Genomic DNA, 97,552 nt, shown 5'->3' with positions numbered 1-97,552 from the left:
GTCCGCTCCCGTTCGGTCCGGACGACCTCGCGGGCCGCCGGGCGTGCCGGGCCGGGCCGGGCCACGGCGGCCGGCGCGGCGGCGGGCCACAGCGGCTCGGTGCCGTCCTGGTCGGGCGCCTCGGCCCGTACCGCCTCGATCCGCTCGAACGGGCCGGCCAGCCGGGGCCGTACGCGCACCACGCCCGGGCGCCGCCCGGCGGGTGCCGCGTGCCGGGCGAGCAGCCGGTCGAGGAAGTCGGGCCCGGGCCCGTCGTCCGCGGTGGTGTCAGACATCGGCACACAGCTCCAGGTAGTAGCGGCGCCGCAGCGGGCTGAGCGCCAGGATCTCCGGCTCGCTCCAGCCGTAGGCGGTGGCGAGCAGATGGACGTCGAGGAGGAGGTCCCGGGCCCAGGCGTCCAGTTCGGTCCACAGGTAGGAGGCGATGTCCAGCTCGGCCCGGGTGGCCTGCCCGCAGTCGGGGCAGGCCACGTTGAGCGTGACGTCGCCGCCCGGGTCGGCGTCCTGGGCGGCCTCGGCGATCCGGCGCTGCACGGCGGCGGGCAGCGCGTCCGCCGGGACGGACCGCCCGTCGCGTACGGCGGTGACGACACAGCGGGCGAGCAGGGCCCGGCGCGGGTCGGGTTCCCGGGCCGCCGCCGTCAGGTCGGCGACGGCGGGCACCCGGAACTCGACCTCCCAGCCGTCCTCGGCGACCCGCACCAGCGGCTCGCCCCGGTCGGACAGGGTGCGGGCGAACTCCCCGGCGTCCAGCTCGAACTCCATGTCCGCGCCGCACGCCCGGCATTCCAGGCGGACCTGCATCCGCTCGCCGAACAGGGCCCGGCGCAGGGCGAACAGGTCCGCCTCGCGCTCGCCCACCGGCAGGGCCAGCAGGGCCTGCCGGTCGCCGCCCAGGTCCGGGCGGGCCGCGCCGTGCAGCAGCAGGGCGCGCCCGGCGGGCGTCTCGGCCAGCCCGCTCTCCCAGGTGGCCAGGACGTCGGCCGCCCGCGTGATCCCCATGTGTCCCCCCTTTCCTGTGTCCGGGCGGCGGGCCCCGCCGGCCGCGGGGAACCGCGTGGCCTCACGCGTCGGGCCCGCGGCCGGACCACGGCCCCGCCGCAGCGCTCCCCGGCTGTGCCGCTACGCCGGGTTCAGGAACGAGGGCTCCTGGGGCTCGGGCACCTCGTAGTCCCGCTCCCAGCCCTCGCACTCGAGCTTCAGCGACTGGATGGCCACGGCGTTGGCGTTGGCGTCGAGCTCGCCGAGGACCTGGTACTCGCTGGGCCAGGTCCGGTACAGCTTGTGCGAGACGGCGACCTGGCCGGCCTCGTTGAGGACCTGGATCACGATGTCCTTGCGGAAGTCCGCGAGGGACACCTCCGAGCCGAGGCCCGCGCCGACCTGCCAGACCTTGTTGGCCCAGCGGTCGAACTCGGGGTCGTGGGTGACGCCGCGTTCCAGGGTGACGCCCTCGAACTCGGAGCGGCCCGGCGACTTGCGCGGGGACGACGGGTCGCCGCCGTGGCGGTGCTTGACGACCTCGGTGGTCCGCTTCAGCGGACTGATCTTGCTGATGCCGGCGACCGTCCGACCGTCCCACAAGACCAGGAACTTGAAGTTCTTGTACGGGTCGAAGCGATGGGCGTTGACCGTGAACTCTGCCATCGAAATGTCCTCAGGGATTCCTTGGAGCGTTCTCAGAGCGGGAACTGCCCGGACGTCTGCTGGATCTTGACGATCACGAACTCGGCCGGGCGGACCGGCGCGATGCCGACCAGGACGTTGACGACGCCGTTCTCGATGTCCTCGGTGGTCGTGGTGTCGCTGTCGCACTTGACGAAGTACGCCTCGCGGGGCGTGCCGCCCTTGAAGGCGCCCTGCCGGAAGAGCGTGTGCAGGTACGAGGAGGCGGCGAGCCGGATCTGCTGCCACAGGTTCTCGTCGTTGGGCTCGAACACCACCCACTGCAGGCCGCGCTGGAGGCTCTCCTCGACGTGCAGCGCGAGCCGCCGCACGGGGACGTACTTCCACTCGCTGTCGAGGGCGTCGGAGCCCTCCAGGGTGCGGGCGCCCCAGACGACGGGTCCGGTGACCGGGAAGGTCCGCAGGCAGTTGACGCCGAGCGGGTTGAGCAGGCCGGCCTCGCGGTCGGTCAGGTCGACCGTGAGCGAGTGCACGCCGGCGAGCCGGGCCTCGGTGCCGGCCGGGGCCTTCCACACGCCGCGCTCGGAGTCGGTCCGGGCGATGACGCCCGCGACCGCGCCGGACGGCGGGAAGGCGCGCAGCCGGCCGGTGAGCGGGTCGGTGAGCCGCAGGTGCGGGAAGTACAGGCCGGCGTGGTTGCCGCGCACGGCGTCGAAGGCGGCCAGTCCGGCACGGGCGGTGTCGACGTCGACCCAGGTGCCCGGCGCGTCGACGAGCAGGAAGACGCGCCGTTCCCGGCACAGCCGCTGCGCGGCGGAGACGACGGTGACGACGTCCTCGGTCTTCTCGTACGCCGCGAGTTCGGGCAGCACGAGCAGGTTGACGTCGGCGACGCCGCGCAGGGCCTGGATGCCGGACTTGCCGGCCTCGGAGCCGATCAGGTCGCGCGGGCCGGGCGCCTCGCCGTCCTCGCCGCCGTGCAGCGGGAAGACGGGCGGGTTGACGGAGGCCTCCAGGCCGAGGTCGTTGGCGCACTCGCCGAGGAAGCGGACGACGTCGTCGGGGTCGGTGGATCCGGCGACCACCTGGACGCGGCGGCCGAAGGCGGTGACCTCGGCCCCCGCGAAGGCGTGCTTGCCGGGCGCGTCGGGCAGGGCGCGCAGCTTGCGCTCCAGCAGCAGCGCCAGCCCGGCGACGGAGGACGGGGCCTCCCCGTCGCAGTCGGGGTCGTAGAGGGTGAACTCCCGCTCGACGTCGCCGATCTTGACGGTGAGGTCGACGGCGAGGTCGGGCAGCTCGTGCCCGAACGGCTTGGAGACGGTGCCGGACGGGTCGGGGCGGCCCTCGCCGACGACCTCGACGCGGATCAGCCGGGAACCGGCGTTGACGACGGTCTGCACGTACCGTCCGCTGGACGGGTCGGCGGACAGGCCGGTGAAGCTCTCGCGGGCCTCGCCCCGGGCGTCGTGGACGCGCAGGTTGAAGGTCTCGTCGGGGCAGGGCGTGTCGTGGTCGACGGCCACGCGCAGGCCGTTGCCCCACACGCCGGGCTCCTTGGCGTGCACCTCGAGGACGTCGCACGCGCTGTGGCCCTCGGTGGACTCCAGGGTGACGCCGGCGGCCTTGCCGCTGCCGGCCTTGGCGACGCGGACGATCACGGCGACGGTGCCGCCGTTGCCGAAGAACTGGTGGACGGCGTAGCCGACGGCGCTGCGGCTGCTCAGCCCGCCGAAGCGGCGCTCGAACTCGGTGAAGCTGGTGACGCGCACCGGCTCGTTCAGCGGGCCGCGGCGGGTGTGGCCCACGAAGGCGGTCACCGAAGTGGTCAGGGTCGAGATGGTGCGGGTGCTGCTGGGAAGCTCCTCGACGTAGACACCGGGATACGTCGGCTTGGCGGCGCTCATCGCACTCATCGGCATTCCCCCTCCTATCCCTGTCTCGGGCACCGGATGAAGGCACCAAGAGACGGTGAGGGAGAGGGTCGGGTGGTGCGCGAGGAGACTGCCGCCGTCTGCCGGCCGGCGCGCGCACCGTCATCAGTTTCCCCCGTCGTCGCCTGTGCGGTTCGGTCGCACGGGCCAAGCAGCGCGCTTGTGACTCCTGATGCTCAAGTGCTCAACCCACCTTGCTCCGTTCGGAGTTGGCGGTACAAGACGGGTTCTGGCCAGCACGCAGGAAGGTTCTGTGAAGGCGAACTTCCCGTATTCCCACAACGCGCCCGCGCGCCTGGTTGGACTGGTGCGCCCCGCACGCACCGCGACGGCGGGGACAGCGCGGAGGGCATGCCTCACCCGCCCCGCTCCCCGAGTTCTCCCGGAGTCGTCCACAACTTCCGGTGGCCGGTTTCAGCGGGGCGGCAGGAACGCGCGCGCAGGGTGATCGAGGGCTTACCGGACGGACCTTCGAGTGCCCGCTTTCGACCGGGCCATGCCCGGCGTAAACGCCAGGCCGCGCCACCCCTTCCTGAGCGTAGAAATATCTACGAGCATGGCTACGGCCGGGCGTGCACGCGAACCGAGCGGGTCGCCGGCCCGTGTGCCGCGTGCGCCGTCGCGGCGCGCCGACTGTGCCTGGGGGTGGCCATGCAGAGCGTGATGTGGAAGCAAGCCGTCGAGTGGCTCGCCGCGGCCGCCACGGACCCCCAGCAGTGCAAGCGGGAGTGGGACCACGGCACCGGTACGGCACTGGTGGAGGCGGGGCGCTACTGGGACGTGCTCAGCGTCCCCGACCGGCTGGGGCTGCTCGCCCTGGACCTGCTGTGGCGCGACCCGCTGAAGGTGCCCGGCCCCACGCTGGTGGACTGCGCGGCGCGCAGAGTGGGCTTCTTCCTGCCGCCGGATCCGGGCAGCGAGTGGGTGGGGTCCGGCGTACGGCACGTCGGCCGGGGCTCCTGGGTGGCCGTGCCCCCGCCCTACCGGCCCGCCGGGCGCCTGGAGTGGCTCGTCCCACCGGACGGCACCGGCGCCCTGCACGCCCCCGGCACCCTGGAGACGGCCCTGCGGGAAGCCACGGGCACGCTCGCCGTCCTCGCACCGGTCAGCGCGGAGCCGGTCCTGTCGGACGGCTGGTGACAGGGGCGCCGGGTTTCAGCGGAACAGGCGCCGAACAGGCGCCGCCCCGGGGACCGGCCCAGGCCCCGGCTCACCCACCGGACATGCCCTGGCCCCTGGCCCGCCTTCGCCGCCCCGGTGGCTTGCACGGGGAACCCGCGCTCACGGGCGGCCGAAGAGACGCGCGGCCACGCCCGTGCCCCGCTCGGCCGCCCGGGGAGCGGCGGCCGCGGTGACCGGGCCCGGGTGCGGACCGGACGTCCAGGAGGTCACCGCGTTCCAGGTCTCGCTCTCCCCGGGCGCGGCGAAGGAGACCCACTGGCCGTCGCGGTGCTCCGGGACGGCGTGGCCGCGCGCCTCCCACTCGGCGACCAGGGCCGCGTAGATCGGCGGATGACCCGCGTAGGCGCTGGTGAGCTCGGCGTAGGCGCGGGGCGCCACCCGGTTCCCGGGCAGGCGCCGCGCCGTGTCGGTGCTGTCCATGCCGGGGCCAACGCGGCGCCGCGCGCCGGTGGTACGCGGACCGGCCCGCGTCCGTCGGGTCGAGTGAACCCGTCACCCTTACGGCGGCACGCGGGCACCGGACGGGCATCCGCCCGGGCGGTCGCCCGTTCACGGCCGCCCGGGCGCGGTCGGGCGGCCGTACTTCCCTCGAACGCGCTTCTCGCCCCGGAGACCGGAATCCGGTAACACTGACCTCAGGCCGGCGAACGTGCCGGGCCCGGGCAGCCCCGGCGGAACCATCCGGGCTCAAGGGCCCGGCGCCGGCCGTCCCGGTACGACAGCAGGGGAGGCCATGTCACAGCGCCCCGACCTCCGGCAGCGCAGGGCCGTGCTGGAGCACGAATGGTCCCGATGGGTGCCGCGGCTCGGCGTACCGGGCACGCGGCCGGGCGGCAGCGTGGCGCTGCGCCACGAGGTGACCGAGTCCTGGGCGCGCTCGCTGAGCAGCGTCGATCCGCGCCGGGACAGCGCGCCGGTCACCGACGGGGGCCTGGTGCACCAGCGCTGGACCTCCTCACCGCTGTACCGCCCGGTGTCCGCGCTGGCCGGCGAGCTGCACAGCATCGCCGAGGACGCCGGGTTCGTCACGGCGGTCACCGACGAGTCCGGCACCATCCTGTGGACCTGCGGCGGGGCGACCATGCGCCGCCGCGCCGAGCGCGTCAACTTCGCGCCGGGCGGCCGCTGGGACGAGCAGGCCATGGGCACCAACGCGCTGTCGCTCGCCCTGCGCACCGGCCGCCCCAGCTCGGTCTTCTCGGCCGAGCACCTGGTGTCGGCCCTGCACGGCTGGGTCTGCTACTGCGCCCCCGTGCACGGCCCCGACGGCCGGGTCCTCGGCGTACTGGACCTGTCCACCACCTGGGACCGCTCGCACCCGCTGGCCATGTCCACCGTCCGGTCGCTGGTGACGACCATCGAGGCCCGCCTCGCCACGGAGCCGCAGCCGCCCCGGTCGGCCCGGCTGCACCTCACCTGCCTGGGAGCCGAGCAGGCCGAGCGGGAGGGCCGGCCCCTGTCCCTGCGTCCGCGCCAGCTGGAGATCCTCACCCTGCTCGCCCTGGAACCCGACGGCTTCTCTCCGGAGCGGCTGCGCGCCGCCCTGTACGGGGACCGGCCGGTGACCGCGTCCACGTTCAAGGCGGAGGTCTCCCACCTGCGCCGCGCGCTCGGCGGCGGCATCTCGCCGCGCCGCTACGCCCTCACCACCCCGGTGTCCTGCGACGCGGCCGACGTGCTGCGCGCCCTGGAGCAGGGCGACACCGACACCGCCCTGCTCCGCTACGGCGGCCCGCTGCTCCCCCGCTCCGAGGCACCGGGCATCGAGGAGTGGCGCACGCGCCTCGAAGTGGCGGTACGGGAGGCGGTCCTGGCGAGCGGCCGCCCGGAACACGCCCTGCGCTACGGGGAACGGGCCCCGTACGACGCGGAGGTCCACGAGCACGCGCTGCGCCTGCTCGCCCCGGACGACACGCGCCGGGCACTCGCGGCGGGCCGGCTCAGCGCGGCGCTGCAGGACTGACGGCCGGGACGCTGCACGACCGATGGCCGGAGCGCTGCACGACTGACGGCCGGAGCGCTGCACGACCGATGGCCGGAGCGCTGCACGACCGATGGCCGGAGCGCTGCACGACTGACGGCCGGAGCGCTGCACGACCGATGGCCGGGGAGCGGCCGGGCCGACGACGGCCGCGGCGCCAACCTCACGCCAACCTGCCGGGCGCACAGTGTCGGCGTCACGACGGCGCGGGGGTCACCCGCCCCCGTCCCCCCATCACTTCCCTGCACCCCCCATCGCTTCCCTTCACCTCCCGTCACCTCCCTGCACCGAGGAGAGCCGCCATGGTGTACGCGCAGCCCGGAACGGACGGCAGCATCGTCAACTTCGCCCGCCGCTACGAAAACTTCATCGGCGGCGACTGGGTCGCCCCCGTCGAGGGCCGCTACTTCGAGAACCCGACCCCCGTGACCGGCAAGACCTTCTGCGAGGTCGCCCGCTCCTCCGCGGCCGACGTGGAGCTGGCCCTGGACGCCGCGCACCGGGCGGCCGACAGGTGGGGCCGCACCTCCACCGCGGAGCGCGCGGGCGTCCTGAACCGGATCGCGGACCGCATCGAGGAGAACCTGGAGAGGATCGCGGTCGCCGAGACCTGGGAGAACGGCAAGCCGGTCCGCGAGACGCTGGCCGCCGACATCCCGCTGGCCGTGGACCACTTCCGGTACTTCGCCGGGGTCGTCCGCGCGCAGGAGGGCAGCATCGCGGAGATCGACGAGGACACGGTCGCGTACCACTTCCACGAGCCGCTGGGCGTGGTCGGCCAGATCATCCCCTGGAACTTCCCGATCCTGATGGCCGCCTGGAAGCTGGCCCCGGCGCTGGCCGCGGGCAACTGCGTGGTCATCAAGCCGGCCGAGCAGACCCCGGTCAGCCTGCTCTACGTCATCGACCTGATCGCCGACCTGCTGCCGCCCGGTGTGCTGAACGTCGTCAACGGCTTCGGGGTGGAGGCGGGCAAGCCGCTGGCGTCCAGCCCGCGGGTGGCGAAGGTGGCGTTCACCGGCGAGACGACGACCGGCCGCCTGATCATGCAGTACGCGAGCGAGAACATCATCCCCGTCACGCTGGAACTGGGCGGCAAGAGCCCGAACATCTTCCTGCCCGACGTGACGGCCGCCGACGACGACTTCCTGGACAAGGCCGTCGAGGGCTTCGTGATGTTCGCCCTCAACCAGGGCGAGGTCTGCACCTGCCCGTCCCGCGCCCTGATCCCCTCGTCGATCTACGACGACTTCATGGCCCGCTGCGTCGAACGCACCAAGGCCATCGTCAGCGGCGACCCCCTGGACCCGGCCACCATGATCGGCGCGCAGGCCAGCAACGACCAGTACGAGAAGATCCTGTCCTACCTCGACATCGGCAGGCAGGAGGGCGCCGAACTGGTCACGGGCGGCAACCCGCGCCCGGTCCCCGGCCTGGAGGGCGGCTACTACATCGAGCCGACCATCTTCCGCGGCACCAACGACATGCGGATCTTCCAGGAGGAGATCTTCGGCCCGGTCGTCTCGGTGACGACGTACGACTCGGTCGACGAGGCCCTGAAGATCGCCAACGACACGCTGTACGGCCTCGGCGCGGGCGTCTGGACCCGCGACGGCAACACGGCGTACCGCCTGGGCCGCGAGATCAAGGCGGGCCGGGTGTGGACCAACTGCTACCACGCCTACCCGGCGCACGCGGCGTTCGGCGGGTACAAGAAGTCGGGCATCGGCCGCGAGACGCACAAGATGATGCTCGACCACTACCAGCAGACGAAGAATCTTCTGGTGTCGTACTCGGCGAAGAAGCTGGGCTTCTTCTAGACGCCGGCGAAAAGGCGCCTGACCTGGGTTCTCACCCGTCAGGCGCCCTTCGCTGAGCCCGCTCTCGCCCGAGCCCGGCTCGCGCCCCGACCGATCAACCACCGGGTCCTCGCCGTGCAGGTCGACGGCGAAGGCGGAAAGACGCGGACGAGGACGGGGAGCAGTTCGTCGAGCACCTCCTCGTCGAGGCCGATCAGGCGGGCCTGCTCCAGCATCAGCTGGGCGTGCACCGAGTCCCCGGCGTGCTCCCGGGCTACGCGTCCCGCTCGGCGACGAAGACGCAGAACGGGTGGCCCTCGGGGTCCCGGTAGACGCGGAAGCGTTCCTCGTCGTCGGGATCCGGCTGGTCCCGGTCGCTGAGCAGGCTGCCGCCGAGGGTGAGCACGCGCTCGTGCTGGTTCCGCAGCTCCGCCAGCGAGGCGACGCTCAGATCGAGGTGCATCTGCTGAGGTACCGGGCCGTCCGGCCAGTCCGGTTCGCGCAGCCGCTCCACCTGCTGGAAGGCGAGCTGCGGTCCGCCGCCGGGAGTGCGCAGGACGAGCCAGTCCCTGCCGTGCTCGTCCTGCTGACCGGCGGGAGGCGGCTCGTCCCCCTCCGCGTACTCGAGCCCCAGCAGGGACCGGTAGAACTCGGCGAGTTTCCGTGCGTCGGTGCTGTCGATCACGGTCTGCACCAGTTGGATGCGGCGTGCGGCGTCGGTCATGGACTCCAGGTGCCCGGCTCGGCCCCGCCCGAACGACCCACTCGGGGGAAGGTCCGCAGGCGGGCAACGGTCCTCTCCCGATGTCGTTTCCGTCCAAGACGTCCCTCCCGGCCGCGGCCTAGCCTGCTCCCAGGAGCTCAGCCCGTGATGAGGAGACACCGATGCGCAAGTTGGTCTACACCGGATTCATGTCGCTCGACGGCGTCCTGGACTCGCCCGGTGGGCCCGAGGAGGGGCACCGCAGCGGTGGCTGGGTGGTGAAGGACCTGGAGTTCGTCCCGGAGGCCTGGTCGCTGAAGGCCGAGGAGCTTGCCGACACGACGGCGCTGATGTTCGGCCGCCGCAGCTACGAGGCCTTCGCGGCGGTCTGGCCCGCCTCGGAGGACCACGCCTCCTACAAGGAGCTGCCCAAGTACGTGGTGTCGAGCACGCTCTCGGACGACGCCCTGGTCGACGGGTGGGGCCCGTCGACCATCCTGCGCACGACACGGGACGTCGCCGAGCTCAAGGAGACCGAGGGCGGCTCCGTCTACGTCCACGGGAGCGCCGAACTGGCACGGCGACTGTCGGAGGCCGGCCTGATCGACCAGTACAACCTGCTCGTCTTCCCCGTCCTGCTCGGCGCCGGCAAGAGCCTGTTCCACCGGGCCGACCTCGACAAGCAGATGCTGTCGCTGCGGGAGTCGGAGAGCTACTCCAACGGGATCCTGAAGCTGGTCTACGACGTCAGGCGCTGACCCAGGTCGAGTGCGATCGCGCCGCCCGTGCCGTCGCGCAGTTCACCGGCGGTGCGGCCCACGTAGGTGCGCAGCGCCCGGGCGAGGTGCGGCTCGTCGAAGTAGTCGAGCTTGGCGACGACGTCGGCGGCCGTGTCACCGGACGCCAGCAGTTCGGCCGCCGTACGGGCCCGCTCGATCTGCCGTACCGCACCCCGTGTCAGACCGGTGGCGGCCCGGAATCGGCGCTCCACGGTCCGTCCCGACACCGCCGGTTCGTGGCCTCGCAGAACCTCGGCGACGAGCGGGTCGCGCATCACGGTCCCGGCTGTGACCAGCCGCTCCACCAGGGCCTCGGCGTCATCGGCATCCGGGGTCCGCCAGTGGGTGCCGTCCAGTCGGAACGTCCGGCGTGTGGTGTCGGGGAGCTCCACACCGCCGTCGACGAGCTGCGGTGTGGGCAGGGTCCGCAGCGAGGTGCCCACGGCGAACTCGATGCCGGTGAAGGCAGCGCCTTCCGGGACGGGTGCCGTGCTCGTCCGCGTCTCCGGTCCGGTGACGGCCGCGTAGGACCGGCCGTCCTGCTCCCAGAACACCAGGCCCCAGCGCACACCCGCGACGGACGTCATCGTCGTGACCCGCTCGCTGGTGCAGGTCCATACGCTGTCGACCCACGGTGAGTCCGACCGGCGTACATCGAAGCGCAGCTCCACACCTCGCAGGATAGGACGACGGGCGAGGCCGCGGGCGCCCGTGGAGAGCGGGCCCCACGCGGCCTCGCGCGTGCCGGTGCCGATCCGGTCCGGTGCCGGTCCGGTGCCAGTGCCGGTCCGCTCCGCTCCGGTCCGGTCCGGTCCGGTCCGGTCCGGTCGTGATCATGCCCGGCGGGCACCGGCGTAGGGTGCTCAGGGGCGGGCGCCGGGCTTGTCGACGACGCCCCAGGCGTCGCGGGCGCTGACCATCACCCCGTCCTGCCGGGTCTCCCCGAGGTAGGCGTAGCTCTCGGGATCGAAGAAGAACTCCTGCTTGCCCTGCCAGCCGGCGGGCGTCTTCTCGGCATAGGTCACGCTCACACTGATCGCCGCACGGCCGAGCGGGTCCCGCACGCCGGTCGTCACCCGGGCACCGGGGATCTTCGCGAGCGCCCGGAACAGGCCCGCCTGGACCTTCGGCGGGATCAGCACCGACCGGTACAGGACGCTGATCTCCCGCCAGTCGCGCTGTGCGCGTGTCTCCCCCTTGATGTCATCGATGGCGTGCTCCTCGCGGATGCGCTTCATCATGCGGTCCGGGTCGCCCGGCAGGGTGGCGAGGAAGCGGTAGAACTGCCGCTGGGAGCGGTCGTCGTAGCCCTCCCTCTTCCACCTCTCCTCCTGGTTGGGGCCGTACCAGACCTGAAGCTCGTCCGGGTCGAAGTCCGAGATGTCACCGGCCGGGGGGATGCCGGGCAGATTGGCGTGGCCGGTGCCGTCCCAGCGGGTCCACTCCTCTCTGGTCCGCGGCTTGCCCTGGCCGAAGACGGTGCTCTTCTCGTACACCCACTGCTTCGGGCCGGGTTCGGTGCCGCCGTGCTTCGCGACGGTCGCGGCGGCCAGTTCGAGGGCGTCGGCGGAGGCGCCTGCCGACAGCACCCGCGGGCCCTTCGGCGTGGCGGCGCGGGTGCCGTCCTCGGGCAGGGTCACGACGATCCCGGCCGTCACGGCCAGGACCCCCGCCGTGGCGGCGCCGGCCAGGATCATCCGGCGCCCGGGAAGAGCGGCGCGCTCAGGTCGGGTCTGCTGCCGGAACGCCGCCGTGAGCCGGGCTCGCGGCGCGGTGAGCCGCCCGGCGTCGGGCAGGGGCGCGTCGGCGCGCAGGTCGCGGAGATCGGAGAACTCGTTCATGCGGGGTCACCTTCGTGGATGCGCGCTTCGATGAGGGGGCCGTCGGCCGCGCCGGTCGCGCCAGTCGCGCCGGTCGCGCCGGTCGCGCCGCGCAGCTTGCGGCGGGCGCGGTTGAGGCGGGAGCGGACGGTGCCGACGGGAATGTCGAGGGCCTCGGCGATCTCCTGGTAGCCGAGGTCGGCCCAGGCGAAGAGCAGCAGGACGTGCCGGTCGCCCGCGGACAGGCGGGCCAGCGCCCCGGCCAGCCGGCGGGCGGCCGCCTCGGCGGCGAGACGGTCGTCGGCGGCGTCGGTCCAGCTGTCGGCGACCGGGTCGTGGCCGGTGCGGGCCAGCAGCTTCAGCGCCTGCACCTCCTCCCGGCGGTGCCGGCCGATCTGCTTGGCAGCGATCCCGTACAGCCAGGGCCGCACACCCGCGCGGGCCGGGTCGAACCGGGCCCGTATCCGAAAGGCCGTCAAGAACGTCTCGGCGGTGACGTCGTCGGCCGCGTCCCGGCCGAGCCGTCGGGTGACGTACCGGTGGATCGCCGGGGCGTGACGGTCGAAGAGCGCCGCGAATCTCTCGGGTTCCTCGAGTGAGGCCGTGATGAGCTCGGCGTCGCCGCCGGCCAGGTCGGTCATGGACAGTCCGTCCGTCGGTGGGGTCGGTGGTCGTCAGGGTGGTGTGGGGTGGTCACACCCTGTACTTGCCGAGCCGCGGCCAACGGGTTCGCGCTGCCGCCTCCGCGCGGGATGTCTCCGCGGCCTCCCGCAGCGCAGCCGGCACCCTTCCCACCGCACCCCTCCTCCTCCGCCACCCTGCAACGCCCGCCACGACGTTGGCCGGGGGGAGCGGGTCGCTGGAGGTCCCCGTGTCACCACGAAGATCATGGATCTGGTGCGGTGATGTCTCCCCGGTACCGCGGGGCTCCTGACATCCGTCAGGACCGTACGCAGCGCACGCCTGCCTACTCTGAGGCGGGCGAGAGGGCGACGGGAAGCACGGGGGATCACCTCATGAGCTGCATGCGCGCCGCGCCGGTGAGGCCGGGCGCCGCCGACCGGCCGGCGGCACCCGCCACCCGAGCCGCGTCTCGAGGGCAGGGCTGGGACCAGGTGCGGAGACGGGGACGGGGGCGGGGAGGGGGGCGGGTGCCGCCGTCCCCGCCCGCCGCCGCAGGCTGTCGGTCCGTGTGCAGGGCGGGGTCAGCAGGGGCGGGCGTACCAGATGGGGGCGTAGTCCCACGACGGGGTGGCCGTGCCCGGGGAGATGGAGAGGTTCACGCTCCAGTTCTGGTTGTAGAGGGTGCCGACGGCCCCTCCGGTCTGGTTGTTGGCGACGGAGCCGAAGCCGTTCCAGTTGTAGAGGCTGTAGGAGCCGCACTTGTAGAGCGGGTACATCGTTCCGCTGTAGTCCCTGCCGGTGTACAGGCACAGGTTGCCGCTCGGGCAGTCGCTCGGGTCGCCGGTGGCCGGGACGCCTCGTACCCCGCCGACGGAAGCGCTGTCGTTGTTCGCGGACGCGGCACCGGCGGGTGCGCCGGCCATGGCGAGTCCGACGGTGGTCAGCGCCGTCACGGTGGCGGCCGTCAGGGCCCTCTTGATGCCTCGGCTGTTCATGGGTCTTCCTCCCCGTTGGATGAGCGCGCACTCCCGCGGACTGGACGGCGCGGGTCTGCGCGTTCGGTCGACGTGATGACCCGATACTGCAGTCGCCTGCGGCCTCGCGGCAGCGGAACGACCGTGCCAAGGAGGGCAGGAACGATGAGGTGTTGTGCATGAGTGCCGGTCAGCGCGTCGCGGGCGCCGTCGGCACTCGCATCGAGGTCCCGGCGGCCTCGCGCCGCGACCCCACCACGCACCTGCTGCGGCTGTTCCTGACGGTCGCCGACGAACTGCACTTCGGCCGGGCCGCCGCGCGGCTGTACATCACACAGTCGGCACTGAGCCGGCAGATTCGCACACTTGAGCAGCACCTCGGTGTCGCCCTGCTCGAACGGGACAGCCGTACCGTGTCCTTGACCCCGGCCGGCCAGGACCTCCTGCCGCGCTGCCGGGCCGCTCTGGACGCGATGTCGCAGTTGCAGCGGGCGGCGGCGTCGCACCGCCGCAGGGTCGGCGGGCACCTGGTGCTCGGGTTCATCGGCGCCGAGGCGTCGATGCCGTACGCCCATGCCGTCCTCACGGAACTGCGCGGCCGGCACCCCGACATCACGCTCACGGTACGCAGCCTCGGCCTCGGCGAGCAGTTCCGCGCCCTCGGCCGCGGAGAGGTGGACGCGGCGTTCCTGTGGCCGCCGTTGCCGGCCGGACTCCAGAGCCTCGGGCTGTCGACAGAGCCGCGCGTGGTGTGCCTGTCCGCCGACGACCCGCTCGCCTGCCCGTCGCGCCGGTCCCCGCTCCGGCTCGCCCGGCTGGCCCGGTATCCCGTGGTGGACGTCCCGGAGGGCGTGCCGCGTGTGTGGCGGGACCACTGGGCCGTGAACCCCCGCCCGGACGGCACGGCGGTGCGCTTCGGACCGGTCGTCGACGACATCGAGGCGACGCTGCACGCCGTGGCCCGGGGCCAGGCCATCGCCTTCGTCCCGGCGGCGTTCCGCCGGCTCTACCCGCGACCCGGCGTCAGCTACGCGGACGTGGCCGACCTTCCGCCGTCCACCACGGCGCTGGTCTGGTCGCCCGCACGCCGCGACCTGCCCGTGGTCACGGCCCTGCGCCGAGTGGCGCACGATGTCGCCCGCGCACAGGTGCCTGCCTCGGCCGGCGCGCCCACGCGCTCTTCGGCCACGACCGTCTGAGCCTGCGAGGGCGCACCGCCGTGAGGTCCGGACCGCGGCAGGGCTGGTGGCCGGTATGCGGGCGGGTGGTCCGCCGCAGGCCCGACCAGGCACGGGACAGCCCTTCGGCACCTGCGAGAAGGCGCCTGGCCGGATCTCCCCGGTCAGGCGCCCACCGCCCGGCTCGTTCTCCTCGTCAGGCGCGGGTCCAGCGCTGGTTGCCGGCGCCGGAGCAGGAGGAGAGCTGGATCAGGGTGCCGTTGGCGGTGCCGCCCCCGACGGTGTCGAGGCAGAGCCCTGACTGGACGCCGACGACGGAACCGTCGGAGTTGAGGCGCCACTTCTGGTTGTCGCCGCCCCAGCAGCCGTAGATCTGGACCCTGGTGCCCTGGCCGGTGCCGCCGGCGTCCAGGCACTTGTTGCCGTAGACCCTGAGTTCACCGTCGGCGGTGTACGTCCACTGCTGGTTGGTCCCGCTGTGGCAGTCCCACAGCTGGAGCTGGGTGCCGTCGGTGGTGCTGGCGCCCGGCACGTCCAGGCAGCGGCCCGAGCCGACGCCCTTGATCGGTCCGCCGGTCGGAGCGGGCGTGGAGGAGCCGCCGTTGAGGGCGTTGAGGACGGCGGTGTAAGCGGGCTTCTTGCTGCCGTCGCCGTTGAACAGCAGCGGCGTGTGCTCCGGTCGCCAGGAGTCCGTGTCGCGCACGCCCCAGACGGTGATGCCGAGGCAGCGCTGGACGGCGAGGCAGTCGTTGACCACGCTGGCGTAGGTCGTGGCCGAAGCGCCCTGGATGTCGAGTTCGGTGATGGCCACGTCGACGCCGAGGGCGGCGAAGTTCTGCAGGGTGGTGCGGAAGTTGCTGTTGTAGGGGCTGCCGCTGTTGAAGTGCGACTGGAAACCGACGCAGTCGATCGGCACACCGCGCTGCTTGAAGTCCCGGACCATGGCGTACATGGCCTGGGTCTTGGCCCAGGTCCAGTTCTCGACGTTGTAGTCGTTGTAGCAGAGCTTGGCGGCCGGGTCGGCGGCGCGCGCGGTGCGGAAGGCGACCTCGATCCAGTCGTTGCCGGTGCGCTGCAGGTTGGAGTCGCGGCGGGCTCCCGAACTGCCGTCGGCGAAGGCCTCGTTCACGACGTCCCACTGGGCGATCTTGCCCTTGTAGTGGGCCATCACGCCCTTGATGTGGTCGATCATCGCCTGGCGCAGCGTGCTGCCGCTGAGGCTCTGCATCCAGCCGGGCTGCTGGGAGTGCCAGGCCAGGGTGTGGCCGCGCACCTGCTTGCCGTTCTGCACCGCCCAGTTGTAGACGCGGTCGGCGGCGGTGAAGTTGAACTGGCCCCGCTGCGGTTCGGTGGCGTCGATCTTCATCTCGTTCTCGGCCGTCACCGAGTTGAACTCACGGTTCGCGATCGTCGTGTACGTCGCGTCGCCCAGCCTGCCCGAGGCGATGGCGGTGCCGAAGTAGCGGCCGCTCTGCGCCGCCGCGGCGCCGAGCGTGCTCTCGGCGGCGTGTGCGGTCGGGGGCGCGACCAGTGCGGTGACCACACCGAGGGTGCTGACGACCAGCGCCAGCAGCAGGGCGCGGATCTTGCGGCGGACAGCGAATCTGGGAAGGGCGTACGAGCCCATGGCTGTGCCTCCAAGGTAGAGATCACGGAAGGACGTGGAGCGCAGGGGAAAGCGTCGTCCGCTGCTGCTCGGCAGGCGGACGGGACGGGCCGGAAACGCGGGGCGGTTCGAAATGTCGAACTATGGTCGGCTCTCGGGAGGGATGATTGAGGGATTGACGGCGGATCGTCAATACTCCCCGCAGAGAAACTTTCTACCCTGGCTTCGAAAGTTTCGACCCCGTTCGACGAACTGCAACCCTTGCCCCCTGGGCGCTCCCAGGTTGTTTGCAGACAGATCCGCGACAGACCTTGACCGCAGGGCCCCGCATTCCTAGCTTGTGGCGTCAAAGAATCCGGGAATTCCTCGAATGTTTCGAGACGGCCGCTGCTCCCGCGCGGCCGCTCCGCGGTTCACAGGCGACACCCCACTCCGCCCCCAAGGAGGCTCCCCGATGCGGCTTCGACTCCCGTCACCGGTCCGCCCCAGACGATTACTCGCCGTTCTCGCGCCCCTGCTGCTCGTGGCCACCTTCCTCGGTGCGCAGCCCGCCGGCGCGGCGACCGTCGACCCCGACGGCTGGTACGTGCTGGTCAACCGCAACAGCGGCAAAGCCCTGGACGTCTACAACCTGGCGACCAACGACGGCGCCCGCACCACCCAGTGGACCAGGAACGACCAGAACCAGCAGCAGTGGCAGTTCGTCGACTCCGGGGGCGGCTACTACCGGATCAAGTCCCGCCACTCGGGCAAGGTGCTGGACGTCCACAACTGGTCCACCGCGAACGGCGGTTCGATCGTCCAATGGTCGGACCTGAACGCCGCCAACCAGCAGTGGCGGCTGGCCGACAGCCCGGACGGCCACGTGCGGCTCATCTCGCGCCACAGCAACAAGGCCCTGGAAGTGCAGGGCGCCTCGACCGCCGACAACGCGAACATCGTCCAGTACGACGACTGGGGCGGCACCAACCAGCAGTGGCAGCTCGTCAAGGTCGGGGCGGACGGCCCCGGCGGCCCGTGCGACCTTCCGTCGGCCTACCGCTGGACGTCGACGGGCGCGCTGGCGCAGCCCAAGGCGGGGTGGGTCTCGCTCAAGGACTTCACCGTCGCCCCGTACAACGGCAGGCAACTCGTCTACGCCACGACGCACGACACGGGGACGCGCTGGGGCTCCATGAACTTCGGCCTGTTCACCAACTGGTCGGAGATGGCCTCGGCCGGCCAGAACACGATGTCGTCGTCCACCGTCGCGCCCACGCTCTTCTACTTCGCGCCGAAGAACATCTGGGTGCTCGCCTACCAGTGGGGCCGGACCGCCTTCTCCTACCGCACGTCGAGCGACCCCACCAACCCGAACGGGTGGTCGTCCGAGCAGGTGCTGTTCTCCGGAAGCATCTCCGACTCGGGCACCGGGCCCATCGACCAGACGCTCATCGGCGACGGGACGAACATGTACCTGTTCTTCGCCGGTGACAACGGCAAGATCTACCGGGCCAGCATGCCGATCGGGAACTTCCCGGGGAGCTTCGGCTCGACCTCGACCGTGGTCATGAGCGACACCACGAACAACCTGTTCGAAGCCCCGCAGGTCTACAAGCTGCAGGGCCAGAACCGCTACCTCATGATCGTCGAGGCGATCGGTTCGCAGGGCCGCTACTTCCGCTCGTTCACGGCCACCAGCCTGAACGGCACATGGACCCCCCAGGCCGCGACGGAGGGCAATCCCTTCGCCGGCAAGGCCAACAGCGGCGCCACCTGGACCAACGACATCAGCCACGGCGAACTGATCCGCACCAGCGCTGATCAGACCATGACCGTCGACCCCTGCAACCTGCAGCTGCTCTACCAGGGGCGCAGCCCCAACTCAGGCGGTGACTACGGCCTCCTGCCCTACCGTCCGGGTCTGCTGACACTGCGGCGCTGACGGCACGGCACAGGTCCGGTTCCGTACGGAGCCGGTACGGCGGGCTCGGCATGAGGCCGGGCCCGCCCGGGTCCGGCGACAACGTCCTGCGGGCGGAAACCCGACAGCGGGACACGTCGGATCGGCAGCAAAGGGAGCACGCGCGTGAGCGGGAGAATCGCCTGGCGCCTCCCCGCCCCCGCCTGCGGCAGGTGCCTCCGGCAACCACCGGAAGCACCTGCCGGACAGCACGCCGGAACACCGGAAGCCCGCTCATGCCTGCGTGGAAGGGCCCCATTTCACGACTCCGCGCGGCGCGGGTGGCGCCCGGTGCGAAGGGGGCGCACACCCCGGGCGACCGGGATTCTGCACATGATCCGACCTTCCCTCACGCTCTTGCCACGGCCTCACGTTCCGCACCTAGCTATGTGCGGCGGCCGATTCCCGGTCCGGGCTCCGGAACGCCTGGACCATGGTCATGGGAATCGGCCCGGAACCCACTTGTGAGGAGTGGTCATGAAGAAGGCATACGAAGCGCCGACGCTCGTCCGGCTCGGCACCTTCCGCAAGGTGACCGGCCTGCTCGGAAACGCGGGCAACGACCGGCTGATCCTCAGCAAGAACTGACGCACGACGGCTGTCATCCGACACGATGAGTGAACTGCACGAAAGTGCGGGGACGGGCCCCGGCGACGCGCACTTCACGGTCTTCACGGACCGTGCGGACGCGGCCGCCGTGGCCCGCTCCTTCGCCCGCCCCGGAAGCCGGACCCTTGCGCACGCGTCGGGCCGGCCCTGGCTGGTCGGCCACTGGCACGACGACGAGCTCCTCGCCGTCCACACCGACGGCGCCTGTCTCGCCGTGGTCGGCTGCTGCCCCATCGACCCCGACGAACTGCGGCGCAGGGCCGCACGACTGCGCGACCTCGCGGAGCTGGACGCACTCGCCCGCTCCCTGCCCGGCAGCTTCCACCTCGTGGGCGCCCTCGACGGACGGGTCAGGGTGCAGGGCACCGCCTCCGGACTGCGGCTCGTCTTCCACACGGAGATCGACGGCGTGCGCGTGGCCGCCACCCGGGCCGACACGCTCGCCACCGCCCTGGGCCTCGAGCCCGACGTGCGGGAGCTGGCCGTCAGGCTGCTCTGGCCGGCCCCGTACCCGCTTTTCGAGACGTCGATGTGGCGCGACGTGACCGCCGTCCCCCCGCAGGACGCCGTGGTCATCGGCGCCGACGGGCGCACCGCACGGCACACCCGGTGGTGGACACCGCCGGAGCCGGTCCGCCCGCTCGCCCGGGCCGCACCCCTCATCCGGACGGCTCTGGAGGAAGCCGTCGGCGCACGAACCCGTCAGGGCGGTGTGGTGAGCTGCGACCTGTCGGGCGGACTGGACTCGACCTCCGTCTGCTTCCTGGCCGACCGCTCCCCCGCCCGCGTCGTGGCCGGCACCTGGCCGGGGCGCGACCCTGCCGACACCGACCTGCACTGGGCGGAGCGGGCGATCGGGCACCTCCCGGACGTCGAGCACGTCGTCTGGGACGCCGACGCCTCGCCGCTGGTCTACGAGGACCTGCTCGGCATCGACGACCTCCTCGACGAACCCACCATCGGCGTGATGGACCGCTCCCGGGTCCTGCACCATCTGCCCGGCCTCGCCGCCCGCGGCAGCCGGCTGCATCTGACCGGCATCGGCGGCGACCACGTCGCGTGGTGCTCCGAGGCGTACTACCACCGGATGCTGCGCAGGCAGCCGTTGCTCGCCCTGCGCCAGTTGCGCGGGTTCCGGGCGCTGTGGCAGTGGCCGCTCGGCGGCACGGTCCGCACCCTCGCCGACTCGCGGCCCTACGGGAGGTGGCTCGCCGACTCCGCCCGGCACCTGCGCGCGCCCGCGCCCTCGTCCGTCGCGTCGGAGCTCGGCTGGGGCATGGCCCCGCGCCTGTTCGACTGGATGACCCCGGAGGCCGAACGGATGGCCCGCCGGGCCCTGCTCGACGCCGCGGCGACGGTCTCGCCGCTCCATCCGGACCGCGGACTGCACTCGGACCTGGAACAGATCCGCTCCTGCACCCGCGTCATCCGCCAGTGGGACCGGATGGCGGCCCGCGCCGGCCTGCCGATGGCCTCCCCCTTCTTCGACGACCGTGTCATCGAGGCGTGCCTCGCCGTGCGCCCCGCCGAACGCGTCTCCCCCTGGCGCTACAAACCCGTCCTGAGCGCGGCGATGCGCGGCATCGTGCCCGAGGAGTGCCTGCGCCGGAGCAACAAGGCCACGGCCGCCATGGACGCCGCCAACGGGCTGCGCGAGCACCGCGGCGAGCTGCTGGCCCTGTGGGACGGCTCCCGGCTGGCGGAGCTGGGCCTGGTGGACGGCGCCAAGCTCCGCCACCTCGCCCGGCGTCCCGCCTCCCGGGGACTGAGCGAGGCCGTCCTCTACTCCACGATCGCCGCCGAGGTGTGGCTGCGCGGGCTGGCCCGCGGCCGTACCCGTGTCCCACAGCCCTGAGTACAGAAAGGCCCACACATGCCCCTGCGGTTCGGCGCCGACGTCTCCACGGCCGAGACCGGCTACGGCACGGTCCTGCTCGACGAACAGGCCGGTGCCTACTGGGAGTTGAACCCGACGGCCACCTTGGTGGTGCGGACGCTGCTGGACGGGGGCGAGGAGGCCGACGCGGCCGCCGCCCTGGTCCGGGAGTTCGACATCGACCAGGGACAGGCCCAGCGCGACGTCGAGACGCTGGTGCGGGAGCTGCGCGGCGCGGGGCTCGTCTCATGACGACCCCGAGCGCGCTGGAGCGGCCCGGCGGCGTGCCCCTGCCGCGGCGGCTGGCCGCCCTCCTCGTCCTGCTCCCCGCCGTCGCCCTCGCGCTGCTGCCGCCCCGCCGCATCCGCGCCGTGCTCGGCGTGCTGCGGCGGGGCGCCGCGCCCGCCACCGCGGTGCAGGCCCAGCGGGCGCGCGACGCGATGTGCGCCGCGAGTCTGCGCTGCGCCGGCCCGAAGGGCTGCCTGCCGCGTTCCCTGGGCGCGGCCCTGCTGTGCCGGCTCGGCGGCACGTGGCCGACCTGGTGCACCGGGGTGCGCGTCGTCCCGCCCTTCACCGCGCACGCCTGGATCGAGGCCGAAGGCCGTCTGGTCGGGGAGGACGCGCCCGAGGGCTACTTCGCCCGGCTGGTGACCGTCGGCCCGCTGTCACGGTCCACGGACCGGTGACCGGCGCGACCGTGCCCCTGGACGGCCGGAGCGGTGGCGCCGGTGGCGGCACGTCGGTCCGGGCGGCGGTGGCCACGATGTACCGGCTCACCGCCGGGCACCGGGGCGCCATCGCCGTCGCCACCGTCCTGACCCTGCTGGCCTCCGCGCTGGGCCTGGCCCAGCCGCTCGTGGCGAAGCACGTCGTGGACGCGACCGGCCGGGGCCAGGTCGTCTGGCCGCTGCTGGTGGTCCTCGGCGCGCTGTTCCTCGTCGAGGCGGCGACGGCGGCCACCGGGCGCTTCCTGCTGGAGCGGATGGGCGAAGGGGTCGTACGGCAGCTGCGTCACGGCCTGGTGGGCCGGCTGCTGCGGCTGGAGATGAGGGAGTACGACCGGCACCGGGGCGGCGACCTCATCTCCCGGGTGACGGCCGACACCACCGTGGTCCGGGAGGTGGTGTCGCAGGCCCTGGTGGACCTGGTGACGGGAAGCCTGGTCGCCGCGGGCGCCATCGCCCTCATGGCCTGGCTCGACCCCCTGCTGCTGCTCCTGGTCGCCGGCACCGTGGCCACGGCGGCCGTGGTCGTCGCCTCACTGCTCACGGACATCAGATGCGCGTCCGAGCACATGCAGAACTCGGTCGGTGCCATCGCCGCCGACCTGGAACGCGCGCTGACGTCCCTGCCGATGGTCCGGGTGCACCGCGCCGAGGAACGCGAGGCGGCCGGCATCGGCGCCCGCGTCGACGCCGCCTACGGCGCGGGGGTGCGCACCGCCAGGCTCGCCTCGTTCATGAGTTCCGCCGTCGAACTCGCCGTCCAGGGCTCGTTCCTCATCGTCCTCGTCGTCGGCGGCCTGCGGGTCAGCGGGGACGCCGGCTCCCTCGGCGACCTCGTGGCCTTCCTGCTGTACGCCTCGTACCTCGTTCTGCCGCTGTCCTCCGTCTTCCGCGCCGTGGGGCTGATCCAGCGCGGGATGGGCGCCTACCGGCGCATCGACGAGGCGCTGCGCCTGACGGTCGAGCCCGTCACCGCGCCCCGGCCCCCGTCCGGCCGCGCCTGGCCGGGGAGACCGGCCGGACGGCCGGGCACCGGCGAGCCGCCCGCCCTCGCCCTGCGCGACGTCCACTTCTCCTACGACCCGCGGCGGCCGGTGCTGCGCGGGGTCACCTTCACCGTCCCGCACCGGCGGTTCGTGGCGCTGGTGGGCCCCTCCGGAGCCGGCAAGAGCACGGTGTTCGCCCTCGTGGCGCGGTTCTACGAGCCGGACGCGGGCGCGGTGTTGCTCGACGGGCGGCCCGCCGCCGGTCTCACCCGCGAGGAGTGCCGCCGGGGCATCGCCATCGTCGACCAGAACACGCACGTCATCCACGGCACCCTGCGCGACAACATCGCCTACGCGGTCCCCGGCGCCTCGGAGGCGGACATCCGCCGCGTCGTCGAGCGGGCCAGGCTGGAGGAGGTCGTCGACCGGCTGCCCGGCGGCCTGAACGCCGTCATCGGCGAGCACGGCGGCACCCTCTCCGGCGGCGAGCGCCAGCGCGTGGCCCTCGCCCGGGCGTTGCTGGCCCGCCCCTCGCTGCTGCTGCTGGACGAGCCGACCTCCCATCTCGACGCGATCAACGAATCGGCGCTCACCACCGTCATGAAGGACATCGCCCAGGAGTGCGCCCTGCTGGTGATCGCCCACCGGCTGTCCACCGTGCAGCACGCGGACGACATCGTGGTGCTGCAGAATGGCCGCACCACCGCCCACGGACGGCACGACGAGTTGCTCTCCCGCAGCGCGCTCTACCGCGAACTGGCCGCCGGCCAGATGCTCCGGCCCGGTGGGGAGCCGCGGAGCGACTTCGGGTGGACCAACGCCTGAGACGTGCCGCCCCGGCCGTCAGTGCCGGGTGACGGCGTGGGAGACCGGCACCATGTGGTCGGTGAACCAGTCGCGGGCCAGCTCGGTGACCTTCTCCAGGGTCCCGGGTTCCTCGAAGAGGTGGGTGGCGTGCGGGACTTCCACGAGCCGGTTCTCACAGCGCAGCCGGGCCTGTGCCTCGCGGTTGAGGTCGAGCACCAGGTGATCGTGCCCGCCGACGATCAGCAGCGTGGGCGCCGTCACCGCCGGCAGCCGCGGTCCGGCCAGGTCGGGCCTGCCGCCCCGGGAGACGACCGCGGCGATCCGCGTGTCCGGCTCGGCGGCCGCCCACAGCGCGGCGGCCGCGCCGGTGCTCGCACCGAAGTACCCGAGCGCTGTGCCCTGGCCCTCGGGCTGCCCGCGCAGCCACCGGGTGGTGTCCGCGAGCCGCCGAGCCAGCAGCGCCGTGTCGAACACGTTGGCCCGGTCGGTCTCCTCCTCCTCGGTGAGCAGGTCGAACAGCAGGGTGCCGAGGCCGGCCCGGTTCAGCCCGGCCGCGACGAACCGGTTGCGCGGGCTGTGCCGGCTGCTGCCGCTGCCGTGGGCGAACAGCACCACGCCCACCGCGCCGTCGGGCACGGTCAGCTGCCCGCGCAGCACCACCGCTCCGGCCCGCACCTCCACCTCCCGGTCCTCGGGCGCGCCGGGTCCGGACTCGCCGCGGGGGCTGGCTGCCTGGCCGGCCTGCGCCTCGTCCAGGCAGGCGACGACCTCGTCGTCACCGGTCTGGGAGAAGTCGGCGTAGAACTGCCCGATCGCGTAGAACTCCCAGGGGGTGCCGACGCAGACGAGTTCGTCGGCGTCCTGGCCCAGCCGCGCCGTCCAGTCCGCCGGCGCCACGGGGACCGCCAGCACGATCCGTGAGGCCCCGCGGGCACGGGCGATCCGGCAGGCGGCGCGTGCCGTGGACCCGGTGGCCACGCCGTCGTCGACCACCAGCACCGTGCGGCCCTCCAGTACGACCGGCGCCCGTCCGCTGCGGTAGTGCCGGCCGCGGCGCTCCAGCACCTCCCGTTCGCGGGCCTCGACCTCGGCCAGCTCCTGCGGGGTGACCCGCGCCGTGCGCACGACCTCGTCGTTGATCACGCGCACGCCGCCCTCGCCGATCGCGCCCATCCCCAGCTCCGGCTGGTAGGGCACGCCCAGTTTCCGTACCAGGCAGACGTCCAGCGGCGCGCCGAGCGCCTCGGCCACCTCCGCCGCGACCGGGACCCCGCCCCGGGGCAGTCCCAGCACCACCACGTCGGCCTGCCCGAGATGCTCCAGCCGGGCGGCCAGCTGTCGGCCGGCGTCACGACGATCCTTGAACAACACGATCCGACCTCCTCGTCCGGAGGAACACGGCGGGCCGCACCCGCGGCGCCGTACCTCCATCCTCGCCCCGGCCGCGCGGGTACGCAGCGCCGTGCGGCCCGCGCACCGCGCGGCGCCGCCCGGGCGGGGGTCAGGGACGTCCGCGCCGTCCCTCGGCGTTCATCAGCCAGGTCACCGTGCGGCTGACGTCCGACAGCGACAGGATCCCGACGAGCCTGCCCTGCTCCACGACCAGGACCCGGTGCTCGGCGCCCGGTTCCATGCGCGGCAGCAGATCCGCCAGCGGGCTGTCCGGCTCGGCCACGGTGGTCTGCGGCAGCGGCACCATGACGTCGCGCACCGTCACGGAACCGGCGTCGGCCCCCGGCACCTTGCGGGCGCTGTCGAGCGTCACCAGCCCGAGCGGGGTGCCGTCCTCGGTCACCGGGAACGCCGAGTGGCGGTAGCGGTAGCGGACGTCGGAGAGGAGGTCCGCGACCGTGGCGTCCGCGGGGACCGTGAGGGGCTGCGGTGTCATGGCGTCCCGTACGGGCACCCCGGCGAGCGCGCCGCGCAGCTGGGCCTGCCGTCCCTCGGCGGTGGCGGCCGTGATGAGGAACCAGCCGATCAGGGCCAGCCACAGACCGCCGAACGCGCCGCTGCGCATGAACAGCACCAGGCCGAGGGCCACCAGCACCCACCCGAAGACCCGGCCGGCCGCGGTGGCGCCGACGGTGGCCCGCAGCCGGTCCCCGGTGCGCCACCACAGGTACGCGCGCAGCAGCCTGCCGCCGTCGAGCGGGGCCGCGGGCAGCACGTTGAAGACGGCGAGCAGCACGTTGATGCCCGCGAGCCAGGCCACCATCTCCACCACGATCCCGGGGGCGGAGGCCAGGTCGAGCAGCCAGGCGGCGAGGGCGAACAGCCCGCCCAGCAGCAGGCTGACGAGCGGGCCGACACCGGCGATCCGCAGCTCCGCGCCGGGGCCGGCCGCCTCGGACTTGAGCCGGGCCGCCCCGCCCAGCAGCCACAGCACGATGTCGTCCACCTCGACGCCGTTGCGCCGGGCCACGACGCCGTGCGCCACCTCGTGCGCGAGGAGGGACGCGAAGAAGACCACGGCGGTGCACAGACCGGCGCTCCAGTACACCGCCCAGGCATGCCCCGGGTACGTCTCCGGCAGCCGCCCCTCGGAGAGGCCGAACGCGATGAGGCCGAAGATGAACAGCACGCTCCAGTGCACGCCGATCCGGATACCGGCGATGCGTCCCAGGACGAACGTCGCCCGCACAGCGTTCTCCGCTCCCTCGGGCCCCGCCGAGCCGATCGTGCGGTCCCTGCCGATCCCCCGTACCTCCCAGTACACCCTCGCGGCGACGGGCCCGCGCGCCGGCGGGGCGCCGGGCTGGCAGGCCGCTCCGCCCGGTTCCTAGACTTGAGAGGTGGTCCGGCCCAACGAGGAGGTCGAGGCGCTCCTGCAGGAGTACGCGGACCTCATCGCCATCACCGGAGGCGAGGCGTTCAAGGCGCGCGCCTACGAGAAGGCCGCCCGTGCGATCGGCGGCTTCCCCGCCGACGTCTCCCATCTGGACGCCGCGGGCCTGAAGGAGATCCCGGGCGTGGGCCGGTCGATCGCCGACAAGGTCGTCGAGTACCTGCGCACCGGCCGTGTCACGGCGGTCGAGGAGCGGCGGGCCCGGATCCCCGCCGGGGTCAGACAGCTCATCACGATCCCCACCCTCGGCCCCAGGAAGGCGCTGGCCCTCTACGAGGAGCTGCACATCTCCTCGGTGGACGAGCTGGCCGACGCCATCAAGGCGGAGAAGCTGCGCGATCTGAAGGGCTTCGGGGAGAAGACGGAGGAGAACATCCTGCACGGCATCGCCCTGATGCGGCGGGCCGGCGGGCGGATCCTGCTGAGCACCGCGACGGAGACCGCCGAGGACATCGTCGCCGGGCTGTCCGGGATCACCGGCTGCGAGAGGTGCGCGTACGCCGGTTCGCTGCGGCGGCTGAGGGAGACCGTCGGCGACATCGACGTGCTGGTCGCGGCCGCCCGTCCCGCGCCCTTCATGGACGCCCTGACCGAACTGCCCGCCACTGCCGAGGTCGTCGCCCACGGCCGGAAGAAGACCTCGATCCGTACGGTCACGGGCGTCCAGGTCGATCTGCGGGTGGTGCCGCCGGACGCGTGGGGCGGCGGGATGCAGTACTTCACCGGCTCCAAGGCGCACAACATCCGCACCCGCACGATCGCCGTCCACCTGGGCCTGAAGCTGTCCGAGTACGGCCTGTTCGAGACGGAGGGCGGCAAACGGGTCGCCTCCCGGTCCGAGGAGGAGGTGTACGCCCGGCTGGGCCTGCCGTGGATCCCGCCCACGCTGCGCGAGGACCGGGGGGAGATCGAAGCGGGCCTGCGCGGCGAGCTGCCCCGGGTGGTGACCGAGCGGGACGTCCGCGGTGACCTGCACACGCACACCGACCTCACCGACGGGCTGACACCGCTGGCGGAGATGGTGGCTGCGGCCGCGGAGCGGGGCTACGCGTACTACGCGGTCACCGACCACGCGCCGAACCTGTACATGCAGCGCATGACCGACGAGAAGGTCCTCGCCCAGCGCGAGCAGGTGCGCTCACTGGACGGCAGGCACCGCGGGATGCGGCTGCTGCACGGCACCGAGCTCAACATCGGCCCCGAGGGGGACGTGGACTGGCCCGGGGACTTCCTGCGGGGCTTCGACCTGTGCGTGGCGTCCGTGCACTCCCACTTCAACCTGTCCCGGGAGGCGATGACCCGGCGGCTCGTCCGCGCCTGCGAGAACCCCCACGTCAACGTCATCGGCCATCCCACCACCCGGCTGCTCGGCAAGCGGCCCGGCATCGACGCCGACCTGGACGAGGTGTTCGCCGCCTGCGCCCGTACGGGGACGGCCCTGGAGGTCAACGCCCAGCCCGACCGCCTCGACCTGGGCGACGAGGACATCCTCCGCGCCAAGGGCCACGGGGCGAAGTTCGCCGTCGACACCGACGCGCACTCGATCCCCCAGCTCGCCTACCTGCGCTACGGCATCGGCACGGCGCAGCGCGGCTGGCTCACCCCTGACGACGTGATCAACACCTGGCCGCTGGGGCGACTGCGCCGGTTCCTGCGCAAGCCCGGGGCGGACTGAGCGGTCCGGGGCGCCGGCGGCTGCGTCGCGCCTAGGCGTCCTCGCGCCACATCCTGGAGTCGCCGCCGCGCCACTCGACCAGGTCGGAGTCGTCGATTCCCTCGTGGGCCTCCGGCAGGCCGGCCCGGCGCAGGAACTCCAGGACGTCGAGCAGGTGGTAGGCGGTCCCCACCGGGCGGCCGTGGATCGTCACGTGCCGTCCGCCGTCCGGTCCGGGGGGATGTACCACCGCTGGTGCGTAGTGCGTCACGGTCCCAGCGTCACCCCGGCGAGGGCGCGCCGCAATCCCCGGCGGCCGGCGGGGGTTCCCTCGCTGGGCGCCCTTGAGCGTCCCCGGTCAGGCGCGGGGGACGACCGCCACGGGGCAGTGGGCGTGCTGCAGCACGGCGTGGGTGACCCGGCCCAGCCCGCGGCCCAGGTGGTGCGCGGTCCGGCGCGCGCCCACCACGACGAGTTCGGCGCGCAGCGAGGCGGCGACCAGTTCGCCGGCGGGTGAGGGGACCCGCACCACCTCCTCGGTCACCTCCAGGTCCGGGAACTCCTCGCGGACGGAGCCGAGCAGGCGGGTGCTCGCCGCCGCCTCCGCCTCCACGGCGACCCGCACCACGTCGGCCAGGGGCGCCATGGTCCCGACGTACTGGAGGTAGGTCCATGTGCTCAGCAGGCGCAGCGCCGCCTTGCGCCGCCTGGCGGTCTCCGCGGCGAAGCGCACCGCGCCGAGGTCCTCCTCATCCCTGACCCCCACCACGACCCCGCTCGCGGGAAGTTCCGTCCCGCGGACGACGACCACGGGGCATCCGGCCTGCCCGGCCACGGCCAGCCCGGTCGAGCCCGTCAGCAGCGTGGCGAACCCACCCAGCCCGCGCGAGCCCAGGACGACCGTGGGCTCGGCCGTGGTGACGCCCGGTGCCCGCGCGGCCGTGGCCGCGGCGGCCCGCAGCAGGGCGTCGGCCGCCGGTTCCCGGCCCACCTCCGTGGAGACCGCCAGGCCGGGTGCCCGCGCGGACGCGGCGGACGCCGCCTCGGCCAGCAGGGACCGGGCCGCCTCACGGACCCGCCGCGCGGTGTCGGCGCCCAGGCGCTCCGCCAGGTCGAGGTCGGCGGCGCACACGATGTGCAGGGGCTGGTGCCTGAGTGCTGCCTCCTGCGCCGCCCACAGCACCGCACGGGCCGCTCCGGACGAGCCGTCCGTGCCCACCACCACGGGCCCCTCGGCCATGTCCCACCAGCTCCTCCCGGCGCACGGCGGTCCTCCTCGGCTCTTCCAGTGAACCTCCCGGTCACCGACCTCGCGCGCCGGGGAACCGGGACCGGCCCCGCCCGCGTTTCCCGCCGGATCGGCGGCCGCTTCCCGCCTGGTTCCCGCGTGGTTCCCGCCGCCGTGACTCGGCCGGGTGAGCCCGCGGTAATCCGGCCGCGGCGGGGTAAAGGGACGACGTTCACCCCCGTTGAGAAGGAGCCGAGGATGACCGACGACGCGTATCTGTTCCTGGTCGACGACCCGTCCGCGCCGCTCGGCGTGGTCCCCGCCGCCGTCGGTGCGCTCGCGTGCATGGAGACTCCCGCGGTCCTCGCGTGGCTGGACGCGCAGGGCAGCGCCCCGACCTCGCCGCACCTGCGCCTGCTGCCGCCGGAGGAGACCGCGGCGGTGCCCGAGGACGCCGAACGGCTGCCCGTCCCGCTGAGCGACGAGGAACTGAGCCGGGTGCGCCACCACATGGTGCCGGAGCCGCTCGCCCGCCTGGAGGAGGAGCTGCTCGCCTACCGCGACAGCACGGACGGCCGTGACGGCCTGATCGGACGCGCCCTGGCCGCCGGGGTGCCGCCGCACCGCATCGTCGAACTGACGGGTGTGGACCCCGCCACGGTGACGGCCGCGGCGCGCTGACGCGGCATCAGCCGCCGTCCGGCCTCACGCGCCCGGTCCCGGGTCGGGCCGGACGGCCGACTCGATGCCGGCCCGGGCCGCCTCCAGCTGGGCGGCGAAGGCGATGCCGAGGAACAGCGCGACGGCGGTGAGGTTCGCCCACAGCAGCAGCGCGACGAAGGCGGTGAGCGGCCCGTAGAAGGCGCCGAAGGAGCCGCTCTCCTCGACGTACAGCGCGAGCAGCCAGGTGGCCGCCACCCACAGCAGGAGGTGCACCGCCGAACCGAAGGCCAGCCAGGTGTAGCCGGGCTGCACGCGGCGGGGCGACCAGCGGAAGATCACGGCGGAGGCCACCCAGGCCAGGGCGAGTCCCAAGGGGATCCGAAGCCCGTCCCACCACGGCTGGCCGGCGCCCTCCCAGCCGGCGGTGTCCGCCACCGCGTCCCCCACGGCCTCCCCGGCGACGAGGACGACGAAGCCCAGCACCAGGGGCAGGCCCGCGGCCAGCGCGAGCACGATCGCCCGGCCGTACTTGCGCGGGAAGGGGCGGTCGCGCTCGATGCCGTAGATGCGGTTGGCGCCGCGCTCGATCTGCCCCATGGCGGAGGCCAGGTTCAGCAGCGCGAAACCGAGTCCGAGCCACAGGGCGAGGGTGCTCCAGACGTCGCCGTGCGCGGTGCGCCGCGTCCCCTCCAGGGCCTCCTCGACGATGTCCGCGCTGGCACCCGGGACGATCCGGCCGAGCGTGAGCTCGATGACCTGGCCCACGCTCTCGGTGTGCACCGACGTCGCCAGCCCGACGAGCGCGACGGTGCACGGCACCAGCCCGAGCACCACCTGGAAGGCGAGGGCCCGCGCGTTGGTGAAGCCGTCGGCGTAGCGGAACCGGGAGAAGGAGTCGGTCAGCAGCCGCAGCCCTCCGTAGTGGCGCAGGGCGGCGAACGCCTCGTCACCGGAGAGCTCCTCCCCGATCATGTCCCGGGTCTGCGGGACGTGGACGGCAGTGCCCATGGCGGCTGCGCTCCTTGTCGTGTGGGCGGGTCAGCTCTCGGGGACGCGCAGGGCCAGCAGGGCGACGTCGTCGTCGTTGTTGTCGGCGGGGCGGACCCGGCGCAGCAGCTGGTCCGTGAACGAGGTGAGGGGGCGGTGGGCGAGGGCGGCGGCGTGCCGGCGCAGCTGCCGCAGGCCGGTGTCGAGGCTGTGGCCCGGCCCCTCGATGAGCCCGTCGGTGTACAGCACCAGCGTGGAACCGGGCGCCAGCAGCGCGGTGGCGTCGGGGCGCGGGGTGTCCACGTGGGCGCCCAGCAGGATGCCGTGCCCGTCGGTGAGGTAGCTCGCCAGGCCGTCCTTGCTGATCAGCAGGGGCGGCGGGTGGCCGGCGTTGGTCCAGGACAGCCGCCAGTGGCCTGCGTCGGCCGCCTCGATCCTGGCGAAGATCATGGTGGCCATGGTGACGTCGGTGATGTGCTGGATCGCCTCGTCGAGCCGTTCGACGATCCGGCTCGGGGGTTCGTGCTGGGACCAGGCGTAGGCGCGCAGCATGTTGCGGACCTGGGCCATGCCGGCGGCCGCCTCCAGGTCGTGGCCGACGACGTCCCCGATGGCCAGGGCGGTGGACGCGTCGGCGAGCGGGAAGGCGTCGTACCAGTCGCCGCCGACCTGAGAGGCGTCGGGCGCCGGCAGGTAGCGCACCGTCATCTCCAGGCCCGGGACGCCCGGCATCTGGGGCAGCAGGTGGTTCTGCATGGTCTCGGCCACCTTGCGCTGCCGCTGGTAGAGGCGGGCGTTGTCCAGGGCGAATCCGGCGCGGCGTGCCATGTCCTCGATCAGCGGGAGGTCGTCCGGGGCGAAGGGCGCCGGGTTCTCCCCGCGGCCCAGGGTCAGCGCGCCCAGGACCGCGCGGGTGCTGCGGATCGGCGCGATGGCCGCGGAGTGCATGCCGGTGGCGTCGAACAGCCGGCGCTGCTCCACCGCGATGCCCGAGTCGGGTGTGCCGCGGTAGGTGCGCGGGCCGGTCAGGGTGGAGGCGACGCCGCGCAGCGCCCGGGACAGGGGCATCGGGGACTCCTCGGGGACGGGCGGCATCGGCCCTTGCAGGTCCTCGTGGGGGACGAGTTCGCCGCCCTCGGCGTGGACGACCACGGCACGCCACACCTCGTCGCGTTCGGTGATCAGGTCGACGACCGCCCAGTCCGCCAGCCGGGGCACCACCAGCCCCACCAGCCGCCGCAGCGCCTCGTCCACGTCGAGGGTGGAAGTCAGTTGCGCGGTGGTCTCGGCGAGCAGGGCCAGCCGCTGCAGCTCCGACAGCGGCCGGGCCGTCTGCTCGGGCGGCGGGCCGGCGTCCCACCGGGGCTCCGGGGTGTGGAAGACGACGAGCGTGCCGGGCTGGGCGTCGCCGGTGCCGTAGGGGGTGATCATCCAGGAGATGGGCAGCAGGGAGCCGTCGGCGTGGGCGAAGTAGTCCTCGTCGGCCTGGGCCGGGCGTCCGGCGTGGAACGCCCGCCGCATGGCGCACTGCGTCCTCGGCAGTGTCTCCCCCTGCGGGGAGCGGTGCAGCAGGTCGTGGGCGTCGTGCCCGATGAGTTCCCCGGCGGGGCGGCCCAGCAGTTGTTCGGCGCGGGCGTTGACGGCGACGATGCAGCCCTTCTCGTCCACGAGGTAGGCGCCGGCGCCGATCGCCTCCAGGGCCGCGGCCGGCACGGCGGAGGCGGCGGGCACGGACGTCCCGTCGACGGTTCCGCCGTCCTCACGCCCCGCCATCCTGCCCTCCTCGCTGTCGTCCGGACCGGCGTCCGGCTCTCCGCCGGCCGCCCGTCCGCCTCTGATCCTGCGTGCTCGCCCTCCCCGTATGCCCATGCGGAGGAGAATTCCACGTCGGGCGGCGGTGCGGGTGACGGCCGCTGCTTACCGTGGGGCGCGTGGTCGCCCCGTGCCGAGGCCGCACCGGGCGCGTCGGACCGGGCGGTACTGCCCTCGGACCGGGCGGGACCCGGTCGTACCTGCGGCGATGTTCGGCCCGTGCTTTGTGGGGGACTCGGCACGTGGGTTAGCCTGCGGCGTATTTCTCATCGCGCAGATCCGTGATCGCGGAAATGCGGGCACGACAGCCGGGCCGTCCTTTCGGTCCTAGGGGAGTTCCGAGTTCCCGGTCCGGGGGCTCTTGGGGAGCGGAACGAGGGTGCGCATGACCAGTGACAGCACTGGGGTCGTCGACGCGGTTCCGGGCGATCAGGAGTTGCGACGACTCCTGGCCGGCCTGACGGCGGTACGGGACGGGGACTTCGGTACCCGGCTGCCGGACGACGCCGACGGACTCATGGGTGACATCGCCAAGGTCTTCAACGGCATGGTGGACCAGCTGTCCGTCTTCACGTCCGAGGTCACCCGGGTCGCCCGGGAGGTCGGCACCGAGGGGACGCTCGGCGGGCAGGCGGAGGTGCCGGGGGTGTCGGGCACCTGGGCCGATCTGACCGACTCGGTCAACGCCATGGCGGGCAATCTGACGACGCAGGTCCGCGACATCGCCCAGGTGGCGACGGCGGTGGCCAAGGGCGACCTTTCGCAGAAGATCGACGTGCCCGCGCGCGGCGAGATCCTGCAGCTGAAGGAGACCGTCAACACGATGGTCGACCAGCTCTCGGCCTTCGCCGACGAGGTCACCCGCGTCGCGCGCGAGGTCGGCAGCGAGGGACGCCTCGGCGGCCAGGCCCAGGTGCCGGGCGTGGCCGGGGTGTGGCGTGATCTCACCGACTCCGTGAACCACATGGCGGGCAACCTCACCAGCCAGGTCCGCTCCATCGCCCAGGTCACCACGGCGGTGGCGGAGGGCGACCTCTCCCAGAAGATCACCGTGGACGCCCGCGGCGAGATCCTGGAGCTGAAGTCCACCATCAACACGATGGTCGACCAGCTCTCCGCCTTCGCCGACGAGGTCACCCGCGTCGCCCGCGAGGTCGGCACCGAGGGCCGCCTCGGCGGCCAGGCGGACGTCAAGGGCGTCAAGGGCACCTGGCGCGACCTGACCGACTCCGTGAACTTCATGGCGGGCAACCTCACCGGCCAGGTCCGCAACATCGCGCTCGTCGCCACCGCCGTCGCCAAGGGCGACCTCTCCCAGAAGATCACCGTGGACGCCCGCGGCGAGATCCTGGAGCTGAAGTCCACCATCAACACGATGGTCGACCAGCTCTCCGCCTTCGCCGACGAAGTGACGCGCGTCGCCCGCGAGGTCGGCACCGAGGGCCGTCTCGGCGGCCAGGCCCAGGTGCGCGGGGTGTCGGGCACCTGGAAGGACCTCACCGACAACGTCAACGTGATGGCGTCGAACCTGACCGGCCAGGTCCGCTCCATCGCCCAGGTCGCCACGGCCGTCGCGCGCGGCGACCTGTCGCAGCGGATCACGGTCGAGGCGGCGGGCGAGGTCGCGGCGCTGGCCGAGGTCATCAACACGATGGTCGACACGCTGTCGGCGTTCGCCGACGAGGTCACCCGCGTCGCCCGCGAGGTCGGCACCGAAGGACGCCTCGGCGGCCAGGCGCACGTGCCGAACGTCGCCGGCACCTGGAAGGACCTCACCGACAACGTCAACTCGATGGCCAACAACCTCACCGGCCAGGTGCGCAACATCGCGCTGGTGACGACCGCCGTGGCCAAGGGCGACCTGTCGAAGAAGATCGACGTGGACGCCCGCGGGGAGATCCTCGAACTCAAGACGACGATCAACACGATGGTCGACCAGCTCTCCGCCTTCGCCGACGAGGTCACCCGCGTCGCCCGCGAGGTCGGCACCGAGGGCCGTCTCGGCGGCCAGGCCGAGGTCGAGGGCGTCTCGGGCACCTGGAAGCGCCTGACGGAGAACGTCAACGAGCTGGCGGGCAACCTGACCCGGCAGGTGCGGGCGATCGCCGAGGTGACCAGCGCGGTCGCCGAGGGTGATCTGACCCGTTCGATCAACGTGGAGGCGTCCGGCGAGGTCGCCGAGCTCAAGGACAACATCAACTCGATGGTGGAGTCCCTGCGCGAGACCACCCGCGCCAACCAGGAGCAGGACTGGCTCAAGACCAACCTCGCCCGCATCTCCAGCCTGATGCAGGGCCACCGCGATCTGCCCGTGGTCGCCGAGCTGATCATGGACGAGCTGGTTCCGCTGGTGTCCGCCCAGTACGGCGCCTTCTACCTCGCCGAGGACGGCGACGACGGGCCCGAGCTGCGGCTCGTCGGCTCCTACGGCTACCCCGAGGACAGCAGCCGCCCCACCCGCATCGCCTTCGGCCGCACCCTGGTCGGGCAGGCCGCGCGCAGCCGGCGCACCATCGTCGTGGACGAGCTGCCGGCCGGCTACGTGACGATCTCCTCGGGGCTCGGCGAGGTGGTGCCGACCGCGCTGGTGCTGCTGCCCATCGTGGTGGAGGGCCAGGTCCTCGGCGTGATCGAGCTGGCGTCGGTGACCCCCTTCACCCAGACCCACCAGGACTTCCTGGCGCAGCTGATGGAGACCATCGGCGTCAACGTCAACACCATCGTGGCGAACGCCCGCACCGACGAGCTGCTGGTGGAGTCGCAGCGTCTGACGGTCGAACTCCAGGCGCGTTCCACGGAGTTGCAGGTGCAGCAGGAGGAACTGCAGCGTTCCAACGCGGAGCTGGAGGAGAAGGCCTCCCTGCTGGCCGCCCAGAACCGGGACATCGAGGCGAAGAACCTGCAGATCGAGCAGGCGCGGCAGGAGCTGGAGACGCGCGCCCAGCAGCTGTCGCTGGCGTCGAAGTACAAGTCGGAGTTCCTGGCGAACATGAGCCACGAGCTGCGCACCCCGCTCAACAGCCTGCTCATCCTGGCCCAGTTGCTGGCGCAGAACCCGTCCCGCAACCTCACGCCCAAGCAGGTCGAGTACGCGCAGATCATCCACTCCGCCGGTTCGGACCTGCTGCAGCTGATCAACGACATCCTCGACCTGTCCAAGGTGGAGGCCGGGAAGATGGACGTCGCGCCCGAGCGGGTGGCGCTGCGCCAGCTCATCGAGTACGTCGAGGCCACCTTCCGGCCGATGACGACGCAGAAGAGCCTGGACTTCACGGTGACGACCGCTCCCGGCGCGCCCGTGGACGTGCTCACGGACGACTCCCGGCTGCGCCAGGTGCTGCGCAACCTGCTGTCGAACGCCGTGAAGTTCACCGAGCAGGGCGGTGTGGAGCTGAGCATCGAGCCCGCCGCGGACGACGAGGTGCCCCAGGGCGTGGTCCGGGGCGGCGCCGTGGTGGCCTTCCGGGTGAAGGACACCGGTATCGGCATCCCTGAGCAGCACCTGGAGACGATCTTCGGCGCGTTCCAGCAGGCGGACGGCACCACGAGCCGCAAGTACGGCGGCACGGGTCTCGGCCTGTCCATCACGCGGGAGATCGCCCAGTTGCTCGGCGGTGCCGTGACGGTGCACAGCACGCCCGGCCAGGGCAGCACCTTCACGCTGTTCCTGCCCGTGGCCCGGCCCGACTTCGAGGAGGTGCTCCGCCACGGCAGAGCCCCGGAGCGGGCGGCGGCCGAGGCCCTGCCCGGGCAGGAGCCCGAAGCGCTGCCGGCGCCGCAGGCCGGGCCGGGGCCGCGGCCGCGGCGGCTGCTGGTCGTCGAGGAGCGGTCGCGCGGTCTGCTGACCCTGGTCGCCGAGAGCGTGGTCGCCGACCTGTCGCACAGCCGCGCGGACGGCGGGCAGCGGCCCGCGGTGGAGGTCATCACCGCCGTCGGCGCGCAGGAGGCGGCCGGTGCCCTGGCCGCCGAGCCGTGCCACTGCGTCGTGCTGGAACTCGGCATGCGGGACGACGAGGCGTCGCGCTTCCTCCAGGCCCTGGAGGGCGACTCCGCGCTGACGAGCGTCCCGGTGCTGGTGCACAGCAGCCATCCCACGGACGCCGCCATGGACGAGACGCTGCGGGCCCGCTCCGCGGGCGGTGCCCTGGAGCTGCTGTCCAGCCTCGACGAACTGCGTGAGCGCATCGCCCTGCACCTGTCCGCCGAGGAACCCGGGGACGTGCTGTCCCTGGTCCGCCCGGAGGGGCCGCAGCAGGTGGCGCCGCCGTCCGTCGACGACACGTCGGCGGGCCGTACGGTCCTCGTGGTCGACGACGACGCCCGCAACCTCTTCGCGCTCAGCGGGATCCTGGAGCTGCACGGCTTCCGGGTGCTGCACGCCGAGAACGGGCGCAGGGGCATCGAGACGCTGGTCAACAACCCGGACGTCGCGATCGTGCTGATGGACGTGATGATGCCCGAGATGGACGGCTACACGGCGACGGCGGAGATCCGCAAGATGCCGCAGTACGCGCAGCTGCCCATCATCGCCGTCACGGCCAAGGCGATGCCCGGCGACCGGGACAAGAGCCTCGCCTCGGGTGCCAGCGACTACGTCACCAAGCCCGTCGACACGCGCGACCTCATCGCCTGCGTACGCCGCTGGCTGCCGGCATGAGGTCCCCGCAGCGCCCGTCGTCCCGCGCCCCAGGGCACTCCAGCCGAGGAGCATCCACACCGTGAGCATGTCCGAGCAGCCGCGCGATCCGGGCGAGGACGGCGAGCCGCAGCGCGACTCCGCCACCGGGCCGGGATCCTCGCTTCCGCAGATGCCGTCCGGCGGGTTCACCGTGACGCCCGACGGCATGTCCCTGCCCGAGTTGCCCGAGGGGGTGTCGCTGTCCGCCGACGGGCTGTCCCTGTCACTCGACGGGCCGCTGCTGTCCGCCGGGGTCATGGGAGGAGAGCAGCAGGTCCCGGACGAGCGGTCCGCCTCCGGTGAGGGGCCCGGGGAGCCGGCCGCGGATCTGCAGGGCCTCTCCCCCGACTCGCCGGTCGGCAGGCTCGCCGCCACCGTCGAACGGCTCAGCCGCGAGGTGCGGATCGCGCAGGCGGAGGCCGAGGGGCGTGCGCTGGTCGAACTCGCCAAGGGTGTGCTGGTCGAGCGGCTGAAGTGCGGGCCGGCCCAGGCCGCGAGGCAGCTCGCCGAGCTCGCCGAGCAGGCCCAGGTCAGTCCCCTGGAACTCGCCGTCGACGTCATCAACCAGGCCGCCCGGGACCGGATGTCGGAGGTGACGGAGGCGTTCGTCGCCGCCACCCGTGCCGCCGAGGCGGCGGAGGCCGAGTCCGCCGCGGTGCGGCTGCGCGCCGCCGAGAGCGGCGTGCTGGCGGCGGACGACACCCAGGCCGTCGCGGACGCCCTGCTGGCGCAGGCGCTGAGCCCGCTGGGCGCGGTGGCGGTGGCCATATGGGCCGCGGGCGCGGACGGTTCGTTCACCCTGGCGGGCAGCGCCGGTTTCTCACCGGCGGAGGCGGCGCGCTGGCGGTACGTCCCGCCGGACGTGGTGACGGTGGCGCGACGGGCCCTCATCGAGCGCGACGGGCAGTGGATCACCTCGCTCGGCCGGACGGGTCTGCCGAGCATCGGCCTGCACCAGCATCCGGAGGGCGGCCGGGTCGCCCTGCCCGCGGGCACGGGCGGCCGGATCCACGGAGTGCTGGAGATCGCCTGGCCGGCCGCTCTGGAGCCGCAGCCGCCGCAGATCGTCCGCCAGGTGGAGGCGCTGGCCGAGCTGTGCGCGCACACCCTGGAGACGTACACGCCGCCGCAGGGCGGGGCGCAGGAGCCGCGCGTGCTGCCGGACGCGGCGGAGCTGATGGACCTGGCCGACGGGCTGCACGACCCCTCGCTGGTCCTGGTGCCGCACCTGGACGGCGACGGGCAGCTGGTGGACTTCCGCATCCAGCACGTCAACAACCGCTTCCTGGACCCGGCGGGCCGGCCGCGGGCGGTCGTGAACGGCGCGCTGCTGCTGGAGGCCTATCCGATGGCCGCCGGGGACAGCGAGCTGTTCCAGCGGGTCGAGCGGGTCTACGCCACCGGTGAGCCGTTCCGGGCGCGCCGGATGAACCTCACCGCCCTCGTCGACCAGGTTCCCCTCTCGGCGGTCGCGGACATCAGCATCAGCCGGCACGGCAGCGCCGTCCTGCTCATCTGGCGCATCGAGGACGAGACGGCGCGCCTGGCGAGCCTGCTCCAGCACGCCCAGCGCCTGGGCCGCATCGGCGGGTTCGAGGAGAACGTGCTGACGGGTGAGATCACCTGGAACGGGCAACTGTTCGACCTGTACGGGCGCGCGGAGTCGAGCGGCCCGGTGCCGCTGGAGGAGCTGCCGGCCCACGCGCACCCGGACGACGGTGTCTCCATCCGCCGTTTCCTGCGCACGCTGCTGCACCACCAGCGGCCGGCGGCCGCGGCGTTCCGGCTGCAGCGGCCGGACGGGGTGACGCGGCACATCCGGATCGTCGCCGAGCCGGTGCTCGACACGGACGAGCGGCTGCTGCTGATCCGGGGCGCCTACCAGGACATCTCGTCGCAGCACTGGACGGAGGTGGCGCTCGCCGCCACGCGCGACCAACTGGCGCACACCGAGCAGCAGGCCCATGAACGCGCCCGCCTGACCCTGCAGTTGCAGCACGCGATCATGCCGCCGACGCAGGCGCCGCTGCAGGTCTCCGGTCTCCAGGTGGCCGTCCGCTACCGGCCCGCGGAGACGGAGCAGCTGGTGGGCGGCGACTGGTACGACACCGTCGTGCTGCCGTCGCGGCTGGTGCTGCTGTGCGTGGGGGACGTGGCCGGGCACGGCATCGAGGCCGCCACCAGCATGGTCGTCCTGCGCAACGCGCTGCGCGGCCTGGCGGTGACCGGCGCCGGGCCGGCCCAGCTGCTGTCGTGGCTGAACATCGTGGCGCACCACCTGACGGGAGCGGTCACCGCGACCGCCGTGTGCGGGCTCTACGACCCCGAGCGGCGGACGCTGCGCTGGGCCAGGGCCGGCCATCTGCCGCCGGTGCTCGTCCGTGACGCCGAGGCCACTCCCCTGCCGCTGGTCAAGGGGCTGCTGCTCGGGGCGGTGCCGGAGGCCACGTACGAGGAGACCGAGATCCAGCTGGCCCCGGAGGACACCCTGCTGATGTACACGGACGGCCTGGTCGAGCGCCGTGACCGTCCGGTGGAGGAGTCCCTGTCCCACCTGCTGTCCACGGTCGGCGCGGCGCCCACCACGCTCGACCAGCAGCTGGACCGTCTGCTGACGTACAGCAGGTCGGACACCGACGACGACACCTGCCTCGTCGGCATCCGGGTCGGCTGAGGAACACGACGGCTCCCGGCCGGAGGCGCCCGCCGTGGGCGCCGGTGTGCCGGCCGGTCAGCCGTCCGGCCCGCTCGTCGCCGCGTCGAGGAGCGGGCCGAGCTCCCGGGCCACGGTCGTCAGGGCACGGACGTCCCGTTCGGCCCGGGCGATGAGGATCGCCCCCTCCAGGCTGCTGATCATGAGCGTGGCGAGGGCGTCCGCCCGCTGCCCGGGCACGCCCATCCCGGCCAGGGCCCCGGCCACAGCACCGGTCCAGCCGGCGAAGGCGGCGGACGCGGCCCGCCGCGTGGAGGGGACCGACTCCGCGCAGTCGACGGTGGCGGCCGCGACCGGGCAGCCGCCCGTGAAGCCCGCGTCCTGGTACTCGTCGGTCCACTGGCGCACCATCGCGGCGAACAGCCCGCTCGGCGTCGGCTCGGGCAGCGCGGCCAGGAACCGGTCGACACGGCGCGCCGCGTACCCGCCGGCCCAGCCCACCGCCTCGTCCACCAGCTGGGTCTTGCCCCCGGGGAAGTAGTGCTGGAGGGACCCGCGGGGCGCGGCGGCCGCGGCGGCGACCTCGCGCATGCCGGTGGCGGCGACGCCGTCGCGCCGGATCAGCTGGGCCGCGCTGAACACCATCCGCTCGCGCGGCCCCCGTTCGGCCCTCGCCATGGTCGCCCTCCTGGTGCGTGTGCCTGCCCGTGCACTCTATGACGGCCGTCATAAACGCGGCTACTATGACCGCTGTCATAGCGGAGGCCGCCCGAGTGCCGGGGCCGGCTCCGCGTCCGCTCGGCTCGGCTCGGCTCGGAGAAGGCGGTGCGTCATGGTCGTCGGTTTCATCGGCCTGGGGGTCATGGGGCAGCCCATGGCCCTCAACCTGGCCCGCGCCGGGACTCCCCTCGTGGTCTGGAACCGCACGACGGACCGGTGTGCGCCGCTGCGGGCGGCGGGCGCCGAGGTCGCGGCGAGCGCCGACGAGGTCTTCGACCGGGCCCGCACGGTGTTCCTGATGCTCGCCGACGAGGCCGCGGTCGACGCGGTGCTGGGGCGCGGCGGCCCGCGGTTCGCCGCGCGGGTCGCCGGCCGCACGGTCGTCCACATGGGCACGACCTCGGCGGCGTACTCGTGCGGTCTGCGGGACGACGTCCGGGCGGCGGACGGGCGGTACGTCGAGGCCCCGGTCTCCGGGTCCCGTGTGCCCGCCGAGCGGGGCGAGCTGGTGGGGATGCTGGCGGGCGAGGAGGAGTCCGTGGCGGCGGTGCGGCCCCTGCTGGCGCCCCTGTGCCGGGAGACGTTCGGGTGCGGGGCGGTCCCGGGCGCGCTGCTGATGAAGTTCTCGGTGAACCTGTTCCTGATCACGGTGGTCACCGGCCTCGCCGAGGCGTTCCACTTCGCCGACCGGCACGGGCTCGACCAGCGGCTGCTGCGGGACGTCCTGGACGCGGGCCCGATGGCCAGCGCCGTCTCCCGGATGAAGGCGCCCAAGCTGCTGGAGCGGGACTTCACGGTCCAGGCGGCGGCCGCGGACGTCCTGAAGAACAACCGCCTGATCGCCGGGGCCGCCCGCGAGGCCGGTGTGGCCTCCCCGCTCCTCGACGCCTGCCACGCCCTCTACGACGAGACGGTCGCACGGGGCCACAGCGGCGAGGACATGGTGGCGGTCCTGCGCGCGCTGGAGGCCCGCACCGCCACCGGGACGGCGTAACACCCCTGCGAGCGGGGTCGGTTCACCTCGTCAGGGGCGCGGAGGGTTGCCGCGGGGCCTGATGACGGCGTTCGGCAGCGCCGGGGCGGGGAGCCGGTCACCGGGATACCCCTCGACCTCGCCGAACCGGCCGGAACCGACCTGCCAGTCCTCCCGGGCCCGCACGATGTCCTCGTGGCTGCGGCCGATGAAGTTCCACCACATGACGATCTCCTCGCCGAAGGGCGGGCCGCCGAGCAGGACCGTCCGGGCCGGCGCGTCCGAGTCGTTCGCGACCGTCAGGGTGCCGGTGCCGCAGGGCACGTAGCCGAGTTCGGCCGGCTTCAGCGCCGTGCCGGCGAGGCGGACGTCGCCGCTGTCCACGAGCAGGCCGTGCTCGAAGTCCGTGTCCACGGCGAGCGTGAGCGTCGCGCCCGGGGCGAGGGTGATCTCGGCGCCGAGCAGCGGCGTGAAGGTCCGCACCGGGGACGTGCTGCCGGCCAGCGACCCCAGGAAGACCCTGATCTCGGCGTCGCCGGTCCGCACCGGCTCGGGGACGTGGTGCTGGAAGTCGCGTGCGGCGTCGCGGTGTTCGGCGGGCAGGGCCACCCAGAGCTGGACGCCGTGCAGGACGGCCGTGCCGGGGGTGGAGACCTCCGAGTGGGCGATGCCGTGCCCGCCCGTCATGAGGTTCATCTCGCCGGGCCGGATCAGGGCACGGGTGCCGAGACTGTCGCGGTGCTCGATCTCCCCGCTGAACAGCCAGCTCACGGTCTGCAGGCCGGTGTGCGGGTGCGGCGGCACCGTCATGCCGGTCTCGGTCGCGTCGACCGGGCCGTAGTGGTCGGCGAAGCACCAGGCTCCGATGAGGGTCCGGGCCCGCTGCGGCAGCGTCCGGCGTACGAGCATCGCCCGCGGGCCGCCCAGGGGCACGTCCCGCGCGGACAGCACCTCGACGTGCGGCTCAGCGTCCGGCCCGCCCTCGGGGCCGGCGTCCACGGCCGCCCCGCACCTCAGCGCCGCCGGCGCGGTTTCCACGTTGCTCACCGGGACCACCCCTCGCCCACCATGGTTGTCACATCAACTACTATCGCACGCGGGCGGACGGCCCACCCTCGCCGCCGGGCCGGGACGGCTCCTCGTCCATCCGCCGCAGCACGCGCTCGGAGACGTCGGTCAGCACCCGCAGCTCAGCCGGTGTGACGTGGTCCAGGAACAGCGCGCGCAGCGCCTCGGCATGGCGGGGTGCCGCGTCCTCGACCGCCGCCCGCCCGGCGTCCGTGATCACCACGAACGCGCCGCGCCCGTCGTCCGGGCACTCCTCCCGTACGACCAGGCCCCGCCCGGCCATCCGCGCGATGTGGTGGGACGTCCGGCTCTTCTCCCACTCCAGTGCCCGGGCCAGCTCCAGGTGGCGCCGCCGGCCCTGCGGGGCGTCCGTGAGCCGCACCAGCACGGCGAGATCCGCGGCCGACAGGCCCGACTCCGCCTGCAGCATCCGGCCGAGCCGCCCCCCGAGCCGCTCGTGCAGCCGCACGAAACCCCACCAGGCCCGCTGCTCCCGGGGCGTCAGCGATCGCGCCGTCTCTCCCATGGGGGCGAGTGTAGGCATGGTTGACACGTCACCGAACGCCTCGAGCCGCCGGAGTCGCCGCTACTCGGTGTACCCCCACAGCTGGTTGAAGCGCTTCTTCTGGTCTTCCAGGTGCGTGGTGCGGGCGTTGAGCGTGGTCCAGGGGTTGCCCTGCCGGATGTCGGTGTGGACCTCGTAGCAGAGCGCCTCGTCGAAGATGACGACGTCGCGGATCTCCCCGCGGGCGTTGGGCGGCAGGTCCGAGAGGGCGACCACCCGGGCGTCGATGCCCAGCTCCCGCTGGCGTTCGCAGATCTGCGTCAGTTCGTCGACGACGTCCTCCGCCTTCTCCACGATGAACAGGCGTCTGACCTCCACCTCCCGCTCCCTGATCGCGTCGTCCTGGGCCCGCAGATAGCGGTCGGCGGGATCACTGAGCCAGAAGGCCAGGTCCACATAGCTGCTGGTGGCGTCGATCTTCCGCCGGGCGCACCGGGTGAGGTCCATGAGCCAGTCGTGGTTCTCCCCCGGGCACTCGGCGGTCATCGTGGTCAGGCTCTCCAGCAGCGACGCGAGTCGGCCGATCTCCGCCAGCGCGAAGTCGCGCAGGATGTCGGGGCCCAGAGCGCTCACGCGCGTGGCATGGCGCGCCAGCGGTGCCACGCCGTCGGAGCGCAGCCGCGAGCGCTCCACCTCCCCGAAGAGCTCGGTCGCGTCGCTGATGCGGGCGAAGCTCAGCTCCACCATGTGGCTCATGTCCTGGTGATGGCTGGTCAGGGCCTGCCGGACCTCGCGCAGTTGCTGGTCCTGGCCGGACTGCACCAGACCCAGCCGCCTCTCGAAGTCCACCAGGTACTGCACGATGAAGGCCGCACCGGCGATGACGATCGACACGGCGAGCTTCCACAGCTCGTCCTGGTCCTGGTCGATCAGGTTGGTGATCACATACGCGACGGTGGCCACCACCACGGTGACCAGTGTCTTCAACAGGAGCGGAGGGACCCGAAGGCCCCCCGCGGTACTGGGCGTCGGTGCTCCCGCTCCCGGCTCTCCGTCCATGTCCTGCCTCTCCCCGTCGGAATGGTTCCTCGGCCGGTCCGCTCAACGCGCGGTCAGAGCCTCATGCGGCAGCGGGATCGCCTGCAGCGCGAGCTGGTCCCGGATGCGCTGGACCTGCGTGCGCCACTGCCGGCTGAATCCGGGACGCCGTTCGAGCACCTCCCACACGGAGGCGAGGTCCGGATCGACCCGCGCTCCCGGCATCCACAGGTGCAGCAGATGGCTGACGGCCGGGCGCAGCGCGAGCACGGCGGCGGGTCCGTCCGGCGAACCGAGCCGGCTGCCGTCGAGCATCCGGACGAGCGTGGTCAGCAGCCAGTCGTGGAGCGCCAGGTCCTCGCAGAGACCGACGACGGCGGACGGTTCCACCGTCGCCGGGACGCGCAGCTCGACAGCGCGCAGATCCTCCTCCGCGAGCACGAAGCGCACCAGGGCGGCGCCTTCGCCCTCGGGCGCCCGCAGCGCCGCCCAGCGCAGCCGGGTGTGACGTGAGGTGAAGGGGACCTTCTGGTCGAGCAGGGGGTGCCGCAGCAGCCGGGTGATCAGGCCGTCGGCGATCAGGCCGAGGTCGAGCTCACCGTCGCCGGCGCCGGTCAGGACACCCTCGGCGACGGCCTGTGCGGGCATTCGCCCGAGCGGTTCCACGATCCCGGACCGCACGAGGTAGTGCCCCCAGGGCCGGCGCCGGTCCGGGCCGGCGGCCGGGGCCCGCATGTACGCGGTGGTCTGCAGGACGCGGCCTTCGGTGAGCGCCGCGCGGGCGGTGACGGTCCCGACCGCCCGGGTCTTCACACCGTTCGAGGTGGGCAGCCGGCAGTCCACGCCGGTGAGCGTCTCGGGCGAGAGGGCGTGGACGTTGGGGCGTTCGGAGGTGCGGACCCGTTCGTCGGGGCGCAGCCGCAGCAGGTGCGCGGCGGCGCGCAGGTCCAGGGGCTGCAGACAGGGCAGCAGGCAGGTGCGCACCTCACCGCAGGTCAGTACCGCGTCGGTCGTGCCGGCCGGGGCGCTCACGGGTTCACGGCTCCGTGTGGAAGGCGTAGGAGACACGGTCCGCGACGGCGTCGGGCACCGGGACGTGCTCGGCGGCGGACCGCCGGGCGATCTGGGTGAGGGCGCCGGTGTCCACCTCGGTCTGGTCGAGGATGACCCGTACGGCGTGTTCGACCGGCAGGAAGCGGTGCGGCAGCACCGAGCAGGTGCGGTAGGCGCTGAAGGGGGCGGCGGAGGCGTTGAGCCGGAGCAGCGGGGGCAGTTCGTCCCAGTCGTCCGGGAGGGAGGCCGTGTCGCCGGGGTGCGGTGTGAGGACGGGCTCGCCCTCGTTCCGCAGCAGGCCGAGCCGGGCCAGCTGCCATACCGCCGCGAGGAGGGGGCAGGACCAGGTGCGCCGCCCGTCCTTGCCTGTGCTCCACAGTTCGGCGTCCAGGAAGACGGAGTGCCGGCGGGCCGAGGTCTCACGGGGCGGGTGCCAGGCGTCGGCTCTCTTCATCGCCTGTGCCGCGCGGACGGCGGGGCTGCGCTGCCCGTTGGCGAGCCAGCCGGTCTCGCTCACGGGCGGACGCAGGCCCTGGCTGCCCGGTGGCGGGGATTCGACGAGGCGTGCGACGACGGACTCGGCGAGCGGGGCCTTGCCGGCGACGGCGCAGGCGGACTCCCGGGCCAGGTAGTCGATGACGAGTCCCGCCCGTCCGGCTTCCCGGATCAGGGCGGGGACGACTTCGGCTGGCGAGGAGAAGCGGGTGAAGTAGTCGTCGACGAGGAAGCACGTGCTGATCCGCGGGCGGGTCCCGCCCGCCCGGGCGGCGGTGTCGGCCCGGGCCGCGTCGGCCCAGGGTCGTACCCGTTCGAAGTGCCGGCGCAGCCGGCGGGGCCCCCCTTGGAAATCCTCCATGTACAAGTGGCCGATCTCCAGCGACAGATGGGAGAGCGGCACGGACTGGGTCCGGGGCTGCGCGGTGGTCTCCCGGAAGACGGGCTGCGTCACGGCTGCTCCCAGTGGGTGTCGTCGGTCAGCCTCCGGGCCAGCTCTTCCAGCGCTTCGAAGGTCTCCTTGTTGGCGATCTGGTTGGAGAGCACGTCCTCCTCGGTGATCAGCTGTTCCTGCCACTGGAGCACGGGTTCCAGGGGCACCGTGCCGAGCACCCTGCTCCCGCCGGCCCCGAGACGGGCGGCGAGCCTGTCCAGTTGGTTGTCGCACCAGTGCATCCAGGCGGCCTGGGAGGGCGTGACCTGTGACCAGAGTGCCGACTCCAGGTCGGGGACGGCGGTGCGGACGAAGCGGACGGACCGGCCCAGCACGTCCGGGTCGTGTCCCCTGGCCGCCCCGGTGTGCAGGATGCCGTACGGCTCGAAGACCAGGCCGTGCACGGCGGTCAGGTGCTGGCGGGTCCAGCGGTGGAAGACCAGCCAGCGGGCCCGGATGTGGCGCATGGCGTGCCGGGCGGTGGCGCCCAGCACCATGTCCGTGGCGTAGCTGCGTCCCGCGCTGAGGTCGACGATGACGAGGTCGAACTCGCCGTGCAGCCGGAGCAGGAGGTCGACGCAGCGGTCGGTGGTCTCCTCGTCCGTGGCGAACTCCCCGCCGCTCACGTCTCCCGGTAACAGCACGAGCCGGCCGGAGCCGTGGGGCCTGCTGAGCAGCACCGGGTGCTCGGTGCGCTGCCAGACGTCGAGACGCGGCGGCTCACCGGTGTCGCCCTGCAGGTAGGAGTGGAGGCCGCCGCCCGTTACGCCGTGCGCGGCCTCCGGCACGTCGAAGACGGTGGCCGAGGTCGAGGAGCCGAAGTCGAAGTCCACGTAGCACACGTCATCGCCCACCAGTGCGCGCTGGTAGGCGAGGTTCGCGCTGGTGACGGAGCGGCCGGTGCCTCCTTTGTCGGAGGCGGCGAAGACGAGCACGGTCACACCTCCCCGGGCCGGGTGGATTCAGGAGATACCCATATCGCGGTGACCGCACGCCACGATCATTCCCGTGTAGCCGGTGCGCACTTCGTTCGGGCGGCCGACACGACAGGTCTCGAGCTTTCCGGACAATCCCGCCATGCACTCGTACACCTGGGATTCACTGATGTCACATGCGGGGAACCGCTGCCCTCCCACCTCATAGCCCTGCGAATGCTCCATGAAAGCGGTCGCGAACGGCGCACCGGGGGTGAGCGCACGAAGAAAGCACTCCACGCCGTGCTGGAATCTCGCATAGGAGGTGGAAAGGGATTCGGCGACGAAGAACATCGTTCCCAAGGACCAGCGTTCCGGCCGGTGGGGCAGGTGGAAGAGATCGTATTGCTCGACGCGGACCACACGCCGGAACCTTTTCCTGCGGTCATGGCCGATGGCGGCGTATGCCGGGTCCCGGCCGAGGATCTCCCAGAACTGGTCCCAGGACGGGTCGTAGGCCGTCCGCTGCCTCGCGAGGAACCGGTAGTTGTTGCGGGACCGGTCGAGCAGGGTGATCGTGTCGCACCACGGCAGCATCGCGAGTGCGGGGTACAGATTCGCGCCGGCGCCGACATCGATGCCCTGCGCGGGGCCGTCGGGATTCCGGGAGAAATGATCGGCGAAATGATCGCGGATCATCGAAACGATCTCCGCGTCCGCGTCGGACACGCTCCGGTAGTTGTGCTCGAAATAGGCTCGGCTGTCGAAACGGTCCCAGGGCACGTCCGCGTTCAACTGCGGGGCCTCTCCTGGTGATCTCGATTCCATGCCCCAAGGTATCAACGGGGCCGGGCCCGCAGTCCTTTCTTCACACGATCGACCGCGCAGGCGGGGGCAGGCGGGGGCGCATTGCAGCAGTCGGCGGCACAGCCCGTTTCTCCTCTTGAAAGGCGAGGTCGCGCCAGGCGACGCTGATCGGATGCCGGCTCTCCCCGGAGGGTGCGGCGGTCAGGGCTGGCGGGCGTGCACGGGGCTGTGGGCGACGTCGTCGGGGCACGGGCGGTGCGGCTCCCCGGTGCGCCGGTCGCGGCGCCAGTCGTACGACGCGAGGGCGAGCGACGCCAGCATGCCGACGAGGGCGGCGCCGAGCGCGACGAAGAGGGCGCCGCGGTAGTCGTCGCTCCTGCTGAGCACCAGGTAGAAGAGCCCGGGCAGGGCGGCGGTGCCCACGGCGGCGCCGAGCCGCTGGCCGGTCTGGAGGGCGCCGCCCGCCGCCCCCGCCATGTGCACGGGCACGTCGCGCAGGGTCATGGTGATGTTGGGCGAGATCACGCAGCCGCTGCCGAGGCCGCCCAGGAACAGGGCCGGGGCCGCGACCCAGGGCGCGATGCCGAGGGGCGCGAGGCGGAGCAGCAGCGCGGTGCCGCCCAGGCCGAGGATCACCCCGGCGAGGCCGCCCACCGTGAGCATCCGCCCGAGCCGGTCCACGAGCCGTCCGGAGACGACGGACGCGCAGGCCGAGCCGAGGGCGAAGGGGGTCACGGCGAGGCCGGACTGCAGCGGTGAGAAGCCCAGACCGTGCTGGTAGAACAGCGCGAAGACCAGCCAGATGCCGCTGAAGCCGACGAAGTACAGCGTGCCGATGCCGGCCCCGGCGGCGTAGCCGCGCACGGTGGTGAACAGCCTGGGGTCGAGGAGCGGCTGCGTGCCCCGGGCGACCAGGCGGTACTGCCACCGGGCGAAGACGGCGAGCAGCGCGGCCCCCACCAGGAACAGCCACCACAGCCGGGCGAGGCCGCCTGACTCCGCCTGGACCAGCGGGTACATCAGCGCGAGGACGCCGCAGCCGAGGAGCAGCACACCGGGCACGTCCACGTGGCCCCGGCCGGAGCGCGGGGTCCGGGGCAGCAGGCGCCGGCCGAGGAGGACGGCGAGGATGCCGATGGGCACGTTGACGTAGAAGATCCACCGCCAGCCCTGGCTGCCGTCCGCGAGCGCGAGGATGACTCCGCCGGTGAGGGGCCCCACGGCGGACGAGATGCCGACGGTGGCGCCGAAGAAGCCGAACGCCCGGCCGCGCTCGCCGCCCCGGAACATCTGCTGGATGAGCGCCGAGTTCTGCGGGGCCATGAATCCGGCGGCCAGGCCCTGGCAGAGGCGCGCCACCACCAGCAGGGTGATGCTGGGGGCCGCTCCGCACGCGGCGCTGAACAGGACGAAGCCGCTCAGGGCGAGCAGGAAGATACGGCGCCGGTCCAGCGCGTCGCCGAGGCGGCCCGCCGTGACCAGGGCCAGACCGAAGCTCAGGGCGTACCCGGACACCACCCACTGGACCTGCGCGGCGGACGCGTGCAGTTCCCGCTGGATGGTGGGCAGGGCGACCGCCACGATCGACACGTCCAGCAGGCTCATGAAGCCGGCCACCAGGGTGACCCACAGGGCCTTCCACCGGCGCGGGTCCCGCTCGTGCCCGGCCTGCGCGTCCTGGTTCCGGCCGCCCGGTGCTGATGCTGTCACAGGAGTTCCTCTCACCAGGCGCGCGCTCCGGCGTATCCAGTTCCCCACCAGCGCATCAGCACACCCGTCCGCCCGCCCGGCGGGGTGCGGCGGACGGACGCGTGTCGCACCCCGGGCGCCCTGGTGACCGGCGGTGGCCGGGCGTGGGCGGCCGTGTGCCGCGCGAAGGGGCTCGTTTGAGCGCGCGAGATCTGTGCAGGCGTTCTGCTTGGAAGAACGTCCGGCGAAAGGAACGACTGATGGCGGCGCCCGGGAACGACGACGGGTCGGTGGATCCCGCAGCGGTGAGGCGGCACCGGGTGCTGTTCCGGGCGATCGAGAAACGGCGGAACCCGAAGCTGCGCCGCAGCGACATCACCGTGACCGACGAGGCGGCGGTCAAGCGGGCCACGAAGGCGGCCGCTCTCGGCAACGCGATGGAGTGGTACGACTTCGGGATCTACAGCTACCTGGCCGTGACGATCGGGAAGGTCTTCTTCCCGTCCGGGAACGACACCGCCCAGCTGCTCAGCTCCTTCGCGACGTTCGCGGTGGCCTTCCTGGTGCGTCCCCTGGGCGGCATGGTCTTCGGGCCACTCGGTGACAAGGTCGGCCGCAAGCGCATCCTCTCCCTCACGATGATCATGATGGCGGTGGGCACGTTCGCCATCGGCCTCATCCCCTCGCACGCCGTGATCGGCCTGTGGGCCCCCGCCCTGCTGATCTTCTTCAGGCTGGTGCAGGGGTTCTCGACGGGCGGGGAATACGGCGGGGCCTCGACGTTCATCGCGGAGTACGCCCCGGACAGGCGGCGCGGCTTCTTCGGCAGCTTCCTGGAGCTGGGCACGCTCGCCGGGTACGTCGGCGCCTCGGGCCTCGTCGTCGTCCTGGAGAGCCTGCTCAGCGACGGCCAGATGCTGCAGTGGGGCTGGCGCGTCCCCTTCCTGGTCGCCGCCCCGCTGGGCTTCATCGGCCTGTACCTGCGGCTGAAGCTGGACGAGACGCCCGCCTTCCAGAAGCTGGAGGGCGACCGGGTCCGGGCGCCCGAGGCCGCCGACGCCGTGGAGACCTCGGCCACCGCCGACCTCGGCAGGATCTTCACCCGGTACTGGCGGCCGCTGCTGCTGTGCCTCGCGCTCGTCGCGGCGTACAACATCACCGACTACATGCTGCTGTCGTACATGCCGACGTACCTGTCGGACGAGCTGGGCTACGAGACCAACCACGGGCTGCTGATCCTGCTCCTCGTGATGGTGCTGCAGATGTGCGTCATCAACCAGGTCGGGCGGCTCTCGGACCGCTTCGGGCGCAAGCCGCTGCTGATGGCCGGGATGCTGGGCTTCCTCTTGCTGTCCCTGCCGTCGTTCCTGCTCATCCGGCAGGGCAGCGTGGCCCTCATCGCGCTGGGGCTGCTGCTGATGGGGCTCAGCCTGGTGATGATGCTCGGCACGATGTCGGCGGCGCTCCCGGCGATCTTCCCCACGCACGTCCGCTACGGCTCCCTGTCGGTCGCCTACAACCTGGCGACCTCGGTCTTCGGCGGCACGACACCGCTGGTGATCACCGCGCTGATCAGCGCCTTCGACTCGACGCTCATGCCGGCGTACTACGCGACGGGCGCGGCCGCGGTCGGCGTCATCGCCGTGCTGTGCATGCGGGAGACCGCGAACAAGCCGCTGGCGGGCTCCCCGCCGTCCGTGGAGACGGAGGAGGAGGCCGCGGAACTGGTCCAGGCGCAGGCGCCCCGGCCGAGGTTCTGAGGTCACGGCCGGAGGCGCCCCGGACGAGGGCCACATGTCGCTGACTCCGCGCCGCTGGGCGCCGGGCGCCGGCCGCATGGCGCCGGCCGGTCCACCCGGGCCGCCGCGCCGTGTCCCCTCCCCCGTCCTCCTCGTCACTCAGGACGTACCACGGAACTCCTCGTCACTCAGGACGTACCACGGGACCGGCCGCCCCGGGCGTCCGCCCCGTGGCCGAGGCGAAGCCCAGCCAGGTGTGGCGGTTGTTCCACCAGCACCAGCCGACCTTGGGGGCGTTGCGGCGCTCCCGCCCGTCGCGTCCGGTGCCGTTGCTGATCCAGATCGCGGGGGTGCGGGCGTCCAGCGCGCCGTTTGCCTTGCGCAGCCGGGAGCCGATGGTCATGAAGCAGCGGTTGCGCTCCAGGGACTCCGGCTGCTGGAGCACCCAGTGGATGCCCTCGGTGAGCACCAGCGGGGTGCGCTGCTCCTTGCCGAGGGCGGGCAGCGCCTCCTCGGGGCTCCAGTTGGCCATGTGGTCGCCGCGGTCGACGCCGGTGACGAGGTAGAGCGGCGTGCCGGGCAGCTCGACGGTGTGCGGCGTGAACGCGTCGACGTCGGCCATGTCGACGACGACGAAGCCCGGCTTGCCGTCGCGGCGCAGCAGCGGGGCGAGGGCGGAGGCGGGAGCCCTCTCGGGGTGCACGGCCAGCAGGGCACCGTCGCCGTCCGCCCCGGCGGCGAACGCGCGGATCTCGTCGGCGGACAGCCCGGCGATCTCGTGCACGCCCAGCTCGATCAGCCGGTCGGCCTGGGCGGTCAGGGCCGGGAGTGCGGGCAGGACGGTGGACGTCTCGGGCACGATGCTCCTCTGATCGGTGAGGCGGGTGAACTCCTGGTCAACGAGCCGTTCCGCGGAAGCGTTCCTTCCGGGAGGAACCCGAAGGATTCGCGCGGCGGGGCACCCGGTCGCGTCACCGGCAACGCGGGGCGGCGCACCCCGGGGGGCGACCGGTGCGCTGCCCGCGTTGCGGCTCCTTACTGGGGGACCGGGGCAGCGGGCGGTCGTCACTGGGGCAGCGGGCGGTCGTCCACCACGTGCTTCATCACGAGGGTGGAGGTCAGGCGCTGCACGCCGGGCAGCCGGGCGAGCCGCTGGTCGTAGAGCTGCCGGAAGGCCGTCAGGTCGGAGGTGGCCACCCGCAGCAGGTAGTCCGGGTCGCCGAACAGGCGCTGGGCCTGGAGCACGTGCGGGACGGCGGCCACCGCCTCCTCGAAGGCGCCGACGGTGTCGGCGTCCTCCCAGCGCAGGGTGACGAAGACGAGGGCCTCGAAGTCGAGGCCCACGGCCGCCGGGTCGACGATCGCGCGGTAGCCGCGGATCGCGCCCTCGCGTTCGAGGTCGCGCAGCCGCCGGTGGCACGGCGAGACGCTCAGCTTCACCCGGGCCGCCAGCTCGGTGACCGTCAGACGGCCGTCCCGCTGCAGTTCGGTGAGGATCTTCCGGTCCAGGGCATCCATGCGGAAGATTCTTTCCCACGGCCGGAACGCTCCCCGCTCAGGGCACCTCCGGTCCGCCGAACTCGCCCATGGCGTCGATGAGCCGGCGCGCCAGGTGGTCGGCGAACGAGGAGCGCGCCAGCAGACGGTACGTGGGGGCGTCGTCCACCTGCCACAGGAGCACGCCGACGGGTCCGACCGTGGTGGACACCGCCCGGCCGGGGCCGAAGACCCGGGGGTGCAGGTCCAGCGGGCAGCCCTTCTCCAGCACCTGCCGGGCGGACGGGCCGCTCAGCTCCAGCGTGGTGCGGTGGGCGGAGACGTCGACGACCGAGCCGGGGGCACCACCGAGGGCCTGCGCGATGCCGGCGGTCCCCTCCCCCGAGGACGCGGGGGACACCACCAGCCACTCGTCGGGGCCGAGCCAGACGGCCGTGCGGGAGCCGTCCGTGGCCGTGTCGCCGCACGCGCGGGGCAGCGGCACGCCCAGGACCTTCTCCACCCGCCCGGCCGCCGCGGACCCGGGTGCGACGCGCAGGTTCACCATGGTGAGAAACGGGCGCTCGGCCAGGGCGACGCCCCGGGCCCCGGTGACGGCGGCGGCGCGCATCGCCTCCGTCAGATGGGCCAGCGGGCTCCGGCGCAGCGCCGCGACACCGGTCTCAGCCATCTCGCTTGGTCCCTTCCGGGTCGTAGAGGACGCAGTCGGTCACCTCGACGGGCACCAGGCGCTCGCCCACCGGCGCGAGCAGCGTCTCGCCGATCCTCGAGCGCCCGCCGGCGACGAGGGCCAGGGCGAAGGGGCGGCCGAGGGCCTGGCTGTGGTAGCTGGACGTCACATGGCCGAGCATCGGCACCGGAACCGTCTCCAGGCCGACGTCCGGGGCGAGGAGCTGGGTGCCCTCGGGCAGCCGGGTCGTGCGGTCGATCGGCAGCAGGCCGACCAGGTGCTTGCGGTCGGGGCGGCTGGTGTCGGCCCGCGTGAAGGACCGCTTGCCGATGAAGTCCTTCCGCTTCGACACCGCCCAGGACATGCCGGCGTCCTGCGGGGTGACCGTGCCGTCGGTGTCCTGCCCGACGATGATGTAGCCCTTCTCGGCGCGCAGGACGTGCATGGTCTCGGTGCCGTAGGGGGTGATGCCGTACGGCTGTCCCGCCTCGTGCACCTGCTCCCAGACGGCCAGGCCGTACCAGGACGAGACGTTGATCTCGTAGGCGAGTTCACCGGAGAAGGAGATCCGGCAGATGCGGGCCGGGACTCCGGAGGCCAGGGTGGTCTCGCGGAAGGACATGAAGGGGAACGCCTCGGCGGACAGGTCGGTCCCGGGCGCGAGCCGGGCGACGACCTGGCGCGACCGGGGACCGACCACGGCGATCGTCGTCCACTGTTCCGTCACCGACGTGCAGTGCACGTCGAGTCCGGGCCACTCCGTCTGCAGCCACTCCTCCAGCCAGTCCAGGACGCGCGCGGCGCCCGCGGTCGTGGTGGTCATGAACCAGCGGTCCTCGTCCAGGCGCAGTGTGACGCCGTCGTCGAGGACCATGCCGTCGGGCGTGCACATCACGCCGTAGCGGGCCGTGCCGGGCTTCAGCTTCCTGAAGGCGTTGGTGTAGACGCGGTCGAGGAACTCGCCCGCGTCGGCGCCCCGGATCTCGATCTTGCCGAGGGTGGAGGCGTCCATGAACGCCACGCCCTCGCGGGCCGCCCGGCACTCGCGGGCCACGGCTGTGTCCAGGTCCTCTCCGGGCCGGGGGTAGGAGCGCGGGCGCTTCCACTGCCCGACGTCCTCGAACACCGCTCCGTGCGCGACGTGCCAGGGGTGGACGGACGTGGTGCGCTCCGGGTCGAACAGGTCGCCGCGCTCCCGTCCGGCCAGCGCGGCGAAGGCGATCGGGGTGCAGGGCGCCCGGTGGGCCGTGGTGCCGATCTCCCCCGGGGAGCCGCCGAGGATCTCCGCGATCACACCGATCGCGTTGACGGCGGAGGTCTTGCCCTGGTCCGCGGCCGTGCCGAGCGAGGTGTAGCGCTTGACGTGCTCGACACCGCGCATCCCGGCGCCGGTGGAGCGGTGGATGTCGGCGACCGTGACGTCGCGCTGCAGGTCGACGAAGTGGGTGTCCCAGGTGCCGTCGGCGCCGGGGACCAGCCACAGGGCGCGTACCGGGGCGCCGGGCGGGGCGGCGCCGGGCGGCGGCACGGGGACCGGGAACCCGGCGTCCGTCGCGGCCAGCGCCCCCGCCCGCGCTCCTTCGGCGAGGCAGGCGTCGAGGTCGTAGGTCCCGTTGGCCGCGCCCACGATCCGCTGGTCCCGTACGGTCCCGTCGGGGACGAAGGCGACCAGGTCCGCGTCCCAGCGCAGCCGGCCCTGCCGCTGGCTGTGCAGGTGCACCACCGGGCTCCAGCCGCCCGAGACGGCGAGCAGGTCGCAGTCGAACGACGCGGCCGCCCCGGTGGGTTCGCCGTCCGCGTCGATCCCACAGGCCGTGACCGAGGTGATCCGCGCCTCGCCGGACGTGCCTGTGACCGCGCTCGCGGTCAGGATCCGTACGCCGGTCGCGGCGGCGACCTCGGCGGCCCGCGCGGACCGTTCGGCGCGCGCGTCCACGACCGCCTCCACCGCGACGCCCGCGGCGTGCAGGCCGGCGACCGTGTCGTAGGCGCTGTCGTTGGTGGTGCTCACCACGGCCCGTGAACCGGCCGCGACGCCGTAGCGGTCGAGGTACGTGCGCACGGCCCCGGCGAGCATCACCCCGGGCCGGTCGTTGCCGGCGAAGACCAGCGGCCGCTCGTGCGCGCCGGTCGCGAGGACGACCTGCCGGGCGCGGATGTGCCAGAGCCGCTGGCGGGAGACGCCCTCGGGCGCGGCCGGTCCCAGGTGGTCGGTGCGCCGCTGGAGGGCGAGCACGTAGTTGTCGTCGTACGAGCCGAAGGCCGTGGTCCGCCGCAGGACGACGGCCTCCGGGGCCGCGTCGAGCGCTGCCCGCAGGGCGGCGAGCCCGGCGGGACGGCCCCCGAGCAGGGAACCGCCCGGTTCGGGCTGGTCGTCGAGGAGGAGCACGCGGGCGCCGGATGCGGCGGCAGCGGCGGCGGCCGCCAGTCCGGCCGCTCCGGCGCCGACGACCAGGACGTCGGTGTGGACGTACTTCTTGTCGTAGACAGCCGGGTCGGGGCCCGGGTCGAGCCGGCCCTTTCCGGAGAGGGTGGTGGCGGACAGGCCGTCGTACAGCTCGACCGTCGTCGCCGGGAGCATGCTCTCCGCGCACGGGCCGTCCAGCCGGAGCAGGGCGTTGGGCTCCTCGACGCCCGCGGTGACGATGCCGCGCGGGCGGCCCCGGTAGAGGGACGGGGCGACCTCGACGAGGCCGTGGGCCAGCATCGCCGAGGCGACGGTGTCGCCGGGGTGGCCGGTCAGTTCGCGTCCGTCGACGGTGAAGCGCAGCAGGGTGCCGCGGTCGACGCGGCCGCCCCGCGGCAGCCGGAAGTGCGGGCCGGTCACCGGTTCCCTCCGGCCCGGGGCGGTTCGGGGCGGGGCTCGCCGATGCGGTACGAGGCGAGCACCTCGTGGGTGGCGGTGTCGCGCAGGACGTTGAACCAGCGGCGGCAGCCGGTGCCGTGCATCCAGCGTTCGGCGAAGGGGCCCTTGGGGTTGTCGCGGTAGAAGACGTACTCCGCCCACTGCTCGTCGCTGAGCGCGGCGGGATCCTCCGGGTAGGGGACGTGGGCCTGGCCGCCGTAGTGGTACTCGGTCTCGTCGCGCGGACCGCACCACGGGCAGGTGATCAGCAGCACGGGTGTCCTCCTCAGTGGGCCACGGCCGCCGCGCCGTGTTCGTCGATCAGGGCGCCGGTCGTGAAGCGTTCCAGGGCGAAGGGAGCGCTCAGCGGGTGCGGCTCGCCGGTGGCGAGGACGTGCGCGAAGGTCCAGCCGGCGGCCGGCGTGGCCTTGAAACCGCCGGTGCCCCAGCCGCAGTTGACGTAGAGGTTCTCCACGGGTGTGCTGCCGATGACCGGGGAGGCGTCCGGGGTGACGTCGACGACGCCGCCCCAGGTGCGCAGCACGTGCGCCCGGGCGAAGACGGGGAACAGCTCGACGGCGGCGGCCATCTGCCGCTCGATGACGTGGAAGGAGCCGCGCTGCCCGTAGCCGTTGTAGGGGTCGACGCCCGCGCCCATCACCAGCTCGCCCTTGTGGGCCTGGGAGACGTAGACGTGCACGTGGTTCGACATGACGACGGTCGGGTGCACGGGCTCGTGCAGTTCGGAGACCAGGGCCTGCAGCGGGTGGGACTGCACGGGCAGCCGCAGGCCCGCCCGTTCCGCCAGCACGCTGCTGTGCCCGGCCGCCGCGAGTCCGATCCGCCCGGCGCGGATCCGGCCGCGGCCGGTCTCGACGCCGACGACCCGGCCGCCGTCCTTGAGGAAGCCGGTGACCTCGCAGCCCTGGATCAGGTCGACGCCCAGCGCGTCGGCGGCGCGGGCCAGCGCCCAGGCGACGTGGTCGTGCTTGGCGATGCCGGCCCGGGGCTGGAAGGTGGCGCCGAGGACCGGGTAGCGGGTGCGGGGCGAGACGTCGAGGATGGGGCAGATGCGGGCGACCTCGTCCGGTTCCAGCCACTCGGCGTCGACGCCGTTGAGCCGGTTGGCGCCCACGCGGCGTCTGCCCTCGCGGACGTCCTGGAGGGTGTGGGCGAGGTTGAGCACGCCGCGCCGGCTGAACAGGAAGTCGTAGTCCAGCTCCTGCGGGAGCCGCTCCCAGAGCTTCAGCGCGTGCTCGTAGATCGCCGCGCTCTCGTCCCAGAGGTAGTTGGAGCGGATGATCGTGGTGTTGCGGGCCATGTTGCCGCCCGCCAGCCAGCCCTTCTCCAGGACGGCGACGTTCGTGATGCCGTGGTGCGCGGCGAGGTAGTAGGCGGTGGCCAGGCCGTGGCCGCCCCCGCCGACGATGACGACGTCGTACGAGGAGCGCGGCTCGGGGTTGCGCCAGAGGAAGTCCGGGTGCTCCGGGAGCGGGGCGGCGTCCGTGCTGGTCGACGGGCTGGCTGCCATCTGTGCACCATCCTGGTGGCCGACTAGTGCGCAACTGATATATCAGACTGTGCGGTACGGTATGGGAGCTCGCCGGACGGGTCAAGGGGGCATTCATGCGGCAGTTGGCGACCGGGCGCGCAGGCACCGGGGCCGAGGGCGAGGAGCTGTCCCTCGCCGAGCGGGCCTACCGCGCCATCCGCGACCGGCTGGTCATGCTGGAGATCCGCCCGGGCGCGCCGATCCAGGAGGAGCAGCTGGCCCAGTCCCTCGGCGTGGGCCGGACGCCGGTGCGCGAGGCCCTCAAGCGGCTCCAGTACGAGCGGCTGATCACGACCTACCCGCGGCGCGGCACCTTCGCCACCGAGGTCAACATCACGGACCTTGCGCACATCTCCGAGGTGCGCAAGGAGCTGGAGCCGCTGGCCGCGGCCCTGGCCGCGCGCCGCGCCACCGCCGCCGACCGTGCGGCCCTGACGGCCCTGCGCCGCGAGCTGGAGAGCGCCCCCGCCGGTGCGCGGGACGCCTCGGACCTGATGCGCCTCGACCTCCAGGTGCACCGCGCGCTCTACGCCGCCGCGCACAACCCGTACCTGGAGGACACCCTCGTCCGCCACGACAACCTCGCCACCCGCATCTGGTGCCTGTTCCTCGACCGGCTGTCCGGTATGGCGGGTCATGTGGAGGAGCACGGTCCGCTGATCGAGGCGGTCGTCGCGGGGGACCCGGAGACGGCGGCGCGGCTCGCCCGCGGGCACGTCGAGGGCTTCGAGCGGGCCATCCGCGCGGCCATCTGACACTTCCGCAGGTCAGCCCGCTGCCGGACCCGGCCGCCCCGGCAGACGCGCCGCGCGGAGGAGGTGGCGGGACAATCGGTGCAGGAAGTCCTGAGCAGCTGAGGGCGTCACATCCGGAGGCACCGTGGAGGGACGCGTACCGAAGGACCTGGCCGTCGTCGTCGGCACCGGTGGCGACGTCCTGGTCTGGAGCGACGGCGCACGCCGCCTGCTCGGATTCGAATCCGCCGAGGTCGTGGGCCGGCCCGTCACCGACCTGCTGGCCGCGCGGCTGCCCGGTTCCACACGGCAGCACGTGGCCGACGGACGGCGGTGGGCCGGCGAGGTGGCGCTGCGCCACCGGGACGGCGACCGTGTCGTGGTCCGGCTGCAGGGCACGCCCCTGCTCGACGCGGACGGCAGGCGCCTGTGGCTGGTGACCGGCACCACCCCGGAGCACACGGCCGGCCCGAGCGAACTCGGGGCCGCCCAGCTGTGGGACCTCACGCTCTCCCAGTTGCCCGTGCCGGTGGCGGTCTACGACCGTGAGGCCCGGCTCGTGGCCGCCAACCAGACCATGACCCAGGTCATGGGCATGGCCGAGGAGGAGATGAAGGGCCTGTCCCTCGCGGAGATCGAACCCCGCCGGCCCTTCGACGCGTACGACCGTCTCCAGCGTGAGGTGCTGCGCACCGGCGAGATGATCTTCCACGAGGAGCACGGCCAGGCCCCGGGCGAGACCCGGCCGCACGCCTGGTCGATGTTCGTGTCCCCGCTCAAGGACGAGACCGGCGCGGTCCAGGGCGTGTCGGCGACCGTGTTCGACACCACCGAGCAGTACTGGGCCCGCCGCCGGCTCGCGGTGCTCAACGAGGCCAGTGTCCGCATCGGGAGCAGCCTGGACGTGACCCGGACGGCCGAGGAGCTGGCCGAGGTGGCCGTCGGCGGGTTCGCGGACTTCGTCACCGTGGACCTGCTGGAGTCCGTCGTCGCCGGCGACGAACCGGAGCCGCTGCCGCCGGACACGCCGGTCACCGTGCGGCGCACCGCGCAGCGGTCGGTGCTGGAGGGCTGTCCGGAAGCGGTGGTCCCCGTCGGCGGCACGACCCGTTACCCGGTGGGGACGCTCCCGATGCGGACACTGACCGCCGGACGGGGTGCCCGGCACCGGCCGGGCGATCCGGGGATGCGGGAGTGGATCAGGGCCTCCCCGGCCCGGGCCGAGACCGTGGCCCGGCATCTGATGCACTCGGCGATGATGGTGCCGCTGCGCGCCCGCGGGGTGACCCTGGGCCTGGTGCACTTCCTGCGCCACCGGACCCCGGAGACCTTCAGCGAGGACGATCTGCTGCTCGCGGAGGAGATCGTCGCCCGGGCCGCGGTCAGTGTCGACAACGCCCGCCGCTACACACGGGAGCGCCGGACCGCGCTGGCGCTCCAGCGCAGCCTCCTGCCCGAGCGGCCTCCCGACCTCGCGGCGATGGACGTGGCCTACCGCTATCTGCCGACCGGCTCCGGGGCGGACATCGGCGGAGACTGGTTCGACGTGATCCCGCTGTCCGGCGCACGGGTGGCCCTGGTGGTGGGCGACGTGGTGGGCCACGGCATCCACGCGTCGGCCACCATGGGCCGGCTGCGCACGGCCGTACGGACCCTCGCGGACGTCGATCTCGCCCCCGACGAGCTGCTCACCCAGCTCGACGACCTCGTCATCCGGCTCGACCGGGAGGAGGGCCCGGAGGCGCGCGGGGCCGAGGAGGCCTCGGGACAGATCGGCGCCACCTGCCTGTACGCGGTCTACGACCCGGTGTCCCGGCGCTGCACCATGGCCCGGGCCGGGCATCCGCCGCCCGCCCTGGTCACGCCCGACGGCGGGGTGCGCTTCCTCGACCTGCCGCCCGGGCCGCCGCTCGGCCTGGGCGGCCTGCCGTTCGAGTCCCGCGAGATGCGCCTGGAGGAGAACAGCCTCCTCGTCCTGTACACCGACGGCCTGATCGAGGCCGCCGGCCACGACATCGAGGTCGGCATCTCGCTGCTGCGCCGGGCGTTGGGCAGCCCCGCCGACAGCCTGGAGGAGACCTGCGACCAGGTGCTGCACACCGTCCTGGCCGGCCGGCCCGCCGACGACATCGTGCTGATGCTGGGCCGCACGGCCGCGCTCGACGCCGGGCAGGTGCGCAGCTGGCAGCTGCCACCGGACCCCGCGGCGGTGGCCCGGGCCCGCAAGATGGCCGGCGAGCAACTGGCCGCGTGGGGGCTCGCGGAGGCCGAGTTCGCGACCGAACTGATCGTCAGCGAACTGGTCACCAACGCGCTGCGGTACGGCGGTTCCCCCATCGAGCTGCGGCTGATCCGCGATGCCACCCTCATCTGCGAGGTGTCCGACGGCAGCAACACCGCACCGCATCTGCGCCGGGCCCGGGTCTTCGACGAGGGCGGACGCGGACTGCTCCTGGTCGCCCAGCTCGCCGAGCGGTGGGGCAGCCGCCAGACGCCCACGGGCAAGACCATCTGGGCGGAACAGCCCCTGCCCGCCGGTGTGTGAGCGGGACTGGCGCGTGTCGACGACGCCGCCCGCGCCCGCGACGACCTCCGGCGCCCTCACGCGCGTCCAGCAGCGCCACCGCCCGTCCGATACCGCAGCCGCCGCCGGTGATCAGCGCGGTCTCCCCCTCCGGCTTCCCGACGGACCGGCAGCCGCTCGCCCGGTGGCGTGACGGTGACGCCGTTCTCAGCCGCCCCGCGTTCCCACGACGGCGGCAGGCATGCTCCGGCCGTCCTGTGAGCAGCGCGATGGCCGGAAGTGAATGCCGGCAGGCACGAGGGGTACTCCGCCGATCTTGGACACCGGCCCGGGAGCCGGACGCCGCAGAAAACCGTCGGAAGGAGAGCCGTGTCGGACGAGACGGTGAGGAACGTCTTCGTGATCGGGCTCGACGAGGCCAATCTGCCCACGCTGGAGCAGGTCCCCGGAGCTGAAAGGCTGCGATTTCACCAGCTGCTGACCATCGAGGAACTGCAGGTCGGCGAGGTCCACCTGCCCACGCTCCTCGACAAGGCCGTGCGCGTCCTGGACGCCTTCGACGGCAGCGTCGACGCGATCGTGGGCTACTGGGACTTCCCCGTCAGCACGCTGGTCCCGATGCTCAGCGAGCGCTACGGCACCCGCAGCACGAGCCTGGAGTCCGTGGTCAAGTGCGAGCACAAGTACTGGAGCCGGCTGGAACAGCGGAAGGCGACCGACCGGCACCCCCGCTTCGACCGGGTCGACCTGTCGGCCGACCCGCCCCGCCCGCCCGCGGACGTGCGCTTCCCGATGTGGGTCAAGCCCGCCCTCTCGTACTCCTCCGAACTCGCCTTCGGAGTCGATGACGAGGAGGAGTTCCGCAAGGCGGTCACCGAGATCCGCGAGGGCATCTCCCGGATCGGCCGCCCCTTCGAGCACATCCTCGAACGCATCGAGCTGCCACCGGAGATGGACGGCGTCGGCGGCCGGGTCTGCCTCGCCGAGGAGGCGATGACCGGCGTGCAGGTCGCCGTGGAGGGCTACGTCCACCGGGGCGAGGTCACGGTCTACGGCGTGCTGGACTCCATCAACTACCCGGACTCCTCCTGCTTCCTGCGCCACCAGTACCCCTCGACGCTGCCGCCGCCGGTCATCGCGCAGCTGCACGACGTCAGCGAGCGCGTGATGAAGCAGATCGGCATGGACTCCGCCACCTTCAGCATCGAGTACTTCTACGACCCGCGCACGCAGGGGATCCAGCTGCTGGAGATCAACCCGCGGCACTCCCAGTCGCACGCGGAGATGTTCCAGTACGTCGACGGCGTGCCCAACCACCACTGCATGGTGCGCCTCGCCCTCGGCGAGGACCCGCGCATGCCGCACCGCGAGGGCCCCTACGCGATGGCGGCGAAGTGGTACCACCGCTGGTTCACCGACGGCGTGGTGCGCCGGGTGCCGAGCCGCGAGGAGATCGACCGCATCGAGCGGGAGACCCCGGGCGTCCGCATCGAGGTGATCCCCGAGGCGGGCGACCGGCTCTCCGAGCTGCCCGGGCAGGACAGCTACAGCTACGAGCTGGCGCACATCTACACCGGCGGGGCGGACGAGCAGGAGCTGCGGGAGAAGTTCGACCACTGCGTGGCCGCCCTGAACCTGGCCTTCGAGGACGCCCCGCGCGAGGCCGGCGCCACGGGAGAGTGAGGAGCACGTGGGTTCCATGCGTTACGTGACCAACCTGCCGTACGCGACGAAGGAGGAGGAGCACGTCACGATCCCGATGTCGGACGGGGTCCGGCTCTCCGCGCGCGTCTGGCGCCCCACCTCCTCCGACCAGGAGCCGGTGCCGGCGGTGCTGGAGTACATCCCGTACCGCAAGCGGGACCTGACGGCCGTACGGGACTCGATCCACCACCCGTACCTCGCCGGGCACGGCTACGCCTGCGTCCGCGTCGACCTGCGCGGCACCGGCGACTCCGAGGGGGTGCTGCGCGACGAGTACCTGGAGCGGGAGCAGGCCGACGCGGAGGAGGTGCTGGCCTGGCTGGCGGAGCAGCCCTGGTGCGACGGCGGCACGGGCATGATGGGCATCTCCTGGGGCGCGTTCGCGGCGCTGCAGGTGGCGGCCCGGCGGCCGCCGGGCCTGAAGGCCATCGCCATCGCCTCCTTCACCGACGACCGGCACGCCGACGACATGCACTACATGGGCGGCGCCCTGCTGTCGGACAACCTGGCCGAGGCCGGCACGATGTTCGCCTACGGCACCTGCCCGCCCGACCCGGCCGTGGTCGGGGACCGCTGGCGCGGGATGTGGCGGGAGCGGCTGGAGAACACCGAGCCCTGGGTGCTGGAGTGGCTGCGCCACCAGCGGCGCGACGACTACTGGCGGCACGCCTCCGTGTGCGAGGACTACTCCCGCGTGGCCTGCCCGGTGCTGGCCTCCAGCGGCTGGGCGGACGGCTACTCCAACGCCGTGACCCGGCTGCTGGGCAACCTGGACGTGCCCCGCAAGGGGCTCATCGGGCCCTGGTCGCACAAGTTCCCCCACCTCGGGGAACCGGGTCCGGCGATCGGCTACCTCCAGGAGCTGGTGCGCTGGTGGGACCACTGGCTCAAGGGCGTCGACAACGGCGTGATGGACGGTCCCATGCTGCTGGCCTGGATGCAGGACAGCGTGCCGCCCTCCACCTCGTACGAGGAGCGGCCGGGCCGCTGGGTCGGCGAGCCGGACTGGCCCTCGCCGCACATCCGGCCGATGACGCACCCCCTCACCCGGCACACGATCGGGCCGCCGCGGGACCCGGCCGGGCCGGAGACCGCCGACGGGGGTGCGGCGATGACCGTGCGTTCGCCGCTGTCCGTCGGCCAGTTCGCCGGCAAGTGGGCCTCCTACAACGCGCCCCCGGACCTCCCGTACGACCAGCGGGAGGAGGACGGCGGCTCCCTGGTGTTCGACAGCGAGCCGCTGACGGAGCAGCTGGAGATCCTGGGCTCGCCGAGCGTGGAACTCGACCTGTCGGTCAGCGAGCCGGTCGCCCTGGTGGCCGCGCGGCTGTCCGACGTGAGCCCCGACGGCTCCGCGACGCGGGTGTCCTACGGCGTCCTGAACCTGACCCGCCGGGACAGCACCGAGTCCCCCGAGCCGCTGGAGCCGGGCCGGCGCTACCGGGCCACCATCCCGCTGAACGGTGTGGCGCAGGCGTTCCCGCCGGGCCACCGCGTCCGGCTCTCGCTGTCCACGTCCTACTGGCCGCTGGCCTGGCCGCCGCCGAGGCCGGCACTGCTCAGCGTCCACGAGCACTCCAGCGCCCTGACGCTGCCGGTGCGGCCGGTGGCCGAACCCGACGAGGTGACGTCGTCCCCGTTCGGCGAACCCGAGGGCACTCCCCCGCTCGCCACGACCCAGCTGACGCCGCCCGAGGAACGCTGGGAGGTCAAGCGTGACCTGGTCGGCTACCGGGCGGAGCTGGACATCGTCAAGGACCGGGGCACGGTCCGCTTCGAGGACACCGGCATCGAGGCAGGCCGCCGCGCCCACGAGCGCTACACGGCCGTCGCCGACGACTTCACCTCGGCCGCCGGCGAGTCCACCTGGACGATGCGGTTCCAGCGGGACGACTGGGACGTGAAGGTGGTGACGCACACCCGGCTGAGCTGCGACGAGACGGACTTCTTCGTCGACGCGACCCTCGACGCGTACGAGGACGACCGCCGGGTGTTCTCCCGGACGTGGAACGAGAAGGTGCCGCGGGACCTGCTGTAGCCGTCGGGCCCGTCCCCCGGGGGCGGCCGGGTGCGCGGGGGCCTTCCTCGGCCGGCGCGTTCCCACCGCCCCCGTCCGCGGCCTACGGTGGGGGGCCGGCACCGTCGGAGCGAGCCGCAGTCCGGAGGGGATCACATGGCCGACCGTCCCGCCCCCGAGCCCGGGCCGCCCGCGGCCACGCGCACGGCCCGCGTCGAAGTGACGCCCGCCGCCGAGGAGTTGCTGCGGCGGCTGACCGGGACGCACGGGCCGGTGATGTTCCACCAGTCCGGCGGCTGCTGCGACGGCAGCGCCCCGATGTGCTACCCGCGCGGCGAGTTCCGCACGGGCGCCTCGGACGTCCTGCTGGGGCGGGTGGCCGGGGACGTGCCGTTCTGGATGAGCGCGGACCAGTACGCGTACTGGTCGCACACCCACCTCACCGTGGACGTGGTGCCCGGGCGCGGCAGCGGCTTCTCCCTGGAGGCCCCGGAGGGCGTCCGCTTCCTGCTCCGCTCCCGCCTGCTCACCGAGGAGGAGCTGGAGCGCATCGGGTCGGAACCGCCGCTGCCGACGGGGGCGGACGCGCCCGAGCGCGGCTAGCCGGACCCGCTCCCGCGCGGGGCACCCGCGCCTAGGGTGGTCCCATGTACACGACGCGGACCTCCGGCCATGTCGACGCCCCGCGGCCGGCGGTCTACCGGGCGCTGGTGAGTGCCGAGGCGATCGCGCACTGGCGGGTGCCCGAGGGGATGAGCGGCGAGGTGCACGAGTTCGACGCCCGCGAGGGCGGCGCGTTCCGCGTCTCGCTCACCTACGAGGCGCCGGACCCTGCCGGGAAGTCGGCGGCGCACACCGACACCTACCACGGCCGCTTCGCCCGGCTCGTGCCGGACGAGCAGGTCGTGGAGGTGCTGGAGTTCGAGACCGCCGACCCCGCCCTGGGCGGCGCGATGACCCTGACGACGACGCTCACGGACGCCGAGGGCGGTGGGACGGACGTCGTCATGACGCACGAGGGCGTCCCGGACGCCGTGGCCCCCGCCGACAACGAGACGGGCACGCGCATGGCCCTGCGGAATCTGGCCCGTTTCGTGGAGTCCTCACCGCGGTGAAGGACGTGAACGGAAAAGGCCCGGCGGCAAAAGAGAAATCCGAGTGACGGAAGAAAACCGTTTGACCGTGTGAGGCGCTGCGCAGGTGATGCGTCAAGCGCTTCTCCGTGCATCCGTGCGCCCCCTTGAAGAAAGGGTTCATCACGTCGGCGGTCAGTGTGGACTGGGCAGGACAAGGTGCGAGTGCCGTGACGGTGAAACGGCACGCTATTCCTTGGTCGACTGAGTCAGGTGGTTTTCGATGAACGACTGCGTTCCCGAACCGGAACGGGCATGGACGATCGGTACTGCACCCGGCATATTCCCATCCCTCAGCCACGGTATCGCCTTGTTCCGCCGGCCGCTGGCTTTTCTGAATTCCCTTCCCGCGCGGGGTGATCTGGTCGAGATACGCCTGGGCCCCCGGCGCGCGTGGATGGTCTGCCACCCCGGGCTGGTCCACCACATGCTCCGGGACACCCGTACGTTCGACAAAGGAGGACCGCAGTACGAGCGGCTCCGGGCGGTGATGGGCGACGGCGTCGTCACCTGCCCGCACGCCGAGCACCGCAGGCAGCGCCGACTGCTGCAGCCCACCTTCCGCCCGTCCCACGTCGCCGCGCACACGGACCGCATGGCCGAGGAGGCGGCGGCACTGTGCCGTGACTGGCGCCCCGGACAGCGGGTCGACGTCAGCGCGGCCATGCTGGGCCTGACGACGCGGCTGATCAGCCGGGTGCTGCTGTCCGACTCGCTCGCCCCCGCCGCCGCCGAGGAGGTGCGGCACTGCCTGGCCGCCATCGTGCGCGGCCTGTTCGTCCGCACGGTGGTGCCGGTCGACGCCCTGTTCCGGCTCCCCACCCCGGCCAACCGCCGCTACCGGCGCGCGGTGGAGCGGGTGCGGGAGCTCATCGACGCCGCCGTCGCCGAGCGCCGCCGGGGCGCTCCCCGCGACGACCTGCTCGGACTGCTGCTGGCTGCCGAGGAGGAGGGCGGCAGGGCCGCGGTCTCCGGCCGGGAGGTCCACGACCAGCTGGTGTCGCTGCTGCTGACCGGTTCCGAGAGCCCTTCCATGTGCCTGGCCTCCGCCTTCGGTCTGCTGGCCCGGCACCCGGAGGCGGAGCGGCGGCTGCACGCCGAGGTCGACGCCGTCCTGGCCGGCCGGCCGCCCGGGACCGACGACCTCCCGCGGCTGGCCTACACCCGGGCCGTCCTCGTCGAGACGCTGCGCCACTCCCCGCCCGGCTGGCTGTTCACCCGGGTCACCACCCGGGACACCACGCTCGCCGGACACCGTCTGCCACGCGGCACGACCGTCCTGTACAGCCCTTATCTGCTGCACCACGACGCGGCCTCGTTCCCCGAGCCCGGCCGGTTCCTGCCCGAGCGGTGGCTGCGGGACGGGGCCGAGGCCGGTCCGCACGGAGCGCTGATCCCGTTCGCCGCGGGCAGCCGCAAGTGCATCGGCGACCTGTTCTCCATGGCCGAGATGACCGTGGCCCTCGCGACCGTCGCCGGCCGCTGGCGGCTGCGCCACCTCCCCGGGCCGGTCGCTCCCCCGCGCCCGGGGGCGACCCTGGGGCCGAGGGCCCTGACGATGATCTGCGCACCACGGACGGACGCGCCCGGCGGCGAGCCGCCGCGCGCCGCCGCCCTCGCGCCGGCGGCCCCGGTCGCGGCACCCGGCCCGGAGCACCCCCGGAGGGACGGTGACGACGGTGTGCACCACGCATGAGGAGATCACCGGCGGCACGCAGGGCGGCACTGCGGCCACCACCTTGGCGGACCTGATCGACGCCGAGCTCTACATGCCCTTCCCGTTCCGGCGCAGTCCCCATGAGGCCGAGGCCGCGGAAGGCGTCGACCACTGGCTGCGCGTCACCGGCCTGGACCGCGAGCCCGGGGTCCCGGCGATGATCCACCACACCCGCCCCGCCGAACTCGCCTCCTTCAACAGCCCGGACGCCGACGCCGGGATCCTCCGGCTCGTCGCCCGGCAGATCGCCTACCAGTTCGTCTTCGACGACCGGGCGGAGGAGGTCGGCCGTCACCGGCCGGGCCGGCTGCTGCCCATGCTGACCGAGAGCATCGCGATCCTGCGGGACGGCGCCGCCCCGAGCACACCCCTGGGGACGGCCCTGGCCGACCTCCACCGGCAGGTCCGCGAGCGGTGCACGCCCGCCCAGGCGGCGCGCTGGGCGTGGAAGAGCCGCGAGTACGTGCACGGCCTGCTTTACGAGGCCGTGGCCCAGGCCCACCCCTCGCCACCGCGCTCCGGGCTCTGCACCTCGATACGGTCCCTCACCGCGGGCGTCGAGCCCTTCCACCCGCTGTGCGAGGCCGCCCAGCCGTGCGAGCTGACCTCCGGGGAACTGCACCACCCGCTCATGCGGCACCTGAGCCGGCTGTCGGCGGACGCGGCGGTGTGGATCCCCGACCTGTACTCCACGGTCAAGGAGCAGCGCGACGGCGAGATGATCAACCTGGCCCTCGCCTACCAGCGGGCCCACGGGTGCCCCCTGCCGGAAGCCGTCCGTCTGGCGATCCGCCAGATCAACCGCACCATCCGGGAGTTCGAGAGGCTGTACGACGAGATCAAACCCGAGTTGAGCCCTTCGGGTGTCGGCTATGTGGAAGGCATGGCCGGCTGGATCCGCGGCTGTTACTACTGGTCCCGCACCGTGCCGCGCTACGCGGACGCGGCAGCCGCCGAGACGGTGCGGTGAGGGCTGCTGCCGCCGGGCCGGTCGGACGCCCTGACGCAAGGCGGCCATTCGGGCCACGTTACCCGGGCCGTCCGCTCTCCACTCCGGAGTAGCGGGCCTTTCACCCTTCCTCGTCGTGCTCGTCCCGATATGCGGAACGGGGCCGGTCGGGAGGCGTACGCTCTGCGCTGCCTCCCGATGGCCGACGACAGGAAGCGGTACGGCACATGGCGTATGAGCTGCGGCAACCCCCGCCCGGATCACGGCCGTTGCTCGAGCGCCGGAAGGAGCTGCGCGCCCTCGACGAGGCACTGACGGATCTGCGCGACCGCGTCGACGGGGTGCCCCAGGCGCCGCGCGGCGGGCTGCTCGCCTTCACCGGCCCGGCCGGGATGGGCAAGACGGCCCTGCTGACCGAGGCCCGGGCCCGCGCCCAGGCGCACGGGTTCACCGTGCTGTCGGGCAGGGGCGGTGAGAAGGAGCAGGAGCTGGCGTTCCACGTGGTGCGCCAGCTCGTCCAGCCGGCGCTGGCGGCGATGGACGAGACGCGGCTGCGTGCGTTCCTGGGCAGCTGGCACGACATCGTCGCGGCGGCGCTCGGCCTGGTCGCGGCGCCGGGCGGCCACATGCCCGATCCGACCGGGGTCCGGGACGGCCTCGACTGGGTGATGACCCGTCTCGCGGTCCAGCAGGCGCCCTTGGTGCTCCTCCTGGACGACCTGCACTGGGCCGACGCCGAGTCGCTGAGCTGGCTCGCCGCGTTCGCCCCCCGGGCCGTGGACCTGTCCCTGCTGATGGTGGTCGCCTACCGTCCCGACGAACTGCCTCTGGAGGGAGCGGCGTTCAGCTCCCCCGCCGCCGATCTGGGCAACCGCCCCTTCACGCTGGCGCCGCTCAGTGCCGCCGCCGTGGCCCGGATCATCCGGGACGAGGTGGGCGAGGACGCCGAGGAGGAGTTCTGCGAGGAGTGCTACGAGGTCACCGGCGGCACCCCGTTCGCCGCGGTCGAGCTGGCCATCAGGCTCGGTGAGCGCAGTCTGCGGGGCACCAGCGAGGACCTGCCCGCGATGCGCGACCTGGCCGCCGCGGTGCAGGGACCCGGGCTGATCGAGCGTCTGCAGGGGTACGGCACCTCGACGGTCCGCTTCGCCTACGCGGCGGCCGTCCTCGGCCAGTCCATCTCGCCGGAACTGGCCGCCCGCGTCGCGGCGATCGGCAGCACCGCGGCGGCCGAGGCGGCGGACCGGCTGCGTGCCGCGCGGATCCTGGCCGACGGGGACGGGCCCGGGGACACCCTGGAGTTCGTGCACCCGCTGATCGCCACCACGATCTACCGGTCCATCCGGCCCAGCCTGCGCGAGGGCCTGCACAACTCGGCCGCCGAGGCCGTCCGGGCGGCCGGGCTCGGCCCCGCCGCCGCGGCCCGTCACCTGCTGGACGTGCCCTGCGAGGGCAACACCGAGGCGGTCGCCTGCCTGCGCGAGGCCGCCCGCGCGTACCTGCGCTCCGGCGCCCCGGAGGCGGCCCGGCGCATGCTGAACCGGGCCCTGCAGGAACCGCCGCTGCCCGAGCAGCGTGCCGCGCTGCTGCACGAACTCGCCTGCGCCACCTTCCTCATCAAGCCCACGGCGACCGTCACGCATCTGCGGGAGGCGCTGACCGAACCGGACATCGAGCCCGAGCTGCGCGCCTCGATGGTGTACCGGCTGACCCAGGCGCTGGCCCACACGGACCGGATGGCGGAGGCGGCGACGGTGGCCGCCGACGAGGCGCAGCGGGCCGCCCACCCCCGGATCCGGCTGCGGATGCAGGCCGACCACTTCGTCTGGAGCGCGTTCCGCACCGACGAGCGGGACTCGGCCGCCCGCTCGCGGTCGCTGGCCCGGCTGGCCGACCGGATCACCGGGCGTGGTCTGGAGGAGCGGTACATCCTGGGCCTGCGGGCCTGGGACGCCATGATGTGCGGCGAACCCCGCGACACGGCCCTGGCCTACGCCGAGGAGGCGCTGCGCGGCGGGCTGAGCTGGACCCACGAGAACCGCGGCTTCGAGGTGCCCGTCTCGGTGGCCCTGGTCTTCATGTACTGCGACCGGCCGCGCAGGGCCGAGGAGCTGTTCGCGCGGGGCATGGCCGAGTGCGCGTCCAAGGGCTGGCGCGGCTCCCACCTGGCCCTCGGCCAGACGCTCTCCGCGTACATCCGCTACCGCCGGGGCTGCCTGGCCGAGGCGGAGAACCTGGTGCGGGAAGGGCTGGGCATCGCCGACCGGGTGGAGGGCGCGGTGCCCGCCCAGTGGTTCGCCGTCGGCATCCTGATCCAGACGCTCCTGGCCCGTGGCCGCGTGGTGGCGGCCCGCCGGCTCGCGGACCGCTACCACTACGGGGACGTCATCCCGAACGCCGTGATCTACCCCGATCCGCGCACCGTCTTCGCCGAGCTGCTCCTGGCGGAGGGCCGGGCCGAGGAGGCCGCTTCGCTGCTGTCGGACGTCGGCGAGTGGCTGGAGGGCCGGGAGTGGCGCAACCCCGCCTGGTGCCCCTGGCAGCTGGGGCTGGCCCGGGCGCTCGCCCGCAGCGCTCCCGACCAGGCGGTGCACCACGCGCGGGACGCCGTGAAACGGGCCCGGGACTTCGGCGCGGCCTCCGCCATCGGGCAGGCCCTGCACACCCAGGCGGAGGTGACGGGCGGGGAGGCGGCGCTGGAGCTGCACGCGCAGGCCGTCGACCACCTCCAGCGCTCACCGGCCGCGTACGAACTGGCCCGCGCGCTGGTCGGCCACGGCTCGGCGCTGGCCCGCGACGGCCGGCTGCACGACGCCGCCGACCGGCTCTACCAGGGGCTGGAGGGCGCGGTGCACTGCGGTGCCGAAGGGCTGGCCGCCCGGGCCAGGCGGGAGCTGTCGGCCGCGGGCCTGCGCCCGCTGCCCCTGCGCTACGCCCAGACGGACACGCTGACCGCGCAGGAGCGCAAGGCCGCCGAGGGGACGGCGCGGGGCGAACCGGCGGCGACGGTCGCCAGGGAACTGCGTCTGACCGAACAGGGCGTGCGGCAGCTGCTCTCCTCCGTGTACCGCAAGATCGGCACGGACGCGCCGGGTCTGGCCGAGGCGCTGAGGACGTTTCCCCGGCCCCGTCCGTGACGGCGTGGCCGCGGGTCCCGGGACGACGCCTGCGACACCCGGTCCCCCAGGCGGCCCGGCCTGCGGCAGCGCGGTCTGCCGCGGGCCGTCCGGGAGCCGACGTGGGCGGCGGGGCCCGGCCGGCACAGGCGGCCGGTCCCGTCCCTCGGCCGTACCGGCGGGCGGTGGTCTCAGACCGCGCCGGGCGGTGAGCTGCCGCCCTGGAGGCGTTCCAGGTCGGAGGGGCGGACCTGGATGACCACCAGGGCGATCACCGCGGCGACGGCGGTGAAGATCGCCGCCATGACGAAGGCGGCGGAGACGCCGGCGGTGAGGATCTCGTCGGACCAGGGCTTGGGCAGCTGCCCGGTCTGTTCGAAGCGGAGTCGTTCGGCGGGGGTGGCCTGCCGGAGGAAGTCCGGGACCTGCTTCTGCGTCTCGTTGGTGCTGGCCGTGCCGAACATCGTGACCAGGATGGACAGGCCGAGGGAGCCGCCGACCTGCTGGGTGGCGTTGAGGAGGCCGGAGGCCGCGCCGGTCTCCGGACCGGCCACGTTGGACAGCGCCATCAGGGTCAGCGACACGAACTCCATGCCCATGCCGAGGCTGAAGACGAGCATCGGGCCGAGGACGCTGCCGGCGTAGGTGGAGTCGACGTCGGTCAGGGTGAGCCAGGCCAGTCCGGCCGCCGCCAGGATCGCCCCCACCACCATGAACGGCTTCGGCCCGTACACGGGCAGGAACCGCGAGGCCAGTCCCGCGCCGAGGGCGATGACCGCGCTGACGGGCAGGAAGGCGAGCCCGGCCTGGAGCGGGCTGAACTCCAGCACGTTCTGCACGAACAGCGTGAGGAAGAAGAACATGCCGAAGATCGCGGCGGCGAGGCACAGCATGATGCCGTAGGTGCCCGCGCGGTTGCGGTCGGCGAACATGTGCAGGGGCGTGATGGGCTGTCTGGAGCGCCGCTCGACCAGGATGAAGGCGGCCAGGACGACGACCGCCCCGGCGAACGAGGCGACGGTGAGCGCGTCGCGCCAGCCGTCCTGGGCGGCCCGGATGAAGCCGTAGACGAGCAGCACCATGCCCGCGGTGGAGGTGAGGGCGCCGGCGACGTCGAAGCGGCCGGGGTGGCGTTCGGACTCCTTGATCCAGCGGGGGGTGGCGAGGACGATGAGCAGGCCGATGGGCACGTTGACGAACAGCACCCAGCGCCAGTTGAGCCACTCCACGAGCATCCCGCCCGCGAGCAGGCCGATCGCGCCGCCGCCGGCCGAGACCGCGGCGAACACCCCGAAGGCGCGGTTGCGTTCGGGGCCCTCGCGGAAGGTGGTGCTGATCAGGGCGAGAGCGGTCGGGGAGGCGATGGCGCCGCCGACGCCCTGCAGGGCGCGGGCACCGAGGAGTTGGCCGCCGTTCTGCGCGAACCCGCCGAGCAGCGAGGCGAGTACGAACAGCAGGACGCCGAAGACGAAGACGCGCCGCCGGCCGAGGATGTCGCCGGCCCGGCCGCCGAGCAGCAGCAGACCGCCGAAGGTGAGGGTGTAGGCGTTCACCACCCAGGACAGGCTGGTCGTGGAGAAGTCCAGCGCGCTCTGGATGTGCGGCAGCGCGATGTTCACGATGGTGATGTCGAGGACCACCATCAGCTGGCACGAGGCGATGACGAACAGTGCCATCGCGTTTCCGCCACCACCGGGCTTCCCGGTGGTGGTCGTCTGTGGTGAGGCCGGCTGCGGGCTGCTGCCTGCGGTGTCCACCGTTCGACGGTACGCCCGGCCCACCGGCCTCACCACTCGATCACCGCCGGTCCCCGCCGTCACCTCCGTCCTCGGGTGCCGGGGCGTTCTCCTCCGGCGAGGAGAACGGGTGGCGCAGGGGCTGCGGCGGCCATGCGGGGGTCGTGAAGCCGTGCACGGTGAAGGTGTGGTGGCCCGATCCGACCTCGAACAGCGTTGTGGTGTCCGGCAGTTGCACCTCGGCGGTGGTGTTGGGCGGCACGACGGCCGTGACCGTGAGGGTGCCGCCGTGCCGCTCCCAGCCGGCCTCGGCCCGCCCGTAGGGCGTCAGGCGCGCGGCGTGCGCGTGGGTGAGCGTGCCGCCCGGCACCGGTGCGATCCGCAGCCGCTTCCAGCCGGGCGCGGCCTCCCCCAGGCCCGCGACGGCCCGGTGCAGCCAGTCGGCGACGGCGCCGAGCGCGTAGTGGTTGAAGGAGGTCATCTCGCCCGGGTTGACGGTGCCGTCGGGCAGCATCGCGTCCCAGCGCTCCCAGACGGTCGTGGCGCCCATGGTCACCGGGTACAGCCAGGACGGGCAGCCGGTCTCCAGCAGCATGCGGTAGGCCATCTGAGGCGCCCCGGCCTCGGTGAGCGCGTCGCAGATCAGCGGGGTGCCGGCGAACCCGGTCGCGATGCGGAAACCGGCCCGGCGGACGATCTCCACCAGGCGCCGCCCGGCCCGCTCGCGCTGCCGCCCCGTGGGCAGCAGGGCGAAGCGCAGGGCCAGCGCGTACGCGGTCTGCGCGTCGGAGGCCAGCAGGCCGCCCGGCGTGACGAACTCGTCGGCGAAGGCGGCCCGGACCCGCCCGGCGAGCCGCGTGTACCGCTCGGCGTGCCCCGGCTCGCCCAGCAGGGCCGCCACCTCGGCCATGATCTCTGCGGTGCGCGCCGCGTAGGCGTTGGCGACGAGGTCGCCGTCGGTCCGGGCGTCACCCGGCCGGTCCGGCGGAGCGGCCGGGTCGAGCCAGTCGCCCAGCTGGAACTCGCCCCGCCACAGCCCGCCGTCCCGTGCCACGTACCGTTCCAGCTCGTCCGCCCAGCCGGACATCGACTCCCACTGGGTGCGCAGCAGCCCCTCGTCGCCGAAGGCCCGGTACAGCGCCCAGGGCACGAGGACCGCGCTGTCGGCCCAGACGGCGTTCGGCGCCGCGGGGAAGCCCTCGGGCAGGGCGTCCGGCACGACCAGCGGGGGGATCGCCCCGTCCGGGCGGGTGAGCTGCTCGGCGGCGAGGTCGCGCAGCCAGGAGCCGAGCATGCCCGAGCAGTCGAAGAGGAAGGCGGCCGTGGGGGCGAACACCGCGATGTCGCCGGTCCAGCCGAGGCGCTCGTCGCGCTGCGGGCAGTCGGTCGGCACGTCGAGGAAGTTGCCGCGCATGCCCCACACGACGTTCGCGTGCAGCCGGTTCACCAGCGGTTCGGAGCAGGTGAACCAGCCGGTGCGCTCCATTGCGGTGTGCAGGACGACCGCCTCGACGTCACCGGGGGCCGGCTCGCCCGGCCAGCCGTCGACCTGCGCGTACCGGAAGCCGTGGAAGGTGAACAAGGGCTCGTACGTCTCGCCCCCGGGGGCGCCGCTGAGCGTGTAGCGGTCGGTGGCCGCGGCCTGCCGGAGCGGGCGCAGGGCGAGTTCCCCGTGTTCGAGGACCTCGGCGTGGCGCAGGGTGATCGTCCGCCCGGCCTCGCCGCGCACCCTGATCCGCAGCCGGCCGACCAGGTTCTGCCCGAAGTCCAGCACGGTGTGCCCGGCCGGGGTGGTGAGGATCCGCACGGGCGCCAGCGTCCTGGTCCGGCGTACGGGCGGGCCGGTGGGAGCGACCAGCGCGCCCCGGGGCATGCCGAGTTCGACGACCGGCGTCCAGCCGGGGCCGGGGTCGCCCGGCGCGGACCAGCCGGGGCGCTCCAGGCGGGCGTCGTACTCCTCGCCGTCGTACAGCTCGGACCGCAGCGCCGGTCCTGTCGCGGCCTGCCAGCGGGTGTCGGTGGCGACGGTCCGGGTGGTGCCGTCGGCGTACCGGACCTCCAGTTGCGCCAGCAGGGCGGGCCGGTCGCCGTAGATGTCGCGGCGGCCGCCGTGGAAGCCGAGCCGGCCGCTGTACCAGCCCTCCCCCAGGAGCGCGCCGAGTACGTTCTCGCCCTGGCGCAGGTGCTCGGTCACGTCGTGGGTGGAGTAGCGCAGGCGGTGGTGGTAGGAGGACCAGCCCGGGGCGAGGACGTCGGCGCCGACCGGGCGTCCGTTGAGCTCGGGCTGGAAGACGCCGAGGGCGGTGATGTGGAGGCGTGCCGAGGCGATCGGCCCGTGCAGGCGGAAGGAGCGCCGCAGCAGGACGACCGGGCGGGGGCGCGCCGGGCCGGTGCCGGGGTCAGGGCGGGGGGCGATCGGGCGGGCCGTCCAGTCCGCCGGGTCCAGCAGTCCCGTCTCGGCGTACGCGACCGGCGACCAAGGGGAGGCCCGGTTCCCGGTGTCCCAGACGCGGACCCGTGCGCCGACCCGGGTGCGCGAGGCCAGCTCCGGACCGGGCCAGGGCACCAGCACCGAGGCGTCCGACTCGACGCGGCCGTCGGTGCCGCCGAGCACCGCGCCCGTGTCGTCGACCAGCTCGATCTGGTACGCCGCCTGCCGCCAGCCGGGCGTGTCGGTCTCGGTGCGCCAGCTCAGACGGGGGCGGGACTCGCCGATGCCGAGCGGCTCCCGGTGGTGTTCGAACACGGGGGCGGTGACCTTGGCCTGCATACGGACGCTCCTCATCGCGACACTGGCATGAATCGTTTCAACCAGGCCGTGAGCGAGCGCAGCCCGAACGGGGATTCCCCGGGCGGGCGGTGATCATCCGCTCGCGATCCGCGTTCTTCCCGTCGAGCACGGTCGAGCACGCGGGACAGGCGGCGGGGGCCGCGGTGACCCTCGGGGCCCCGCGCCGGTCCCGGACGCGGGGACGGCCGGGCAGGTCATCGAGGTGTACCTGCCCGGCCCTCGCGGGCTCTCGCGCCCTGCCCCCGGATCTGCTTCGAGCATCGCAGAGCCGGGTCGCGCCCGGCCAGCCCCCTTCGGCCCGTCCCCGGCAGGATCACGTCCCCCGCGGCCAGGGACCCAGGACCCGGGAGGAACACCGGCGGGCCGGGCGTCTGCGCGCCGCCCGGCTCAGCGGCCGCCGCGGATCAGGCCCGTCAGGTAGCGCCACAGCGAGGAGCGCTGCCGGGCGGACGAGTCGGGCAGGACCTGCTCGGCCACCTCCGGGGCGGGCTCGTCCGCAGCGGGCGGCACGGGCGCGGCGGCCAGCTCGTAGCGCACGGGCAGGGAGCGCAGGCCGCGCATGAACGGCGAGGAGCGCCAGGGCAGTTGGTCGGCGGGCAGGGCGAGGTCGAGGTGCTCGAACCGCTCGAACAGGCGCCCGGCGCCGACGGCCGCGACCGTCGAGGCGAGCTCCCGGGCCGGGCACTGGCGCGGGCCCGCTCCCCAGGCCAGGTGGGCCCGGGTGCTGATGGTGGTCGCGGAGTCGGCGTGGTCCGCGAAGAGGGGGTCGGCGTGGGCCGCGGCGGAGGAGACCCAGACGGGGTCGCCGGCCCGGATCGTGTAGCGGCCGAGCGGGGTGTCCCGGGCGGCGAAGCGGGGCACGAAGTTGACCAGGGGCGGCTTGCGCATGACCACGCGGTTCATGGTCTCCCTGACCATCCCGGCGGACAGGCTGGCGCGTACGCCGCCCTCGCCGGAGACGACCTCCACGACGGTGTTGGAGATGAGGATGCCGACGTGGTCGGAGGTCATGCCGAGCAGCATGAACAGCTCGCGGGCCAGCTGGTCCAGCGACAGGTCCGGGTGGGCGGCCAGCAGGTGGGAGGGGAAGTCGTCGCCGGGCTCGCGCAGCTTCTGGGCGGCCAGGTCCGCCAGGGTCGCCAGCAGGCGCTCCAGCGCGGCCTCGGCGTCCGGGCCGGCGTCCAGTACGCGCCACATGTCCATCAGGGCGTCGTCGCCCTGCGAGCCGGGGAAGCCGAGCAGGTGGCTGGCCACCATCAGCGGCAGCGGCCGGGAGAACTGCGCGGACAGGTCGGCCACGCCGGTCCTGCCGCCCTGCCCGACCAGGCTGATCAGCTCGTCGGCGTAGGCGGTGACGGCGGACTTCAGGCGCTTGGCCTGGGGGTGGCGGGGGTCCTGGAAGGGCTTGAGGGCCGTGTCCCAGGCGGCGCGCAGGGCCGGGTAGCCGGGGCCGCCCTGGATGAGGATGTGGTTGACCTCCAGGGACGGTCCGAGCGGCCAGTCGGCCGGCACCTCGCCCTCGGAGCGGGCCCGCCAGTTCTCCAGCCCTTTGGGCCAGCCGGCGTCGTCCTGCAGCACCTGGAGCGCCTCGCGGTACCCGAGGACGAGCCAGGCGGGCACGCCCAGCAGGTCCACCGGCGCGACGGGGCCGTGCCGCCGGCGCAGCCGCTCGTACACGAGCGTGGGGCGCCTCTCGTAGTCCCGGGTCAGCAGCGGTTCGGGACTCAGCGTCTCCAGCCGCGCGTCGTCCAGGTCAACGGATCCGCCGTCGTCCCACTGGGATTCCATCGTCTTGCCACCCTCCGACACGCCCCTGCACCGGCGCACCGTCAGGCGGTGGCCGGAAACGGTGGGGACCCTACCCCAGGGCGAACTCGCTGGTGGGGCCGGGGGGTGGGGTGGGCGGACCGGGTATCAGGCGGCGGTGTAACCGAGTTGACGGCGCATGTACGGCGTCAGGAGCGTCCTCGCCTTGGCCAGGGTGGTGGTGCGGCTGCCGAGGATCGCGGAGTCGCCGCCCGGCACGGGCAGCACGGTCAGTCCGTCGGCGGGTCCGAACGGCACGATGAGCGGGGTGCGCCGGGTCGGCCGGTAGAGGCGCGGCTCCTTGCGGTGCCTGCCGGAACTCCGCAGGAAGGCGCGGATGTTGTGGGCGGCGAGGTCCGCCTGGGCGAGGGCGGCGGGGGTGACCTTGAGTTCGGAGACGTCGTTGACGTCCCCCACCGCGAAGACGTCCGTCCGGCCGTCGACCCTGAGCGTCCGGTCGACCTTCACGTGCCCGGTCGCGTCGAGCCAGTCGCCGTGCCCGGCCAGGCGGAGCCAGAGGGTGTTGGGGGTGGTGCCGGTCGCCCAGAAGGACAGGTCCGCCTCGATGACCGTGCCGCGGGCGTCGCGGTAGGTGCCGAAGTCGGTGCCGGGCGACATGAACGACTCCAGCCGCACCTGGACGTCGTGGGACTCGAGCCAGGCCAGGGCCTTGCGTCCCGGCCGGTCGCTGCCCGTGGAGTCGAGCAGGGCGGGCCCGGAGTGGGCGAGGGTGACCCGGGCGCCGGGGCGGGCGAGGCGGATCTCGGCGACGAGTTCGACACCGCCGGGGCCTCCCCCGACGACGAGGACGTGGTCGGCGGCGGCGACGTCGCGCTGGTGCTCCGCGAAGGACTTGGCGGCCTCCTCGGTGGTGGTGCCGGTGAAGCGGGCCGGCTCGGGGTAGTCGGCGCCGGTGGCGATCACGGCCACGTCGTACGGCAGCCGCTCGCCGGTGGCCAGGACGACCTGCCGCCGGGCGGTGTCGACGCGGACGGCCTTGCCCGCCACCACCCGGCCGTGGGCGAGCAGCCGGTCGTACGGGATGAAGGGGGTGTGGGTCCACTCGGGGCGGACCCCCGCGCGCAGGGAGGCGACGCGGTGGAAGAAGACCTCCTTGCGGTCCACCAGCGTGACCCGGGCCGTGCCGTCCAGCCGCCTCGCCAGCCGGACACCGGCGTAGCCGCCGCCGATCACCACTACGTCGCCGTCGTACACGCCGAGTCTCCTGTGCCGGGGTGGGGGCATCGAGCGCCGCCGCGGACGGGCCCCGCTCGGATCGGCCCCCGGCGGCCACTCGACTGACCGCGACAGTAGCGCTTGAAAGTTGAAGGGGTTCTGAGGTTCCGTGCATGTTCCGTGAAGGGATGGTCGCCTGACGGACCGTCATCTCCCCCAGATCTCCCGGTACGCCTCCCGGTAGCCCGAGGGGTCCCAGGCCGAGGCGCCGTCGCTGTTGGCGGCCGTGGCGATGTGGACGGGGGCGACGTACCCGCTGGCGGGGCGGCCGGAGAAGGCGCGGTTGAACTCGTCCACGATCTGCCAGCCCTGCAGGGACAGCGGCTCGGGCACGGTGGCGGCCTGGTACTGCTCGCTCTCGATACGGCGGAAGGCGGAGGGGTCGCCGTCGCCGGCGCCGATGTTGTAGGGCGGCCCCGAGCCCTTCTCGCCGGCGGCGCGGAAGGCCGGGGCGGCGTCGGCGAAGTACAGGTCGTTGATGGCCACGGAGTGCGTCCACCGCTCCCGGAACCGGGAGAGCAGCGAGGAGATCTCCCGCGGGGTGCGGGTGGCGGCGTCCGGGATCGGGATGTTCCGCACCGAGAGCAGCCGCACGCCCCGGCAGCTCGCCAGTTCCTCGCGGATCAGGTCGGACTTGTTGCGGGCGAAGGGGATCGAGGCGTCGGTGATGAGCACCACGCCGGCGCGGCCGTCCGAGTGGGCGATGATCCACTGCGCGCTGATGCGGGCCACGTCCTCGACCCGGGTGGTGACGTTGGTGAAGAGGCCGGGCTGCCGGCTGGGACCGGGCGAGGCCACCGCGTGCCAGCCGACGAGCGGGATGTTCTGCGCCTCGGCGCGCGCCGTCTGCTGGGCCGTCGAGTCGGGATCGAACCCGCCGATGACGATGCCCGAGGGGCGCAGGGCCACCGCTTCGCTCATGGCCGCCTGGATACCGGCCGGGGTGCCTCCGCCGTCGATCACGCGCACCTTCCAGCCGATGGCCCGGGCGGCTTCCCGCACACCCTTGGCGGTGCCCGCGACACCGGGGTTGGTCATCGTCTGGGCGACGTAGACGAGGGACTTGCCGGGGCGCGCCTCGGGCCCGTCGGCCGGCCCGCCCCAGGGGATGTCGGTCCGCTCCGCCTCCCTGACGGCGTCCCGGGCCCTGGCCTGGACGGCGGGGCAGCCGCTCCGGCCGGTCGCGGTCTCCTCGGCGCCGTCCTGGGAACCGCGTGCGCAGCCGGTGAGAGCGGCGGCCGTCGCCAGCAGGGCACAGGAGGCGAGCCGCGCGGTGCGGGCTGCGGCGGCTGCCTTGCGGATGCGGTGCACGAGGGCTCCAGTGAGGGGATCGACGCGGCGGGACGTGTGCGGGGTCAGGGTGGTGCCGTGCCGCTCTCCGGTGCCGCGGGAGACGGTGGCGGGGGCGGTGCGGCGGGGGTGTCGCCGGCGGCGGCACCCCCGCGCAGCCGGCGGCGGGCGGCGTATCCGGCGAGGCCCACGGCGATGAGCAGCGTGCCGCCGTGGAACAGCGGCACCGTCCAGAACTCGGCGCCCAGCTGGGCGATCCCGGTGAGTCCGACCGCCAGGACGGCGACGGCGACGACCGTGCCGAGGGCGTTGGGCCGGCCCGGCTTGATCGCCGTGGAGCCGAGGAGGGCGCCGACGAAGGCGGGCAGCAGGTAGTCGAGGCCGACGCTCGGGTTGCCGATCTGCTGCTGCGCCGCCAGCAGCACCCCGGCGAGGCCCACGATCAGGCCCGAGGCGGCGAAGGCGTAGACGGTGTACCGGCGGACCGGGATGCCGACCAGGTCGGCCGCGCGCGGGTTGGAGCCGACGACGTACAGGTACCGGCCGAGCGGGAGCCGCTCCAGCATCAGCCAGAGGACGGCCGCGAGGGCGAGCACGTAGAAGGCGGGGACCGGCAGGCCGAGGAACGAGGAGTCGTAGAGGTCGGTGAAGGCGGCCGGGAGGCCCTGCGGACCGGGGACGATGCGCCCGCCGTCGGTGATCCAGCCGGTCATGGCGTACATCATGCTGCCGGTGCCGAGGGTGGCGATGAAGGAGTCGATGCGGCCGAACTCGACGATGACGCCGTTGAGGACGCCCACGGCCAGCATGCCCGCGATCACGGTGAGGCAGGCGAGCGGCCAGGGCCAGCCCGCGTGGACGACGAGCTGCATCACCATCACATGGGCCAGGCCCAGGCCGTAGCCGATGGACAGGTCGAACGCGCCGGTGACGATGGGGACCATGGCGGCGAGCGCGAGGACGGCCGGGATCGACTGGGTGGACAGGATCGCGTCGAGGGTGTCCAGCGTCGGGAAGGTGTCGGGCAGGGCCAGGGAGAAGACGAGGTAGAGCAGGGCGGTGAGGGCGAGCAGACCGTAGGCGCCGATGTGGTGGCCGCCGGGACGGTGCGGGCGCCGGGGCCGGGGCGGCGGCGTCACGGGTGCCCGGCCGCGGTCGGGGGCAGGGCCGAGGCCTCCCGGGTGAGCCCGGCGACGGTGAGGTCCGGGCCGCTCAACTCGGCCGTCACGGCCCCGCGGACGAAGACCAGGGTGCGCCGGCAGACGTCGGCGACCTCCTCGAAGTCGGTGGACAGCAGCAGGACCGCCAGCCCCGCCTGGACCGCCTCCTCCAGCAGGCGGTGGATCGCGGCCTTGGCCCCGACGTCGACGCCCGCGGTCGGCTCCTCGAGGACGAGCAGCCGCAGATCGGTGCGCAGCCAGCGGCCGAGCATGACCTTCTGCTGGTTGCCTCCGGACAGGGTGGCGACGGGGGCCTCGGTGTCGCGGGGGCGTACCGCGAAACGGTCGATGAGGGCGGCGGCCCGGACGCGTTCGCGGCGGGGGCCGATCCAGTGCGGCGCCGGGGCACCTCCCGCGCGGGGGTTGGCCAGGAGGTTCTCGCGGACGGTCAGGTCGGGCAGGCAGCCCTCCCGCAGCCGGTCGCCCGGCACGAAGCCGACGCCCCGGGCGACGGCGTCCGCGACCGTGCGGGGGCGGTACGGCCGCCCGAGCAGCGTGGCCCGCCCGCCCAGCAGCGGCCGGGCCCCGGCGAGGGCGCGGCCCAGGTCGGTGTGCCCGGCGCCCGAGAGGCCGACCAGGCCGAGGACCTCCCCTGCGCCGAGACGCAGGCCGACCGGGCCCGCACGGGCGGTGCGGACGCCGTCGAGGGTCAGCACCGCCGGTGCCCCGGCCCGGGGGCGCGCTGGGCGTGGGGCGAACGCCTGCTTCTCCGCGCCGACGATGTCGCGCACCAGCCGGGCGGGGCTGTGGTCCGCGAGCCGGCCGTGGCTGACGAGCCGGCCGTCGCGCAGGACGGCGAAGGCGTCGGCGACCTGGTACACCTCGTCCAGGCGGTGGCTGACGTAGAGCAGGGCGTGGCCGCGGTCGCGCAGGCCGTGCAGGACGCGGAAGAGCCGGGCGCTGTCCGCGGCGGGCAGCCGGGCGGTCGGTTCGTCGAGGACGACGAGCCGCGCGCGGGCGGCCAGGGCCCGGGCGATGGCGACCAGCGAGCGGTCGGCTGGGGCCAGGGCGGAGACCTCGGCGTCGGGGTCGAGGTGCCCGGCGACGGTCCGCAGAGCCTCGACGCAGCGCTCGCGGGTGCGCCGCCAGGAGATCAGGCCGGTCCGGCGCCCGTACCCGGTGGTCAGGGCGATGTTCTCGGCGACCGTCATCCAGTCCACGAGTCCGAGGTCCTGGTGGATGAAGGACATGCCGCGGGTGGCGGCGTGGCTGCCGATCGGCTCGCCGGCCAGCGTGATCTGCCCCGTGTCGGCGCGGTGGACGCCGGCGAGCACCTTGATGAGCGTGGACTTCCCTGCTCCGTTGGGCCCGAGGAGGGCGAGGACGCTGCCGGCGTGCACGTCGAGGTCGGCCCCGGCGAGTGCGACGGTCCCGCCGAACCGCTTGCCGAGCCCGCGGATCCGGAGCAGGGGCTCCGGCCCGAAGGGCGAAGCCGCCTTCGCTGCGGTGTCAGAGGCGTCGCACACGCAGTCAAATTACAACATTCGGAACATTTCTCAGCCTGTTGTGTCCTCGGGGTGCCGGGCGTCGGGACACAGCACGGGATACCGGTGGGGTCAGGCCGCTTCGAGCCCGCACTCGGCCCAGATGACCTTGCCCTCGGGGAGGTAGCGCGTGCCCCAGCTCTGGGAGAGCTGGGCGACGAGGAACAGGCCGCGTCCGCCCTCGTCGGTGCTGGCCGCCCGGCGCAGGTGCGGGGCGGTGTTGCTGGCGTCGGACACCTCGCAGATCAGTGTGCGGCCGTACAGCAGCCGCACCCGGATGGGCCCGGTGCCGTGCCGCATGGCGTTGGTGATCAGCTCGCTGAGGATCAGCTCCGCGGCGAACGCGGTCTCCTCGAGGCCCCAGTCGGCCAGGCGCCGCAGCGCGGAGGCCCGGACCTCCCCGACGAGCGCCGGGTCCTCGGCGAGGAGGTCCCAGGTGGCGATCCGGTCCGGGTCGAGGGCGCGGGCGCGGGCCACGAGCAGGGCGATGTCGTCGCAGGGGTGCGCGGGCGCCACGGTGTCCAGGATGACCCGGCAGGTCTCCTCGGGGGCGCGTTCCGGATGCGCCAGGGCGGTGGTCAGCCCGGCCAGGACCTCGTCCACGTCGCGGTGCCGGTCCTCGATGAGCCCGTCGGTGTACAGGACCAGCTGGCCGCCCTCGGGGAGCTCGACCTCGACGGCGTCGAAGGGGAGCCCTCCGAGGCCCAGCGGGGGCCCGGCGGGCAGGTCGGGGTAGGTCACGGTGCCGTCGGGCCGGACCAGCGCGGGCGGCGGATGGCCGGCCCGGGCCATCAGGCACCGCTGCGCGGCCGGGTCGTACACGGCGTACAGGCAGGTCGCCCCGATCACGCCGACTCCCTGGCCGTCGGGGTCCTCCCGGTCCAGGCGCCCGACGAGGTTGTCGAGGTGGGTGAGGACCTCGTCCGGCGGGAAGTCGAGTTCGGCGAAGCTGCGGGCGGCGGTGCGCAGCCGGCCCATGGTGGCCGCGGAGAGCATGCCGTGGCCGACGACGTCGCCGACGAGGAGGCCGACGCGGGCGCCGGAGAGCGGGATGACGTCGTACCAGTCTCCGCCCACGTCCGACTCGGCGGGCAGGTAGCGGTGGGCCACCTCGACGGCGTCCTGGTCGGGCAGGCCGTGCGGCAGGAGCCGGCGCTGGAGCGCCAGGACCATCGCGCGTTCGTGGGTGTAGCGGCGGGCGTTGTCGATGGACAGGGCGGCGCGGGTGGCGAGTTCCCGGGCGAGCGAGCGGTCGTCGTCCCCGAAGCCGCTCCCCGCCCGGTAGAAGCTGGCGATGCCCAGGACCACTCCGCGGGCGAGCAGGGGTACGGCGATGACGGAACGGACGTGGGACAGCAGGCGCGCGGCGCCCTCGGGGTCCCGGGCCAGCCAGCCCGCCCCGGCGTCCAGGTCCGGCTCCAGCACCGCCTCACCCGCGGTCAGGCAGCGCAGCTGCGGTGCGGTCGGGGCGTAGTCGACGCGCTTGCCCGGCGCGGTGAAGGGCAGTCCCTCGCGGATGCCGTGCACGACCGTGCGGCGCAGGTCGGCCAAGGGGTCGGCGGACTCCTCGCCGCGCAGGACGGCGTCGGGCAGGTCGACGGTGACGAAGTCGGCGAGCCGCGGCACCGCCGTCTCGGCCAGCTCTTCGGCGGTACGGCGCACGTCCAGGGTGGTGCCGATCCGCGCACTGGCCTCGGACAGCAGCTCCAGACGCCGCCGCGCGGCCATGGCGTAGGCCCCGACGTGCGGCTCCCCGACCATGAGCAGCCCACGCGCCGGGAACGGGGAGGCGGCACGGCCTCGCGACGGAAGCGGCCCGGCGTCGGGGGCGAGCGGCGGGGTGCCGTAGGGGGCGAAAGGGGTGTTGTTGGGGGTGGGTGGGGTGTTGTTGGGGGTGAGCGGGGAGTTTTCGGCAGTGGGTGGAGTGCCGCCGGGGGTGGGTGGGGTGCTACCGGCAGTGGGTCGGGAGTTGTCGGGGGTGGGAGCGGTGCTTTCAGCAGGGGGTGGGGTGCTGTCGGCAGCGGGTGGGGTGTCGCCGGGGGGCAGCGGGGCGCTGTCGGGAGTCGGAGGGGCACCGTCGGCGGCGACCGTGGCAGCCGGGCCGCCCTCGACCGCCACCCGGCGGCCATCGCGCGCCATCGGGCCACCGTCGGTCACATCCGGTGCGGCACCCGCCACGTCCGCGCCACGGTCGGCCCCGGCCGAGTCCGCCGCATGCGGGGCCCCCGCCGCGGCCGCCGCACCGCCGGTCCGGGCGGTCTCGTCGCGGCCGGTGCCGACGGCGCCCTCGACGGCTGCCCTGACACGCGAGGCCGCACCCCGTCCCCTCTCGGCCCCGCCGAGGAGGTCGGCGGCCGACGTGACGGCCGGACGGAAGGGCGGAGGAGTGGTGGAGCCGGGAGGCGGTGGCGTCTGGTGGGGAAGCAGGAGGGGCGGTTCCGCCGGGGAGTCCGGGAGGACGGCCTCGACGGCGAGGCCCCGCACCCCGGAGGTGTCGGACATCGGGTGGCTCACCAGGGTCACCTGCCGCCCGCCGGGCAGCGTCACGTCGACGGCGGCCCGCTGCCCGCAGGAGATCAGCTCGGCGGCCTTCTCCATCAGGATCGCCTGCTCACGCGGGTGGAACGCGTTCGCGAGGGCGTCCGCCGCGAGACCGGGGCAGGCCCCGGAGGCGTCGGCTCCGGCGCTCAGGTACGCGCGCAGCAGCGCACGCTCGTGTGCCGAGCTCTGCCCGAGCAGCCGCCGTTCGATGGTCTCGGCCGCCTGGCGGATGGCGACGCCGAGCGAGGGATGCTCGAAGCCGCGGGGATAGCCGAAGCACAGCACGCCCTCGATCCGCCCGTTCAGCGGGTCACGGACGGGCAGCGCGACGCAGGCGTTCTGCTGGGAGCGCTCAGCGAAGTGCTCGGCGCCGTAGACGTGGATGAGCTGCCGCTCCGCCAGGGCCAGTCCGATGCCGTTGGTGCCGGCGACCTGCTCGGCGAAGACGAAGCCGGGGACGACCTGGATCGGCGGGAGGCTCCCGGTCATCGCCGGGTCCCCGAACCGCCGCAGCAACACCGTGCCGTCGGCGTCGGCGACCGAGATGTTGACCTGGCTGCCGGAGAACGCGGCCTGCAGCCGGTCGAGCACCGGCAGGGCCGCGCGCACGACCCGGCCGTCGGGGTCGAAGTCGTCGGTGTAGGGCAGGTCGGCCCGCTCCGGCGAGAGGCCGAGGGACCGGCAGCGCTGCCACGAGTTCAGGATCGGCGTCCGTACGCCCGCCTCGACCGGCTCCCCCTGGAGGAACCGCTCGCGAAGACGGGCGGGCCCCGTGCCCTGTGTCGCACGACCCGCCGACCGGGGTTGCTCGCCGGACCGGACCACGTTCGCCTCACTTGCGCCGGTGATGTGTCCGCTGCTCGGGTGGAGAATCTCGCAAATCTCGCATTGATGAGGATACGACCATCAGGGGCACGCGTCACGGCACGCCCGGGCGTCCCGGAGCCCGCACACCGGCGCGGCCGGTCCGGCGGACGGCGCTCAGCCCAGGAAACTGAGCCGCACCTTCCGGTCGGGGTTGTCCTTGTTGGTGTCCACCAGGCACACCGACTGCCAGGTCCCGAGCTCCAGCCGCCCGCCGATGACCGGGAGGGTGGCGTGCGGCGGGACGATGGCCGGCAGGACGTGGTCGCGGCCGTGTCCGGGGCTGCCGTGCCGGTGCTGCCAGCGGTCGTCGGCGGGAAGCAGCGTGTGCAGCGCGGCCAGCAGGTCGTCGTCGCTGCCGGCGCCGGTCTCCAGGACCGCGATTCCGGCGGTCGCGTGCGGGACGAAGACGTTGAGGAGGCCGTCGCGGCCGGCCGCGGCCTCGCGCAGGAAGGTCTCGCAGTCGCCGGTGATGTCGACGACCCGCTCGGCGGAACCGGTGGCGACGTTCAGGACTCGGGTGGTGAAGACGTCTGACATGCCCCCATCCTGACGCACGGGACCAAGGGGCACCCGGGAAGATCCACGCCTCCGGCAGGGTTGGTAGAAACGTGAACGACTCTCGCGAGGTCCAGGTGGTCGTGATCGGTGCGGGCCAGGCCGGACTGGCCGCCGCCTATCACCTGCGGCGGTCCGGTTTCGAACCCGACCGCGACTTCGTCGTGCTGGACCACTCCCCCGCGCCCGGCGGGGCGTGGCAGTTCCGCTGGCCGTCGCTGACCTACGGCAAGGTGCACGGGATGCACGCGCTGCCGGGGATGGAGCTGACGGACGCGGACCCGGCGCGGCCGTCGTCCGAGGTGATCGGCGCGTACTTCGACCGGTACGAGCGCACGTTCGACCTGCGGGTGCGACGGCCGGTCGAGGTGCGTGCGGTGCGCGAGGGCGCGGGCGGGCGGCTCCGGGTGGAGACCTCGGACGGGGTGTGGTCGGCGCGGGCCCTGATCAACGCGACCGGCACCTGGGACCGGCCGTTCTGGCCGCGCTACCCGGGCCAGGAGACCTTCCGCGGGCGGCAGCTGCACACCGCGCAGTACCCGGGGCCGCGGGAGTTCGCCGGGCAGCGGGTCGTCGTGGTGGGCGGCGGCGCCTCGGGCACGCAGCACCTGCTGGAGATCGCCCCGTACGCCGCGGCCACGACCTGGGTGACGCGGCGCCCGCCGGTGTTCCGGGAGGGGCCCTTCGACGAGGACGCGGGGCGTGCCGCCGTCGCGCTCGTGGAGGAGCGGGTGCGGCAGGGGCTGCCGCCCAGGAGTGTCGTCTCCGTGACGGGGCTGCCGCTCAACGACGCGGTCCGGCGGGGCATCGAGGACGGCGTGCTCGACCGGCGGCCGATGTTCGACCGGATCACCCCGGACGGGATCGAGTGGAACGACGGCACACGCGTCGAGGCGGACGTCATCCTGTGGGCCACCGGCTTCCGCGCCGCGATCGGCCATCTCACCCCGCTGCGGCTGCGCGGCCGGGGAGGCGGCATCCGCATGGAGGGCACACGCGCCGCGGCCGATCCACGCGTCCACCTCGTCGGTTACGGTCCGTCGGCCAGCACGATCGGCGCCAACCGCGCCGGCCGCGCGGCGGTACGGGACATCAGGCGCCTGCTGGAGCGTCAGCCGCTCGCCGCGTGACGCGGCCCGACGCCCTCACCCGGTCGCCTGCTTGCCGGCGTTCTTCTTCTGCTGCGCGTTGAACTCGGCCACGTTGCGCTGGTGTTGGGCGTAGTCCGCGGTGAAGCGCGTGTCGCCCGGGCGGACCGTGACGAAGTAGAGCCAGTCGCCCGCGGGCGGGTTGATGGCCGCGCGCATCGCCTCCTCGCCGGGGTTGTCGATGGGGGTCGGCGGCAGGCCCATGCGCTGGTACGAGTTGTAGGGGCTTTCGATGCGGGTGTCGCTCTCCGTGGTGCGGACGGTGGAGCGGTTCAGGGCGTAGTTGATGGTGGAGTCCATCTGCAGCGGCATGCCGCGCTCCAGGCGGTTGAAGATCACCCGGGCGACCTTGCCCATGTCGGCCTTGGTGGCGGCCTCCGCCTGGACGAGGCTCGCGATGGTGACGGCCTGGTAGACGTTCATGGCGTTGCGCTGCGCCCCCGCCGCGACGGGCGCGCCGTTGAACTTCTCGTTGGCCGTGTCGACCATCAGCGCCAGCAGCTTCTCGGGCGTCGCCTTCTCCTGGAGCGGATACGTGGCCGGGAAGAGGTAGCCCTCCGGATTGCCCTCGGCGTCGTTCGGCAGCTTCAGCGTCGCCTTGGCGAGGGACTTCTTCGTGCTGCCGGGGGGCAGGGCGAGCGCCTTGTCGACGGCGTCGTAGACCTGGCTCGCCCGCCAGCCCTCGGGGATCACCAGGGTGGTGGGCCGGCTCTCCTTCTCGGGCGCCAGGGTCAGCAGCGGCACCGCCACGGCGGTACCGACCACGACGGCTCCGGTCACGACGAGGGCGATGCGGCCCCGTCGCGTCAGTCGAATCGTGCTCCGTGACGGAGTGTTCTTCTGCATGCGGGCACGGTAACCCGCATATCGTCATAAACCCGGCATATTTTCATCTTGTCGGTTCCAGTTGGGCGTCCCGGCGTACGAGCGCCGCGTACCGGCCGTTCCGCGCGAGCAGTTCCTCGTGCGTGCCCTGCTCGACCGCGCGTCCGGCGTCGAGGACCACGATCTGGTCGGCGCCCCGGACGGTGGAGAGCCGGTGGGCGATGGTGATGGTGGTGCGGTCGGCCGACAGGGCGTCGATGGCGGCCTGGACGGCGGCCTCGGTACGGGTGTCCAGGGCGCTGGTGGCCTCGTCCAGGACGAGGACGGGCGGGTCGCGCAGGATGGTGCGGGCGATGGCCAGGCGCTGCTTCTCGCCGCCGGAGAAGCGGTGGCCGCGCTCGCCGACGACCGTGTCGTACCCGTCGGGCAGGGACGCGATGTGGTCGTGGATCTGCGCGGCCCTGGCCGCCTGGTGCAGTTCCTCGTCGGTGGCGTCGGGCTTGGCGAAGCGCAGGTTGTCGGCGACCGAGGCGTGGAAGAGGTACGTCTCCTGCGAGACGACGCCGACCGCCCGGGCCAGCGTGTCGAAGTCGAGGTCGCGGACGTCGGTGCCGTCGAGGGTGACGCGGCCGGCGGTGACGTCGTAGAGGCGGGGCACCAGATAGCCCAGCGTGGACTTGCCGGCGCCGGTGGGGCCGACGAGGGCGAGGCTGCCGCCGGCCGGGACCGTGATGTCGATGCCGTCGAGGACGGGGGCGCCCTCGGCGTCGTAGCCGAAGGAGACGTTCTCGAAGCGGATCTCGCCCTTGACGCGGTCGAGGCGGACCGGGTCGGGGCGTTCGGTGATGTCGACGGGCAGGTCGAGGTACTCGAAGATGCGCTGGAAGAGCGCGAGCGAGGTCTGGATCTGCACCCCGGTCGACAGCAGGCTCACGGCCGGGCGGAACAGCCCCTGCTGGAGGGAGACGAACGCGACGATCGTACCGATGGAGACCTGGGGGCCGCCCAGTTGGAGGGCGAGGCCCGCGGTCCAGTAGATGACGGCGGGCAGCGCGGCCATGACGATCGTGATGACCGCCATGCGCCAGCGGCCCGCCATGCTGGAGCGCACCTCCAGGTCGACCAGTTCCTCGGACTCGTCGGCGAAGGTCTTGGTCAGGGAGTCGGAGCGGCCCATCGTGCGGCCGAGCAGGATGCCGCTGACGGAGAGCGACTCGGTGACCGTGGCGGCCATGGCGGCCATCTGCTTCTGGCGCCGGGTGGTGATCTTCCGGCGCTCGTCGCCGACGCGGCGGCTGATCCACACGAAGACCGGCAGCAACAGCAGCGAGACGACGGTCAGCCGCCAGTCGAGGGCGATCATCGCGGCGATCGTGGCGACCACGCTGGTGACGTTCGAGACCAGGGAGGTCGCGGTGGAGGTGACGGTGGCCTGCATGCCGCCGATGTCGTTGGCGATGCGGGACTGCACCTCGCCCGTGCGCGTGCGCGTGAAGAAGGCGAGGGACATGCGCTGCAGCCGGCCGTAGACGGCGGTGCGCAGGTCGTGCATGACGCGCTGGCCGACCGTCGTGGAGATCAAGGTCTGCAGGACGCCGAAGACGCTGGTGAGGACCGCGCTGAGGATCATGCCGAGGGCGAGCAGGCTGAGCAGCCCGGTGCGCCCCTCGGGGATCGCGACGTCGAGGATCTCCTTCAGCAGGAACGGCGTGGCCACCGAGACCAGCGACGAGGCGCCGACCAGCAGGCCGACGACCGCCAGGCGGCCGCGGTAGGGACGGAAGAGTCCGAGGATGCGGCGGACCTGCCGGGGCTGCTCCTGCATGCCGTCCGGCGGGGTCCAGCGGATTTCGTGATCGGGACGCATGGGCTCCTTCGAGGGCGGTACGGGCGGGACCGGCCGGGCGGATCGGATCGTAGCTCATTGTTACCTATACTCACAATGAACGGCATCCTGATAGTGTTCCCCGCATGACCACGCCCGACCCCGACGGTCTGCTCGCCGAGCAGTTGCTGCGGCTCACGCGCCGGGTGCACCGCATCCAGAAGCACCATCTGGAGCAGCGCGAGCTCGGCATCACCCCGGCCCAGTCCCGGCTGCTGCGCACCCTCGCGCACTGGGGCTCGCCACCGCGCATGGCCGATCTGGCCGAGCGCCTGGAGGTGGTGCCGCGCGCCGTGACGACACTGGTCGACGCACTGGAGGCGAGCGGCAAGGTGCGGCGGGTCCCGGACCCGGACAACCGGCGGGTGATCCGCATCGAGCTCACCGACGACGGACGGGCGGCGCTGCGCGAGCTGCGGGCGGCCCGCAGGTCGGCGGCGGAGGAGATCCTCGCTCCGCTGACGGCGGATCAGCGCGAGGCGCTCGGGGGGTTGCTGGACACGCTCATCGACGGGGCGCCGGTGCGGCGCTGCTGACGCACGCGGGGCCGTCCCCGGTGCGCGTGCGGGCCGCCAGGGCTTCCGGGGGCCGGCCGACAGCGCCCTGCGGGACGCACCGACGTGCGTCCCGCAGACCTCGTCAGCACCGCACGCGGTCCCGCGTGAGCACCCCCTGTTCGGTCGTCACCTCGCGGTCGTGGCAGCCGTGCGAGCCGTACAGCCGGTAGCGCTCGCTGCTCGTTCCGACCGCGTGCCGCTGGTCGCGCGGCACGTTCGCCGTGTAGGTGGCGTCACCCGTGTAGGTGTCGTCGAGCCGTGACCACGCGACGCGGTGACCGCCCAGCAGTTCGGTGGTCGTGGCGCGGTCGCCGAGGGTCAGGACGGTGCGCAGCCGGTCGCCCGCGCCGAGGGTGGTCGTGCCGTCCATCGTGTACGTCCGGCGGGTGCGGGTGGTGCGGTCGCCGGTGGTCACCGACTCGTCGTCCCTCCAGAGCGCTTCCAGCCCGTCGGTCGTCTCACCGTCGGTCCAGCGGTGGGTCGAGGTGTGGCTGAGCGAGCGGCGGACGGTGGTGCCGACGCGCCCGTGCGAGGTGTCGACATATCCGGCGACCGTGAGCCGGTGGGCGCCCTCGGTGTCGACCCGGTGTTCCGGGCCGGGCGTGTGGGCCGACGAGCCGGTCGGCGCGCCCTCCTGGTGCACCGTCAGCTTGCCGGTCACCCGCGCGCGGTGCTCGTCCTGCCAGACGAGGACGTTGACCGGTGTGCTCCAGCCGGTCTGCCCCTCGGGGACGCCGGCGACCGAGACCTCGACGCGGTGCGGGCGGCCGTCGTTGAGGATCCCCGCGAAGGGGGTGAGGTCGAAGGTGACGGGCGCGACGTCGAAGGCGCGCGGGCCCGGGACGACGTACCAGAGGAACGGGTTGGACCAGCCGCCGGTCCACACGGTCGGGAACGGCGCCGCGATGCCGGCGACCCTGCCGTCCACCCGGATCCGCACCTCGCGGTAAGGGCCCCGGTCCGCCGTGCAGGAGTAGGGCGCCGGGGCGGGCACCGTCAGGTACCAGTACTCCTCGCAGCCGCCGCCCGAGCCGGTGGCGTACACCTCAACGAGGACCCGCTCGCTGTTGCGCGGGGTGGTGAGCGTGGAGTCGCCGGTGAGGGTGAGGACCCGGTCGGGGATGGCGGCGGCCGGGCGGCCCGCGAAGAACGTCAGCGTGACCTTGACGTCGAGCACGCCCGTGTAGGTGTCGTCGACGACGTTGCCGATGAGCATCTCGACGTCCCCGCGGCCGCGGAAGGTGTCGCTGTAGCGCGTGACGTCCTTCTCCACCGACCACGTGATGCCGTCCGGCGAGGGCTGCGGCGTCGACGTGCGGAAGATCTCGACCCCGCCGATGTGCAGGTAGCCCAGCCGGTCGTACTGACGGCCCTTGACCGCGCCGTCGAGACGCAGCACCACCTTGCTCCAGCGGTCGCCGCAGCTGGCGGGCGGCGTGTAGGTGCCCCGGTACGGGGTGAAGTCGCGGAACTGCGCCCGGGCGACGGTTACTTCGCAGGACCTGCCGGACGGTCTGCCGACGGGCGGGGCGGCGGTGACCGGGTCGTGCCAGTCGGTGCCGAACTCGGCGGGGACGTCGGAGGCAGGGGCTCCGGCCGGAGGGGCGTCAGCCGCGAGGGCTCCGGCCACACGGGGGTCAACCGCGGGGTCGTCGGCCGCGAGGGCTCCGGCCGCCGGTGCGGCGCCGGTGCCGAGGAGGGTGCTCGCCAGGAGGGTCGCCCCGGCAAGCATGGACATGACTAATCGTCTCTTCATGAGCGGTGTTCTACGGGGGCCCGGCCGTCTCCGCAATGCGCACCCGCCCACCCGGACACGTCCGTTCGGGATCCCGTCGGCCGATTCCCGCCGCCGGAGGGAAAACCGTTTGCCATCGACCACGCGCCGACGCGAACCTGTCACGGTTTGCTGCCACCGGCCGCGCCCTTCTGCCCTGCCCTCCCCTGCCTTCCCTCCCCTTCTGCTCCCTTTCCCTTCCGCTCCCTTCCCTTGCCCTTCCCTGACACAAGCCACTGGGACGTCATGCAGATTCAAGACCTTCCGTATCCCGACCCCGGTGTGCCGGACGCGCGTTCGGGGCCCCGCTTCCTGTGGTGGCTCTTCCGGAACCAGCTGGGCGGCCAGTGCAAGGCGCTGGCCTGGGGACTGCTGCACTTCACGTCCGTCGCCGCGCTGCCGTTCTGTGTCGGTGCCGCCGTGCAGGCCGTCGTCGACCGCTCCGAGTCGCGACTCGCCCTCGCGGGCGGGCTGCTGGCGCTGGCCGGTGCGGGCAGCGCGATCGGAGACACCTTCCTGCACCGCACCGCCGTCACCAACTGGATCACGGCCGCCGCCCGCGTCCAGCAGCTCCTCGCCCGCAAGGCGGCCCGCCTTGGCTCGGCGCTGACCCGGCGCGTGGCGGCGGGGGAAGTGGTCGCGGTCTCCACCGGCGACGTCGAGAAGATCGGCTGGTTCGTGGAGGCGCTGTCGCGGTTCACCGCGGCCCTGTTGACCGTCGTACTGGTCTGCGCCGGGCTGCTCGTCTACCAGCCGGCGCTCGGCGTGGTCGTCGCCGTGGGCCTGCCCGTGCTGGCGCTCGCCGTGCTGCCCCTGCTGCCCCGTGCCACGCGCCGTGCCGACACCCAGCGCGAGAAGGCCGGACGCGCCACCGAACTCGCTTCGGACACCGTCGCGGGCCTGCGCGTGCTGCGCGGCATCGGCGGTGAGGAGCTGTTCCTCGACCGCTACCGCCGCGCCTCCCAGGAGGTCCGCCACGCGGCCGTGCGCAGCGCCCGGATGTGGTCGCTGATCTCGGCGATCCAGGTGCTGCTGCCCGGGTTGCTGCTCATCGCCGTCGTCTGGCACGGGGTGGGGCTGGCCCGGGAGGGCCGGATCACCGTCGGCGAACTGGTCACCGTCTACAGCTCGATCATGGTGCTGACGTATCCGCTGCGGCACTTCGAGGAGATCGCGATGGCGTACTCCTTCTCCCGGCCCTCCGCGACACGGGCCGCGGGGGTGCTGGCGCTGGAGCGGGCCACGGACACCGCCGGAACGCGCCCGGACGCCCTGCCCTCGGGGGACCTGTACGACCCGGAGACGGGGCTGCTCGCGAGCGCGGGGCTGCTGACCGCCGTGGTGTGCGGCGACCCGGACGCGGCGGGCCGGCTGGCCGAACGGCTGGGCGGGCACCCCGCGCAAGGGGGCGCCCCGGTCCTGCTGGGCGGGGTGCCGCTCGACGAACTGCCTCTGGACAGCGCCCGTACGGCCGTCCTGGTCCAGGACAAGGACCCGGTCCTGCTCTCGGGCACGCTGCGCGAGTTGCTCGACGTACCCGCCTCCGGCGCCGTCGAGCCCCGGGCCGCGCTGGCCGCCGCGCAGTGCGACGACGTGCTGGCGGCGCTGGTGCAGGGTTCGCTGGGCGCCGCCGACGCCATGGACGCGCGGATCACCGAGCGCGGCCGGTCCCTGTCCGGCGGCCAGCGCCAGCGGCTCGCGCTGGCCCGGTCGCTGCTCACGGACCCCCGGGTGCTGGTCCTGGACGAGCCGACCTCGGCCGTCGACTCGCACACCGAGGCCCGTATCGCCCAGGGAGTGCGGGAGTTGCGCGCGGGGCGCACGACCGTGGTGTTCACCTCCTCCCCACTGCTGCTGGACCGCGCCGACCGGGTCGTGTTCCTGCACGACGGCGAGGTCGTGGCGGTCGGCGCCCACCGCGAGCTGGTGCTCGCCGAGCCCCGCTACCGGGCGGTGGTCACACGCGAGACGGACGACGAGGCCGCGCCGGACGGTTCGGCCGCCCTGACGGACGCACTGCGCCACGACGCGGTGCACGACGACGTGCTGCAGGCACTGGAAGAGATCGAGGAGAAGGCATGATCGGCGTGGCGCCACCGGCGTACGACCCGGCGGCACCGACGACGGCGCACACCCTGCCCGTCGGAGCCCCCGCGACCGTGCGCGCCTACGTGGCCGAACTGCTGCGCCGGCACCGCCGGGCGTTCCTGCTCCTCGTGGCCGTCAACACGGTCGCGGTCCTCGCCTCGATGGTGGGCCCGTGGCTGCTGGGCTCGCTGGTGGAGCGGGTGACCGACGGGGCGCGCGACCTGCGTCTGGGCCTCACGGCGGGGCTCTTCCTGGCGGCGCTGGCCGTCCATGCCGTCTTCGTCCGCGAGGTACGGCTGCGCGGCGCGATGCTGGGTGAGCGGATGCTGGCCGACCTGCGCGAGGACTTCCTCGTCCGGTCGGTCGGGCTGCCGCCCGGCGTGCTGGAACGGGCTGGGACCGGCGACCTGCTGTCCCGGATCACGACGGACATCGACCGGCTGGCCAACGCCATGCGCGAGGCGGTGCCGCAGCTGTCGATCGGTGTGGTGTGGGTCGTGCTGCTGATGGGCGGGCTGGTCGTCACGGCGCCGCCGCTGGCGCTCGCCGTGCTGGTCGCCCTGCCGCTGCTGATCGCCGGATGCCGCTGGTACTTCCGGCGGGCGCCGGGCGCCTACCGGGCCGAGGCCGCCGGGTACGCGGCCGTGGCCGCCGCGCTGGCCGAGACCGTGGACGCGGGGCGCACCGTGGAGGCCCACCGCCTCGCCGACCGGCGGGTCGCGCTGTCGGAGCAGCGGATCCGGGAGTGGACGGCCTGGGAGCGCTACACGCTGTGGCTGCGGTCGGTGCTCTTCCCGGTCATCAACGTCACCCACGTGACCGTGCTGGCCTCGGTGCTGCTGATCGGCGGGATGTTCGCACTGCGGGGCTGGATCGACGTCGGCCAGCTCACCACCGGAGCGCTGATCGCCCAGATGCTCGTCGACCCGGTGGGGCTGATCCTGCGCTGGTACGACGAGCTGCAGGTCGCGCAGGTGTCGCTGGCCCGGCTGGTCGGCGTCCGGGACATCGAGCCGGACGCGGGCGACCCGGGGGTGGCCCCCGAGGGGCGCCACGTGCGTGCCGACCGGGTGCACTTCGGCTATCTGGAGGGCGTGGACGTCCTGCGCAAGGTGTCCCTGGAGGTCTCCCCCGGTACCCGGCTGGCCCTGGTCGGGCCGTCCGGCGCGGGCAAGTCCACGCTGGGGCGGCTGATGGCCGGGATCTACGCGCCCCGGGACGGCCGGGTCACGCTGGGCGACGCCGAGCTGTCCCGGATGCCCGCCGAGCGGGTCCGCGCGCACGTGGCGCTCGTCAACCAGGAGCACCACGTCTTCGTCGGCTCCCTGCGTGACAACCTCCGGCTGGCCCGGACGGGCGCCGGCGACGCCGAGCTGTGGGCGGCGCTGGGCGCGGTCGACGCGGACGGCTGGGCACGGGCCCTCGACGACGGCCTGGACACCGAGGTCGGCTCGGGCGGGCTGGCCCTCACGCCCGCCCAGGCCCAGCAGATCGCGCTGGCCCGCCTGGTGCTGGCCGACCCGCACACCCTGGTCCTGGACGAGGCGACGTCCCTGCTGGACCCGCGGGCCGCCCGCCACCTGGAGCGCTCCCTGGCCCGGGTCCTCGACGGCCGCACCGTCGTCGCCATCGCCCACCGGCTGCACACCGCGCACGACGCCGATGTCATCGCCGTCGTCGAGAACGGGCGGATCAGCGAACTGGGCAGCCACGACGAGCTGGTGGCGGCGGACGGGGCGTACGCGGCGCTGTGGCGGTCCTGGCACGGGTGAGGACCGAGCCCCGGGGGGATGGGTGAGGACCGGGCCCCGGGGGGACGGGTGAGGACCGAGCCCCGGGGGGACGGGTGAGGACCGGGCCCGGGGGGGCACGTGTCGGTGGCCCCGGGCCCGGTGGCCCCGGGCCCGGTGGGCGCGGGGGCCGGAAGGCGCAGGGCCGGAAGGCGCAGGGCCGTGGCGTTGCGCGGTCCCGAGGCCGGGTGGAAGTCTGGAAGCGGGCACCGGCTCGGGGAACGCCCGGGAACCGCGGCAGCGGTTCGGCGACGGGTGGCGCCAGTGCTCCGTGCGGAGGCGGCCCGGCGCGGGCCCCGATGACGAACGGGCCCGTTCCCCATCCCCTGGAGGTACCCGTGAACAGCTCCGACGGCTGGGGAGACGACGTCTACCAGCCGGACCAGGACGAGCAGAGGG

Annotated in this window: 74 protein-coding genes and 1 pseudogene (1 of these 75 running past the window's edge); 31 read left to right on the top strand and 44 right to left on the bottom strand. The window is 73.5% G+C overall.

What is annotated here, in order from left to right; all coding sequences use genetic code 11:
* From ABZY20_RS25095 to ABZY20_RS25080, 4 genes and pseudogenes are all read right to left on the bottom strand, one after another.
* A pseudogene (locus ABZY20_RS25095) lies at nt 1-275 on the bottom strand (hypothetical protein); the annotation flags it as partial.
* On the bottom strand, nt 268-1,002 hold the full coding sequence (locus tag ABZY20_RS25090) for a hypothetical protein (protein WP_356443859.1): 735 nt from the start codon (nt 1,000-1,002) through the stop codon (nt 268-270). The pseudogene ABZY20_RS25095 and the gene ABZY20_RS25090, both read right to left, overlap by 8 nt.
* 120 nt (nt 1,003-1,122) lie before the next feature.
* On the bottom strand, nt 1,123-1,647 hold the full coding sequence (locus tag ABZY20_RS25085; RefSeq protein WP_356443858.1) for a phage tail protein: 525 nt from the start codon (nt 1,645-1,647) through the stop codon (nt 1,123-1,125).
* 32 nt (nt 1,648-1,679) lie between these two features.
* Entirely contained in the window at nt 1,680-3,545 is a 1,866-nt protein-coding gene (locus tag ABZY20_RS25080; protein ID WP_356443856.1) for a phage tail sheath subtilisin-like domain-containing protein, read from the bottom strand.
* 663 nt (nt 3,546-4,208) lie between these two features.
* On the opposite strand from ABZY20_RS25080, the gene ABZY20_RS25075 reads away from it, so the two are divergent.
* Nucleotides 4,209-4,697, top strand: coding sequence for a hypothetical protein (locus tag ABZY20_RS25075; RefSeq protein WP_356443879.1), 489 nt, complete (start codon nt 4,209-4,211; stop codon nt 4,695-4,697).
* A gap of 141 nt (nt 4,698-4,838) precedes the next feature.
* Here ABZY20_RS25075 and ABZY20_RS25070 read toward each other — a convergent pair whose 3' ends face one another.
* The gene (locus ABZY20_RS25070; protein ID WP_356443854.1) at nt 4,839-5,159 is read right to left on the bottom strand and encodes a hypothetical protein; all 321 of its coding nucleotides are present in this window, start codon (nt 5,157-5,159) and stop codon (nt 4,839-4,841) included.
* Between the two features lie 313 nt (nt 5,160-5,472).
* Here ABZY20_RS25070 and ABZY20_RS25065 point away from each other — a divergent pair, with 313 nt between their 5' ends.
* Together ABZY20_RS25065 and adh are read left to right on the top strand one after the other, a co-directional pair.
* Nucleotides 5,473-6,702: a transcriptional regulator gene (locus ABZY20_RS25065; protein ID WP_356443853.1), complete on the top strand. Its 1,230-nt coding sequence runs from the start codon at nt 5,473-5,475 to the stop codon at nt 6,700-6,702.
* Nucleotides 6,703-7,022: 320 nt separating this feature from the next.
* The gene (adh, locus tag ABZY20_RS25060) at nt 7,023-8,540 is read left to right on the top strand and encodes an aldehyde dehydrogenase (RefSeq protein ID WP_356443851.1); all 1,518 of its coding nucleotides are present in this window, start codon (nt 7,023-7,025) and stop codon (nt 8,538-8,540) included.
* A gap of 253 nt (nt 8,541-8,793) precedes the next feature.
* Here adh and ABZY20_RS25055 read toward each other — a convergent pair whose 3' ends face one another.
* Entirely contained in the window at nt 8,794-9,243 is a 450-nt protein-coding gene (locus ABZY20_RS25055; RefSeq protein ID WP_356443850.1) for a VOC family protein, read from the bottom strand.
* A 161-nt stretch (nt 9,244-9,404) separates the two neighbouring features.
* Between ABZY20_RS25055 and ABZY20_RS25050 the strand changes: the two genes are divergently transcribed.
* A complete protein-coding gene (locus ABZY20_RS25050; RefSeq protein ID WP_356443848.1) occupies nt 9,405-9,980 on the top strand; it encodes a dihydrofolate reductase family protein in 576 nt (191 codons plus the stop codon).
* Here ABZY20_RS25050 and ABZY20_RS25045 read toward each other — a convergent pair.
* The 4 genes from ABZY20_RS25045 to ABZY20_RS25030 all read right to left on the bottom strand — a co-directional run bounded on the left by ABZY20_RS25045 (nt 9,962) and on the right by ABZY20_RS25030 (nt 13,440).
* Nucleotides 9,962-10,672, bottom strand: coding sequence for a helix-turn-helix domain-containing protein (locus tag ABZY20_RS25045; RefSeq protein WP_356443846.1), 711 nt, complete (start codon nt 10,670-10,672; stop codon nt 9,962-9,964). The two genes, ABZY20_RS25050 and ABZY20_RS25045, sit on opposite strands and share 19 nt — an antisense overlap.
* A 192-nt stretch (nt 10,673-10,864) precedes the next feature.
* Nucleotides 10,865-11,842 (bottom strand): CU044_5270 family protein, encoded by a 978-nt coding sequence (locus ABZY20_RS25040; protein WP_356443844.1) that lies wholly within the window; start codon nt 11,840-11,842, stop codon nt 10,865-10,867.
* A complete protein-coding gene (locus ABZY20_RS25035; RefSeq protein ID WP_356443842.1) occupies nt 11,839-12,462 on the bottom strand; it encodes a sigma-70 family RNA polymerase sigma factor in 624 nt (207 codons plus the stop codon). Before ABZY20_RS25035 ends, ABZY20_RS25040 begins: the two co-directional genes overlap by 4 nt.
* A gap of 564 nt (nt 12,463-13,026) precedes the next feature.
* Entirely contained in the window at nt 13,027-13,440 is a 414-nt protein-coding gene (locus ABZY20_RS25030) for a peptidase inhibitor family I36 protein (protein WP_356443841.1), read from the bottom strand.
* A 158-nt stretch (nt 13,441-13,598) separates the two neighbouring features.
* Here ABZY20_RS25030 and ABZY20_RS25025 point away from each other — a divergent pair, with 158 nt between their 5' ends.
* Entirely contained in the window at nt 13,599-14,618 is a 1,020-nt protein-coding gene (locus ABZY20_RS25025; RefSeq protein WP_356443839.1) for a LysR family transcriptional regulator, read from the top strand.
* Between the two features lie 175 nt (nt 14,619-14,793).
* Here the strand turns inward: ABZY20_RS25025 and ABZY20_RS25020 are convergent, their stop codons facing one another.
* Nucleotides 14,794-16,224, bottom strand: a complete 1,431-nt coding sequence (locus ABZY20_RS25020; RefSeq protein ID WP_356443838.1) for an endo-1,4-beta-xylanase — start codon at nt 16,222-16,224, stop codon at nt 14,794-14,796.
* A 433-nt stretch (nt 16,225-16,657) separates the two neighbouring features.
* Here ABZY20_RS25020 and ABZY20_RS25015 point away from each other — a divergent pair, with 433 nt between their 5' ends.
* The 6 genes from ABZY20_RS25015 to ABZY20_RS24990 all read left to right on the top strand — a co-directional run bounded on the left by ABZY20_RS25015 (nt 16,658) and on the right by ABZY20_RS24990 (nt 23,166).
* Nucleotides 16,658-18,127, top strand: coding sequence for a non-reducing end alpha-L-arabinofuranosidase family hydrolase (locus ABZY20_RS25015; protein ID WP_356443836.1), 1,470 nt, complete (start codon nt 16,658-16,660; stop codon nt 18,125-18,127).
* Between the two features lie 495 nt (nt 18,128-18,622).
* Nucleotides 18,623-18,733 carry a keywimysin-related RiPP gene (locus ABZY20_RS25010; RefSeq protein WP_356443835.1) on the top strand — a complete coding sequence of 37 codons (111 nt, stop codon included), beginning with the start codon at nt 18,623-18,625 and terminating at the stop codon, nt 18,731-18,733.
* A gap of 25 nt (nt 18,734-18,758) precedes the next feature.
* Nucleotides 18,759-20,609 carry a lasso peptide isopeptide bond-forming cyclase gene (locus ABZY20_RS25005; protein WP_356443833.1) on the top strand — a complete coding sequence of 617 codons (1,851 nt, stop codon included), beginning with the start codon at nt 18,759-18,761 and terminating at the stop codon, nt 20,607-20,609.
* A gap of 18 nt (nt 20,610-20,627) precedes the next feature.
* Nucleotides 20,628-20,882: a lasso peptide biosynthesis PqqD family chaperone gene (locus tag ABZY20_RS25000; RefSeq protein ID WP_356443831.1), complete on the top strand. Its 255-nt coding sequence runs from the start codon at nt 20,628-20,630 to the stop codon at nt 20,880-20,882.
* Nucleotides 20,879-21,316 (top strand): lasso peptide biosynthesis B2 protein, encoded by a 438-nt coding sequence (locus ABZY20_RS24995; protein ID WP_356443829.1) that lies wholly within the window; start codon nt 20,879-20,881, stop codon nt 21,314-21,316. The genes ABZY20_RS25000 and ABZY20_RS24995 overlap by 4 nt, the downstream gene beginning before the upstream one ends.
* 77 nt (nt 21,317-21,393) lie before the next feature.
* Nucleotides 21,394-23,166, top strand: a complete 1,773-nt coding sequence (locus tag ABZY20_RS24990) for an ABC transporter ATP-binding protein (RefSeq protein ID WP_356443877.1) — start codon at nt 21,394-21,396, stop codon at nt 23,164-23,166.
* Nucleotides 23,167-23,184: 18 nt separating this feature from the next.
* On the opposite strand, the gene ABZY20_RS24985 is transcribed toward ABZY20_RS24990, so the two are convergent.
* Together ABZY20_RS24985 and ABZY20_RS24980 are read right to left on the bottom strand one after the other, a co-directional pair.
* A complete protein-coding gene (locus ABZY20_RS24985) occupies nt 23,185-24,519 on the bottom strand; it encodes a phosphoribosyltransferase family protein (RefSeq protein ID WP_356443828.1) in 1,335 nt (444 codons plus the stop codon).
* 130 nt (nt 24,520-24,649) lie between these two features.
* Entirely contained in the window at nt 24,650-25,789 is a 1,140-nt protein-coding gene (locus tag ABZY20_RS24980; protein WP_356443826.1) for a site-2 protease family protein, read from the bottom strand.
* 151 nt (nt 25,790-25,940) lie between these two features.
* Here ABZY20_RS24980 and polX point away from each other — a divergent pair, with 151 nt between their 5' ends.
* Entirely contained in the window at nt 25,941-27,668 is a 1,728-nt protein-coding gene (gene polX / locus ABZY20_RS24975) for a DNA polymerase/3'-5' exonuclease PolX (RefSeq protein WP_356443825.1), read from the top strand.
* A gap of 31 nt (nt 27,669-27,699) precedes the next feature.
* Here polX and ABZY20_RS24970 read toward each other — a convergent pair whose 3' ends face one another.
* Together ABZY20_RS24970 and ABZY20_RS24965 are read right to left on the bottom strand one after the other, a co-directional pair.
* A complete protein-coding gene (locus ABZY20_RS24970; protein WP_356443823.1) occupies nt 27,700-27,861 on the bottom strand; it encodes a hypothetical protein in 162 nt (53 codons plus the stop codon).
* A gap of 144 nt (nt 27,862-28,005) precedes the next feature.
* Complete coding sequence (locus tag ABZY20_RS24965) at nt 28,006-28,887, bottom strand: universal stress protein (RefSeq protein WP_356443821.1); 882 nt, start codon at nt 28,885-28,887, stop codon at nt 28,006-28,008.
* Nucleotides 28,888-29,133: 246 nt separating this feature from the next.
* On the opposite strand from ABZY20_RS24965, the gene ABZY20_RS24960 reads away from it, so the two are divergent.
* Complete coding sequence (locus ABZY20_RS24960; protein ID WP_356443819.1) at nt 29,134-29,556, top strand: DUF6003 family protein; 423 nt, start codon at nt 29,134-29,136, stop codon at nt 29,554-29,556.
* Between the two features lie 24 nt (nt 29,557-29,580).
* Here the strand turns inward: ABZY20_RS24960 and ABZY20_RS24955 are convergent, their stop codons facing one another.
* Nucleotides 29,581-30,546: a YihY/virulence factor BrkB family protein gene (locus ABZY20_RS24955; protein WP_356443817.1), complete on the bottom strand. Its 966-nt coding sequence runs from the start codon at nt 30,544-30,546 to the stop codon at nt 29,581-29,583.
* Between the two features lie 30 nt (nt 30,547-30,576).
* On the bottom strand, nt 30,577-32,298 hold the full coding sequence (locus ABZY20_RS24950) for a SpoIIE family protein phosphatase (RefSeq protein WP_356443815.1): 1,722 nt from the start codon (nt 32,296-32,298) through the stop codon (nt 30,577-30,579).
* A 424-nt stretch (nt 32,299-32,722) separates the two neighbouring features.
* Here ABZY20_RS24950 and ABZY20_RS24945 point away from each other — a divergent pair, with 424 nt between their 5' ends.
* On the top strand, nt 32,723-36,994 hold the full coding sequence (locus ABZY20_RS24945) for a HAMP domain-containing protein (RefSeq protein WP_356443813.1): 4,272 nt from the start codon (nt 32,723-32,725) through the stop codon (nt 36,992-36,994).
* 277 nt (nt 36,995-37,271) lie between these two features.
* On the top strand, nt 37,272-39,689 hold the full coding sequence (locus ABZY20_RS24940) for a SpoIIE family protein phosphatase (protein ID WP_356443875.1): 2,418 nt from the start codon (nt 37,272-37,274) through the stop codon (nt 39,687-39,689).
* Between the two features lie 57 nt (nt 39,690-39,746).
* Here ABZY20_RS24940 and ABZY20_RS24935 read toward each other — a convergent pair whose 3' ends face one another.
* A complete protein-coding gene (locus tag ABZY20_RS24935) occupies nt 39,747-40,346 on the bottom strand; it encodes a TetR/AcrR family transcriptional regulator (protein WP_356443811.1) in 600 nt (199 codons plus the stop codon).
* A 154-nt stretch (nt 40,347-40,500) separates the two neighbouring features.
* Between ABZY20_RS24935 and ABZY20_RS24930 the strand changes: the two genes are divergently transcribed.
* The gene (locus ABZY20_RS24930; protein ID WP_356443809.1) at nt 40,501-41,382 is read left to right on the top strand and encodes an NAD(P)-dependent oxidoreductase; all 882 of its coding nucleotides are present in this window, start codon (nt 40,501-40,503) and stop codon (nt 41,380-41,382) included.
* Between the two features lie 30 nt (nt 41,383-41,412).
* On the opposite strand, the gene ABZY20_RS24925 is transcribed toward ABZY20_RS24930, so the two are convergent.
* The 8 genes from ABZY20_RS24925 to ABZY20_RS24890 all read right to left on the bottom strand — a co-directional run bounded on the left by ABZY20_RS24925 (nt 41,413) and on the right by ABZY20_RS24890 (nt 49,384).
* The gene (locus ABZY20_RS24925; RefSeq protein WP_356443808.1) at nt 41,413-42,408 is read right to left on the bottom strand and encodes a pirin family protein; all 996 of its coding nucleotides are present in this window, start codon (nt 42,406-42,408) and stop codon (nt 41,413-41,415) included.
* Nucleotides 42,409-42,448: 40 nt separating this feature from the next.
* Nucleotides 42,449-42,955: a MarR family transcriptional regulator gene (locus ABZY20_RS24920; RefSeq protein ID WP_356443806.1), complete on the bottom strand. Its 507-nt coding sequence runs from the start codon at nt 42,953-42,955 to the stop codon at nt 42,449-42,451.
* Between the two features lie 60 nt (nt 42,956-43,015).
* Nucleotides 43,016-43,921: a hypothetical protein gene (locus ABZY20_RS24915; RefSeq protein ID WP_356443804.1), complete on the bottom strand. Its 906-nt coding sequence runs from the start codon at nt 43,919-43,921 to the stop codon at nt 43,016-43,018.
* Nucleotides 43,922-44,035: 114 nt separating this feature from the next.
* Nucleotides 44,036-45,004: an SCO2521 family protein gene (locus ABZY20_RS24910; protein WP_356443802.1), complete on the bottom strand. Its 969-nt coding sequence runs from the start codon at nt 45,002-45,004 to the stop codon at nt 44,036-44,038.
* A 4-nt stretch (nt 45,005-45,008) separates the two neighbouring features.
* A complete protein-coding gene (locus ABZY20_RS24905; protein ID WP_356443801.1) occupies nt 45,009-45,974 on the bottom strand; it encodes an SCO2522 family protein in 966 nt (321 codons plus the stop codon).
* Nucleotides 45,971-46,888, bottom strand: a complete 918-nt coding sequence (locus tag ABZY20_RS24900; RefSeq protein WP_356443873.1) for an SCO2523 family variant P-loop protein — start codon at nt 46,886-46,888, stop codon at nt 45,971-45,973. Before ABZY20_RS24900 ends, ABZY20_RS24905 begins: the two co-directional genes overlap by 4 nt.
* 27 nt (nt 46,889-46,915) lie before the next feature.
* Nucleotides 46,916-47,662 carry an SCO2525 family SAM-dependent methyltransferase gene (locus tag ABZY20_RS24895; RefSeq protein WP_356443799.1) on the bottom strand — a complete coding sequence of 249 codons (747 nt, stop codon included), beginning with the start codon at nt 47,660-47,662 and terminating at the stop codon, nt 46,916-46,918.
* Between the two features lie 213 nt (nt 47,663-47,875).
* Nucleotides 47,876-49,384: an MFS transporter gene (locus ABZY20_RS24890; protein ID WP_356443797.1), complete on the bottom strand. Its 1,509-nt coding sequence runs from the start codon at nt 49,382-49,384 to the stop codon at nt 47,876-47,878.
* Between the two features lie 239 nt (nt 49,385-49,623).
* Between ABZY20_RS24890 and proP the strand changes: the two genes are divergently transcribed.
* A complete protein-coding gene (proP, locus tag ABZY20_RS24885; RefSeq protein ID WP_356443796.1) occupies nt 49,624-51,123 on the top strand; it encodes a glycine betaine/L-proline transporter ProP in 1,500 nt (499 codons plus the stop codon).
* A 163-nt stretch (nt 51,124-51,286) separates the two neighbouring features.
* On the opposite strand, the gene ABZY20_RS24880 is transcribed toward proP, so the two are convergent.
* From ABZY20_RS24880 to ABZY20_RS24855, 6 genes are all read right to left on the bottom strand, one after another.
* A complete protein-coding gene (locus ABZY20_RS24880) occupies nt 51,287-51,961 on the bottom strand; it encodes a DUF5701 family protein (protein ID WP_356443794.1) in 675 nt (224 codons plus the stop codon).
* A 206-nt stretch (nt 51,962-52,167) separates the two neighbouring features.
* Nucleotides 52,168-52,620, bottom strand: a complete 453-nt coding sequence (locus tag ABZY20_RS24875) for an Lrp/AsnC family transcriptional regulator (protein WP_356443792.1) — start codon at nt 52,618-52,620, stop codon at nt 52,168-52,170.
* Between the two features lie 37 nt (nt 52,621-52,657).
* A complete protein-coding gene (locus ABZY20_RS24870) occupies nt 52,658-53,269 on the bottom strand; it encodes a sarcosine oxidase subunit gamma family protein (protein ID WP_356443790.1) in 612 nt (203 codons plus the stop codon).
* The gene (locus ABZY20_RS24865; RefSeq protein ID WP_356443789.1) at nt 53,262-56,096 is read right to left on the bottom strand and encodes a 2Fe-2S iron-sulfur cluster-binding protein; all 2,835 of its coding nucleotides are present in this window, start codon (nt 56,094-56,096) and stop codon (nt 53,262-53,264) included. Before ABZY20_RS24865 ends, ABZY20_RS24870 begins: the two co-directional genes overlap by 8 nt.
* Complete coding sequence (locus tag ABZY20_RS24860) at nt 56,093-56,389, bottom strand: sarcosine oxidase subunit delta (protein WP_356443787.1); 297 nt, start codon at nt 56,387-56,389, stop codon at nt 56,093-56,095. Before ABZY20_RS24860 ends, ABZY20_RS24865 begins: the two co-directional genes overlap by 4 nt.
* Before the next feature lie 11 nt (nt 56,390-56,400).
* A complete protein-coding gene (locus ABZY20_RS24855; RefSeq protein ID WP_356443785.1) occupies nt 56,401-57,645 on the bottom strand; it encodes a sarcosine oxidase subunit beta family protein in 1,245 nt (414 codons plus the stop codon).
* A 95-nt stretch (nt 57,646-57,740) separates the two neighbouring features.
* Between ABZY20_RS24855 and ABZY20_RS24850 the strand changes: the two genes are divergently transcribed.
* The 9 genes from ABZY20_RS24850 to ABZY20_RS24810 all read left to right on the top strand — a co-directional run bounded on the left by ABZY20_RS24850 (nt 57,741) and on the right by ABZY20_RS24810 (nt 71,581).
* Nucleotides 57,741-58,421, top strand: coding sequence for a GntR family transcriptional regulator (locus ABZY20_RS24850; RefSeq protein WP_356443783.1), 681 nt, complete (start codon nt 57,741-57,743; stop codon nt 58,419-58,421).
* A gap of 124 nt (nt 58,422-58,545) precedes the next feature.
* Nucleotides 58,546-60,945 (top strand): SpoIIE family protein phosphatase, encoded by a 2,400-nt coding sequence (locus ABZY20_RS24845; protein WP_356443781.1) that lies wholly within the window; start codon nt 58,546-58,548, stop codon nt 60,943-60,945.
* A 348-nt stretch (nt 60,946-61,293) separates the two neighbouring features.
* Nucleotides 61,294-62,607 (top strand): ATP-grasp domain-containing protein, encoded by a 1,314-nt coding sequence (locus ABZY20_RS24840; RefSeq protein WP_356443779.1) that lies wholly within the window; start codon nt 61,294-61,296, stop codon nt 62,605-62,607.
* Between the two features lie 16 nt (nt 62,608-62,623).
* Nucleotides 62,624-64,666, top strand: a complete 2,043-nt coding sequence (locus ABZY20_RS24835) for a CocE/NonD family hydrolase (protein WP_356443777.1) — start codon at nt 62,624-62,626, stop codon at nt 64,664-64,666.
* 135 nt (nt 64,667-64,801) lie between these two features.
* Nucleotides 64,802-65,248, top strand: coding sequence for a DUF779 domain-containing protein (locus ABZY20_RS24830; protein ID WP_356443775.1), 447 nt, complete (start codon nt 64,802-64,804; stop codon nt 65,246-65,248).
* Nucleotides 65,249-65,292: 44 nt separating this feature from the next.
* Nucleotides 65,293-65,760 (top strand): SRPBCC domain-containing protein, encoded by a 468-nt coding sequence (locus ABZY20_RS24825; protein WP_356443773.1) that lies wholly within the window; start codon nt 65,293-65,295, stop codon nt 65,758-65,760.
* A gap of 241 nt (nt 65,761-66,001) precedes the next feature.
* Nucleotides 66,002-67,474, top strand: coding sequence for a cytochrome P450 (locus ABZY20_RS24820; protein ID WP_356443772.1), 1,473 nt, complete (start codon nt 66,002-66,004; stop codon nt 67,472-67,474).
* A complete protein-coding gene (locus ABZY20_RS24815) occupies nt 67,458-68,465 on the top strand; it encodes a (-)-alpha-amorphene synthase (RefSeq protein ID WP_356443770.1) in 1,008 nt (335 codons plus the stop codon). The genes ABZY20_RS24820 and ABZY20_RS24815 overlap by 17 nt, the downstream gene beginning before the upstream one ends.
* Before the next feature lie 206 nt (nt 68,466-68,671).
* Nucleotides 68,672-71,581, top strand: a complete 2,910-nt coding sequence (locus ABZY20_RS24810; RefSeq protein ID WP_356443768.1) for an AAA family ATPase — start codon at nt 68,672-68,674, stop codon at nt 71,579-71,581.
* A 170-nt stretch (nt 71,582-71,751) separates the two neighbouring features.
* Here the strand turns inward: ABZY20_RS24810 and ABZY20_RS24805 are convergent, their stop codons facing one another.
* The 9 genes from ABZY20_RS24805 to ABZY20_RS24765 all read right to left on the bottom strand — a co-directional run bounded on the left by ABZY20_RS24805 (nt 71,752) and on the right by ABZY20_RS24765 (nt 87,068).
* Nucleotides 71,752-73,236 (bottom strand): MFS transporter, encoded by a 1,485-nt coding sequence (locus ABZY20_RS24805; RefSeq protein ID WP_356443766.1) that lies wholly within the window; start codon nt 73,234-73,236, stop codon nt 71,752-71,754.
* Nucleotides 73,237-73,357: 121 nt separating this feature from the next.
* Entirely contained in the window at nt 73,358-76,066 is a 2,709-nt protein-coding gene (locus tag ABZY20_RS24800; protein WP_356443764.1) for a family 78 glycoside hydrolase catalytic domain, read from the bottom strand.
* Nucleotides 76,067-76,474: 408 nt separating this feature from the next.
* A complete protein-coding gene (locus ABZY20_RS24795) occupies nt 76,475-77,875 on the bottom strand; it encodes a cytochrome P450 (protein ID WP_356443762.1) in 1,401 nt (466 codons plus the stop codon).
* A gap of 126 nt (nt 77,876-78,001) precedes the next feature.
* On the bottom strand, nt 78,002-79,108 hold the full coding sequence (locus ABZY20_RS24790) for an FAD-dependent oxidoreductase (protein WP_356443760.1): 1,107 nt from the start codon (nt 79,106-79,108) through the stop codon (nt 78,002-78,004).
* Nucleotides 79,109-79,276: 168 nt separating this feature from the next.
* Nucleotides 79,277-80,440 (bottom strand): substrate-binding domain-containing protein, encoded by a 1,164-nt coding sequence (locus tag ABZY20_RS24785; RefSeq protein WP_356443758.1) that lies wholly within the window; start codon nt 80,438-80,440, stop codon nt 79,277-79,279.
* Between the two features lie 44 nt (nt 80,441-80,484).
* Entirely contained in the window at nt 80,485-81,558 is a 1,074-nt protein-coding gene (locus tag ABZY20_RS24780; protein WP_356443756.1) for an ABC transporter permease, read from the bottom strand.
* Nucleotides 81,555-83,105, bottom strand: coding sequence for a sugar ABC transporter ATP-binding protein (locus ABZY20_RS24775; protein WP_356443754.1), 1,551 nt, complete (start codon nt 83,103-83,105; stop codon nt 81,555-81,557). Before ABZY20_RS24775 ends, ABZY20_RS24780 begins: the two co-directional genes overlap by 4 nt.
* A gap of 90 nt (nt 83,106-83,195) precedes the next feature.
* Nucleotides 83,196-86,489: a SpoIIE family protein phosphatase gene (locus ABZY20_RS24770; protein ID WP_356443752.1), complete on the bottom strand. Its 3,294-nt coding sequence runs from the start codon at nt 86,487-86,489 to the stop codon at nt 83,196-83,198.
* 156 nt (nt 86,490-86,645) lie between these two features.
* A complete protein-coding gene (locus ABZY20_RS24765) occupies nt 86,646-87,068 on the bottom strand; it encodes a YjbQ family protein (RefSeq protein ID WP_356443750.1) in 423 nt (140 codons plus the stop codon).
* 71 nt (nt 87,069-87,139) lie between these two features.
* Between ABZY20_RS24765 and ABZY20_RS24760 the strand changes: the two genes are divergently transcribed.
* Complete coding sequence (locus ABZY20_RS24760; protein ID WP_356443749.1) at nt 87,140-88,216, top strand: NAD(P)-binding domain-containing protein; 1,077 nt, start codon at nt 87,140-87,142, stop codon at nt 88,214-88,216.
* 15 nt (nt 88,217-88,231) lie between these two features.
* Here the strand turns inward: ABZY20_RS24760 and mltG are convergent, their stop codons facing one another.
* Together mltG and ABZY20_RS24750 are read right to left on the bottom strand one after the other, a co-directional pair.
* Entirely contained in the window at nt 88,232-89,080 is an 849-nt protein-coding gene (gene mltG, locus ABZY20_RS24755; RefSeq protein WP_356443747.1) for an endolytic transglycosylase MltG, read from the bottom strand.
* A 43-nt stretch (nt 89,081-89,123) separates the two neighbouring features.
* Nucleotides 89,124-90,926, bottom strand: coding sequence for an ABC transporter ATP-binding protein (locus ABZY20_RS24750; protein WP_356443745.1), 1,803 nt, complete (start codon nt 90,924-90,926; stop codon nt 89,124-89,126).
* Nucleotides 90,927-91,030: 104 nt separating this feature from the next.
* Between ABZY20_RS24750 and ABZY20_RS24745 the strand changes: the two genes are divergently transcribed.
* Nucleotides 91,031-91,480: a MarR family transcriptional regulator gene (locus ABZY20_RS24745; RefSeq protein WP_356443743.1), complete on the top strand. Its 450-nt coding sequence runs from the start codon at nt 91,031-91,033 to the stop codon at nt 91,478-91,480.
* 103 nt (nt 91,481-91,583) lie between these two features.
* On the opposite strand, the gene ABZY20_RS24740 is transcribed toward ABZY20_RS24745, so the two are convergent.
* Nucleotides 91,584-93,257: a peptide-N4-asparagine amidase gene (locus ABZY20_RS24740; RefSeq protein WP_356443741.1), complete on the bottom strand. Its 1,674-nt coding sequence runs from the start codon at nt 93,255-93,257 to the stop codon at nt 91,584-91,586.
* Nucleotides 93,258-93,521: 264 nt separating this feature from the next.
* Here ABZY20_RS24740 and ABZY20_RS24735 point away from each other — a divergent pair, with 264 nt between their 5' ends.
* The 3 genes from ABZY20_RS24735 to ABZY20_RS24725 all read left to right on the top strand — a co-directional run.
* A complete protein-coding gene (locus ABZY20_RS24735) occupies nt 93,522-95,357 on the top strand; it encodes an ABC transporter ATP-binding protein (protein WP_356443739.1) in 1,836 nt (611 codons plus the stop codon).
* Nucleotides 95,354-97,135 (top strand): ABC transporter ATP-binding protein, encoded by a 1,782-nt coding sequence (locus tag ABZY20_RS24730; protein WP_356443738.1) that lies wholly within the window; start codon nt 95,354-95,356, stop codon nt 97,133-97,135. The genes ABZY20_RS24735 and ABZY20_RS24730 overlap by 4 nt, the downstream gene beginning before the upstream one ends.
* Before the next feature lie 356 nt (nt 97,136-97,491).
* Nucleotides 97,492-97,552: the 5' end (the start) of a DUF5709 domain-containing protein gene (locus ABZY20_RS24725; RefSeq protein WP_356443736.1), read on the top strand. It continues 410 nt past the right edge of the window; only the first 61 of its 471 coding nucleotides appear in the window; it begins with the start codon at nt 97,492-97,494; its stop codon lies beyond the right edge, outside the window.

Origin of the sequence: Streptomyces sp. NPDC006624 (assembly GCF_040611555.1) — a bacterium.
In the GTDB taxonomy this organism is placed as follows: Bacteria; Actinomycetota; Actinomycetes; order Streptomycetales; family Streptomycetaceae; genus Streptomyces.
Note: the sequence above shows the minus strand (reverse complement) of the source record. Positions and strands in the feature narration are given on the sequence as shown.

Excerpts from the sequence above, each read along its gene's own strand:
- ABZY20_RS24965 (WP_356443821.1), bottom strand. The coding sequence starts at position 28,887 with ATGGCCGAGGGGCCCGTGGTGGTGGGCACGGACGGCTCGTCCGGAGCG.
- ABZY20_RS24835 (WP_356443777.1), top strand. The coding sequence starts at position 62,624 with ATGCGTTACGTGACCAACCTGCCGTACGCGACGAAGGAGGAGGAGCAC.
- ABZY20_RS25040 (WP_356443844.1), bottom strand. The coding sequence starts at position 11,842 with ATGAACGAGTTCTCCGATCTCCGCGACCTGCGCGCCGACGCGCCCCTG.
- ABZY20_RS24800 (WP_356443764.1), bottom strand. The coding sequence starts at position 76,066 with ATGCAGGCCAAGGTCACCGCCCCCGTGTTCGAACACCACCGGGAGCCG.
- ABZY20_RS24950 (WP_356443815.1), bottom strand. The coding sequence starts at position 32,298 with ATGGCGGGGCGTGAGGACGGCGGAACCGTCGACGGGACGTCCGTGCCC.
- ABZY20_RS24960 (WP_356443819.1), top strand. The coding sequence starts at position 29,134 with ATGACCGACGACGCGTATCTGTTCCTGGTCGACGACCCGTCCGCGCCG.
- ABZY20_RS25065 (WP_356443853.1), top strand. The coding sequence starts at position 5,473 with ATGTCACAGCGCCCCGACCTCCGGCAGCGCAGGGCCGTGCTGGAGCAC.
- ABZY20_RS24995 (WP_356443829.1), top strand. The coding sequence starts at position 20,879 with ATGACGACCCCGAGCGCGCTGGAGCGGCCCGGCGGCGTGCCCCTGCCG.
- ABZY20_RS24805 (WP_356443766.1), bottom strand. The coding sequence starts at position 73,236 with ATGGCACTGTTCGTCATCGCCTCGTGCCAGCTGATGGTGGTCCTCGAC.
- adh (WP_356443851.1), top strand. The coding sequence starts at position 7,023 with ATGGTGTACGCGCAGCCCGGAACGGACGGCAGCATCGTCAACTTCGCC.
- ABZY20_RS25050 (WP_356443848.1), top strand. The coding sequence starts at position 9,405 with ATGCGCAAGTTGGTCTACACCGGATTCATGTCGCTCGACGGCGTCCTG.
- ABZY20_RS24820 (WP_356443772.1), top strand. The coding sequence starts at position 66,002 with ATGAACGACTGCGTTCCCGAACCGGAACGGGCATGGACGATCGGTACT.
- ABZY20_RS24795 (WP_356443762.1), bottom strand. The coding sequence starts at position 77,875 with ATGGAATCCCAGTGGGACGACGGCGGATCCGTTGACCTGGACGACGCG.
- ABZY20_RS25005 (WP_356443833.1), top strand. The coding sequence starts at position 18,759 with ATGAGTGAACTGCACGAAAGTGCGGGGACGGGCCCCGGCGACGCGCAC.
- ABZY20_RS25085 (WP_356443858.1), bottom strand. The coding sequence starts at position 1,647 with ATGGCAGAGTTCACGGTCAACGCCCATCGCTTCGACCCGTACAAGAAC.
- ABZY20_RS24920 (WP_356443806.1), bottom strand. The coding sequence starts at position 42,955 with ATGGGAGAGACGGCGCGATCGCTGACGCCCCGGGAGCAGCGGGCCTGG.
- ABZY20_RS25030 (WP_356443841.1), bottom strand. The coding sequence starts at position 13,440 with ATGAACAGCCGAGGCATCAAGAGGGCCCTGACGGCCGCCACCGTGACG.
- ABZY20_RS25020 (WP_356443838.1), bottom strand. The coding sequence starts at position 16,224 with ATGGGCTCGTACGCCCTTCCCAGATTCGCTGTCCGCCGCAAGATCCGC.
- ABZY20_RS25090 (WP_356443859.1), bottom strand. The coding sequence starts at position 1,002 with ATGGGGATCACGCGGGCGGCCGACGTCCTGGCCACCTGGGAGAGCGGG.
- ABZY20_RS24875 (WP_356443792.1), bottom strand. The coding sequence starts at position 52,620 with ATGGATGCCCTGGACCGGAAGATCCTCACCGAACTGCAGCGGGACGGC.
- ABZY20_RS25035 (WP_356443842.1), bottom strand. The coding sequence starts at position 12,462 with ATGACCGACCTGGCCGGCGGCGACGCCGAGCTCATCACGGCCTCACTC.
- ABZY20_RS24990 (WP_356443877.1), top strand. The coding sequence starts at position 21,394 with ATGTACCGGCTCACCGCCGGGCACCGGGGCGCCATCGCCGTCGCCACC.
- ABZY20_RS25070 (WP_356443854.1), bottom strand. The coding sequence starts at position 5,159 with ATGGACAGCACCGACACGGCGCGGCGCCTGCCCGGGAACCGGGTGGCG.
- proP (WP_356443796.1), top strand. The coding sequence starts at position 49,624 with ATGGCGGCGCCCGGGAACGACGACGGGTCGGTGGATCCCGCAGCGGTG.
- ABZY20_RS25075 (WP_356443879.1), top strand. The coding sequence starts at position 4,209 with ATGCAGAGCGTGATGTGGAAGCAAGCCGTCGAGTGGCTCGCCGCGGCC.
- ABZY20_RS24870 (WP_356443790.1), bottom strand. The coding sequence starts at position 53,269 with ATGGCTGAGACCGGTGTCGCGGCGCTGCGCCGGAGCCCGCTGGCCCAT.
- ABZY20_RS25015 (WP_356443836.1), top strand. The coding sequence starts at position 16,658 with ATGCGGCTTCGACTCCCGTCACCGGTCCGCCCCAGACGATTACTCGCC.
- ABZY20_RS24740 (WP_356443741.1), bottom strand. The coding sequence starts at position 93,257 with ATGAAGAGACGATTAGTCATGTCCATGCTTGCCGGGGCGACCCTCCTG.
- ABZY20_RS24930 (WP_356443809.1), top strand. The coding sequence starts at position 40,501 with ATGGTCGTCGGTTTCATCGGCCTGGGGGTCATGGGGCAGCCCATGGCC.
- mltG (WP_356443747.1), bottom strand. The coding sequence starts at position 89,080 with ATGCAGAAGAACACTCCGTCACGGAGCACGATTCGACTGACGCGACGG.
- ABZY20_RS24940 (WP_356443875.1), top strand. The coding sequence starts at position 37,272 with ATGGGAGGAGAGCAGCAGGTCCCGGACGAGCGGTCCGCCTCCGGTGAG.
- ABZY20_RS24745 (WP_356443743.1), top strand. The coding sequence starts at position 91,031 with ATGACCACGCCCGACCCCGACGGTCTGCTCGCCGAGCAGTTGCTGCGG.
- ABZY20_RS24945 (WP_356443813.1), top strand. The coding sequence starts at position 32,723 with ATGACCAGTGACAGCACTGGGGTCGTCGACGCGGTTCCGGGCGATCAG.
- ABZY20_RS24765 (WP_356443750.1), bottom strand. The coding sequence starts at position 87,068 with ATGTCAGACGTCTTCACCACCCGAGTCCTGAACGTCGCCACCGGTTCC.
- ABZY20_RS25010 (WP_356443835.1), top strand. The coding sequence starts at position 18,623 with ATGAAGAAGGCATACGAAGCGCCGACGCTCGTCCGGCTCGGCACCTTC.
- ABZY20_RS24830 (WP_356443775.1), top strand. The coding sequence starts at position 64,802 with ATGGCCGACCGTCCCGCCCCCGAGCCCGGGCCGCCCGCGGCCACGCGC.
- ABZY20_RS24750 (WP_356443745.1), bottom strand. The coding sequence starts at position 90,926 with ATGCGTCCCGATCACGAAATCCGCTGGACCCCGCCGGACGGCATGCAG.
- ABZY20_RS25080 (WP_356443856.1), bottom strand. The coding sequence starts at position 3,545 with ATGCCGATGAGTGCGATGAGCGCCGCCAAGCCGACGTATCCCGGTGTC.
- ABZY20_RS24810 (WP_356443768.1), top strand. The coding sequence starts at position 68,672 with ATGGCGTATGAGCTGCGGCAACCCCCGCCCGGATCACGGCCGTTGCTC.
- ABZY20_RS24825 (WP_356443773.1), top strand. The coding sequence starts at position 65,293 with ATGTACACGACGCGGACCTCCGGCCATGTCGACGCCCCGCGGCCGGCG.
- ABZY20_RS24955 (WP_356443817.1), bottom strand. The coding sequence starts at position 30,546 with ATGGGCACTGCCGTCCACGTCCCGCAGACCCGGGACATGATCGGGGAG.
- ABZY20_RS25025 (WP_356443839.1), top strand. The coding sequence starts at position 13,599 with ATGAGTGCCGGTCAGCGCGTCGCGGGCGCCGTCGGCACTCGCATCGAG.
- ABZY20_RS25055 (WP_356443850.1), bottom strand. The coding sequence starts at position 9,243 with ATGACCGACGCCGCACGCCGCATCCAACTGGTGCAGACCGTGATCGAC.
- ABZY20_RS25000 (WP_356443831.1), top strand. The coding sequence starts at position 20,628 with ATGCCCCTGCGGTTCGGCGCCGACGTCTCCACGGCCGAGACCGGCTAC.
- ABZY20_RS24730 (WP_356443738.1), top strand. The coding sequence starts at position 95,354 with ATGATCGGCGTGGCGCCACCGGCGTACGACCCGGCGGCACCGACGACG.
- ABZY20_RS24735 (WP_356443739.1), top strand. The coding sequence starts at position 93,522 with ATGCAGATTCAAGACCTTCCGTATCCCGACCCCGGTGTGCCGGACGCG.
- ABZY20_RS24855 (WP_356443785.1), bottom strand. The coding sequence starts at position 57,645 with ATGGCAGCCAGCCCGTCGACCAGCACGGACGCCGCCCCGCTCCCGGAG.
- ABZY20_RS24935 (WP_356443811.1), bottom strand. The coding sequence starts at position 40,346 with ATGGCGAGGGCCGAACGGGGGCCGCGCGAGCGGATGGTGTTCAGCGCG.
- ABZY20_RS24850 (WP_356443783.1), top strand. The coding sequence starts at position 57,741 with ATGCGGCAGTTGGCGACCGGGCGCGCAGGCACCGGGGCCGAGGGCGAG.